At 55.4% G+C, this 115,343-nt stretch carries 108 protein-coding genes, 1 pseudogene and 1 other annotated feature (2 of these 110 cut by a window edge); of the genes and pseudogenes, 52 read left to right on the forward strand and 57 right to left on the reverse strand.

Going from position 1 to position 115,343, the window contains the following annotated elements:
• Positions 1-949, reverse strand: partial view of an L-Ala-D/L-Glu epimerase gene (gene ycjG / locus PGR79_RS02470; protein WP_113373172.1) — the 5' portion only. 17 nt of this gene lie to the left of the window's left edge; the window shows 949 of its 966 coding nt (coding positions 1-949); its start codon is at positions 947-949; its stop codon lies off the left edge, out of view.
• A 102-nt stretch (positions 950-1,051) separates the two neighbouring features.
• Between ycjG and tpx the strand changes: the two genes are divergently transcribed.
• Entirely contained in the window at positions 1,052-1,558 is a 507-nt protein-coding gene (gene tpx / locus PGR79_RS02475; RefSeq protein ID WP_113373171.1) for a thiol peroxidase, read from the forward strand.
• A gap of 28 nt (positions 1,559-1,586) precedes the next feature.
• On the opposite strand, the gene PGR79_RS02480 is transcribed toward tpx, so the two are convergent.
• The 8 genes from PGR79_RS02480 to pspA all read right to left on the reverse strand — a co-directional run bounded on the left by PGR79_RS02480 (position 1,587) and on the right by pspA (position 8,734).
• Positions 1,587-2,624, reverse strand: a complete 1,038-nt coding sequence (locus tag PGR79_RS02480) for an AbrB family transcriptional regulator (protein WP_113373170.1) — start codon at positions 2,622-2,624, stop codon at positions 1,587-1,589.
• A 133-nt stretch (positions 2,625-2,757) separates the two neighbouring features.
• Positions 2,758-4,299, reverse strand: coding sequence for a transcriptional regulator TyrR (gene tyrR, locus PGR79_RS02485; RefSeq protein WP_045374638.1), 1,542 nt, complete (start codon positions 4,297-4,299; stop codon positions 2,758-2,760).
• Between the two features lie 317 nt (positions 4,300-4,616).
• Complete coding sequence (locus PGR79_RS02490; protein ID WP_045374644.1) at positions 4,617-5,678, reverse strand: TIGR01620 family protein; 1,062 nt, start codon at positions 5,676-5,678, stop codon at positions 4,617-4,619.
• Positions 5,675-7,072, reverse strand: a complete 1,398-nt coding sequence (locus tag PGR79_RS02495) for a YcjX family protein (RefSeq protein WP_113373168.1) — start codon at positions 7,070-7,072, stop codon at positions 5,675-5,677. Before PGR79_RS02495 ends, PGR79_RS02490 begins: the two co-directional genes overlap by 4 nt.
• A 105-nt stretch (positions 7,073-7,177) precedes the next feature.
• Entirely contained in the window at positions 7,178-7,396 is a 219-nt protein-coding gene (gene pspD / locus PGR79_RS02500) for a phage shock protein PspD (protein ID WP_015366275.1), read from the reverse strand.
• A 30-nt stretch (positions 7,397-7,426) separates the two neighbouring features.
• Positions 7,427-7,786 (reverse strand): envelope stress response membrane protein PspC, encoded by a 360-nt coding sequence (gene pspC / locus PGR79_RS02505; protein WP_015366274.1) that lies wholly within the window; start codon positions 7,784-7,786, stop codon positions 7,427-7,429.
• Positions 7,786-8,010: an envelope stress response membrane protein PspB gene (pspB, locus tag PGR79_RS02510; protein ID WP_045393114.1), complete on the reverse strand. Its 225-nt coding sequence runs from the start codon at positions 8,008-8,010 to the stop codon at positions 7,786-7,788. Before pspB ends, pspC begins: the two co-directional genes overlap by 1 nt.
• Positions 8,011-8,065: 55 nt before the next feature.
• Positions 8,066-8,734 (reverse strand): phage shock protein PspA, encoded by a 669-nt coding sequence (gene pspA, locus PGR79_RS02515; protein WP_087859389.1) that lies wholly within the window; start codon positions 8,732-8,734, stop codon positions 8,066-8,068.
• A gap of 152 nt (positions 8,735-8,886) precedes the next feature.
• On the opposite strand from pspA, the gene pspF reads away from it, so the two are divergent.
• Positions 8,887-9,873: a phage shock protein operon transcriptional activator gene (pspF, locus tag PGR79_RS02520; RefSeq protein WP_183269066.1), complete on the forward strand. Its 987-nt coding sequence runs from the start codon at positions 8,887-8,889 to the stop codon at positions 9,871-9,873.
• Here the strand turns inward: pspF and PGR79_RS02525 are convergent.
• Both PGR79_RS02525 and PGR79_RS02530 read right to left on the reverse strand, forming a co-directional pair.
• Positions 9,864-11,255, reverse strand: coding sequence for an MFS transporter (locus tag PGR79_RS02525; protein WP_113373166.1), 1,392 nt, complete (start codon positions 11,253-11,255; stop codon positions 9,864-9,866). The genes pspF and PGR79_RS02525 overlap by 10 nt on opposite strands.
• 25 nt (positions 11,256-11,280) lie before the next feature.
• The gene (locus PGR79_RS02530; protein WP_015366269.1) at positions 11,281-12,450 is read right to left on the reverse strand and encodes a M20 aminoacylase family protein; all 1,170 of its coding nucleotides are present in this window, start codon (positions 12,448-12,450) and stop codon (positions 11,281-11,283) included.
• 171 nt (positions 12,451-12,621) lie between these two features.
• On the opposite strand from PGR79_RS02530, the gene PGR79_RS02535 reads away from it, so the two are divergent.
• From PGR79_RS02535 to sapF, 7 genes are all read left to right on the forward strand, one after another.
• On the forward strand, positions 12,622-14,919 hold the full coding sequence (locus PGR79_RS02535) for a helix-turn-helix domain-containing protein (RefSeq protein WP_113373165.1): 2,298 nt from the start codon (positions 12,622-12,624) through the stop codon (positions 14,917-14,919).
• Between the two features lie 124 nt (positions 14,920-15,043).
• Positions 15,044-15,328, forward strand: coding sequence for a hypothetical protein (locus tag PGR79_RS02540; RefSeq protein ID WP_015366267.1), 285 nt, complete (start codon positions 15,044-15,046; stop codon positions 15,326-15,328).
• Positions 15,329-15,566: 238 nt separating this feature from the next.
• The gene (sapA, locus tag PGR79_RS02545; protein ID WP_430921012.1) at positions 15,567-17,219 is read left to right on the forward strand and encodes an ABC transporter substrate-binding protein SapA; all 1,653 of its coding nucleotides are present in this window, start codon (positions 15,567-15,569) and stop codon (positions 17,217-17,219) included.
• Complete coding sequence (gene sapB, locus PGR79_RS02550) at positions 17,216-18,181, forward strand: putrescine export ABC transporter permease SapB (RefSeq protein ID WP_015366265.1); 966 nt, start codon at positions 17,216-17,218, stop codon at positions 18,179-18,181. The genes sapA and sapB overlap by 4 nt, the downstream gene beginning before the upstream one ends.
• Complete coding sequence (gene sapC, locus PGR79_RS02555) at positions 18,168-19,058, forward strand: putrescine export ABC transporter permease SapC (RefSeq protein ID WP_015366244.1); 891 nt, start codon at positions 18,168-18,170, stop codon at positions 19,056-19,058. Before sapB ends, sapC begins: the two co-directional genes overlap by 14 nt.
• Positions 19,058-20,050 carry a putrescine export ABC transporter ATP-binding protein SapD gene (sapD, locus tag PGR79_RS02560; protein ID WP_015366243.1) on the forward strand — a complete coding sequence of 331 codons (993 nt, stop codon included), beginning with the start codon at positions 19,058-19,060 and terminating at the stop codon, positions 20,048-20,050. Before sapC ends, sapD begins: the two co-directional genes overlap by 1 nt.
• Before the next feature lies 1 nt (position 20,051).
• Positions 20,052-20,861 carry a peptide ABC transporter ATP-binding protein SapF gene (sapF, locus tag PGR79_RS02565; protein WP_047044986.1) on the forward strand — a complete coding sequence of 270 codons (810 nt, stop codon included), beginning with the start codon at positions 20,052-20,054 and terminating at the stop codon, positions 20,859-20,861.
• A gap of 44 nt (positions 20,862-20,905) precedes the next feature.
• Here the strand turns inward: sapF and PGR79_RS02570 are convergent, their stop codons facing one another.
• A complete protein-coding gene (locus tag PGR79_RS02570; protein WP_113373661.1) occupies positions 20,906-22,336 on the reverse strand; it encodes a purine-cytosine permease family protein in 1,431 nt (476 codons plus the stop codon).
• Between the two features lie 198 nt (positions 22,337-22,534).
• Here PGR79_RS02570 and PGR79_RS02575 point away from each other — a divergent pair, with 198 nt between their 5' ends.
• The 7 genes from PGR79_RS02575 to osmB all read left to right on the forward strand — a co-directional run bounded on the left by PGR79_RS02575 (position 22,535) and on the right by osmB (position 29,114).
• Complete coding sequence (locus PGR79_RS02575) at positions 22,535-23,077, forward strand: HutD family protein (protein WP_113373660.1); 543 nt, start codon at positions 22,535-22,537, stop codon at positions 23,075-23,077.
• 242 nt (positions 23,078-23,319) lie between these two features.
• Positions 23,320-24,108 (forward strand): enoyl-ACP reductase FabI, encoded by a 789-nt coding sequence (gene fabI, locus PGR79_RS02580; protein ID WP_061154898.1) that lies wholly within the window; start codon positions 23,320-23,322, stop codon positions 24,106-24,108.
• Between the two features lie 191 nt (positions 24,109-24,299).
• The gene (locus PGR79_RS02585; RefSeq protein ID WP_087859381.1) at positions 24,300-25,460 is read left to right on the forward strand and encodes a carboxymuconolactone decarboxylase family protein; all 1,161 of its coding nucleotides are present in this window, start codon (positions 24,300-24,302) and stop codon (positions 25,458-25,460) included.
• Positions 25,461-25,541: 81 nt separating this feature from the next.
• Positions 25,542-27,476 carry an exoribonuclease II gene (locus tag PGR79_RS02590; protein WP_113373659.1) on the forward strand — a complete coding sequence of 645 codons (1,935 nt, stop codon included), beginning with the start codon at positions 25,542-25,544 and terminating at the stop codon, positions 27,474-27,476.
• A 149-nt stretch (positions 27,477-27,625) separates the two neighbouring features.
• Positions 27,626-27,808: a hypothetical protein gene (locus PGR79_RS02595; RefSeq protein WP_015366235.1), complete on the forward strand. Its 183-nt coding sequence runs from the start codon at positions 27,626-27,628 to the stop codon at positions 27,806-27,808.
• Between the two features lie 70 nt (positions 27,809-27,878).
• Positions 27,879-28,628 carry a DNA-binding transcriptional regulator YciT gene (locus PGR79_RS02600; protein ID WP_087859379.1) on the forward strand — a complete coding sequence of 250 codons (750 nt, stop codon included), beginning with the start codon at positions 27,879-27,881 and terminating at the stop codon, positions 28,626-28,628.
• Between the two features lie 267 nt (positions 28,629-28,895).
• The gene (gene osmB / locus PGR79_RS02605) at positions 28,896-29,114 is read left to right on the forward strand and encodes an osmotically-inducible lipoprotein OsmB (RefSeq protein ID WP_032688354.1); all 219 of its coding nucleotides are present in this window, start codon (positions 28,896-28,898) and stop codon (positions 29,112-29,114) included.
• Between the two features lie 113 nt (positions 29,115-29,227).
• Here the strand turns inward: osmB and yciH are convergent, their stop codons facing one another.
• The 5 genes from yciH to pgpB all read right to left on the reverse strand — a co-directional run bounded on the left by yciH (position 29,228) and on the right by pgpB (position 32,871).
• On the reverse strand, positions 29,228-29,554 hold the full coding sequence (yciH, locus tag PGR79_RS02610; protein WP_015705734.1) for a stress response translation initiation inhibitor YciH: 327 nt from the start codon (positions 29,552-29,554) through the stop codon (positions 29,228-29,230).
• Entirely contained in the window at positions 29,554-30,291 is a 738-nt protein-coding gene (gene pyrF, locus PGR79_RS02615; RefSeq protein ID WP_045393148.1) for an orotidine-5'-phosphate decarboxylase, read from the reverse strand. Before pyrF ends, yciH begins: the two co-directional genes overlap by 1 nt.
• Positions 30,292-30,485: 194 nt before the next feature.
• Positions 30,486-31,655, reverse strand: a complete 1,170-nt coding sequence (lapB, locus tag PGR79_RS02620) for a lipopolysaccharide assembly protein LapB (RefSeq protein ID WP_087859378.1) — start codon at positions 31,653-31,655, stop codon at positions 30,486-30,488.
• A gap of 6 nt (positions 31,656-31,661) precedes the next feature.
• A complete protein-coding gene (locus PGR79_RS02625; protein ID WP_045374686.1) occupies positions 31,662-31,970 on the reverse strand; it encodes a LapA family protein in 309 nt (102 codons plus the stop codon).
• A gap of 142 nt (positions 31,971-32,112) precedes the next feature.
• Entirely contained in the window at positions 32,113-32,871 is a 759-nt protein-coding gene (pgpB, locus tag PGR79_RS02630) for a phosphatidylglycerophosphatase B (protein ID WP_113373657.1), read from the reverse strand.
• Positions 32,872-33,034: 163 nt separating this feature from the next.
• Here pgpB and ribA point away from each other — a divergent pair, with 163 nt between their 5' ends.
• On the forward strand, positions 33,035-33,625 hold the full coding sequence (gene ribA, locus PGR79_RS02635) for a GTP cyclohydrolase II (protein ID WP_015366227.1): 591 nt from the start codon (positions 33,035-33,037) through the stop codon (positions 33,623-33,625).
• A gap of 46 nt (positions 33,626-33,671) precedes the next feature.
• Here the strand turns inward: ribA and acnA are convergent, their stop codons facing one another.
• From acnA to topA, 4 genes are all read right to left on the reverse strand, one after another.
• Entirely contained in the window at positions 33,672-36,344 is a 2,673-nt protein-coding gene (acnA, locus tag PGR79_RS02640) for an aconitate hydratase AcnA (protein ID WP_087859375.1), read from the reverse strand.
• A gap of 380 nt (positions 36,345-36,724) precedes the next feature.
• The gene (locus PGR79_RS02645) at positions 36,725-36,883 is read right to left on the reverse strand and encodes a YmiA family putative membrane protein (protein ID WP_072056445.1); all 159 of its coding nucleotides are present in this window, start codon (positions 36,881-36,883) and stop codon (positions 36,725-36,727) included.
• A 244-nt stretch (positions 36,884-37,127) separates the two neighbouring features.
• On the reverse strand, positions 37,128-38,102 hold the full coding sequence (gene cysB, locus PGR79_RS02650; protein ID WP_015705738.1) for an HTH-type transcriptional regulator CysB: 975 nt from the start codon (positions 38,100-38,102) through the stop codon (positions 37,128-37,130).
• A 312-nt stretch (positions 38,103-38,414) separates the two neighbouring features.
• The gene (topA, locus tag PGR79_RS02655; protein ID WP_045393156.1) at positions 38,415-41,012 is read right to left on the reverse strand and encodes a type I DNA topoisomerase; all 2,598 of its coding nucleotides are present in this window, start codon (positions 41,010-41,012) and stop codon (positions 38,415-38,417) included.
• Positions 41,013-41,421: 409 nt separating this feature from the next.
• On the opposite strand from topA, the gene PGR79_RS02660 reads away from it, so the two are divergent.
• Positions 41,422-41,673 (forward strand): YciN family protein, encoded by a 252-nt coding sequence (locus tag PGR79_RS02660; RefSeq protein ID WP_015366222.1) that lies wholly within the window; start codon positions 41,422-41,424, stop codon positions 41,671-41,673.
• Between the two features lie 88 nt (positions 41,674-41,761).
• On the opposite strand, the gene sohB is transcribed toward PGR79_RS02660, so the two are convergent.
• Positions 41,762-42,808, reverse strand: coding sequence for a protease SohB (sohB, locus tag PGR79_RS02665; RefSeq protein ID WP_113373656.1), 1,047 nt, complete (start codon positions 42,806-42,808; stop codon positions 41,762-41,764).
• 251 nt (positions 42,809-43,059) lie between these two features.
• Here sohB and PGR79_RS02670 point away from each other — a divergent pair, with 251 nt between their 5' ends.
• Both PGR79_RS02670 and cobO read left to right on the forward strand, forming a co-directional pair.
• Positions 43,060-43,821: a YciK family oxidoreductase gene (locus PGR79_RS02670; protein WP_087859373.1), complete on the forward strand. Its 762-nt coding sequence runs from the start codon at positions 43,060-43,062 to the stop codon at positions 43,819-43,821.
• Entirely contained in the window at positions 43,818-44,408 is a 591-nt protein-coding gene (gene cobO / locus PGR79_RS02675; RefSeq protein WP_015366219.1) for a cob(I)yrinic acid a,c-diamide adenosyltransferase, read from the forward strand. The genes PGR79_RS02670 and cobO overlap by 4 nt, the downstream gene beginning before the upstream one ends.
• On the opposite strand, the gene PGR79_RS02680 is transcribed toward cobO, so the two are convergent.
• From PGR79_RS02680 to rnm, 8 genes are all read right to left on the reverse strand, one after another.
• Positions 44,380-45,354: an AraC family transcriptional regulator gene (locus tag PGR79_RS02680; protein WP_113373655.1), complete on the reverse strand. Its 975-nt coding sequence runs from the start codon at positions 45,352-45,354 to the stop codon at positions 44,380-44,382. The genes cobO and PGR79_RS02680 overlap by 29 nt on opposite strands.
• A gap of 21 nt (positions 45,355-45,375) precedes the next feature.
• A complete protein-coding gene (locus tag PGR79_RS02685; RefSeq protein ID WP_113373654.1) occupies positions 45,376-47,727 on the reverse strand; it encodes a glycoside hydrolase family 3 C-terminal domain-containing protein in 2,352 nt (783 codons plus the stop codon).
• Between the two features lie 18 nt (positions 47,728-47,745).
• Positions 47,746-49,107, reverse strand: coding sequence for an MFS transporter (locus PGR79_RS02690; protein ID WP_087859370.1), 1,362 nt, complete (start codon positions 49,105-49,107; stop codon positions 47,746-47,748).
• Between the two features lie 177 nt (positions 49,108-49,284).
• Positions 49,285-50,187: a 23S rRNA pseudouridine(2605) synthase RluB gene (gene rluB / locus PGR79_RS02695; protein WP_045393170.1), complete on the reverse strand. Its 903-nt coding sequence runs from the start codon at positions 50,185-50,187 to the stop codon at positions 49,285-49,287.
• A 207-nt stretch (positions 50,188-50,394) separates the two neighbouring features.
• A complete protein-coding gene (locus tag PGR79_RS02700; protein ID WP_113373653.1) occupies positions 50,395-52,977 on the reverse strand; it encodes an EAL domain-containing protein in 2,583 nt (860 codons plus the stop codon).
• A 27-nt stretch (positions 52,978-53,004) separates the two neighbouring features.
• Positions 53,005-55,485, reverse strand: coding sequence for a sensor domain-containing phosphodiesterase (locus PGR79_RS02705; protein ID WP_113373652.1), 2,481 nt, complete (start codon positions 55,483-55,485; stop codon positions 53,005-53,007).
• Between the two features lie 327 nt (positions 55,486-55,812).
• A complete protein-coding gene (locus PGR79_RS02710) occupies positions 55,813-56,433 on the reverse strand; it encodes an L-threonylcarbamoyladenylate synthase (protein ID WP_020078571.1) in 621 nt (206 codons plus the stop codon).
• Entirely contained in the window at positions 56,430-57,311 is an 882-nt protein-coding gene (gene rnm, locus PGR79_RS02715) for an RNase RNM (RefSeq protein ID WP_113373651.1), read from the reverse strand. The genes PGR79_RS02710 and rnm overlap by 4 nt, the downstream gene beginning before the upstream one ends.
• A gap of 159 nt (positions 57,312-57,470) precedes the next feature.
• Positions 57,471-57,566: a sequence feature (Trp leader region), on the forward strand.
• Between the two features lie 35 nt (positions 57,567-57,601).
• Here rnm and PGR79_RS02720 point away from each other — a divergent pair.
• Genes PGR79_RS02720 through trpA form a run of 5 tightly spaced genes read left to right on the forward strand, consistent with a single transcriptional unit; the run spans position 57,602 to position 64,138 of the window.
• The gene (locus tag PGR79_RS02720) at positions 57,602-59,164 is read left to right on the forward strand and encodes an anthranilate synthase component 1 (protein WP_087859366.1); all 1,563 of its coding nucleotides are present in this window, start codon (positions 57,602-57,604) and stop codon (positions 59,162-59,164) included.
• Positions 59,164-60,759: a bifunctional anthranilate synthase glutamate amidotransferase component TrpG/anthranilate phosphoribosyltransferase TrpD gene (gene trpD, locus PGR79_RS02725; RefSeq protein WP_032708282.1), complete on the forward strand. Its 1,596-nt coding sequence runs from the start codon at positions 59,164-59,166 to the stop codon at positions 60,757-60,759. The genes PGR79_RS02720 and trpD overlap by 1 nt, the downstream gene beginning before the upstream one ends.
• A 3-nt stretch (positions 60,760-60,762) precedes the next feature.
• Positions 60,763-62,121, forward strand: coding sequence for a bifunctional indole-3-glycerol-phosphate synthase TrpC/phosphoribosylanthranilate isomerase TrpF (gene trpCF / locus PGR79_RS02730; RefSeq protein ID WP_087859364.1), 1,359 nt, complete (start codon positions 60,763-60,765; stop codon positions 62,119-62,121).
• Between the two features lie 14 nt (positions 62,122-62,135).
• Positions 62,136-63,329, forward strand: a complete 1,194-nt coding sequence (trpB, locus tag PGR79_RS02735; RefSeq protein ID WP_015366207.1) for a tryptophan synthase subunit beta — start codon at positions 62,136-62,138, stop codon at positions 63,327-63,329.
• Positions 63,329-64,138, forward strand: a complete 810-nt coding sequence (gene trpA, locus PGR79_RS02740) for a tryptophan synthase subunit alpha (protein WP_113373650.1) — start codon at positions 63,329-63,331, stop codon at positions 64,136-64,138. Before trpB ends, trpA begins: the two co-directional genes overlap by 1 nt.
• 30 nt (positions 64,139-64,168) lie before the next feature.
• Here trpA and PGR79_RS02745 read toward each other — a convergent pair whose 3' ends face one another.
• On the reverse strand, positions 64,169-64,624 hold the full coding sequence (locus PGR79_RS02745) for a MarR family winged helix-turn-helix transcriptional regulator (protein WP_113373649.1): 456 nt from the start codon (positions 64,622-64,624) through the stop codon (positions 64,169-64,171).
• Between the two features lie 75 nt (positions 64,625-64,699).
• On the opposite strand from PGR79_RS02745, the gene PGR79_RS02750 reads away from it, so the two are divergent.
• Positions 64,700-65,644: a quinone oxidoreductase family protein gene (locus PGR79_RS02750; protein ID WP_113373648.1), complete on the forward strand. Its 945-nt coding sequence runs from the start codon at positions 64,700-64,702 to the stop codon at positions 65,642-65,644.
• Between the two features lie 175 nt (positions 65,645-65,819).
• Here the strand turns inward: PGR79_RS02750 and PGR79_RS02755 are convergent, their stop codons facing one another.
• The 3 genes from PGR79_RS02755 to PGR79_RS02765 are packed head-to-tail and all read right to left on the reverse strand — an operon-like array spanning position 65,820 to position 67,616.
• Positions 65,820-66,956, reverse strand: coding sequence for an HlyD family secretion protein (locus PGR79_RS02755; RefSeq protein WP_113373647.1), 1,137 nt, complete (start codon positions 66,954-66,956; stop codon positions 65,820-65,822).
• 9 nt (positions 66,957-66,965) lie between these two features.
• A complete protein-coding gene (locus tag PGR79_RS02760) occupies positions 66,966-67,316 on the reverse strand; it encodes a DUF3302 domain-containing protein (protein ID WP_063414215.1) in 351 nt (116 codons plus the stop codon).
• 36 nt (positions 67,317-67,352) lie between these two features.
• Positions 67,353-67,616 (reverse strand): hypothetical protein, encoded by a 264-nt coding sequence (locus PGR79_RS02765; protein ID WP_430921019.1) that lies wholly within the window; start codon positions 67,614-67,616, stop codon positions 67,353-67,355.
• 135 nt (positions 67,617-67,751) lie between these two features.
• On the opposite strand from PGR79_RS02765, the gene PGR79_RS02770 reads away from it, so the two are divergent.
• Positions 67,752-68,687, forward strand: coding sequence for a LysR family transcriptional regulator (locus PGR79_RS02770; RefSeq protein WP_113373645.1), 936 nt, complete (start codon positions 67,752-67,754; stop codon positions 68,685-68,687).
• 42 nt (positions 68,688-68,729) lie between these two features.
• Here PGR79_RS02770 and ompW read toward each other — a convergent pair whose 3' ends face one another.
• On the reverse strand, positions 68,730-69,368 hold the full coding sequence (ompW, locus tag PGR79_RS02775) for an outer membrane protein OmpW (RefSeq protein ID WP_045374891.1): 639 nt from the start codon (positions 69,366-69,368) through the stop codon (positions 68,730-68,732).
• A gap of 269 nt (positions 69,369-69,637) precedes the next feature.
• Here ompW and PGR79_RS02780 point away from each other — a divergent pair, with 269 nt between their 5' ends.
• The 4 genes from PGR79_RS02780 to yciA all read left to right on the forward strand — a co-directional run bounded on the left by PGR79_RS02780 (position 69,638) and on the right by yciA (position 71,987).
• Positions 69,638-70,051 (forward strand): YkgJ family cysteine cluster protein, encoded by a 414-nt coding sequence (locus PGR79_RS02780; RefSeq protein ID WP_113373644.1) that lies wholly within the window; start codon positions 69,638-69,640, stop codon positions 70,049-70,051.
• A gap of 27 nt (positions 70,052-70,078) precedes the next feature.
• Positions 70,079-70,822 (forward strand): YciC family protein, encoded by a 744-nt coding sequence (locus PGR79_RS02785; RefSeq protein WP_015366197.1) that lies wholly within the window; start codon positions 70,079-70,081, stop codon positions 70,820-70,822.
• A 51-nt stretch (positions 70,823-70,873) separates the two neighbouring features.
• Positions 70,874-71,413: a septation protein A gene (locus PGR79_RS02790; RefSeq protein WP_015366196.1), complete on the forward strand. Its 540-nt coding sequence runs from the start codon at positions 70,874-70,876 to the stop codon at positions 71,411-71,413.
• 175 nt (positions 71,414-71,588) lie between these two features.
• Entirely contained in the window at positions 71,589-71,987 is a 399-nt protein-coding gene (gene yciA, locus PGR79_RS02795) for an acyl-CoA thioester hydrolase YciA (RefSeq protein ID WP_015705756.1), read from the forward strand.
• 33 nt (positions 71,988-72,020) lie between these two features.
• Here the strand turns inward: yciA and PGR79_RS02800 are convergent, their stop codons facing one another.
• On the reverse strand, positions 72,021-72,557 hold the full coding sequence (locus PGR79_RS02800; RefSeq protein ID WP_047045057.1) for a YniB family protein: 537 nt from the start codon (positions 72,555-72,557) through the stop codon (positions 72,021-72,023).
• A gap of 151 nt (positions 72,558-72,708) precedes the next feature.
• Between PGR79_RS02800 and hxpB the strand changes: the two genes are divergently transcribed.
• The 3 genes from hxpB (at position 72,709) to PGR79_RS02815 (ending at position 75,620) form a co-directional block, all read left to right on the forward strand.
• Complete coding sequence (gene hxpB / locus PGR79_RS02805) at positions 72,709-73,377, forward strand: hexitol phosphatase HxpB (RefSeq protein ID WP_087859353.1); 669 nt, start codon at positions 72,709-72,711, stop codon at positions 73,375-73,377.
• Between the two features lie 127 nt (positions 73,378-73,504).
• Positions 73,505-74,095, forward strand: a complete 591-nt coding sequence (locus PGR79_RS02810; protein WP_015705758.1) for a metal-dependent hydrolase — start codon at positions 73,505-73,507, stop codon at positions 74,093-74,095.
• 133 nt (positions 74,096-74,228) lie between these two features.
• The gene (locus PGR79_RS02815; protein ID WP_015366191.1) at positions 74,229-75,620 is read left to right on the forward strand and encodes an L-cystine transporter; all 1,392 of its coding nucleotides are present in this window, start codon (positions 74,229-74,231) and stop codon (positions 75,618-75,620) included.
• A 56-nt stretch (positions 75,621-75,676) separates the two neighbouring features.
• On the opposite strand, the gene cedA is transcribed toward PGR79_RS02815, so the two are convergent.
• On the reverse strand, positions 75,677-75,916 hold the full coding sequence (gene cedA, locus PGR79_RS02820) for a cell division activator CedA (RefSeq protein WP_259678455.1): 240 nt from the start codon (positions 75,914-75,916) through the stop codon (positions 75,677-75,679).
• 205 nt (positions 75,917-76,121) lie between these two features.
• Between cedA and katE the strand changes: the two genes are divergently transcribed.
• Entirely contained in the window at positions 76,122-78,380 is a 2,259-nt protein-coding gene (gene katE / locus PGR79_RS02825; protein WP_087859351.1) for a catalase HPII, read from the forward strand.
• Positions 78,381-78,421: 41 nt separating this feature from the next.
• Here katE and chbG read toward each other — a convergent pair whose 3' ends face one another.
• From chbG to osmE, 8 genes and pseudogenes are all read right to left on the reverse strand, one after another.
• Complete coding sequence (gene chbG, locus PGR79_RS02830) at positions 78,422-79,180, reverse strand: chitin disaccharide deacetylase (RefSeq protein ID WP_087859350.1); 759 nt, start codon at positions 79,178-79,180, stop codon at positions 78,422-78,424.
• A 12-nt stretch (positions 79,181-79,192) separates the two neighbouring features.
• Positions 79,193-80,539: a 6-phospho-beta-glucosidase gene (locus PGR79_RS02835; RefSeq protein WP_087859349.1), complete on the reverse strand. Its 1,347-nt coding sequence runs from the start codon at positions 80,537-80,539 to the stop codon at positions 79,193-79,195.
• A gap of 102 nt (positions 80,540-80,641) precedes the next feature.
• Complete coding sequence (gene chbR / locus PGR79_RS02840) at positions 80,642-81,481, reverse strand: transcriptional regulator ChbR (RefSeq protein ID WP_045393229.1); 840 nt, start codon at positions 81,479-81,481, stop codon at positions 80,642-80,644.
• A 12-nt stretch (positions 81,482-81,493) separates the two neighbouring features.
• Complete coding sequence (gene chbA, locus PGR79_RS02845; protein ID WP_015366185.1) at positions 81,494-81,841, reverse strand: PTS N,N'-diacetylchitobiose transporter subunit IIA; 348 nt, start codon at positions 81,839-81,841, stop codon at positions 81,494-81,496.
• Between the two features lie 52 nt (positions 81,842-81,893).
• Entirely contained in the window at positions 81,894-83,252 is a 1,359-nt protein-coding gene (gene chbC / locus PGR79_RS02850) for a PTS N,N'-diacetylchitobiose transporter subunit IIC (RefSeq protein WP_015366184.1), read from the reverse strand.
• Positions 83,253-83,263: 11 nt separating this feature from the next.
• A pseudogene (locus tag PGR79_RS02855) lies at positions 83,264-83,329 on the reverse strand (hypothetical protein); the annotation flags it as partial.
• Positions 83,330-83,399: 70 nt separating this feature from the next.
• Positions 83,400-83,720, reverse strand: a complete 321-nt coding sequence (chbB, locus tag PGR79_RS02860; protein ID WP_015366183.1) for a PTS N,N'-diacetylchitobiose transporter subunit IIB — start codon at positions 83,718-83,720, stop codon at positions 83,400-83,402.
• A 275-nt stretch (positions 83,721-83,995) separates the two neighbouring features.
• Complete coding sequence (osmE, locus tag PGR79_RS02865; RefSeq protein ID WP_045393231.1) at positions 83,996-84,334, reverse strand: osmotically-inducible lipoprotein OsmE; 339 nt, start codon at positions 84,332-84,334, stop codon at positions 83,996-83,998.
• Positions 84,335-84,629: 295 nt separating this feature from the next.
• Between osmE and nadE the strand changes: the two genes are divergently transcribed.
• A complete protein-coding gene (nadE, locus tag PGR79_RS02870) occupies positions 84,630-85,457 on the forward strand; it encodes an ammonia-dependent NAD(+) synthetase (RefSeq protein ID WP_045393234.1) in 828 nt (275 codons plus the stop codon).
• A 101-nt stretch (positions 85,458-85,558) separates the two neighbouring features.
• A complete protein-coding gene (gene cho, locus PGR79_RS02875; protein ID WP_113373642.1) occupies positions 85,559-86,422 on the forward strand; it encodes an excinuclease Cho in 864 nt (287 codons plus the stop codon).
• Positions 86,423-86,513: 91 nt separating this feature from the next.
• Here cho and spy read toward each other — a convergent pair whose 3' ends face one another.
• From spy to astC, 5 genes are all read right to left on the reverse strand, one after another.
• A complete protein-coding gene (spy, locus tag PGR79_RS02880; protein WP_015366179.1) occupies positions 86,514-86,996 on the reverse strand; it encodes an ATP-independent periplasmic protein-refolding chaperone Spy in 483 nt (160 codons plus the stop codon).
• Between the two features lie 367 nt (positions 86,997-87,363).
• Positions 87,364-88,326: a succinylglutamate desuccinylase gene (astE, locus tag PGR79_RS02885; RefSeq protein ID WP_430921023.1), complete on the reverse strand. Its 963-nt coding sequence runs from the start codon at positions 88,324-88,326 to the stop codon at positions 87,364-87,366.
• A 72-nt stretch (positions 88,327-88,398) separates the two neighbouring features.
• Entirely contained in the window at positions 88,399-89,874 is a 1,476-nt protein-coding gene (gene astD, locus PGR79_RS02890; protein ID WP_113373640.1) for a succinylglutamate-semialdehyde dehydrogenase, read from the reverse strand.
• On the reverse strand, positions 89,871-90,905 hold the full coding sequence (astA, locus tag PGR79_RS02895; protein WP_113373639.1) for an arginine N-succinyltransferase: 1,035 nt from the start codon (positions 90,903-90,905) through the stop codon (positions 89,871-89,873). Before astA ends, astD begins: the two co-directional genes overlap by 4 nt.
• Complete coding sequence (astC, locus tag PGR79_RS02900) at positions 90,902-92,122, reverse strand: succinylornithine/acetylornithine transaminase (RefSeq protein ID WP_113373638.1); 1,221 nt, start codon at positions 92,120-92,122, stop codon at positions 90,902-90,904. Before astC ends, astA begins: the two co-directional genes overlap by 4 nt.
• A gap of 446 nt (positions 92,123-92,568) precedes the next feature.
• Here astC and xthA point away from each other — a divergent pair, with 446 nt between their 5' ends.
• The 8 genes from xthA to PGR79_RS02940 all read left to right on the forward strand — a co-directional run bounded on the left by xthA (position 92,569) and on the right by PGR79_RS02940 (position 100,210).
• Positions 92,569-93,375, forward strand: coding sequence for an exodeoxyribonuclease III (gene xthA, locus PGR79_RS02905; protein WP_045393250.1), 807 nt, complete (start codon positions 92,569-92,571; stop codon positions 93,373-93,375).
• 207 nt (positions 93,376-93,582) lie between these two features.
• Positions 93,583-94,233, forward strand: coding sequence for a TVP38/TMEM64 family protein (locus PGR79_RS02910; RefSeq protein WP_430921025.1), 651 nt, complete (start codon positions 93,583-93,585; stop codon positions 94,231-94,233).
• A complete protein-coding gene (locus PGR79_RS02915; RefSeq protein ID WP_183269065.1) occupies positions 94,220-94,930 on the forward strand; it encodes a TVP38/TMEM64 family protein in 711 nt (236 codons plus the stop codon). The genes PGR79_RS02910 and PGR79_RS02915 overlap by 14 nt, the downstream gene beginning before the upstream one ends.
• A complete protein-coding gene (locus tag PGR79_RS02920) occupies positions 94,927-95,490 on the forward strand; it encodes a carboxymuconolactone decarboxylase family protein (RefSeq protein ID WP_015366168.1) in 564 nt (187 codons plus the stop codon). Before PGR79_RS02915 ends, PGR79_RS02920 begins: the two co-directional genes overlap by 4 nt.
• A gap of 9 nt (positions 95,491-95,499) precedes the next feature.
• A complete protein-coding gene (locus tag PGR79_RS02925; protein WP_113373635.1) occupies positions 95,500-96,678 on the forward strand; it encodes an ABC transporter substrate-binding protein in 1,179 nt (392 codons plus the stop codon).
• Positions 96,651-98,183, forward strand: coding sequence for a thiamine ABC transporter permease (locus PGR79_RS02930; protein WP_113373634.1), 1,533 nt, complete (start codon positions 96,651-96,653; stop codon positions 98,181-98,183). Before PGR79_RS02925 ends, PGR79_RS02930 begins: the two co-directional genes overlap by 28 nt.
• Positions 98,183-98,827: an ATP-binding cassette domain-containing protein gene (locus PGR79_RS02935; RefSeq protein ID WP_113373633.1), complete on the forward strand. Its 645-nt coding sequence runs from the start codon at positions 98,183-98,185 to the stop codon at positions 98,825-98,827. Before PGR79_RS02930 ends, PGR79_RS02935 begins: the two co-directional genes overlap by 1 nt.
• A 75-nt stretch (positions 98,828-98,902) precedes the next feature.
• Complete coding sequence (locus PGR79_RS02940; RefSeq protein WP_113373632.1) at positions 98,903-100,210, forward strand: rhodanese-like domain-containing protein; 1,308 nt, start codon at positions 98,903-98,905, stop codon at positions 100,208-100,210.
• A gap of 5 nt (positions 100,211-100,215) precedes the next feature.
• On the opposite strand, the gene PGR79_RS02945 is transcribed toward PGR79_RS02940, so the two are convergent.
• Positions 100,216-100,848: a CDP-alcohol phosphatidyltransferase family protein gene (locus PGR79_RS02945; RefSeq protein ID WP_087859333.1), complete on the reverse strand. Its 633-nt coding sequence runs from the start codon at positions 100,846-100,848 to the stop codon at positions 100,216-100,218.
• 100 nt (positions 100,849-100,948) lie between these two features.
• Here PGR79_RS02945 and PGR79_RS02950 point away from each other — a divergent pair, with 100 nt between their 5' ends.
• Together PGR79_RS02950 and gdhA are read left to right on the forward strand one after the other, a co-directional pair.
• Positions 100,949-101,347, forward strand: coding sequence for a pyrimidine (deoxy)nucleoside triphosphate diphosphatase (locus tag PGR79_RS02950; protein ID WP_087859332.1), 399 nt, complete (start codon positions 100,949-100,951; stop codon positions 101,345-101,347).
• Between the two features lie 191 nt (positions 101,348-101,538).
• A complete protein-coding gene (gdhA, locus tag PGR79_RS02955) occupies positions 101,539-102,882 on the forward strand; it encodes an NADP-specific glutamate dehydrogenase (protein WP_015705776.1) in 1,344 nt (447 codons plus the stop codon).
• 43 nt (positions 102,883-102,925) lie between these two features.
• Here gdhA and PGR79_RS02960 read toward each other — a convergent pair whose 3' ends face one another.
• The 5 genes from PGR79_RS02960 to selD form a co-directional block, all read right to left on the reverse strand.
• Positions 102,926-103,903 (reverse strand): NAD(P)H-quinone oxidoreductase, encoded by a 978-nt coding sequence (locus tag PGR79_RS02960; RefSeq protein WP_113373631.1) that lies wholly within the window; start codon positions 103,901-103,903, stop codon positions 102,926-102,928.
• A gap of 26 nt (positions 103,904-103,929) precedes the next feature.
• Entirely contained in the window at positions 103,930-104,781 is an 852-nt protein-coding gene (gene hchA / locus PGR79_RS02965) for a glyoxalase III HchA (RefSeq protein ID WP_113373630.1), read from the reverse strand.
• Between the two features lie 32 nt (positions 104,782-104,813).
• Entirely contained in the window at positions 104,814-105,533 is a 720-nt protein-coding gene (locus PGR79_RS02970; RefSeq protein ID WP_228302262.1) for a PA1136 family autoinducer-binding transcriptional regulator, read from the reverse strand.
• A 139-nt stretch (positions 105,534-105,672) separates the two neighbouring features.
• Positions 105,673-107,622, reverse strand: a complete 1,950-nt coding sequence (locus tag PGR79_RS02975; RefSeq protein WP_113373629.1) for a DNA topoisomerase III — start codon at positions 107,620-107,622, stop codon at positions 105,673-105,675.
• A 4-nt stretch (positions 107,623-107,626) separates the two neighbouring features.
• A complete protein-coding gene (gene selD / locus PGR79_RS02980; protein WP_032708315.1) occupies positions 107,627-108,670 on the reverse strand; it encodes a selenide, water dikinase SelD in 1,044 nt (347 codons plus the stop codon).
• Between the two features lie 226 nt (positions 108,671-108,896).
• On the opposite strand from selD, the gene phoC reads away from it, so the two are divergent.
• On the forward strand, positions 108,897-109,643 hold the full coding sequence (gene phoC, locus PGR79_RS02985; RefSeq protein ID WP_015705781.1) for an acid phosphatase PhoC: 747 nt from the start codon (positions 108,897-108,899) through the stop codon (positions 109,641-109,643).
• A 220-nt stretch (positions 109,644-109,863) separates the two neighbouring features.
• Here the strand turns inward: phoC and PGR79_RS02990 are convergent, their stop codons facing one another.
• Positions 109,864-110,415 carry an NAD(P)H nitroreductase gene (locus PGR79_RS02990; RefSeq protein ID WP_430921030.1) on the reverse strand — a complete coding sequence of 184 codons (552 nt, stop codon included), beginning with the start codon at positions 110,413-110,415 and terminating at the stop codon, positions 109,864-109,866.
• A gap of 164 nt (positions 110,416-110,579) precedes the next feature.
• On the opposite strand from PGR79_RS02990, the gene sppA reads away from it, so the two are divergent.
• The 4 genes from sppA to PGR79_RS03010 all read left to right on the forward strand — a co-directional run.
• Positions 110,580-112,433, forward strand: a complete 1,854-nt coding sequence (gene sppA, locus PGR79_RS02995) for a signal peptide peptidase SppA (protein ID WP_087859327.1) — start codon at positions 110,580-110,582, stop codon at positions 112,431-112,433.
• Between the two features lie 140 nt (positions 112,434-112,573).
• A complete protein-coding gene (gene ansA, locus PGR79_RS03000; protein ID WP_045393280.1) occupies positions 112,574-113,590 on the forward strand; it encodes an asparaginase in 1,017 nt (338 codons plus the stop codon).
• Between the two features lie 10 nt (positions 113,591-113,600).
• The gene (gene pncA / locus PGR79_RS03005; protein WP_015366151.1) at positions 113,601-114,242 is read left to right on the forward strand and encodes a bifunctional nicotinamidase/pyrazinamidase; all 642 of its coding nucleotides are present in this window, start codon (positions 113,601-113,603) and stop codon (positions 114,240-114,242) included.
• 172 nt (positions 114,243-114,414) lie between these two features.
• Positions 114,415-115,343, forward strand: partial view of a glycoside hydrolase family 18 protein gene (locus tag PGR79_RS03010; protein ID WP_113373628.1) — the 5' portion only. The gene runs 328 nt beyond the window's last position; only the first 929 of its 1,257 coding nucleotides appear in the window; the start codon lies at positions 114,415-114,417; its stop codon lies beyond the right edge, outside the window.

Genomic DNA, 115,343 nt, shown 5'->3' on the forward strand with positions numbered 1-115,343 from the left:
CGGTGCTGAACTGCAGCGCCGGCTCCACATCCACCGCCAGCCACGTCGGACCATCGAGATCCGCGAAACGGGCCAACGGCGCCAGCGGCAGCGCGGCGGAAATGGCCCGTGAAGTACAAAGCATACAGCCCAGCATCCTCTTATATCCCAGCCGTTCAGCCTCCTGCGCCAATAGCAATGCCTCGGTCAGACCACCGGTTTTATCCAACTTAATGTTGACCATTTCGTAGCGACCCTGCAGAGCCGGCAGGCTTTCCCGCGTATGACAGCTCTCATCGGCGCAGATCGGCAGCGGATGAATAAAGTTTTCCAACGCCTCATCGGCGCCGGCCGGTAACGGCTGCTCCAGCATCGCCACGCCAAGATCGGCCAAAAGCTGACAGCGCGCCGCCAGACCTTCTCCACGCCACGCTTCGTTAGCATCAACGATCAACGTCGCCTGCGGCACCGCGTCGCGAATAGCAACCAGCCGCTCGCTAATCAAATGATCGTCGAGCTTGACCTTCAGCAGCCGCGCGCCTTTCTCCCACAGCGCGGCGGCGCTGGCCGCCATCTGCTCCGGCGTGCCGATAACCACGGTTTGCGCCGTCACCACTTCGCGCGGCAGGTTGACGCCAAGCAGCTGTGGCAACGTTTTCCCCTCGCGGCGCGCCTCCAGATCCCACAGCGCGCAGTCAACGGCATTGCGCGCGGCTCCTGCCGGCAGTAGCTGTTGTACCTGCTCGCGGGTGGCGCCGCGCTCAAGCTGCTCGCCGATCGCCATAATCTGCGCCATCACCGAGGCGATGCTTTCCCCGTAGCGCGGATAAGGCGTACATTCTCCGGCCCCTTTTACGCCATCCTCTTCTATTTCCACCACCACCACTTTGGCCTCGCTGCGGCTGCCGCGAGAGATAACAAACGGCGTGTGTAGCGGCCATGATTCTTCAAAAACTCGAAGGTTGCGCATTCCCTGGGCCTCTTAGGTAAATGTTAAATAGAGTTTGCCGTGTTGCTGGCTGATGTCATACACTAACTACGACGTTAACTATATGTAAACAGGAAGATAACCATGTCGCAAACCGTACATTTCCAGGGTAACCCAGTGTCTGTTCAGGGCTCCATTCCGCAGGCTGGCGCGAAGGCGCAGCCGTTTACGCTGGTCGCCAAAGATCTCTCTGACGTCACGCTGAGCCAATACGCTGGTAAACGTAAAGTACTGAATATTTTCCCAAGCATCGATACCGGCGTCTGCGCGGCATCGGTTCGCAAATTCAACCAACTGGCTTCTGAGCTGAACAACACCGTCGTGCTGTGCATCTCCGCTGACCTGCCGTTCGCGCAGTCCCGTTTCTGCGGCGCAGAAGGCCTGAGCAATGTGATCACCCTGTCTACCCTGCGCGCGCCGCAGTTCCTGGCAGATTATGGCGTTGCTATCTCCGCAGGCCCGCTGGCCGGTCTGGCAGCACGTGCAGTCGTTGTTCTCGATGAAAACGACCAGGTGGTTTACAGCCAACTGGTTAACGAAATCACCGAAGAGCCGGATTACGATGCGGCGCTGGATGCGCTGAAAGCGTAATCGCCCTCTTTCTGTTATCAAGCCTCCTTCAACGGAGGCTTTTTTCTTTGCGCGGCGCATAGCGCGAAATCAACCGCGCGGTGGCCGGGCCGGTGAGCAATATAGTAAACAGGCGCAGCGTTTGCATCGCCATGATAAAGGACATATCCGCCCGGGTACCGACGGCAATTATCGCCACCGTATCCAGACCGCCGGGGCTGGTCGCCAGATAGGCGGTGAGAAAATCCAGCGGCAGCAGGTGCGTCAACGCTAAAGCCATCAGCGCGCATAATGCGATCAAGCCGACGATGGCGACGATGATTTGCGGTAGCGTCTTCAGCGCCAGCATAAAAATATCGCGATTAAACTGCAGGCCAACCGTCCAGCCGAGCGCAGTATAGGCCAGCACCAGTAACCATTCCGGTAGCTCCAGCAACAGTACGCCTTCGCCCTGGGCCAGCGCGCCGGCCAGCATCGGTAACAACATTGCCCCGGAAGGGATGCGTAAACGTAACCCTAACCAACCGGCGACCGCGGTCAATAGCAGCGTTAACGGTAGATTAAAAGTCAACGGCGGGAACCAGACGATATGCTGGGTCATTTCCTGCGCCTCGCCGCCGAGCGCCAAACGCACCACCATTACCGCCGCGCCGACCACGAACAGTACCCGCAGATACTGCATCAGGGCCACCAGACGAACGTCGGCGCCATACTCTTGCGCCATTACCACCATCGCCGATGCGCCGCCCGGCGAGCTTCCCCACGCGCCGGTTGCACCGGGCAGCGAGCTGTAACGCACCAGTAGCAAGCCGGTCAACGCGCTGATGGCCAACGTAGAAAGGAGGATAATCAATACCAGCGCCCAGTTGGCGGCCAGAACGCCAAAAATCGACGGGGTTAGCGCGCGGGCGATCATGCAGCCGATGATAGCCTGAGCGGCGATAAAGAAAGGACGAGGGAGGCGAATCGTGGCGCCGCGCAAACTCAGGATAATTCCGGCGATAAGCGGGCCAAGCAGCGGCGCGGCAGGAAGGTGGAGCCAGAACAGCACAAAGGAGAGCACGGCGGAGAGTGCCAGTAATATCATCCACTGAGGCCAATCCCGTTGCAGCACCAACCGTCACCTTCCCGGAAAAAGAATAATAAAATAAGTATATACAGAATTATCGCTGAAAAAACGCCGATAATTGCGGCCGCGCCGAGCCGGCCGCAGCAGTGATTTACTCTTCGCCTTTCTTCTGACTCAGACCATACTCGCGCAGCTTGTTAGCAATCGCGGTATGCGAAACGCCGAGACGTTTGGCTAATTTACGCGTGCTGGGGAAGCTGCGATACAACTGGGTCAATACCGAACGCTCAAAGCGGCGGGTAATATCGTCGAGCGATCCTTCCATCGCCTCTTCGCCAACCGGCAGCGACGACACATCGTGATCTGGCAGCAGGATGTCCTGCGGACGCAGTTCGAAGCCATCAAGCTGGGTTAACGCCCGGTACACTGCGTTTTTCAACTGACGCACGTTGCCCGGCCAGCTATAGCGGGTCAACACGGTATTAAGGTCGGCAGAAAGTTTTGGCCGCGGGATACCCTGCTCATCGGCAAAGCGCGCGACGAACAGTTCGGTGAGCGGCATGATGTCCTGCGGACAATCACGCAGCGGCGGCAGGTTCAGCGTCAGCACATTCAGACGATAATAAAGATCTTCGCGGAACAGCCCTTTCTGCACCAGTTCGACGAGATTTTTTTGCGTCGCGCAGATAACCCGAACATCGACATGCACTTCGTGATCTTCACCGACGCGACGGAAAGTACCATCGTTGAGAAAGCGCAACAGCTTCGTTTGCATGCCAGGCGACATTTCGCCTATCTCATCCAGCAGCACAGAGCCGCCGTTGGCCTGCTCAAAGAAACCTTTTTTCCCCTGCGACGCATCGCCGAATAGCTCGCTCTCCACCGCATTTTCCGGAATCGAACCGCAGTTCAGCGCCAGATACGGTTTGCTGGCGCGCGGGCTGGCCAGATGGCAGGCATGGGCCAGCAGATCTTTACCGGTACCGGTATCGCCGACAATCAGCAACGGGGCGCTAAGCATCGCCAGCTTGCGGGCCTGTTCTACGACGTGGCGCATTTTCGGCCCAACGGCGAGGATCTGGCTGAAGGCGCTGGTATCCTGGGTCGTTAGCGTTTGCAGTTGACGCCCCATACGTACGGTGGAGCGCAACATCACCACGGCGCCGGTCAGCACGCGTTCGGCGTGTTCGCCTTCCAGATACACCGGCGTTACTTCCAGCATAAAGTTTTGGCCATTCACGACCACATGCTCGGTATGCGACTCCAGCGGGTTACCTTCCAGCCAGCGCTGCAGGTTGAAATCAGTAATGAGCTGCGCCACCGGATGGCTGCGTAAACGAGCCTGAGTTTGACCAAACAGCTGGCAGCTGGCCGGGTTGGCAAGTTCTACTTTGCCTTTGGCATCCAGCGACAGCACCGGTTCCGGCATTGCCACCAGCAGCGCGCTCAGCGCCAGATGTTCCCGCTCTGACGGCATCCACGCCACGGTTCGAACATCGGTTACGCCGGAGATACGGCGGATTTCCGCCATTAAACTGCTGAAACTGGCGAACTCCAGCTCGGCGAAATTAAGGTAGATTCGGCCAATCGGGTCGATATCGATACCGCGCAGATCAATACCGCGCAGCACCAGCAAATCGAGTAATTCACGGGTCAGACCAAGACGGTCCTGACAAAAGACTTCCAGACGCATAGGAGTTTTCACCCTAAAAAGGCCAATGACGGATGAATGATAGGACAGATATGTGCTTACGGGAAGATAGCTGTCAACAATTATTGACAGTATGGCGGAAAAATGGGCTTTATGCCGTAAAGTTATGCGGGCATTTCTTTTGCGTTATGGCTCGCATGGCACAGAGAGCGCACAGAAGGCTCTGGTCGCCAGGGGTTTTCCCGGAGGCGGCGCGTTGCGCCTTCTCCGGGCTACCAAATCGCGCAGCGCTGTAGCCCCGGTAAGCGGCAGCGCCACCGGGGGGTGAGGCCGCCACCCGGCATTTACGCTTGCCGACGTTATTTCTCCGCGCCGGTTTTGCTTTTCTGCAGCGTCTCTTTCAACTGGCCGATCAGCTCTCGGCGGAAATCGCCGAGCCGCGGTTTATCATCCGCGATCCACGGCAGCGGACGGCACAGCTCCATCGCTTTAATCCCCAGACGGGCGGTCAACAACCCGGCGCCGATACCCTGGGCGGCGCGCGCCGACAGGCGGGCCGCCAGATCCTGCGACATCCAGTCCATTCCGACTTCGCGCACCAGTTCGCTGGCGCCGGCAAAGGCGATATTCAACAACACCAGGCGGAATAAACGCAGGCGGCTATAATAGCCAAGTTCAATACCGTAGAGGGTGGCGATACGGTTAATCAATCGCAGGTTACGCCAGGCGATAAACGCCATATCGACCAGCGCCAGCGGGCTGACGGCGATCATCAGCGTCGATTCCGCCGCCGAACGGCTGATTTCCCGCCGCGCCTGCGCGTCCAGCACCGGCTGCACCAGTTGCGCGTACAGGCTCACCACTTCGCGATCGTTTTGCGTTTCATGGATGGCCGCATACCAGCGCTGCAGCGCCGGATGCGATTGATCCAGCCCGGCCTGCTGCGCCAGCTTCTCACAGAACGCGCGCCCTTTGCCCACCGCGTGGCTATGCATCAGATCCCGCGCTTCATCGCGTTCGTGCGCGCGCTGGCGCAGCCGCCACAGGCGACGCCATTCGGTCGCTACCGATCCCACGCCCGCGCCGACAATCAGCGCCCCGGCCGCACAGCCGCCAAGCGCAATCCAGTCCTGGGTCTGCCAGGCCGTCACCGTCCACTGCACGCCCTGCGCCACCACGCTAATGCCAAAAATCGCCAGCCCGGCGCTAACCATCCGTCGCCACAGGCTGCGTTTCGGGCGCAGTACCGATTCCACCACCGCTTCGGCGGCCCCCTCCTCTTCAGCGACCATTTCAGGCAGCATCGGAGCGAAGGTTTGCGCATCGGCCGCGTCAAAGGCGCGGGCCGATTTTAAGGTCTGACTCTTTTCCGTTTCCAGAGGGCCATCGAAATCGATCCGCGGTTTTATCGGCTCGCTCATCGCAATTTATCTCCAATCAAAAATTCCAGCGCCGCGTCGAGGCGAATATGCGGCAGCGGTTTATCGACATCCATCGCTCTCGGGCGGAAGTTCTCAAACTGGAAACCCTGCTGTTCCCAGAAGGCCTGACCCGGCAGCCGCGCCGGCACCTCGCCTGGGAAAATAGTGAGCGGCTGCCCATCGCTCAGACGATCGCCGCGCAGCGCCGGGATCTTCTCGCCGTTAACCTCGATAAGCCCTCCCTGGGTGGCCTGAATGGATGCCAGCCCCAGACAATCCATGCTGATGCCTTCAAAGGCGGCATTCTGCCAGGCGTCCTGAATCAGTTGCTGAAGTAGCGACACCATGTTGCCGTGCTGATCGACGGTCACGTGATCGGCTTTAGTGGCGGCAAACAGTAGCTTGTCAATAACCGGTGAAAACAGGCGACGGAACAGCGTTCGCTGGCCGTAATGGAAACTTTGCATCAACTGGGTCAGCGCCAGACGCATATCGTTAAACGCCTGCGGCCCGCTGTTTAACGGCTGCAGGCAGTCCACCAGTACAATCTGGCGGTCAAAGCGCAGGAAGTGGTCTTTATAAAAGCCTTTCACCACTTTCTCGCAGTAGTATTTGAAACGCTCGCGCAGCATCCCCGCATTGGTGTGTTTATCTGCCTGCGCCAGTCTGGCTTCGCCAGCCGCATCGACATCCGGCCAAGGGAAAAACTGCAGCGCCGGCGCGCCCGCCATGTCGCCGGGAAGCACAAACCGCCCCGGCTGAATAAAGTGCAACCCCTCGCGCTTGCAGGCGTGTAGATAATCGGTCCAGGCGGCGGCGATCTCCGCCAGCCGGGTTTCGTCGGCGGGCGCCAGCGGATCGAGCCCCTCGCACAGCTGCCGCCAGCGGGCAGACCACTCTCCGCGCTGACCCTGTAACAGCCCGGTCATCTGCCGCGACCAGCTTAAATAATCTTGCGCCAGCATCGGCAGGTCGAGCAGCCATTCGCCCGGATAATCCACGATTTCCAGATACAGGGTTGAGGTGTCTTTGAAATGACGTAGCAGAGAATCGTTAGAGCGATAGCGCAGTGCGAGGCGAATTTCGCTCACCCCGCGGGTTGGCGTCGGCCAGGCCGGGGGCTGGCCATAAAGCTGCGCCAGGCCTTCATCATAGGTAAAACGCGGAATGCCGAAATCACGCTGCGGAACCCGTTTCACGCCCAACAGACGTTCTTCGCGCGCCGCGCTCAGCAGCGGCAACCGGGCCCCGGCGTGGATATTCAGCAGTTGATTAACCATCGCGGTGATAAAAGCCGTTTTACCGCTACGGCTTAGCCCGGTCACGGCAAGACGTAAATGCCGGTCAACCCCGCGGTTGACCAGCGCATTGAATTCAGTTTTGAGTCGCTTCATCGCCAGTCCGTTATGCCCAGAAGGAATGTCGTTTAATGATAAGCTATTTAGATGGGGATAATTAGGGTCAATATAAAGCGCGTCGGTATTCCTCCCCCTGAGGAATTATTTCATTCCGCGGGCAAAACGATTGGCCAGCCGACTGAGCAGCGGCTCAAGCGCTACCGCCAGCAACATTTTCAGCGGCCGACGCGCCACCGATTTCACCGCCCAACCGGCAACGCCCGCCGGGCCGTAACGCAGCGCGGTCAGCAGCACCAGCTTACCGGCGATCTTAAGACCCGGTTTCACTTTTTGCCCTGCCTGTTGCCATTTCATATTCATGCGTTGCCTCGTGGTTATATGGAAAAAGTTTTACAGTTGACGAAAACGGCTGCGCAGCGTGAAGGTATCGGAGGTGATATAACGCTCCATATCACGCAGGCGCTGTTCGCCGGAAGCCAGTTCGGCATCCACGGCGGCCAGTAAATCGCCATTGCTCGGCCCTTTTTCGCCGTACAGTTCGCTATCCGGTATCGGGTCCAGCGCGAAAGTCAGAATGATGTAGGCCACCAGCACAAAAAAGAACAGGCCAAAAATCATCGCCAGCACGGTTATCAGACGCACCAGCTTCACCGGCACATCCAGGTGCTGCGCAATACCGGCGCAGACCCCCTTCACCATTCCGCGCTGCGGGATACGCCACAGTTTTTTATTAAAGTCCAATCCGGCCATTATTTGTCTCTCCAGTTCGGATGTTCCGCATCAAGGATCGCTTCCAGCGCCTGAATACGTTCGCGCATCCGTTTCGCCTCATCGGTCAGCTGCAGCAGGCGCTGCTGTTCGTTCTGGGTTAACGCCCCATCCGCCGAGCGATTGTTGTAGTGCAGCCATAACCAGACCGGCAACACGAACAGCACAAATAGCGTGAGCGGGATGGCAAGAAAAAGCATGCTCATGTGTACTCCTTACAGGTGGTGAGCCGCGGCGCAACACCGCGCCGCGCAATATGCATTACTGGTTATTCTGATTCATTTTGGCTTTCAGCGCCGCCAGTTGCTCGCTGATTTCATCATCCGCTTTCAGTTCGGCAAACTGCTGATCCAGCGATTGTTGTTTGCCAAAACGATGGCTCTCCGCCTCGGCTTCCATTTGGTCAATTCGGCGTTCGAAAGACTCAAAACGCGCCATCGCTTCATCCATTTTACCGCTATCGAGCTGGCGGCGAACATCACGCGAAGAGCTGGCCGCCTGATGGCGCAGCATCAGCGCCTGCTGACGAGCGCGGGTTTCGCTGAGCTTATTCTCCAGCTCGCCAATCTCTTTTTTCATCCGCGCCAGGGTTTCATCCACCAGTTGCGCTTCGTGCTCCAGGCTGCCGATAAGGTCAGTCAGCTTCTGTTTTTCGATCAGCGCCGCACGCGCCAGATCTTCTTTCTCTTTACGCAGGGCCAGCTCGGCCTTTTCTTGCCATTCCAGCTGCTGCGCCTGCGCCTGTTCGATACGGCGGGTCAGCTGTTTCTTTTCCGCCAGCGCGCGGGCGGAGGTAGAACGCACTTCAACCAGCGTGTCTTCCATCTCCTGAATCATCAGACGGACCAGCTTCTGCGGATCCTCCGCTTTCTCCAGCAGAGAGTTGATGTTGGCGTTCACGATGTCGGCAAAGCGAGAAAAAATACCCATAATTTCAATCCTCATAGTTCTGATAGCAGGCAGCGGCCTGTGCAGTAGTTAATACAAATGGCGTGCCAACTTTTTATCTTATTGATTTTAAACAAGGTGGTTGAGATATGATCGCCTGCTTGCTACAGTGAGTTGGCGAATCACACTACTTAATGGCGAAATTCATCATGGCGGAATACAAGGATAACCTGCTGGGCGAGGCAAACAGCTTTCTGGAGGTGCTCGAGCAGGTCTCGCAGCTGGCGCCGCTGGATAAACCGGTGCTGGTGATCGGCGAACGCGGGACCGGCAAAGAGCTCATTGCCAACCGACTGCACTTTCTCTCTTCGCGCTGGCAGGGGCCGTTTATTTCGCTGAATTGCGCGGCGCTGAATGAAAACCTTCTCGATTCCGAATTGTTTGGTCATGAAGCTGGCGCCTTTACCGGCGCCAGCAAACGGCATCCGGGGCGCTTTGAACGTGCCGACGGCGGCACGCTGTTTCTCGATGAGCTGGCCACCGCTCCGATGCTGGTGCAGGAAAAATTGCTGCGGGTAATTGAATACGGCGAACTCGAACGCGTCGGCGGCAGCCAGCCGCTGCAGGTTAACGTACGGCTGGTGTGCGCCACCAACGCCGATCTGCCCAAAATGGTCGAGGAAGGTCATTTCCGCGCCGACCTGCTCGACCGGCTGGCGTTTGATGTCGTGCAACTACCGCCACTGCGCGAGCGCCAGAGCGACATCATGCTGCTTGCCAACCAGTTTGCCATTCAGATGTGCCGCGAACTGGGGCTCCCTCTGTTTCCCGGCTTTAGCGAACGAGCCGTCGACACGCTGCTTGCATACCGCTGGCCGGGCAATATTCGTGAGCTGAAAAACGTGGTTGAACGTTCGGTTTACCGCCACGGCAGCAGTGATAGCGAGCTGGATAATATCATTATCAACCCATTTAACAGCGCCGCTCCTGCGCCTGCTCCGGTCGCCGAACATGCGCTTCCCGCGTTGCCGCTGGACCTGCGCGCCTTTCAGCTGGAGCAAGAAAAAAGCCTGCTGCAGTCAAGCCTGCAGCAGGCGAAGTACAATCAAAAGCAGGCGGCGGAGCTGCTGGGGCTTACCTACCACCAGCTACGCGCATTACTGAAGAAGCATCAGCTATGAGGGACGCGCGGCAGCATCGCCGCGCTGACCAGCATTGAGCCTAAACACAGCGCGGCGTTAAACCACAGCGCGTACTGCGCGGCGCTGGCCATCCCCAACGGCAGGAACAGCGCAAAAAGTGACGCCGTCACGGCAATACCCATCGCACCGCCAAGCGAGCTTCCCATCTTATAAACCCCTGACGCGACGCCAATTTTATTCTCCGGCGCATTGGCGACGGCGGTATCGGTCGAAGGTGTGGCATAACAACCAAGACCGAGGCCAAACAGAATATTGCTGAAGAAGACGGTCCCGATATACAGCGACTTATCGAGGAAGGTACAGGAGATCAGCAGAATACCGATAGCGGTAAACACCGGCCCGGTCATCATCGGCAACCGCGCGCCATAGCGCTGGAGCAGTTTTTCTCCGACGCGAATCATCGCCAGTACCGTCACCAGATAACCCAGCGTCATCATGCCGGTTTCCAACGGGGTGAGATGATGCCCCTGCTGTAGCCAGATGCTGGTGATCATCATCGTGCCGATAGCGCCATTAAGCATGAAGTTCGACAGCACCGCCGCGCCGTAGGCTCGGTTGCGAAATAAAGCGAAGTCGATTAGCGCCGCTTCACCTTTACGCAAACCGCTGCGAATAAACAAACCTCCCATAACCACCGCGCCGCCCAACATCGACAGCGTTAAACCGCTGCTCCAGCCCCATTGATGACCCTTGCTGATAAACAGATTAAGCAGCACCAGCGACGCGATCAGGCTTAATAATCCGCCCACATCCAGCTTATGCCGATCGGCGCTGGCGCTGCGGCTCTCCGGGGTGCCACGTAGCAGCAATAATGCCAACAGCGCCACCGCAATCGAAAACACGAAGATCCATCGCCAGCCAAGACCGGTGGCAATCGCGCCGCCGACAAACGAGCAAAGCCCGCTGCCGCCCCAGGAGCCAATGACCCAGAAACTCACCGCCCGCTGCCGCGCCCTACCTTCATACCAGGTTTTGATCAGCGCCAGCGTCGCCGGCATAATGCAGGCCGCCGAGAGCCCCTGCAGGATACGGCCGGTGATAAATAGTCCCGGCCCCTGCGACGCCGCCAGAAACGCGCTACCGATAATACTCAGCGCCAGGCCGAGATAGGTCATCCGCACCCTGCCGAATTTATCCGCCAGCCCGCCGCTGGCCACCACAAAACAGCCGCTGAATAAAGCGCTGAGACTCACCGCCAGGGTTAACGTCTCCAGTGAAATATCGAGGCTGCTTTTCATCGCCGGAACAACATTGATAACCGATTGCGCAAACAGCCAGAACGTCAGCACGCTGAGCACAATACCCGCCAGCAGGCGATCGCTGCCGACGAACTGAGATTCGCTTAACGATACAGAACTCATAATCGGGTCCCCCCGTCGCGATAGGTTAACGCAGATAGCGTTCCGTCAGGCCGCACCACAGCGCCGCACCGGTAAGCAGGATTTGATCGTTAAAATCGTATCCCGGGTTATGCACCATACAGCGGTCGGCTTCATCACCCGCGCCGATAGTGAAGTAGCAACCGTTTGGATTGCTCTCCAGCATGAAGGCGAAATCTTCGCTGCCCATAAATGGATTCACGGTACCAACCTGTTCTTTGCCAAACAGCGAGGTCGCCACTTCACGAACCAACTCATTAGCCGCCGGATCGTTACGTAAAACCGGGCTGCCGTTGACGTGGGTTAAGGTAGCGCTGGCGTTAAAACTTTCCGCCTGCGCGACCGCTATATCATGAATGCGCTGCAGCACCGTCTCGCGTACCTGCTGATTAAGGGTTCGGACCGTCAGCTTCATCAACACTTTATCGTTGATGATGTTCGGCGCGTGACCAGCCTGAATGCTGCCGACGGTGACTACCGCAGGTTCAAATGGCGTGATGTTGCGTGAAACGATCGATTGCAGCGCGAGGGTAATGTGGCAGGCAACCAGCGTCGCATCGACGGTATGTTCCGGTACCGCGCCATGGCCGCCAACGCCCTTCACTTCGATATGCAGCGTATCGGAAGAGGCCATCATCGCGCCGTCGCGCAGGCCGATTTTGCCCAGTTTCTGGCCCGGCATGTTATGCAGGCCAAAGATGGCGTCGCAGGGGAATTTTGTGAACAGGCCATCTTCGACCATCACCCGTCCGCCGTACAGCAGCTCTTCTGCCGGTTGGAAAATTAACTGCAGCGTACCGTTAAACTGACGCGTGCGCGCCAGATATTCCGCCGCATACAGCAGCGTGGTGGTGTGACCGTCATGGCCGCAGCCGTGAAAACGCCCGTCGACCTGGCTTGCCCATGCTTTACCGCTCATTTCCTGCATCGGCAGCGCATCCATATCCGCGCGTAGACCCAGACGTTTTTCGCCGCTGCCGACTTTCAGCGTCCCGACCACGCCGGTACCGGCGAGGCCGCGATGCACTTCATATCCCCACTCAGCAAGCAGCCTGGCGACTTCATCGCTGGTTTTATGTTCTTCAAAGCCAATCTCGGGCTGTTGGTGGAAGCGGCGACGTAACGCCACAAACTGCGCTTCATTAACTTGCAAAGATTCAATCAATGGATGTGTCATTTTTATTATTCCTGTGTTGTGTTGGCACGACACTTTCGAGTTTATGCGCCCCACCCGGCTTTAAAATGCGCTTTTTTGTTTTATATTGACGAATTATCAATGACTGTTTTCTATACAATTCTGTTATGACAAAAAATACCCTGTTATTTTTTGTCTCTGAAGGAGCGGCGCATGGAACATCATCTCGGCGATTTCAGCCTCACGGTTCGCGATATTCGTCATTTCTGCCCACCGGAAAGCGACGGATTAACGCTGCTGTGGCTGCTGGAAGGCAGCGCGATGTTGCAACTCGGCGAAGCGCCACAACAGATGCGCGTTGATGGACTGGCGATCGTTAACCGCCGCCAACGCTGGCAGATTACCGGCGAAGAGGCCAATGCGGTCATGATCCTCAACCTTGCCGCCGGTTGGCTCACCCGCCTTGATAGTGATTTTTTTGCCTGTGATTATCGGGTTAACGGCGAAAACATGGATGCGGCAGATAACCTGCGCCAGTTGATGCGCCAGTTGCTGGTAGCCGGGTTGGTCAATCATCAGTCGCGCTACCGCTTAGAAGCCAACCGCTGGCTCAGCGAAATCGCCCTGCTGCTGGCGACTCGCTTTACGCAGCCCATCGTACCCAGCCTGCGCCGCGGCGCCGAAAACTGGAGCCGACGAATTATCAACGTAGTAGCGCGCATCGAAGCCAACTATCAGCGGCGGATCTCGCTGCAGGAAGTGGCCGCCGCTGAGTTTGTCTCGGAGGCCTGGCTTTCCCGCCTGTTTCATAAAGAGGTCGGCGTCAGCTTCGTGCAGTACATTACCGCCCTGCGTCTCGGCAAGGCCGCCGAGCAACTGCTGGCCACCCGCCGCTCGGTGCAGCAGGTGGCGCAGGACAACGGTTTCGCCAGTACCCGCATCATGAGCGATCTGTTTAAGCGTCAGCATGGCGTCACACCGCGGCAGTTTCGCCAACAGCAGCCGCAGCCCGCCGCTCGTCCGCGAGTCAACGCCAGTGAGGTCTGGCATCCGGTCGCGGTTGAGCGGCTTTACGCCCGCCTGAATGAGGCGGAAAAAAACAGCGATAATACGCCGCCGCTGCTGCTCAACCCGCGTCAGACAAGGCTGGTGGATATCCGCCAGTTGCCAGCGCGCGCGCCGGTATTGCGCCATACCCGTACCATCGTTACCGTCCGTGAACTCGATGATTTACTCCGCGAAGATGTCCGCCGCGAGCTGGAGCAACTGCAGCAGACGCTACCCGTCTACGGCATTGATATTCACGATCCGTTTCTCAGCAGCCGCTTGTTTGGCGAAGGCTGGGACGACCCGACGCTCGCGGGCTATGCCTGCTGGTACAATCTTCAGCAGCTGTTTAGCTGGCTGGCGCAGAAAGGCTGGACGGTGCTGCTCCATACCGGTTTAACCACCCGCTGCGATTTATTGCAGCGTTTTCTTCGGCTCGCCGCCAATCACTTCCCACCCACGACGCTTGCGAGCTGGCGTTTTGTCTGGCACTGGTCGCCGCAGGCCAGTGAAGCGGCGCGACAGCTGGCCTGGCGACAACAGCGCGAAGTGCTCGCGTCCACCTTGCAACAACCGCAAATGGGGATCTGGCATCGTTTCCCGCAAAGCGGTATTGCCGACGATCCGCTACTGTCTTCCCCGCTGCTCAGCGAGGCCGATTTTCTCGCCTGCCAGGCGGATGCTAATGAACTGCTTGACCTGGCGCAGGCCGATAGCAGCAAGCTTGCCGCCAGTGAAAGCTATCCGCGACAGAAATTACGCCAAATCCATAATGCCCTGCGGCAACGGCAGCTCTCGTTGCCGCTGTGGCTGCTATCGTGGAATACGTTAACCGGCGATACCCGCGATACCAACGGGCGTTTTTTTCGCGGCGCGCTGTTGATGGATAACCTGCTGGGCATTGCCGAACAGGTGTGGCTGGCAGGCTTCTGGCTTAATTCCGGGCTGCAGGGGGAGGCGCGGGACAACGGTAAACTTGACACCTCCAGCCTGGCGTTGCACTACCTGCATGGTCTGCCGCGCCCGGTTTACTGGGTATTATGGCTGTGGCGGCGTCTGCGCGGCGAAGTCTTAATCAATGACAAAAACCTGTTGTTGTTACGTCATAACGGACATTACCAGTTGCTGTTGCGCAATACGGTGATTTTCAACCCCTGGCTGTCGAGCGAAGAGGCCTTTACTCAGCGTTTTCGCCAACCCTATACCCTGCGGCTTGCAGGACTGGAGGGACGCTGGCGCATCAAACAGCATTTGTTCGATCAACATCACGGCGCGCTATTTCCGCTGTTCGAGGCATTCCGTAGCCGCAGCGGCCCGGACGAAGAAGATTATCGCTGGCTCCAGCACCACGCCCGTCCGGCGCTGAGCGTGCATGAGGAACAACTGGATGATGGCTGGCTACGGGTGGATTCATTGCAGAGCAATGCGCTGGCATTATATGAATTCACACCGCTGAATGATTGAAGCGTGACAACGTCACTATCATTTCATGTATGAAAACGCGAGGAGTTAATAATATGTAACTGGTAAGATGTCTTAATGTGAATTATCATCGGCGGCAATTATATTCAATGGACTGAAAATTCACGTGATTCCGGTTAATTCTCATACGCTAACCCGCTATGCCGCCCATGCCAGTCTGATTCACACTATGAAAAATCATCATGCGCCAGCCCTCTCTTTAATGATGATTTTCTCGGATCTCTGCGTGCGCTCCACGCGCGATGCCTACAGCGAACAAGGCTGGGAAATATCAGAACGTAAAAGCGGACTGGTACTACGTACTTTCGTCGCCATCCATCGCGACGGCGGAGAACTGGAGATCACGCCAAAGGATTATATTGCCCGCTACAATCAGCTCCTTCCGCTCTGATCCCCACCACTCGCGCCCGCCGATTGCAGAACGCCAGCAGATGGCTAACTGGAGAAATTGGCGATAAAAAGATACCATGTTTCATAATACTGGTTTATTTCCGACACTAAATTGACCAACTGGCTGGACAACATGCGCTGCCGGTGACCGCATTATCCCCCTCGATGTCGTAAAGGTGGTGGTAAATGTCATTTAATATTAATAAGATAGAGCTCTGCTCTATGATCAAAAAGAAAATATGCGCCTGAAATTGCCCTCTCTTTTAGCGGCAGCCTCGATGCTGTGCGGGCAGGCTTTTGCCGCACCGGCCTTGACTCCGGCGCTGCCAGCTAATGCCGATATCCGCGATAGCGGATTTGTCTATTGCGTCAGCGGGCAGGTAAATACCTTTAACCCGCAAAAAGTCAGCAGCGGCCTGATTGTCGACACCCTAGCCGCCCAGATCTACGATCGCCTTCTCGACGTCGACCCCTATACCTATCGTCTGGTACCTGAACTGGCGGAAAGCTGGGAAGTGCTTGATAACGGCGCCACCTACCGCTTCCATCTGCGCGATAAGGTCCAGTTCCAGACCACCGACTGGTTTAAACCGACCCGCGCCTTTAACGCTGATGATGTCATCTTTACCTTCGGGCGCATCTTTAACCGCGACGATCCGTGGCACAGCGTTAACGGCAGTAGCTTCCCCTATTTTGATAGCCTGCAGTTCGCCGATACCGTAGAAAGCGTTCGTAAGCTGGATAACCATACCGTCGAGTTTCGCCTGAAACGGCCGGATGCTTCGTTCCTGTGGCATCTGGCAACACACTATGCTTCGGTCATGTCGGCGGAGTATGCCGCGCAATTGACCAAAAGCGACCGCGAAGAACAACTTGACCGCGAGCCCGTCGGCACCGGTCCGTTTAAGCTGGAAGAGTATCGCACCGGGCAGTACATCCGCCTGCAGCGCCACGCGGCCTACTGGCGCGGCAAACCCTTGATGCCGCAGGTGGTAGTGGATCTCGGTTCCGGCGGCACCGGTCGTCTGTCAAAACTGCTGACCGGCGAATGCGACGTGCTCGCCTGGCCGGCCGCCAGCCAGCTCACCATCCTGCGCGACGATCCGCGCCTGCGTCTGACGCTGCGCCCGGGTATGAATATCGCCTGGCTGGCTTTCAACACCGCTAAACCGCCGCTGGATAACCCGGAAGTTCGCCACGCGCTGGCGCTGGCGATCAACAACCAGCGTCTGATGCAATCGATCTACTACGGCACCGCGGAAACCGCGGCCTCGATGCTGCCTCGCGCCTCGTGGGCCTACGACAACGACGCTAAAATTACCGAATACAACCCCGCGGAGGCGCGTCGTCGCCTGCAGGCCCTGGGTTTGAGTAATTTGACTTTAAAACTGTGGGTGCCGACCAGTTCCCAGGCGTGGAACCCCAGCCCATTGAAAACCGCCGAGCTGATACAGGCGGATATGGCGCAGGTGGGTGTCAAAGTGATTATTATTCCTGTTGAAGGCCGTTTCCAGGAGGCGCGATTGATGGACATGAGCCACGATTTAACGCTTTCCGGCTGGGCCACCGACAGTAATGATCCGGACAGTTTCTTCCGCCCGCTGTTAAGCTGCGCGGCGATTGGTTCGCAGACCAACCTCGCCCACTGGTGCAACCGCGAGTTTGATGAGGTATTACAGAAAGCGCTGATTTCGCAGCAGCTGGCCTCGCGCATCGAAGCCTATAAAGAGGCGCAGCATATTCTCGCCCGCGAGCTGCCGGTGCTGCCGCTGGCCTCTTCGCTGCGGCTGCAGGCTTATCGTTATGATATGAAAGGACTGGTGCTGAGTCCGTTTGGCAACGCCTCCTTCGCAGGCGTGTCGCGCGAAAAAGAAGAGGTGAAAAAACCATGATTATTTTTACCCTGCGCCGCCTGCTGCTGTTGCTTGTGACGCTGTTTTTCCTCACCTTTATCGGCTTTAGTCTCAGCTATTTCACGCCGCACGCGCCGCTGCAGGGCGCATCGCTGTGGAATGCCTGGCTGTTTTGGTTTAAAGGGGTGCTGCACTGGGATTTTGGCGTCTCCAGCATCAACGGCCAGCTGATTTCCGAACAGCTGAAAGTGGTCTTCCCGGCAACGATGGAGCTGTGCATTCTGGCATTTGGTTTTGCGTTATTGGTCGGCATTCCCGTGGGAATGATTGCCGGGATCATGCGTAATAAATGGCCGGATACGCTCATTAGCGCCCTGGCGCTGGTGGGGTTCTCCATTCCGGTGTTCTGGCTGGCGTTGCTGTTTACCCTTTTCTTCTCGCTAACGCTGGGTTGGTTACCTGTCTCCGGCCGCTTTGATCTGTTGTACGAAGTAAAAACGGTGACCGGTTTCGCGCTCATTGATGCCTGGCTATCCGATTCACCCTGGCGCCATGAGATGATCGTTAGCGCCGCACGACATATGGTCCTGCCGGTGTTAACCCTGGCCGTCGCGCCGACCACCGAAGTGATCCGTCTGATGCGCATCAGTACCAGCGAAGTCTATGATACAAACTATGTTAAAGCCGCGGCGACCCGTGGCGTCACCCGCAGGACGATTCTCCACCGCCACGTGTTGCACAACGCCCTGCCGCCGGTGATCCCGCGCCTGGGGCTGCAGTTCTCCACTATGTTAACGCTGGCAATGATTACCGAAATGGTCTTCAGTTGGCCGGGGCTGGGGCGCTGGCTGATCAACGCCATCCGCCAACAGGATTACGCGGCGATTTCCGCCGGAGTGATGGTGATCGGCGCGCTGGTCATTATCGTCAACGTGATCTCGGATATTTTAGGAGCCATGGCTAACCCACTGAAACATAAGGAATGGTATGCCCTACGATAGCGTCTATCTCGAAAAGCGCCCGCCGGGCGCATTGCGCACCGTATGGCGTAAGTTCTACGGCGATACCACCGCGATGATTGGTTTATACGGCTGCGGCGCGCTGGTGCTGCTATGCGTATTCGGTGGCTGGTTCGCGCCCTATGGCATCGATCAGCAGTTCCTTGGCTACCAGCTGCTGCCGCCCTCATGGTCGCGCTACGGTGAAGTGTCGTTCTTCCTCGGCACCGACGACCTTGGCCGCGACGTATTGAGTCGACTACTCAGCGGCGCGGCGCCGACCGTCGGCGGCGCCTTTGTGGTCACGCTCGGCGCCGCGCTGTTCGGCCTGGTGCTTGGCGTGATTGCTGGTTCCACCCATGGTTTACGTTCAGCGGTAATGAACCATATTCTCGACACCCTGCTATCGATTCCGTCGCTGCTGCTGGCGATTATCGTCGTCGCTTTCGCCGGTCCGCATCTTAGCCATGCGATGTTCGCCGTCTGGCTGGCTCTGCTGCCGCGCATGGTGCGTTCGGTCTACAGCATGGTGCACGATGAACTGGAAAAAGAGTACGTGATTGCCGCCCGCCTCGACGGCGCTTCCACGCTCAATATTCTCTGGTTCGCGGTTCTGCCTAATATTACCGCCGGGCTGGTCACCGAAATTACCCGCGCGCTGTCGATGGCGATCCTCGACATTGCCGCGCTCGGTTTTCTCGACCTCGGCGCCCAGCTACCTTCTCCGGAATGGGGCGCCATGCTCGGCGACGCGCTGGAACTGATTTACGTCGCTCCCTGGACGGTCATGTTGCCGGGGGCGGCCATTATGATAAGCGTACTGCTCATTAATCTGCTGGGCGACGGTATTCGCCGCGCAATTATTGCCGGGGTCCAATAATGCCGTTACTGGATATACGTAATCTCACCATTGAGTTTAAAACCAACGAAGGCTGGGTAAAGGCCGTCGATAGGGTCAGCCTGACGCTGGCTGAAGGTGAAGTCCGTGGTCTGGTGGGGGAATCAGGTTCCGGCAAGAGCTTAATCGCCAAGGCGATTTGCGGTGTCACTAAAGATAACTGGCGGGTCACCGCCGACCGTATGCGTTTTGATGATATCGATCTGCTGCGCCTGTCTAACCGCGAGCGCCGCAAACTGATTGGCCACAACGTATCGATGATCTTCCAGGAGCCGCAATCCTGTCTCGATCCTTCCGAGCGTATTGGGCTGCAGTTGATGCAAAATATCCCCGGCTGGACCTTTAAAGGCCACTGGTGGCAACGCTTTGGCTGGCGCAAGCGCCGCGCCATCGAACTGCTGCACCGGGTGGGGATTAAAGATCACAAAGATATTATGCGCAGCTTCCCCTACGAACTGACCGACGGCGAATGTCAGAAGGTTATGATCGCCATCGCGCTTGCCAACCAGCCGCGCTTGCTGATTGCTGATGAACCCACTAATGCCATGGAACCGACTACTCAGGCGCAGATTATTCGCCTGCTGACCCGGCTCAACCAGAACAACAACACCACTATTTTGCTGATCAGTCACGATATGCAAATGCTCAGCAAATGGGCGGATAAAATTAACGTCATGTATTGCGGGCAGACGGTGGAAACCGCGCCGAGCGAAGAGCTGGTGACCATTCCTCATCACCCCTACACGCAGGCGCTGATTCGCGCGATCCCGGACTTCGGCAGCTCAATGCCGCATAAAAGCAGGCTGAATACCCTGCCCGGCGCCATTCCGCTGTTGGAACAACTGCCGATCGGCTGTCGGCTGGGGCCGCGCTGTCCCTATGCGCAACGCGAGTGTATCGTCACGCCGCGTTTGACCGGCGCGCGTAATCATCTGTACGCCTGTCATTTCCCGCTGAACATGGAGAAAGAGTGAAATGGTCGAAACATTGCTGGAAGTTCGCAATCTGAGTAAGACCTTTCGCTATCGTACCGGCTGGTTCCACCGTCAGACGGTAGAGGCGGTGAAGCCGCTGAGCTTTACCCTACGCGAGCGTCAGACGCTGGCAATTATTGGTGAAAACGGCTCCGGTAAATCAACGCTGGCCAAAATGCTGGCCGGGATGGTTGAGCCAACCACCGGTGAACTGTTGATTGACGACCATCCGCTGGAGTTTGGCGACTACTCATTCCGCAGCCAGCGTATTCGTATGATTTTTCAGGATCCCTCGACCTCGCTTAACCCGCGTCAGCGTATTTCGCAGATCCTCGATTTCCCGCTGCGCCTCAATACCGATCTTGAACCAGAAGCCCGGGAAAAGCAGATTATCGAGACGATGCGCATGGTGGGTCTGCTACCTGACCACGTCAGCTACTATCCGCATATGCTGGCGCCGGGGCAAAAACAACGCCTGGGTCTTGCTCGTGCCTTGATCCTGCGTCCGAAAGTGATTATCTGCGATGAGGCGCTGGCCTCGTTGGATATGTCAATGCGCTCGCAGCTAATCAACCTGATGCTGGAACTACAGGAAAAACAGGGAATATCCTACATCTACGTAACTCAGCATCTGGGGATGATGAAGCACATCAGCGATCAGGTGCTGGTGATGCATGAGGGCGAAGTGGTTGAGCGCGGAAGCACTGCTGATGTACTGGCCTCGCCTCTGCATGATCTGACCAAGCGGCTGATCGCCGGCCATTTTGGCGAAGCGCTGACTGCCGACGCCTGGCGAAAAGATGGCAAATAGCGTTAACTTTCCTTCAGGGGCGGCATAATAGCCGCCCCTGCCCTTTATGACTGCGGGAACACGCTCTGCGCCGGTAATGGTCGGCGGTCAAAGCGGCGCAGCGCAAAATACAACCATCCTGTACCTACCCAGCCGATAATCCATGACACATCATTGCCGGCGAATATCCACGTCAGCGAACCATGGAACAGCGGGTTCTCAATAAACGGCAGTTGAATAAGCACGCCAATGATATAAATGGTAATGGCATACAGATTCCAGAAACCATAGCGCTGATGCGGGTCGCTAAGCGCCGGAATATCGACCGCGCCTTTAGAGATAATGTAGTAATCGGTCAGACTGATGGCGCTCCAGGGAACGAAAAAAGCCAGCAGGAATAACAGGAAATGGGTGAAGTGTTTTAAGAAAGCTGGCTCACTGAGCAGCGCGATAATACACGAAGCCGCGACCATCAGGACGACGAAAGCGACACGGCATTTCTGCGACAATGCCGTCTGGCGACGGAAACCGGAAACAATGGTGGTCAGAGACATAAAACTGCCGTAGGCGTTAAGCGTCGTGAAGGTGATTTTGCCAAAGCAAATAGCAAAGTAGATGACCATCGCCATCACCTGGCTTTTACCCAATCCCACCAGATAACTCACTTCATGACCGGGGAAAGCGCTGCCGGCAATCGCGGCGGTAAATACCCCTAGCGTCATGGATGTCTGGGTTCCTAATACGGTACCGAAAAATACCGAGCAGAACGTTTTCGTTGCCGATACATTGCGTGGCAGGTAGCGCGAATAGTCGGACACATACGGGCAGAACGCGATTTGCCACGACGATGACAGCGACACGGCTAGCAGGAACATCGGCAGGGAGAAATGGTTATTTTGCGCCAGGGCCGTGAGATCCGCCGACATCAGTAGCGTAACGAACATATAAACAAAAGCCAGAATGCCGATAATGCTCGCCAGTTTACCCAACTTATGAATCACCTTATAACCCAGTACCGCAATAACAATAATAATCGCGCTGAATAGCAGCATGCCGGCAACGTTGCTGATACTTAACAGTTTTGCCATCGCCTGCCCGGCCAGTACGGTACCGCTGGCGGAGAAGCCAACATACATGACGCAGACCAGTACCAGCGGCACTACCGCGCCAAAGACGCCAAACTGGGCGCGGCTGATTATCATCTGCGGCAAACCCAGCCGTGGTCCCTGCAGGGCATGCAGCGACATCACCGCCGCCCCCAACACCTGTCCAAGAAGAAGGCCTATCAGCGACCACACCACGTCGCCGCCCAGCACCACGGCTAAAGCGCCGGTGACAATAGCGGTAATTTGCAGGTTGCCGCCAAACCACAGAGTAAACTGGCTAAACGGATGCCCATGCCTCTCGCGTTCGGGAATGTAATCAATCGACCGCGTTTCCTTTAATCCTGCCTCATTACTTTTTGGTTGCCCGTCTGTAGACGAAAAAGAAGACATAGGTACCTCGCTATTATTATTTCATTGACTCCCCATCTGACCGATCCTGTATATACAAGCATTGACAACTGCCCGCACCGCACGCATCCTATTTTTGTGATGAATATGTAAATTCTTTGTATTGCAAAAAGTAACAAAACCATAACAATAACGTTGATTAACGCCTGCGCAGGCAGCGCTTAACGAGGTGTACCGCTCATGATCGTTCCCGTCCAACTATCCACTCTGCCCGTCACACCCTGGAAAAATGGCGCTGGCGAGACCCGTGAGATAGTCTGTGTACCTTCTCCTGATGCCCCTTTTTTGTGGCGAGCCAGCATTGCCACCCTACAAAATGATGGTCCGTTTTCCTGCTTTCCCGGCGTCGATCGTGTCATTACCCTACTCACCGGGCAGCCGCTGCGCCTGAAAGGCGAAGCTATCGATTACCCTTTAGCGCTGTGGCAACCCTGGGCTTTTGCCGGCGAGTGGCCGCTGCGTAGCGAAGGGATCCGCGAGCGCGGTCTCGACTTTAATATCATGACCCAGCGCAGTCGCGCCGACGCCGAGGTTCGGGTCGTGAACGATGTACAGACTCCCGGCGACGAAGGCGTCGCGTGGGTATTACAGGGTCGCTGGCAACTTGGTGAACGGCAATGTGAAGCGCAATCGGGTATTTTCTGGCATCAGCAAGCGCCGGGCGAACTCGCGCCGCTCACGACAGACGCCCTACTGTTACTCACCACGATCGTGCGCCGTTAACCGCAGAAATATCGGTAACGCGTCGTGATCTCACGGTAAAACGTAGTGATTATCCGGTGATATACTGGAGTGAGCGCATTTGTCATTACGCGCTGCGTTGCGATAGGCGGCACAAAAAATCGTGACACAAGGGGTCTTCAGTGGGATATAATTCCTGGCTAAATTTGAGTTATTTTGAAATAACAACGTTAACCGTTTGATTGTTAGAGTAAAAATAAGCAATAACGATAAGGATTAAAGCTATGGGTTTTCTTTCCGGTAAGCGCATTCTGATCACTGGCGTGGCCAGTAAACTGTCCATCGCCTACGGTATTGCGCAAGCAATGCACCGTGAAGGGGCTGAACTGGCATTCACCTATCAGAACGAAAAACTGAAAGGCCGCGTAGAAGAGTTTGCTGCTGCGTTGGGTTCTAACATTGTGCTGCCGTGCGACGTGGCTGAAGACGAAAGCATCACCGCGCTGTTCACTGAACTTGAAAAAGTATGGCCGAAATTTGATGGTTTCGTGCACTCTATCGGTTATGCGCCAGCTGACCAGTTAGATGGCGACTATGTTAATGCCGTCACCCGCGAAGGTTTCAAAATCGCCCACGACATCAGCGCCTACAGCTTCGTGGCGATGGCAAAAGCCTGCCGCTCAATGCTGAACCCGGACTCCGCGCTGCTGACCCTTTCCTATCTGGGCGCTGAGCGCGCGATCCCGAACTATAACGTTATGGGTCTGGCAAAAGCGTCTCTGGAAGCCAACGTCCGCTATATGGCGAACGCGATGGGTCCGGAAGGTATTCGTGTTAACGCCATTTCTGCGGGTCCGATCCGCACCCTGGCGGCATCCGGTATCAAAGATTTCCGTAAAATGCTGGCGCACTGCGAAGCGGTCACCCCGATCCGTCGCACCGTCACCATCGAAGACGTCGGCAACAGCGCGGCCTTCCTGTGCTCTAACCTGTCTGCGGGCATCTCAGGTGAAGTCGTTCACGTTGACGGCGGTTTCAGCATCGCTGCGATGAACGAACTGGAACTGAAATAAGTTCCCTATCCTCCTCACCCCGGTGAGGAGGATCTCTCTCCCTTCTCTGCTTACGCTTCTCTTCTGTTATTCCAATCCGCTATTTATTAGTACGTATCAATATTTTCTCCTGCTTCAGGGTTACGCCAGGATAGTTGTGCAAAGAGGTACCGCGAAACGGCGGTTCGCCACCTACCGAACAAGGAACGCCCATGGAGCAACGCCGCGTGTATGGCAAAAACCACTGGTATCACGAGACCCAGTCAACCAATAGCCCGGTCGAGGTTCTTCCTCTGGTCCCGGAGGCCGCTGACGTTGATGACCGTTTTTTGCTCGATCTGCCACTCGCAGCCGATCTTAGCCACCCTCATGAAGGCTGGCTGGCGCCCGCGCGTCAGTTGGCAAAGGTACTTTTCCCGGACAGCGTCACGGTCACCCGATTACAAACCTTTAATGCCTACGACCGTCTCAGCACGGCCCTGACCGTCGCTCAGGTCTACGGCGTACAGCGCTTGTGTAACCACTACGCCGCGCGTCTGGCGCCGTTACCGGGCCCAGACTCTTCACGAGAGAGTAATCACCGGCTGGCGCAGATAACCCAGTACGCCCGCCAGTTAGCCAGTTCCCCTTCTGTTATCAACGAGGTCTCCCGCCGTCAGCTTGATGAGGTAGGACTGACCAGCCGCGATATTGTGTTAATTAACCAAATTATTGGCTTCGTGGGTTTTCAGGCCCGCGCGGTGGCCGCGTTTCAGGCCGCGCTCGGCCAGCCGGTACGCTGGCTTCCAGGTATGCCGCAGCAGGATGATGCCCCGGCAGAACGCTTTACTGATGTTACCGGAGAGTGGTCACTGGATATCGATGATGCCGACCTGCGTTACGCCAATGATGACAAGCAAGTCAGGCTCGCTGCATGGCACCGTCATCCCGGCCTGCAGCCTCTCGCCCCCCTTCTGGCAACGGATGAAGGCGCGTTAGCACTGCTGCATCAACTGCTGAATCAACTGGATAACTCTGCGCAGCCCTTAAGCGCAATGGCGGCATTGCTGGCGGCGCGAATCAACGGCAGCGTCAGCTGTTTTAACGCCTGGGCCGCGCGCTGGAAAGGTGACAACGGATTGTTGCAGGCATTGCGCGGCGATGAACGAATGATTCAGCACTGGGCGCAAAGCCATTCTTTGGAACACGTTTTCCTGCAGGCGGCGCAGCTATTGACTCGTGCGCCGGACCGTTTTAGCGCCGCGCAGCTAACTCCCCTCACTGAATATGGGCTTTCCCGCGTTGAGGCTATCGATCTGCTGGCGTGGTGCGGCCTGTGCGGCTGGCTGAATCGGCTTAAAGTCGCCCTCGGCGAGGTACGTCAAGCGACGTAAAATGCTGAAACAGCGCTTGCTGAGGCAGGCATATTCGCGTAAAAATGTCAGCCGCTCTTTTAGCCACGAAAAAACCTAATTATGTTTCAGGACAACCCGCTGCTAGCGCAGCTTAAACAGCAATTGCATTCCCAGACCCCGCGCGTTGAAGGGGTCGTTAAAGGTACGGAAAAAGGTTTTGGCTTCCTCGAAGTCGACTCGCAGAAAAGCTACTTCATTCCGCCGCCGCAAATGAAAAAAGTGATGCATGGCGATCGTATTATCGCTGTGGTCCATACGGAAAAAGAACGTGAAAGCGCCGAGCCGGAAGAGCTGGTTGAGCCTTTCCTGACCCGTTTTGTCGGCAAAGTGCAGAAAAAAGACGATCGTCTGTCTATTGTTCCTGATCATCCGCTGCTGAAAGACGCCATCCCTTGCCGCGCCGCGCGTGGCGTAGAACACGATTTCAAACAGGGTGACTGGGCGGTGGCTGAAATGCGTCGCCATCCGCTGAAAGGCGACCGCGGTTTCTATGCCGAATTAACGCAATTCATCACCTTTAGCGACGATCATTTCGTGCCGTGGTGGGTGACGCTGGCGCGTCATAACCTGGAAAAAGAAGCGCCGAATGGCGTTGCCACCGAGATGCTCGATGAAGGACTGGAACGTCGCGATTTGACAGCGCTTGAGTTTGTAACCATCGACAGCGCCAGCACCGAAGATATGGACGACGCGCTGTTTGTAGAGCGCGCCGACGACGGTAAACTTCTGCTGACCGTCGCTATCGCCGATCCGACAGCGTGGATTGCCGAGGGCAGCAAACTGGACAACGCAGCGAAAATTCGCGCCTTCACCAACTATCTGCCGGGCTTTAATATCCCGATGCTGCCGCGCGAACTGTCTGACGATTTGTGCTCGCTGCGCGCCAACGAAGTGCGTCCGGTACTCGCCTGCCGCATGACTCTGGCGGCTGACGGCGCTATTGAAGATAATATCGAATTCTTCGCCGCGACCATCGAATCTAAAGCCAAACTGGCTTATGACGACGTCTCCAACTGGCTGGAAAATATCGGCTCATGGCAGCCTGCTGATGACGCTATCGCGCAGCAAATCAAACTGCTGCAGGAAGTCTGCCTGCGCCGCAGCGAATGGCGTCAAACCCACGCCCTGGTGTTCAAAGACCGCCCTGATTATCGCTTCGTGTTGGGTGAGAAAGGTGAAGTGCTCGATATCGTTGCCGAACCGCGCCGCATCGCCAACCGCATTGTTGAAGAGTCAATGATTGCCGCTAATATCTGCGCGGCACGCGTGCTTCGCGATAACCTGGGCTTTGGCGTATATAACGTGCATACCGGTTTCGACCCAGCTAACACCGAGCAACTGGCCGCGCTGCTGAAAACGCACGATGTACACGTCGATCCGCTGGAAGTCCTGACACTGGACGGCTTCTGTAAACTGCGCCGCGAACTGGATGCTCAGCCTTCAGGTTTCCTCGATAGCCGCATCCGTCGCTTCCAGTCGTTCGCGGAGATCAGTACCGAGCCGGGCCCGCACTTCGGCCTTGGCCTGGAAGCTTACGCCACCTGGACTTCGCCAATCCGTAAATACGGCGATATGATCAACCACCGTCTGTTAAAGGCCATCATTAAAGGCGAGACCATTGGTCGCCCGCAGGATGATATCACCGTGCAGATGGCGGAACGTCGTCGTCTGAACCGTATGGCGGAACGTGACGTCGCAGATTGGCTGTATGCTCGCTTCCTCAACGATAAAGCCGGAACCGATACCCGCTACGCGGCAGAAATCATTGATGTCAGCCGCGGCGGCATGCGCGTGCGCCTGGTCGATAACGGCGCTGTCGCCTTTATTCCGGCACCTTTCCTGCACGCGGTGCGCGATGAACTGGTCTGCAGCCAGGAGAACGGAACCGTACAGATTAAAGGTGAAGTGGTTTATAAAGTCACCGATGTTATCGACGTGACTATCGCTGAAGTTCGTATGGAAACCCGCAGCGTCATCGCCCGTCCGGCGGCGTAACGCTTTTATGGCCCCTGCCCAGGGGCCATGCATTTCTCGTTTTGAGTGAATATCGCCAGCTGCGCAAGGATGTGCGTTTTTTTCGCTTCTCTTTTGCAACCGTTTTTTGCATCATTGATTTCATTCATTTTTGTAACCAGGATAATGCTATGTCTGATCTGAATGCCCGCCTGCTCGCCCAACGTATCGATACCGTGCTGGATATTCTGGTTGCCGGAGATTATCACTCGGCGATCCATAATCTGGAGATCCTCAAAGCCGAACTGCAGGCATTGTCTCACGACGAGCCAGAGAAGGATTCAGGGCAATCAAAAGCGCCGTGGGAAATCTGATTGATTCCTGTCCCCCAGCACGCCTTAAAGCCTGCTGGGCGCCGTATAGACCTCTAACAGTGATGTAGCTATGAACGCCCGACAACAAAGTATTTTACAAATGGTCATTGATAAAGGCCGCATGAGCGTTGCCGATCTGGCCAGGATGACCGGTGTCTCCGAAGTCACTATTCGTCAGGATCTGAATTCGCTGGAAAAACAAAGCTATCTGCGCCGCACCCACGGCTTTGCCGTACCGCTGGATAGTGAAGACGTCGAAACCCGCATGATGACCAACTTTGCCATTAAGCGTGAACTCGCCGCGCGCGCCGCGTCGCTGGTGGCAGCCGGAGAAACGGTGTTCATCGAAAATGGCAGCTCAAACGCCCTTCTGGCCCGCACGTTGGCGGAACGCGGTGATATCACTATCATCACCGTTAGCAGCTATATCGCACATTTACTCAAGGAAACGCCGGGCGAGGTCATCCTGCTGGGCGGTATTTATCAGAAGCGCAGTGAAAGCATGGTGGGCCCATTAACCCGTCAATGCATCCAGCAGGTGCACTTCAGCAAGGCGTTTATCGGCGTTGACGGCTGGCAGACCGAAACCGGCTTTACCGGCCGCGACATGATGCGCGCCGATGTGGTCAACGCGGTGCTGGAAAAGCAGTGCGAGGCTATCGTACTCAGCGACAGTTCGAAGTTCAGCGTCGTGCATCCTTATCCACTGGGCCCGATTGCCCGTTTCAATCGCGTCATAACCGACAACAACCTGAGCGAAACTATCCGCCGGCAGCTCTCCGGGAGCGGTTTAACGCTCGATATAGTCGACCCCGCCTGATCGCTTCCGCCAGCGCCCGTAGAATGGCGTTGGCAGCCTTTCTGCGTCTGAGAGTATTCTGACCCGCAATTAAGATTTTTTACCTGACGTTAAATTTTAAAATAAGTAGAATTATTATTAGCGATATAACAGGAAGTGACTATCACCTGCGTGATTAGAGCAACACCTGCGCAACTTAAGTTTCATGGAATAACCCTTAAGTCATAGCCAGTTGCTATGCTTAAAGGAAGGTGTATCCATGAATAGATTATTCAGGAGAATAAAATGATGACTTCAATGAGCAAAAAAATGGCTGCGGCCGTACTGGCGGTTACTGTAGTAATGTCCCTGAGCGCTTGTTCCAACTGGTCTAAACGCGACCGTAATACCGCAATCGGCGCAGGCGCTGGCGCACTGGGCGGCGCGGTATTAACCGACGGCAGCACCCTGGGTACCCTGGGCGGCGCAGCGGTTGGCGGCATCATTGGCCACCAGGTTGGTAAATAACCACCCCGCGTATTAAATTAATAATAATTTCGTAGTTACTGACTCACGCATCTACCAATAATTAAGGCCACGGTATTTACCGTGGCCTTGTTGTTTATTTCGTAGAAATTATCTTAGCCACCCGCTAATTTTACTTTCATCCCTTTAGCTTCCAGCAGTGATTTCAGCAAGTCGCGTTTATCACCCTGAATTTCAATCACTCCATCTTTCAGTGAACCGCCGCAGCCGCATTTCTTTTTCAGCTCCGCGGCCAGCTTCGCCAGCGCATCGTCATCGAGATCGATGCCGGTAATCAAGCAGACGCCCTTCCCTTTGCGCCCGCTGGTCTGGCGTTGAATGCGCACGATACCATCGCCTTTCGCACGTTGCGGCGCCGCTTTCGGCTCTTCAATACGCCCGCTATCGGTAGAGTAAACCAGGCGGCTGTTAGAATCGCTCATTACGCCTCCAATTTCAGCGACGCGTTGATAGCCGCAAGCGTTGCAGCCGGATCGGCAGACTGGGTGACCGGCCGGCCGATCACCATGTAATCAACCCCCGCCTGCTGCGCCTGTTCCGGAGTCATAATCCGGCGTTGGTCGCCCGCATCGCTGCCTGTGGGGCGGATCCCCGGGGTAACTAACTTAAATTCTTGTCCTAACTCTTGTTTAAAGCGGACGGCCTCCTGCGCGGAACAGACTACGCCATCGAGACCACAGCGTTTGGTTAGCGCCGCCAGTTTAGCAGCATGATCGGCAGGTGAAAGCGTGATGCCAAGGTCTTGCAAATCGCTGGCTTCCATGCTGGTCAATACGGTGACCGCAATCAGTAGCGGCGCCTCTTTTCCGAACGGTAACAACGCCTCGCGGGCAGCCGTCATCATGCGCGCGCCGCCGGAGGCGTGAACGTTCACCATCCATACGCCAAGCTCCGCGGCTGCGGCGACCGCGCGTGCGGTGGTGTTCGGGATATCGTGGAATTTCAGGTCAAGGAACACTTCAAAGCCGCGCTGATGCAGGTCGCGAACAAATTGCGGCCCCAGCAGCGTGAACATCTCCTTACCTACCTTTAACCGGCAGTCGCGCGGATCGATTCGATCAACAAAGGCTAACGCCTTGTCACGGTTATCATAATCAAGCGCAACAACGACGGGAGAGGATGTGATAACGCGAGGAGAAGAGCTAGCAGTAGACGTCATGACCGGACCTTAATTGTGGATGAGCGCCGCCAGGGCGCAAAAAAGGTAAACGGGCAGCATTCTACCTGCGAAGTGGGGAAAATGACAGGCTGGTTTTGCCCGTCTACAGACAAAAGCGGGCACGCGGCTGCAGAAATGGATACGCTAAAACCCAGGCAAGTATGTTGTAACTAAAGTCAGGTTTTTTTTAGAAGTTACTGGCCATCAAGGCCGCGAATCGGCTTGATAGTCGCCCAAGAACGGCAGGACGGGCAGTGCCAGTACAGGGTGTGAGAAGTAAAACCGCACTTCTGGCAGCGGTAACGCGGTTTGCTCCGCACCTGCTCGCCAACCATATTGCGCAGAACCCCCAGGCTCGCCTTCGCGCGCCCTTCTTCCGCCTCATTAAGATGGTAGTCCATCAGTTTGTGGAACACGCGCATCGTCGGGTGGCGTTCCAACTGGCGAGTCACATAGCTCTGCGCGGCCTCGGCGCCTTCCTGCTGCTCGATAATTTGCGCCAGCATAAGTTCCGCGGTCGCCCCGGTGTTCTCTTCTACACAGCGGCGCAGGAACGCTTCCCACTCCTCATGCTTACCCAACTGCTGATAACAGGTTTGCAGCATTTCCAGGGTTTCACCAACCAGTTCTTTATCCTGGCCAATCACCCGTTCCAGGCTTTCTACCGCTTTCGCGTAGTCGCCTTTTTCCATCCACACGCGCCCCATCATAATCGAGACGCGGGCGCTGTTGCGGTCCGCTGACGCGCCTTTTTTCAGCAGCGTCATTGCTTTATCGAGATCGTTACTGGCCATCTGCTGCAGCGCCAGCTCACACCAGAAGTTGGCGATATCGCTGCGATGCTTTTCTTTGCCCAATTTTACCAGCCGTTCGGCGACTTCAATAGCGGACTGCCAATCGCTGGTTAACTGGTAAATTTGCAGCAGTTGTTGTAGCGCGCCCAGGCGGAAGTCGGTTTCATCTACCAACTGCTTGAACATATCTTCCGCGCGATCGTACAGGCCCGCGGCCATATAATCACGGCCCAACTGCTGGACGGCGAGCAGGCGTTGGTCGTAGGTGAGCGAGGCGCTCTCCATCAGGCTTTGGTGAATGCGGATAGCGCGGTCAACTTCGCCGCGAGAACGAAACAGGTTGCCAAGCGTCAGGTGGGCTTCAACGGTGCCGGTGTCCTCTTTCAACATATCAAGGAACAGATCCACGGCTTTATCCTGCTGGTTGCTCAGCAGGAAGTTGACCCCAGCGACATAATCGCGCGACAGGCGATTAGCATCGTCCTGTTTGGACTGTTGTGCGCTCCTGCGCCCCATATACCATCCATAGGCTGCGGCAACGGGAAGAAGCAGAAACAACAACTCCAGCATAGACGGTTATTCCTTGACCGCAGGGACGCCGGCATCAGCAGGCGCTACGGTCACTGGCGCGATCTGCTGCTCCAGGCGTTTAATTTTACGCTCGGCGCGGGCCAGCGATACTCGTACCCGTAACCAGAACAGGCCGCAAATCAGCCAGCCAATCGCAAACCCGGCAGCAAATAACACCGCCAGCAACGTGGAGATGCGGAATTCACCCTGCGCGAGCAAATAGTTGAACGTGACCAGTTGGTCATTTTGCGCACCCAGCGTCACAGAGATGACGAAGATAGCTAACACCAGTAAGAAAATAAGTAAATATTTCACATGACTTCCCGTTCTGTGGGTTGCGCGAGTAAAACGCGTTCAAGCCCTATAAAGTATCATTTTCACCGCAGTGGTGAAATGGAAAAGCATGACACCCGTCATGATATGCGGCCGGGTGTCGCGAAAATCAACATAAACAGCGTCAGGTTGCGCGTTTTTTGATATCCGTCGCCTCTTCGACAGGCGGGGTTAACGGGCCGCAAAAACGCTGCGTGAGCCAGGTCGCCGCGGTAACCAGCAGCCAGGAAAGGCTGGTCGCCACGATAAGATCCTGCGGCCAGTGCATTCCCAACGCCAGGCGGCTGCCCATGACCGCCGTCGCCCACCCTAACAGCACACCGATAGTCACCCAGCGCCGACGCGGCCACAACAGCCCGACGCCAAGCAGCGCCCAGCTGGCGGCAAACATGGTATGGCCGGACGGAAAGGCAAAACCGGTCTCTTTTTGCCAGTGTTTACGCAAGAACCCCGGTATTGTCTGTTGTTCAGCCAATTGCTCATGCACCAGTTTAGCGCGTTCTTTACGTTTTAACTCATAGAATTGCGCCACCGGAACCTGCTGGGTTCTTTCTAACCAAATCACAAACGGCCGTGGTTCCTGCACCCGTTCTTTGATCCAGGATTTTAGCCCCTGTCCTGCCAGGATAGCCGCGCAGAGAATGAGAAACAGCACCAGCGCTTCGCGCAGACGAAAACGTAAACACCACAAAAACCAGCCAAATAGCGCTACGTGGGTAATGATTCCCCACGGCTGGGTTACCGTTTCAGTCACCCAGTACCACATTTTCAACATGGCCGGGGCTTGACCCGGCTGCCACTGCCAGCCGGAGAGCCAGACCATAACGGGCATAACAAGCAATAGCGCCGCCCCGATGGCGGTCCTTTTGGCAATTAACAGCATCGTATCTCCTTCTCTTTCCTTCTGAATATCATAACGGAAAGTAGATCGTTTGTGCGCTTTCCGCGCAGGCGGTCGTTGGTAATTAGGAGAACGTCGCGGCCTTGTGGCAAAATAGTAGTAAACAGAAAGCACATTCAGGTGCTGTCAGAATCTGGAGAATCACATGCAGCTTAAACGTGTGGCAGAAGCCAAACTGCCAACCCCCTGGGGCGATTTCCTGATGGTGGGCTTTGAAGAACTGGCAACCGGGCAGGATCATGTCGCGCTGGTGTATGGCGATATTTCGGGGCAAGCCCCGGTACTGGCTCGCGTACACTCAGAATGTCTGACGGGCGATGCCCTTTTTAGTCTGCGTTGTGATTGCGGTTTTCAGCTGGAAGCGGCGCTGTCGCACATCGCTGAAGAAGGACGCGGGATCCTGCTTTATCATCGTCAGGAAGGCCGAAATATCGGTTTACTGAATAAAATTCGCGCCTACGCGCTACAGGATCAAGGCTACGATACCGTCGAAGCCAACCACCAGCTTGGTTTTGCCGCCGATGAGCGCGACTTTACGCTGTGCGCCGACATGTTCAAGCTGCTCGGCGTCGAGCAGGTTCGCCTGTTGACTAACAACCCGAAGAAAGTCGAAATTCTGACCGAGGCGGGGATCAATATCGTCGAACGCGTGCCGCTCATCGTCGGGCGTAACCCGAAAAACGAACACTATCTCGATACCAAGGCTGCCAAGATGGGGCATCTGCTGAATAAATAATTCAGTTCCAGAATGAATCAGGGCCAGCATTCGCTGGCCCTTTCTTTTACAGCATATTACGAATCACATAATGCAGAATGCCGTCGTTCTGATAGTAAGTCAGCTCAGTCGCGGTATCGATACGACAGCGACACTGAATGACCTCCTGCTGTCCATCGGCGCGGGTAATCGTGACTGGAACCTGTGCCGCGGGATGCAGCGCCTGCAGGTTGCTGATATCAATCCGCTCTTCGCCGGTCAACTGTAGCGTTTTACGCGTCACGCCTTGTGGAAACTCCAGCGGTAATATCCCCATGCCGATAAGGTTGGAGCGGTGAATACGTTCGAAGGACTCGGCAATGACCACCCGCACGCCCAACAGACGCGGCCCTTTTGCCGCCCAGTCGCGGCTGGAGCCTGAGCCATATTCTTTACCGGCGATTACCGCCAGAGGCGTACCTTCGGCTTTGTACAGCATAGCCGCATCGTAGATGGCGATAGGCTGCGTGTCCGGCAAATGACGCGTCATCCCCCCTTCTACACCCGGCACCATTTCGTTACGGATACGAATATTAGCAAAGGTGCCGCGCATCATGACTTCATGGTTACCGCGTCGCGACCCATAAGAGTTGAAATCGCCGCGCGCCACGCCGTGCTCCTGCAAGTAGCGTCCTGCCGGGCTGTCAGCCTTGATACTTCCTGCCGGGGAAATATGGTCGGTGGTGACGGAATCACCAAGCATCGCCAGGATCCGAGCGCCATGAATATCTTCCACCGGTTTCGGCTCAACCCCCATCTCATCAAAGAATGGCGACAGGCGAATATAGGTAGAGTCATCCTGCCAGCGATAGGTATCGGAACGCTCAACCTGAATCGCTTTCCACTCCTCGGTACCTTCAAAGACTTCGGCATACTCTTTACGGAACATCTCGGTAGAAACCTGCTGCACAGCGCGAGCAATCTCCTCGCCGCTCGGCCAGATATCTTTCAGGAACACCGGCTTACCGTCTTTACCAACCCCAAGCGGTTCGCGGGTCAGATCGATGTTCATATTGCCGGCCAGCGCATAGGCTACGACCAGCGGAGGCGACGCCAGCCAGTTGGTTTTCACCAGCGGATGGATACGACCTTCGAAGTTGCGGTTGCCGGAGAGTACCGCCCCCACGGTCAGGTCTCCTTTTTTGATTGCCTCTTCGATAGGTTCCGGCAGCGGCCCGGAGTTACCGATACAGGTTGTACAACCGTAGCCAACGAGGTTAAAGCCCAACTCATCAAGATAAGGCGTCAACCCCGCATGCGCCAGATAATCGGAAACCACTTTCGAACCCGGCGCCAGCGAAGCTTTTACCCACGGCTGCGGTTTAAGGCCGCGCTCAACCGCGTTCTTCGCCAGCAGGCCGGCGGCCATCAACACGCTTGGGTTGGAGGTGTTGGTGCAGGAGGTGATTGCCGCAATCGCCACCGCGCCTTCCGGCAGCGAATAGCGTTGCCCATCGAGAGTGTAATCAACCGGTTGACGCGATTTTTGCGTTTGATTCACTTCCAGTTCGTTGCTGGCGGCAAACGCTTTCGGCACATCGCCCAACGCGACGCGGTCCTGCGGCCGTTTCGGCCCGGCGAGGCTGGCCTCAACCGTCCCCATATCCAGCGCCAGGGTGCTGGTAAAGACCGGCTCATCGCCCGTCTGGCGCCACATGCCCTGCGCTTTGGCATACGCTTCAACCAACGCCACCTGCTCTTCGCTGCGTCCGCTGAGGCGCATATAGCTGAGAGTCACTGCATCGATCGGGAAGAATCCGCAGGTCGCGCCATATTCCGGCGACATATTCGCAATGGTCGCCCGGTCGGCCAGCGGTAACGAGTCAAGGCCGTCGCCGTAGAATTCTACGAACTTGCCAACGACCCCATGTTTGCGCAGCATCTGGGTCACTGTCAGCACCAGATCGGTCGCGGTGATCCCTTCACGTAGTTTCCCGGTCAGTTTGAAACCAACGACATCGGGAATGAGCATGGATACCGGCTGACCAAGCATCGCGGCTTCCGCTTCAATCCCGCCTACGCCCCACCCTAATACGCCGAGACCGTTGATCATGGTGGTGTGCGAATCGGTACCCACCAGCGTATCCGGGTAAGCCACCCATTCGCCATTCTGCAGTTCGCTCCAGACGGCACGGCCAAGATATTCAAGGTTTACCTGGTGGCAGATCCCGGTTCCCGGCGGCACGACGCTAAAGCGGCTGAAGGCCTGCTGCCCCCAGCGCAGGAATGCATAACGCTCGTGGTTCCGTTCCATTTCAAGACGCACGTTGTCTTCAAAAGCGTTTTCATTACCAAAACGGTCTACCGTCACCGAGTGGTCGATGACCAGGTCAACCGGAGAGAGCGGGTTCACCTTCGCGGTATCGCCGCCCAGGCGTTTTACCGCTTCGCGCATAGCGGCTAAATCCACCACCGCCGGTACCCCGGTGAAATCCTGCATCAGCACGCGTGCCGGTCGGTAGGCAATTTCGCGGTCGGCGTGCGCTGTCGCCAGCCAACCGGCCAGCGCCTGAATGTCTTGTTCCGTCACCGAGTCGCCGTCCTGCCAGCGCAGGAGGTTTTCAAGCAGAACTTTGAGAGATTTGGGCAGTCGGGTGAGATCGCCCAGGTGTTTAGCGGCCAGCGCCAGGCTGTAGTAATGGTAGGTTTTGTCTTTGACCTGTAGCGTATCCTTACTGGCTGCTCGTAGTGTTGACGACATAGCTCCTCCTTTATCACAGGGATACATGCCCTGAACTCCTCAGGGTCTTTATTAAAGATAACACAAACTTGGCATAACACTTTGATAACAACTCAAATTGCTAAAATTGACAAAACCGTACAGTTCAGAAATTTTGACGAGAATAGTATTACAGCACGGATATATTTGATGAGGGTGAGTAAGTTCCGAACCTGTTCACTAAGCGGGAATAGAAAAAGAGCTAATCACCGATATGCAATGATTAGCTCAGGATGGATTAACATTTAAAGCTGATAAGTCGGAAAATAATTTCTTCCACCGTGTTCCACAATTCCGGGTGCTAATTTTACCAACCTCCTTTTGTCACAAAAGTGAAATATAACCTTCTCTGATAAACTGCTTTAGCTAATAATCCAGATGAATAATGCAACGATGCACCAGAAAGCGCTAAGCCCCATCAGTAGCGAGCCCCAAACCTGACTGCGCAGCGTTGGATCGATTTCCGCTTTATGACGTTCGTACGACATCGCGAGCTTTGCATAATCGATATTGTTTATCATTTCATCACCACCAATTGCTAAAATCATCAGGTACAGATAAATCTTAATAAGATATATAAAATAGATCCAGCTAATTCAGGAACAGCTAAAAGGCTTTTAACCGTTATTTTGATCGCAGCGGGTATAATGGAAAAGGGATGAGGTAAAATCCGCAGAAATGTGATTACAACGAGGTTTATAAGTTCTGATAAGGTCCATAATAGAAAATGGCACTCCCCAGAGGAAATGCCATTTATCGATACGATTATTTTTCCGGCAGTTTAATATCTTTGAACATCGCCTCTATATCCTCATTCGAACGTAGCGCCACGGCCGTATCTACCACATCCCGCGTCAGATGCGGCGCAAAACGCTGAATAAAATCATACATATAACTTCTGAGGAAAGTGCTTCGGCGGAAGCCTATCTTGGTGGTGCTATGGCTGAAAATACCATTGGCATCAAGTTTTACCAGGTCCGGATCGGACACCGGATCGACCGCCATGCTGGCAATGACCCCAACGCCAAGCCCTAAACGCACATAGGTTTTGATAACATCGGCATCAGTCGCCGTGAAGACGATACGCGGAGTGAGCCCGGCGCGATTAAACGCGGTATCCAGCTCGGAACGCCCGGTGAAGCCGAAGGTATAAGTCACCAGCGGGTACTGCGCGAGCTCTTCAATGGTCACCGAACCTTTAGAAGCGAGCGGGTGATCCGGGGTCACCACAATGGAACGGTTCCAGTGGTAGCACGGCAGCATCACCAAATCGTCGTACAGATGCAGCGCTTCGGTAGCAATCGCAAAGTCAGCATTGCCCTTAGAAACCGCTTCTGCAATCTGCGTCGGCGATCCCTGATGCATATGCAAAGAAACCCGAGGATAACGCTCAATAAAGCCCTTAATCACCCCAGGCAGCGCATAACGCGCCTGCGTGTGGGTGGTGGCAACGTACAATGAGCCTTTATCCGGCCAGGTGTGCTCCCCTGCCACGGATTTAATAGCCTCAACTTTGGACAGCACTTCGCGCGCGATGCGAATAATTTCCTGCCCGGCTGGAGTGACCTGAGTTAAATGCTTACCGCTGCGGGCAAATATCTGAATTCCCAACTCATCTTCCAGCATGCGCACCTGCTTGCTGATGCCAGGCTGCGAAGTATACAAGCCTTCGGCGGTAGAGGAGACATTCAGGTTATGGTTAACAACCTCAACGATGTAGCGGAGTTGCTGTAGTTTCATGGCTGATATCCGTAAACGCGTCAAATGAATCCGCTTAATACCCATTATGTTCAGACTGCTGCCTGCCGGCGGCAAAACGCCAGACATTCCCTGCGGCGCGCCGAACCAGCGCCACAATGCGTCCTGAAAACGATGATGTATAAGACGATTTGATAATAAAAAAGTGATTCGCTATAACCACTATATCATTTATATCTACAGTGTATAGATGCTAACAAAAAATAATAAGTCGGTTATAACGTGGGAGCCACGAGGCGGTAATACGAGGAAAACAGGAGAGAAAATGGGCCGCATTGCGGCCCATTGAGAAGGTTACTTTTTCGCTTCAGTCCATTTACCGTCGATAAAGAAGGCGGACCAGCCGGTCGCTTTACCCTCTTTCTCGGAGGAGACGTACTGTTGCTTGGTCTTACGACTAAAGCGTACCAGCGTTTTATTGCCTTCCGGATCCTGCTGCGGCGCATCGGCCAGATAGCGCAGCTTTTCAGGCAGACGATCGCGGAAGCGGTACAACTCTTCCACTAATGGCGCACGCGTCTCACGTGATTTCGGGAAGGTGTTTGCCGCCAGGAAAACGCCCGCCGCGCCATCGCGCAGGACGAAGTAAGCGTCGGACTTCTCGCATGGCAGTTCCGGTAAAGGCACCGGATCTTCCTTCGGCGGAGCCACTTCGCCATTACGCAGGATCTTACGCGTATTTTTACATTCGTCGTTGGTGCAAGCCATGTACTTACCAAAACGCCCCATTTTCAGGTGCATTTCAGAGCCGCATTTCTCACACTCCACGATAGGGCCGTCATAACCTTTGATACGGAACTCGCCCTCTTCAATCTCGTAGCCATCGCAGGTCGGGTTGTTGCCGCAGACATGCAGTTTACGCTTCGGATCGATAAGGTAGCTGTCCATCGCGGTGCCGCATTTCTGACAGCGACGTTTAGCGCGCAGCGCGTTGGTTTCGGCATCATCGCCTTCCAGCACGTTGAGAACTTCGTTTTCCGGTACCAGGTTGATAGTGGTTTTGCAACGTTCTTTCGGCGACAGCGCGTAGCCAGAGCAACCGAGGAATACCCCGGTGCTGGCAGTACGAATGCCCATTTTACGCCCGCAGGTCGGACAGTCGATGCTGGTCAGCACCATTGGGTTCGGCTGCATGCCGCCCTCTTCTGGATCCTTCTCAGCCGTTTGTAGCTGGGAGGTGAAATCGCCGAAGAAGTTATCCAGTACCTGTTTCCACTCGGCCTGATGATTAGCCACCTGATCGAGGCGGTCTTCCATCTGTGCGGTAAAATCGTAGTTCATCAGATCGCGGAAGTTCTCTTCCAGACGATCGGTGACGATTTCGCCCATCTTTTCAGCGTAAAAGCGACGGTTCTCGGCGCGTACATAGCCGCGGTCCTGGATGGTCGAAATGATCGACGCATAAGTAGACGGACGACCGATGCCGCGTTTTTCCAGCTCTTTCACCAGCGAGGCTTCGCTGAAACGCGCAGGCGGTTTGGTGAAGTGCTGCGCTGGGGTCAGTTCCACCAGGCTCAGGCTGTCGCCCTGATTGACCACCGGTAACGTACGGTCTTCATCGCCTTTACGCAGCGCTGGCATCACTTTCGTCCAGCCGTCAAAGCGCAGCGTACGACCGCGGGCTTTCAGTTTGAACTCTCCAGCCTGTACCGTCAGGGTGGTTGAGTCGTATTTTGCCGGCGTCATCTGACAGGCGACGAACTGACGCCAAATCAGTTGGTATAATTTCTGCGCATCGGCTTCCATGTCTTTCAGCGATTCCGCCATCACGTTCACGTCAGAAGGACGTATCGCTTCGTGCGCTTCCTGTGAATTTTCTTTGCTGGCGTACTGATTAGCGCTTTCAGGCAGATATTTTTTGCCAAAGTTGTCGCCGATATAGCCGCGAACCATGTTCAGCGCATCCTGACTCAGGTTGGTAGAGTCGGTACGCATGTAGGTAATATGGCCGGCTTCATACAAACGCTGGGCCATCATCATGGTTTTCTTCACGCCGAAGCCAAGACGGGTACTGGCGGCCTGCTGCAGCGTGGAGGTGATAAATGGCGCGCCCGGCTTGCTGCTGGTCGGCTTATCTTCGCGCTCCAGCACGCTATATCGCGCTTTTTCCAGCAGCGCGACGGCAGCCATGGTTTCGTCGCGGTTAACCGGACGGAACGGCTTGTCATTCTTGTGAGTTACCTGCAGCGGTAATGCATCGCCGCCCGGCGTGGTAGTACTGGCGTCGATCTCCCAGAACTCTTCCGGAACGAAGGCTTTAATTTCGCGTTCGCGTTCAACGACCAGACGGACTGCGACAGACTGCACGCGGCCAGCGGACAGACCGCGCGCAATTTTTTTCCACAGCAGTGGAGAAACCATATACCCCACCACACGGTCCATAAAGCGGCGCGCCTGCTGGGCATTAACACGATCGATATTCAGCTCGCCCGGCTTCTCAAAGGCCTGGCGAATCGCGTTTTTGGTGATTTCGTTGAACACCACGCGGCTGTAACGTTGCTCATCACCACCGATAACTTCCCGCAGGTGCCAGGCAATGGCTTCCCCTTCGCGGTCAAGGTCGGTTGCGAGATAGATGTGGTCGGCTTTTTCCGCCAACTGTTTGAGTTCTGAAACTACCTTTTCTTTACCCGGAAGTACTTCATAATGCGCATTCCAGTCATGCCATGGGTCCACGCCCATGCGGTTGACCAGAGCGCCACGTTCATCCTTTTTAGGCTTTTTAGCCCCTTTGGTGGAGGTAGAGTCGGCGCTCTTTTTGGAAGCTGAGCCACTGGTCGGCAAATCGCGGATATGACCGACGCTGGATTTCACCACGTAGTCATTACCCAGATACTTATTGATCGTTTTGGCTTTTGCCGGGGACTCAACGATAACGAGAGCTTTACCCATATTCACCTTTACCTAATTTAATTCATCCAGGAATACATCGCACATTGATTCACCATCCACAGCGACGTGCCTGATATGTTGCGGCCACGTCGATGGATATCAACCCTCTGCACGCCCAGTTTCACATCCATAAAACCAGATAGCTGAGTTTGCTGGCTTTTGCGAGCCAGGTTGCATAGCACGAAGAATTTTTGGCCGAATGTCAAGCAAATCTGTTGCCAGATCGCTGAAAGCGTCACACTGTACCTGATAAAATTCGTTACGCAACTTTATTAGCATGCAAAAGCCAACTCCGCCAGTAAAGTGATGTTTCTTAGCCGGTTACAATTACCCCTGCACAATCAATGGAAAATTTGCCCGTTGCCCTCTCGCGGCGTAGACTACCCGCGAAGAACTACAGGAGTCCGTTATGCAAGGTACAACCCAACCCATCGAACGCCAGGCGTTACTTGAAATTGCCAACCAACTCATTCGCGATCATGAAGATACGTTAGCCGGAATTGAAGCCACCAACGTCGTTCAGCGTAACGGGGTTTTGGTGTTCAGCGGCGAGTTTTATCTTGATGAACAAGGTTTACCGACGGCGAAGAGCACTGCCGTATTCAACATGTTCAAGTATCTCGCTCATGAGTTGTCAGATAAGTATCACCTGGTCGATTAATCGCCAGTCATTGATGGACCGGCTCTCGGCTTAAGCCAGCCAGAAACAGCAACGCGAGGTATCAGCCTCGCGTTGTTTTAATTACATATTACATTAACGGTTTTTGTCCACGCTGCCACCAGCGCAACAATAGACGGTCAGCGCTTTCCGCCGCGCTACCGGTAACGCGGTCGAGCAACTTCTTACGCTGCTGATAACGCACGCTAATGACTTCGTGGTTATCCATCATGCTCAACAGGAGTTCATCGCTGGTTTGTACCGCATCCGCCAGCCCTTTTTCCAACGCCTGCACGCCGTACCAATGTTCACCGGTCGCCACCTTTTCGATATCCAGCGACGGGCGCATCTGATACACGAAATCTTTAAAAAGCTGATGGGTTTCATTGAGATCTTCGCGGAATTTCTGCCGACCTTCCTCGGTATTTTCGCCCAACATGGTTAACGTGCGTTTATATTGCCCGGCGGTATGGAGTTCAATATCGATATCTTTGTTTTTCAGGAAACGATTGATGTTGGGGATCTGCGCCACTACGCCAATCGAGCCAAGAATAGCAAACGGCGCACAGACGATTTTGTTCGCCACACAGGCCATCATATAGCCGCCGCTGGCAGCGACCTTATCGACCGCAACCGTCAGCGGGATCTGTTTATCACGTAAGCGCTGCAGCTGCGAAGCTGCCAGACCATAACCGTGAACCACGCCGCCGGGGCTTTCCAGACGCACCACCACCTGGTCACGCGCCTTCGCCGAAGCCAGCACCGCCGTGATTTCTTCGCGCAGACCGCTTACCTCGTGGGCATCCATGCTGCCTTTAAAATCCAGCACCCAGATACGCGCCTTGCCGCTGGGTTCCGCGGTGCCCAATTTGGCCCGCGCTTTGGCCTCTTTGGCTTCCTGCTTATGCTTTTTCTTCTGCGCTTTATGCCAGAGTTTTTGCTGCGGGCCATCCAGCAGCGCCACCGCCAGCTCTTCTTTCATCTCCTTATATTGCTCGCTAAGATTCGTTACCCGCAGCTCGCCGCGCTGCTTCTTACGCTGAGTCAGATTAACGATTATGGCGGCGATAACCGCAATGGCGACGACGATAGTCGCAGCCTTGGCTAAAAATAAGCCGTATTGAGCAAGTAATTCCACGTTTTCACCTTGTGTAAAGCACTGACGTTGACGCACAGTGTACATCAGCCTTTATCATCAAGTCTCTGCGCTTTCCGTGCGCTGCGAGGCGCATTCCCGTTTTTTTTGTCGCAATGAAATCGTTGCAAGATATTAATTCTGCGAAGACTTTCCCTTTGACTGATTGCAATCATCAATCGTTTAAGGCATAAAGCGCAAAAGTAAGATACCGAATAAGATGTGGCCGTACGCAGGCCAGCAGAGGAGTCGCCGTGCATTATCAACCGCAATATCACCTACTTAAAGACCGTATCATTCTGGTCACCGGCGCCAGCGACGGCATCGGCCGCGAAGCCGCCCTCACCTATGCGCGCTACAGCGCAAGCGTAGTACTGGTCGGCCGTAATGAAGAAAAGCTGCGCGCCGTCGCGCAAGAAATTGAACAGGCCGGCGGCATTGCCGCGCGCTGGTTCACTCTCGACCTGTTGACATGCACGCCGCAGGAGTGCCAGCAGCTGGCGCAGAAAATCGCCATTCACTACCCGCGCCTTGACGGCGTACTGCACAACGCGGGCCTGCTCGGCGACGTATGTCCGATGGATCAGCAGGATCCTGAGGTATGGCAGCAGGTGATGCAGGTAAACGTTAACGGCACGTTTATGCTCACCCAGGCGCTTCTTCCTTTATTACTCAAGTCCGATTCCGGCTCGCTGGTGTTTACCTCTTCCAGCGTTGGCCGCCAGGGCCGCGCCAACTGGGGCGCCTACGCGGCCTCTAAATTCGCCACCGAAGGGATGATGCAGGTTCTGGCCGAAGAGTACCAAAGCCGTCATCTGCGGGTAAATTGTATCAATCCTGGCGGGACTCGCACCAAAATGCGCGCCAGCGCCTTCCCGACCGAAGATCCGCAAAAGCTGAAAACCCCCGCCGATATCATGCCGGTCTATTTATGGTTGATGGGCGACGATAGCCGGCGTAAAACCGGTATGACCTTTGATGCCCAGCCGGGGCGTAAACCAGGGATCTCCCAATGAGCGATCAACGCTACCGCGAGCGCCAGCAGCGGGTAAAAGACAAAGTCGATGCGCGGGTCGCCGCCGCCCAGCAAGAACGCGGGCTAATCATGGTCTTTACCGGTAACGGCAAAGGCAAAACGACTGCCGCCTTCGGTACCGTCACCCGCGCGGTTGGACACGGCAAAAAAGCCGGCGTGGTGCAGTTTATCAAAGGTACCTGGCCTAACGGCGAGCGCAATTTGCTGGAGCCGCACGGCGTGGAGTTTCAGGTCATGGCCACCGGCTTTACCTGGGATACGCAAAATCGCGACAGCGATACCGCCGCCTGCCTCGATGTCTGGCAGCACGGGCGCCGAATGCTGGCCGACGACAGCCTGGATCTGGTGCTGCTGGATGAACTGACCTACATGGTGGCCTATGATTATCTGCCGCTGGAAGAGGTGCTGACGGCGCTGCGCAACCGTCCAGCGCATCAAACGGTGATGATTACCGGTCGCGGCTGCCACCGCGAGATCATCGAGATAGCCGACACCGTCAGCGAGTTACGCCCGGTAAAACACGCCTTTGACGCCGGGGTTAAAGCGCAGATGGGGATTGATTACTAAGCGCCAGTCGGGCCAGGAGCTGGCTATTGAGCGGCAGACACAAACAGTCCTCGCCGAGCGCCAGTTGCTGGTCGAGGACGTTTTGCCGCGAAACAAAGCGTTTGCGATATTCGGTCGGCGTCAGTCCGCAGTATTTGTTAAAGGCGGCTATCAGGTATTTGTGCTCCTGAAAACCGCAGCTATGGCTGATTTCGGTGATCGGCGTACGCGTATCGCGTAGTAGATTACGAGCCTTATTCAGCCGTACCAGAGTCAGATACTCTTTAAAGTTGTAACGACTCACCCGCTTAAACAGCCGGGAAAACCACGAATAGCTCATCCCGCTGTGCTCGGCCACTTCGCTTAACGTCAGTGGCCGGTCGTAATGCAGATTAATATAATCGATGCCTTTTTTAATCATCGACTCTTCGCGTAGCGAACTCTCCTCCCGCTCCTGCGGCTCGCCTGCCGTCACCAATGCATCAAGCAGCAAATATATCGCTGCGATACGCTGGAATGGCGTACGGTTATCGACTAGCTGTTGCAGCAGCGCCGTGAGCCGCTGGCGCACCTGCCAATCCGCGTTCTGCGCAGTACGCCCGGCGGTGCACCATTCCAGCCGCGGAGAGGGATGCATTTCATCAAACAGACCCGGCGAAAACTGTACGGTAACCAGCTGGCTACCGGCCATCTCCGCGCTGAGTGAATGCACTTCCTCCGCGTTGATATACAACATATCGCCCTCGCGTAGTAGCCACTCCCGCTGGCCGACGGCCAGCGTAAAACCGCCATGAAGGACGGTGATAAGCTCCGGCGCCGGGTGCCAGTGAGGTTCGCAGTAGCGCACCTCAGCGGCAAAAACGTTGAGTTTCTCAGCGTCGAAGGCGATCAGCTCATAACCGCTACCGGTCGCCGGCTGCCCGCTTTGCGTTACCTGACGAGGATGCGTCACTGAAAACGGGAACACGGGTTACCTCCTGAACTTTTGTTATTGATGATCCGCCAGCACGGCATTGAGTTCATCGCGGTCGATATCCAGCGCCAGGAATTCAGTCAATGCAATGAGCAAACCACAGAACAGATCCGGCGCCAGGCGGATAAGCTTTTCACGTACCTGGTCTGGCGCTACGCCGCTTTTCGCCGAAATCAGCGCCACCACGCGGGCAAAGGCTTCCGGCTGTTGAATAAGCTGTTGGAGAGAATTGTCGTCGCGCAGCGGTACGTAGCGCGCAGGGCAATCAATCTCAACGCTTGCCGTTAATGGAAGATCGCGTGACGAGGCGCCCACGTAGATTTGCCACTGCCCTGGCGTCACCAGCCAATCCGCCAGCCCCGGATGATAGCAGGCTAAATCAGCGACGGGCAGCGCAAGCTCAACTCGACGCGTTTCCCCTGCCAGCAACGACACTTTGCTAAAGGCTTTCAGCGCGCGAACCTCGCGGATCAGCTCCCCTTTCGGGGCCGTAACATACAGCTGTACAATCTCCTTGCCCTCGCAATCGCCGATATTCGTTAAATCAAAGGCGACATGCAGGGTTTCGCCTTCGGCAAGCCGCGATGCGGAAAGCGCAAGATTGGCATAGCTGAATTGGGTATAGCTCAGGCCAAAGCCAAACGGGAAACGCGGCGAAAGAAGGCGTTTATCGTAATAGCGATAGCCGACAAATAGGCCCTCGCCATAGTGATGGCGCAGGTTTTCCCCCGGATACTGTAGCCAGGCAGGCGTCTCTTCGAGAGTATTTGGCACCGTGACGGTTAGCTTACCGCAGGGGTTGCGCTTACCGAAGAGAATTTCAGCCACGGCGCGCCCCATCCCCTGTCCGGCGAAGAAGGTTTCCAGCAGCGCCCGGCATTCGCCAAGCCATGGCATCACCACCGCGTCGCTGTTGGCCAGCACCACCACCACGTTTGGCTGTACCGCAGCGACCTCGCGGATCAGCCGTTCATGCGCGGGCAGAATATTCAGATCCTGGCGATCGCCATTCTCGCCATCCTCACCGACCGCCGTGCTGACAAAAACCACTGCTACGTCGGCGGCAGCGGCGACATCGCGCGCCTGCGCCAGAGCCTGCTTATCGCTTTGATTGTCGTCTGGCGCGCCCGGCGCCCACGAGACCTTAAAGTCATCCCCGGCAAGATCGAAAATCTCATCCAGCGGACGGTCAAGTAAATAGGGAACCGTGGTGGCGCAACCTGAGCCCTGTATCACCGGCTCCTGAGCGGGCTTACCGATCACCGCGATGCGCGGCGTTTTGTGTGGCTTCAGCGGCAGCAGGTTGTGTTCATTTTTCAGCAATACGATGGATTCTGCCGCTAAACGCTGCGATAACGCATGGTGTGCGGCGAAGTCAGCGCGCGTCTGCGGCCGGCGATGTCGTTGCACTTTATCGACCAGTTCAAGCATCCGCAAACAAGCCCGGTCTACCACCGGCATTGGAACCTCGCCGCAAGAGATTGCCGCCAGCAGGGTTTGTTTGTCCCGGCGGGTTTCCGGCATTGCCAGGTCGTTGCCGGCAAGCAGCGATGCCGGGCGATCTTTAATACCGTACCAGTCGGACATCACCAGACCGTCATACCCCCATTCATCACGCAATACCTGGGTCAGTAAGAACGGATCCTGCGATGTTTGAACGCCATTAAGACGGTTATAAGAAGACATCACCGTCCAGGGCTGGGATTTGGCGATCGCTCGTTGAAATCCGGCGAGATAGATTTCACGCAGCGCCCGCTCCTCAATAATCGAATCCATTTCGGTACGCCGGTACTCGGAGTTATTGGCGGCAAAATGTTTAAGGCTGGCGCCGACGCCTTCGGCCTGTAAGCCGTTAATCAGCGCCGCGGCGATATCCCCGCTAACGACCGGGTCCTCAGAATAGTATTCATAGCCGCGTCCAGCCAGCGGGGTGCGCCGAATGTTAATTCCCGGCCCCAATAAAATACCCACTCCCATCTGCTGACACTCGCGTCCCAGCGCTGCGCCCATTTCCTGCACCAGTTCAACATCCCAGCTACAGGCCAGACTGGAGCCATTCGGAAAACAGGTGGCCGGCAGCGAGGCGCTGAACAACGCTTCGCTGCCGCCCTTCGCTACAGGTTCGTCGGCGCTGGCCTGGTCGGCGGTTTGAGTTATCACCGAGATGAAGTCATCCATGCTCCACTTTTCATTGCCATCTATTTGCGCACTGCTATAGCGCACGCCGTACGTACCATCGGTCATCACGATATCGGGGATACCATGCTGCGGCAACGATGCCGTACGCCACAGGCCACTGCCGGTCAGCAGCGCCACTTTTTCCTCTACCGACATGGCGGCAATAAGGGTACTAAAATCGTTATTCATCTCTCTGACTCCTTGAGGTTAAAGCGCGCTTTGCTTACGCAGGCTGATTTTTTGCACGATATCGCGATAGGTATTTTCATCCAACGAGTAGCAGGCTACGAAGATGGCGCTGATAGCGAACATCGCGCCGGGGAAGAGCGTCATCAGAATATTGATGCCATTAATCGCATCGCTGGTCACATTACCCGCATCATAGTGATAGAGATCCAGCATCCAGCCCGCGCAACCGCCGCCAATCGCCATCGCAATTTTGGTGATGAAGTTAAAGAAACCGTAGATTGCGCCTTCAGAGCGTACGCCGTGATGCCATTCAGCATATTCGACAGTGTCGGCAATCATCGACCACATGGCGACAAAGCCCATACCTAATGTGATGCTGTAAAGACATACACCGCTCATTATCAGCCACAGGTTATTACCAGCGATGAAATATTGCATCAGCACCCCCAGCACGCCAATTAACAACGCCAGAAGCGCCATTTTCTTTTTTCCTATCAGCGCAATCACTTTCTCGGAAATGATGGTTCCAACGATATAAGCACCTGATTGAATCATGAAGAAAGTTGCGGTAAACCCTTCGCTGCCGATAATGTATTTAATAAAGTAAATGGCGATCGCCATCCAGACGGTATAGGCGATATAGAAAAATACGGTAAATAATGACAGATGAATTAGTGGAGCATTGCCTAATACCGCACGGAACATTTCACGAAGCGTCGGCGCATTCATTTCATCCTCTTCGCCAACTCGTTCTTTGGTCATGGCAAAACAGGCAAGAAACATAAAAGTCGCTAACAGCGCAAAGCAGGAAACGGCAAAGACATAGCCCATCTGTTTGTCGTTAAAGGGCGAAATCAGCCAGTCGGCGGTTGTGGAAACAATCAGATACCCGACAATCGCCAACACAAAGCGGTACACGGACAGCGACGAGCGCGAGGCTTCATGCTGCGTCAGGCGGTTGGTCAATGCTGAATAAGGCGTGTTAACCGCCGTATAGGCCAGGCAATAAATGGTATAGGAAGCCAGCGCGAAATAAAATTTAGCTTCCCCGCCAAATGGCACAAAACACAACACGGTTAAAAAACCTAACGGTATCGCACCATATAATAGCCAGGGACGCAGCTTGCCATATTTACTCTGCGTCTTATCAATTGCAAAACCAATCAAAATATTAAATATTGCATCAATCACCCGGGCGATCACAAAGATCAGGCTCGCCTGTACCGCGCTGATGCCATAAATATTTGTATAAAAAAACAGTAAGAATAACGAGACAAAACCGAACGATAAATTAGAGGCGAAATCACCTAAGCCATAGCCTATCTTTTCTTTTACGCCGATGACCACATAGCTTGCCGATAACTTTGTTGTTGTACTCATTGCGGGCTACCTGTTTTTGTAATCAGTGCCGACAGTATATGGCGACGCTAATAACATCACTTTGCGTTATTTGTCTGCGTAATTCCTGTTTCTTGTCTTTATGCAAAAGTGTGAAAAATGTCACAAGCGAAGGGAAAAAGAGGAGCGTTCCGGCGGGAACCGCCGGAACGTACAGCATTAGCCGTTGGTCTTGTTGCGAGTGCTGGAACGGCGGTTGCCGTTATTACCCTGGCGAGGATTGCCGCTGGTCTGGCTATGACGCTTGACGGCACGGCGAATCTGATTCGCTTTCATGCGACGGCGATCTTTCTCCACCGCCACTTTGCTTTCGGTTTCCGCCGGCAGCTCCACCAGTTCACGCAGATAGTTGGTTTGCGCCAGATCCAGTTCCGTCCAGCCGCCGCGCGGCAGGCCTTTCGGCAGCAGAATATCGCCGTAGCGTACGCGAATAAGACGGCTGACCTGAACGCCGACGGCTTCCCACAGGCGACGCACTTCGCGGTTGCGCCCTTCGGTCAAGGTGACGTTATACCATTGGTTGATCCCTTCACCGCCGGTGAACTTAATCGTTTTAAACGCTGCAGGGCCATCTTCTAACTGTACGCCACGCGCCAGTTGGCGCAGCTTGTCTTCATCAACCTGGCCGAAAACGCGAACGGCGTATTCACGCTCGACTTCGCGGCTCGGGTGCATCAAACGGTTCGCCAGTTCACCATCGGTGGTAAACAGCAGCAGGCCGCAGGTGTTCACATCAAGGCGACCCACCGCAATCCAGCGCGCGCCGCGCAGTTTCGGCAGACGGTCAAATACCGTCGGGCGCCCTTCCGGATCGTTACGGGTGCAGAGTTCGCCTTCTGGCTTGTAATAGGCCAATACGCGGCAAATCTGCTCGGCAGATTCTTTTACCGAAATAAGATGACCGTCGATACGAATTTTCAAACCAGGCACGATTTCTACGCGATCGCCGAGGGTTGCGACCTTACCATCCACGCTGACGCGGCCAGCTTCGATGATAGTTTCAATTTCACGGCGGGAGCCATGGCCAGCACGAGCCAGCACTTTCTGTAATTTCTCGCTCATAGAGCTTCCTTTAGGTGTCGCCTTCCCAGGCGTCTGATATGCTTTGGCGACAACAGGCCATTAAAACCACCAACCTGTTGTTATATAAATACTTTACACATTTTAAGGCGCCGTTCGTCAGCACTGTTAAACAGCGCGCGCGCCTGCGTGGGCGAACATACTACACTAACTTCAAAATGAATGCTTCACTGCGATACATTTCTCTGTCTATGGATTATCGCTCGCCGTCAATGAACTTGCCTTGAGGGGAAAGTGGGCAAATGGCGCCGGATGACTAAACAGGTATCCTTGCGCTTTCTGGCAACCGAGGTCGCGTAACTGCTCTTTTATCTCCTCATCTTCAATACCCTCAGCAACGACGGGCACCTTAAAACCCTGTGCCAGCACAATCAGCGATGCAATCACCGATTCCGCTTTGTCATCATCGGCGAATTGACAGATCAAACGGCGATCAATTTTGATGCTATCAAATGGCAGCGTATGTAAATAAGAGAGGCTGGATAAATTGACGCCAAAATCATCCAGCGCGACGGCAATACCATGGCGACGTAAATAAGCAATCATTCTGCTCATTCGGGTAGCATCGTTCATCAATAGCCGTTCGGTTATCTCAAGACAAATATTGCCCGTGACCAGCCCATTACGATAGATAACATCCATTAAATGCCAGGCAAAATCCTGTTGCAGGAGTTGAATCGCCGATACGTTGATATGCAGAATAAAGTTCGCCGGCGCCCCGCGGAGAATCATAGCGGACAGTTCCCGACAGGCCTCTTCAATAACCCAGCGCCCCAGCGGGATTATCAGCCCACTCTCTTCCGCCAGTGGGATGAAACGCTCGGGAGGAATTTCGCCTACCGTTTCGGAGCGCCAGCGAAGCAAACATTCTCCTTCCTGAAAAGCGCTTTGATCCTGCAAATCCACAATTGGCTGTAGCATCAGATGAAATTCATGTTGCTGGATCGCATCATGAAGATGCTCATGGAGTTGGATATTATAAAGCTCAGCCTCATGCATCTCGCCGCTGAAAAACGTCGCGACGCCGTTTCCCTGTTTCTGCGCATGGCGTAATGCAATCCATGCCTCACGCAACGTTTGTTCAATATTCTCTGCGTGGATCTCAGCCGTCACCAGGCCAATATTGCCGGTATAAACGTATTTGCTTGCCGTAGGAGACGCTTCATTATTGACGTCGATAAATAGTGAGGAGAGCAGTTCTCTGTAGCGCTGATGCTCTTTTGGCTGAGTTTGTCCTGGAAAAACCACGATAAGCTTATCTACTGTATCGCGGGCGATCAGCGTATTCGTCGGCAGTAAATTACGCAGGCGAAGAATATAATCGCTAATGAATTTTTCACCATACTCCGTACTTAAGGAATTGATAATAGCGTTCATATTACTGATATGCAGCAGCGCGAGCAGGTTTCTACCTTGATATAGCGATGTCTGACGCAGTAACCCCGTCCGCGAGAATAATCCGGTGGTTCTATCCTCTTCTATTTCGCGCCGTTGGGCGTCGAAACTTTCCGCCAGCTTATGCGATAGCGCCATAAATGTGGTTTCCAGAGAGGCTATTTCCGGGAAATGACGCTTATTATCTGGCGGCGTCCAGCGGTGCGTCGCAAGCTGATCCGCTTTACGGACAATATCCCGCAGCGGTTTTACCACCTTCGCCAGGCCACAGAAAACCACCAGCAGACCAAGTGTAAAAATCACAAACAGCATGCTCATGGTGATAGCTATATATTTAACGATGGTACGGGTAATCATTCTCGCTGGGCTAATCACAATCCCCGTCCAGTGCAGTATGTCATCACGGTCGGTGATTGGGAAAGCATCAACATAATATTCTTCTTTGCCGGAGCTAAAAAACTGCAATCCCGTGCGGTTATGCGTTTTTAAGGTGTGACTGGCTGCCACAACAACCGGTAAATGAGTGTTTTCAAGCGTTTGTAGATTCAACCGTGAGTGTTTTCCCCCAGCCAGCATATTTCGCGTCAATGATGGCACTGATGAAGAAATGAGCTCATTTTTTTCATTAACAATCAGCAGAATACTTTCCGGATGGGGTTTAAATTTTTCCAGGCTTTTATTTAGTTCGTTGAGGTGCAACTCGCTGGCGACGACGCCAACAAACTGTCCCTGGCGATTGAATGCCGGCGAGCTGAACGCAACGCCAATTTCATTTTCATATTCATAATCGCGAAAGGGTTTTGTCCAGTGCGAGCTCTGGTCTTTGGCAACCGCCGCATACCATTCGCGCTGCGTTGTTTGATAATCCGCTAGCACCGATTTTACCAATGAGTTCACCGTCAGGTGGCTATACGCCGTCAGATGGTGACCTGTTTGCGCATCTTTTACCGCAAGATAATCATTCGACTCGGCCTGGCCGCGCGCCACTTGAATAAAATCGCCATTGATCGCGCCAAATCCGACCAGATTGAGATAATGTTTGTTGCTGAAGACGTTATTGGTGGTATTGACCATTTCGCCGATCAGGCTGCGAACCGGGATCGCAGTACTGGATTGACGTCCGATCGCATGAACCAGTATCGCGTTCGATTGCGCGGGAACATCAATATAATCGTGGATGACTTCCTCGATATTGACTCTTTTCGCTCGCAGAATATCCTCACTCACCTCATCAAAAAAAGCATAACCTTCGTAGTAGAGAAAAGCATATGTCGTCAGCAGCACGACGAGAATTGTCGTGGCTAAGGTAAATATGATGGCCTGAGTTAGGGTGAACGGGTAACTGTTGACCGAAAGCTGTTTTTTTAATATTTGCATCGTTATTATCGCCGCTCGTCTTTGCCATCATTCCGGTTCAACAACGAAAAACCCATTGGCGACGTCAAAACTATCAAACGTTTTCGGCCGGGAATAATGATATCCCTGGGCCAAATCACAGCCCATCTCCTGCAGTTTTTCCGCCATTTCGCGCGTTTCAACGCCTTCGGCCACCAGCGGCACGGAAAAACTTCGCGCCAGCATTAACACCGAGGCAATAACCGCTTCGCTTTTTTTATCGTCTAGCACATTGCTAACAAACCCGCGGTCAATCTTCAGACAGTCAAACGGCAGTGAATGCAGATACGAGAGGCTGGAATAACCGGAACCAAAATCGTCAATCGCGACGCAAACGCCGAGGCGGCGTAAATAAGCCAGTATTTCGACAATCCGCCACGTGTCATGTAGCAAAACGCTTTCGGTGATTTCGAGGCAAATATTGCGGTTCATCAAATCATTAGCGTGAATTGACTCCAGCAGATGCTGAGCAAAATCAGGTTGCTGAAGCTGAATTGCCGAGATATTGACGTGCAGTTTAAAATCACGCGGCGCGCCGCGCGTGATAAACGCGGCAAGTTCACGACAGGCGGTTTCAATTATCCATTTCCCTAACGGCACAATCATGCCGGTGTGCTCGGCAAGGGCGATAAATTTGTCGGGCGGCACGAAACCCGACACATTTGATTGCCAGCGGATCAGGCATTCACCTTCTTTACAAGGCCGCTGCGATTCAAATGAAACGATCGGCTGCAAAACGAGATGGAAACCTTCCGAATGGAGATCGTCGCATAACGCCTGATGCAGACGCAGATTATTCACTTCCTCTTCACGCATGGCGGCCGTGAAAAGTTTACTCGTACCGCTACGCTGCATCTGGGCATGCTGTAAAGCCAGACTAACATTCATCAGACATTCGCCGATGTTCTCTGGGGTTAATGATTCAATCAACATGCCAATATGGCCAGTAAATATATGCGATTCGCCTGACATATCAGAAGCAGACATACGAAAAACAGAAGCAAGTAGCGCGCTGTACCAGTCGACATCCTTTTCGGCATACATGCCATCAAAAGCGATAATGAACAAGTCTTCTCGATCACGACAACATAGTGCCCCTTCAGGCAATATTTTGCGAATGCGTAAAGTAAACTGGTGAATAAACTGTCGGGCCTGAGTCGTACCGAGCACATTCTTAACCGAGTTGTAGTTGTTAACGTATACCATCGCCAGCATATTGCGATGACGGTACAGCGACTCACAATGCAGTAAACCGCTACGGGTTAAAAAACCGGTTTCGCTATCTTCTTCCAGTTTCCGGCGTTTAGATTCGAAAGTGTCTGGAATAATTGCATATAGGTTGCTCAATGCTGCATCCAACGAGGCTATTTCCGGAAATACTCGTTTAGTTGGTTTCTTCCACGGCATTAACCCCAGATGCACTTTATCTGTAACGTCTTTTAAGGCGCCGGTGAAATGAGAAATAATCATCAACAGAATCAACATCAGAATAAAAATAAACAGTGTCGTGGCGAAGGTCACAAGTAGACGCTGTTTATTCATTTCCGCCATTTCCCCATGCTGTGGTGCGATAAGTACCGCCTTCCAGTTCAGCAGATGTTGGCGGTCCTGCACGCTAAAGGCGGTCGCCAACAAAGACTCGTCCTCAGTACGCAAGGAAAATGACGTCGGCGACGGCTGCGCCGAGGTAAGCTTTGCTATCAGTTGGCGATCCTGCTGCCATTTATGTTGGTTGCCGGAACGCGCGACAATGCGATTGTTGTCATCGATAAGTAGAAGAGCATAGCTTTTATCCGGCAGGAGACTCTGTAAATAAGCGGTCATATCCGCAGGTGTGGCGCCGCTGGCGATCGCCCCGACGAAGCGGCCTTGTTTATCGTACACTGGCTGGTTCCAGCTCATGATCAAACTGCCGGTAAAGAGAGAGCGTTGCCAGAATCCGTGCGTATGCTGGCGAGCGCGGCGAAACTGCGGTAAATCAGCAACATTAAACGCGTTATTGACGTTGACAATATTGGTCTGCGGGCTTAACCCGCTGTATTTAACCAGGGAGTGATGATTATCGCGCTGGGTTCGCTGTAAATAAATTTGATTACTATGATTATCGCGAATAACAGCAATACTGGAGCCATTTTCCGCAAACCACGACAGGCTCTGGAAGGCGGGCATGGTTTTAAACGCGCTCGCCGTCAAATACACCATTTCAGGAACTAAAGTATCCTTATCGATGTTGTTACTTTCGCCCTGAATATATTGTAAAAATAGATTCGTTATTTGTCGTGGGCGATCGACAGCATCCTCAAGTTTAAGCTGAATAGACGTATACTGAGAACCAATAATTTTTTTATCAATGGCACTACTGACCTGACGCGACTGATAGTTAAACAGGCTGGTCAGGCTGACAACAATCAGCATTAACGCCAGCAGCGAAACAACCAGTACGCTTTTTACCAGGGTGATGGGATAGGTATTTGAGGTCAGCTTTGGCATATATTAACGGTATTTAATCACTATTATAAGATTATTATCACTGAATACCACCAGGGCTTAATGTATGACTTTACCCGCCAGATATAAGGTAACGGCAACACTGGAAAACATAAAAAAAATCAACAGTACTTTCTTCCTCTTAAACACGTCGGAGGGTTAAATAGTCAGCTTATACATAATGTTGAATTTCTTTCTGGAAGCAATATCAGTGAGTGATATCGTAAGCGGACTAATAATATAAAGAAGAAAGGAGCGACTCAATGCGGAAAGAATTTTAAAATAAATTTAAGCCGCGGGCGACGCATGAAACGCCGCCCGCGAGAAACATCACAGGAAGGGTTTAATATCACCAACGCCTTCACGCAGCACCACCGGCGCGTCTTCGGTCAGGTCGATAACCGTCGTCGGCTGCTGGCCGAGATAACCGCCGTGAATAATCAGATCGACCACCTTCTCAAGACGGTCTTTAATCTCTTCCGGGTCGGACTCCGTGAATTCATTACCTGGCAGCATCAAGGATGTCGAAAGCATCGGCTCGCCAAGCGTTTCCAGCAGCATCTGGGCGATAGGATTCGCCGGCACGCGCATACCAATGGTTTTACGCTTTTCTTGCAACAGGCGTCGCGGCACCTCTTTCGTTCCCTTAAGAATGAACGTGTAGTTGCCCGGCGTGTTGTTTTTGATTAGACGAAACGCCACGTTATCGACAAACGCATAGGTCGACAACTCGGAGAGATCGCGGCACATCAGGGTGAAATTGTGGCCATCCGGCAACTGACGAATACGGCAGATCCGCTCCATCGCCCCTTTATCTTCAATTTTGCACCCCAGAGCATAACCAGAGTCCGTTGGATAAACGATAACCCCGCCCTTACGTACGATTTCCACCGCCTGATTAATCAACCGCGCCTGCGGGTTATCGGGGTGGATATAGAAAAACTGGCTCATACTTCCCTCTCAATTTGTTCAGCGGCCACTTCCCAACTGCGCCAGATCCCTTCTACGCCAGCGGGTAGCCAAAGTTTGCGCCCCAGTTCGATCCACGGACAGGGCTGGTGGAAATCCGAACCCTGCGACGCCATCAAACCAAACTGTTTCGCGTAGCCCGCCAGCTGCACGCGCTCATGCGGCGCCTGCTGACATTGGGCGACCTCCATCGCGTCGCCGCCCTGCTCGCTAAAATGGGCCAACAGCCGTTTCAACCATTTGGCGGAAAGATCGTAACGCCCCGGATGGGCGATCACCGCTTTGCCGCCAGAATGATGAATGACATCAATCGCTTGTTTTATTGTACACCACTGCGGCGGAACGTATCCGGTTTTCCCGCGGGCGAGATATTTTTTGAATACATCGGCAATATTGCTCGCAAAGCCGGCTTCAACTAAAAAGCGGGCAAAATGGCCGCGGGTAACCGCGCCGCCATCGGCGAGCTTTAACGCCCCTTCCCAGGCGCCGGGGATACGCGCTTTCGCCAACCGTTCGGCAATCATCTGCCCGCGCTGGTTGCGCCGCGCTTTCTGTTCGCAGAGCAGTTGCGTTATCGCCGGATGGTTGATATCAATATTCAGTCCGACGATATGAATTTCGTGATTTTCCCACAGGGTGGAAATTTCTACCCCGGTGATAAGCGTGAGCGGCAGTTCAGCCCGCGCAATTTCAGCACGCGCTGCCGGAATGGCCGCCACGCTATCGTGATCGGTGATTGCCAGCGTCCCCACCCGCATCTCATGCGCGCGATGTACCAGCTCTTCTGGAGTCAATCGCCCATCGGAGGCGACGGTATGGCTGTGCAGGTCATAAATGACCGCGTAATTAGTGTCGCTCAAAATGGCTCCTGGTGGACCTGAACTGAAATAAGCGCATTATGATAACGACTGAGAAAGAAAATCTGCAAACAAGGGTTGACTTTATTTTCATGGACTAGTTAACTAGTACGCAAGTTCACACAACGGGTATCTCTGATGAAAACGCAAATTATTACTCTTCATAGCTGGTGGCGTCGTTCCTGGAATCGGGCGGCGTGATCGCGTTTTGCACTCAGCAAACAGATACCGGGCCCGCCACTGAGCGGGCTTTTTTTTGAACAAAATAATGAACAGAACAGGCGAGAATGATAATGCAAACATCAAAACCAGCGCTCGAGCTTCTCACCAGCGACGCCATCTATCGCGAAAACCCGACGGCGTTATTCCATCAATTATGCGGCGCGCGCCCGGCAACCTTGCTGCTGGAATCGGCCGACATCGATAGTAAAGACGATTTAAAAAGCCTGCTGCTGGTGGATAGCGCCCTGCGTATTACCGCGCTTGGCAATACCGTCACTGTCCAGGCGCTGTCAGCGAACGGCGCCGCGCTGCTTGAACTGCTGGATAACGCATTGCCGTCCGGCATTGAGAATCTGCGCCAGCCGAACAGCCGGGTACTCACCTTCCCACCGGTTAGCGCCCTGCTGGATGAAGACGCTCGCCTGTGTTCGTTATCGGTGTTCGATGCGTTTCGTCTGTTACAGGATTTGGTCAGCGTCCCGCAGGCCGAGCGCGAAGCGATGTTCTTCGGCGGCCTGTTCGCTTACGACCTGGTGGCCGGTTTTGAAGATTTACCACCGCTTAACGCCGATACCGCCTGCCCGGATTACTGTTTCTACCTGGCGGAGACGCTGCTGGTCATCGACCATCAGACCAAAAACACCCGCATTCAGGCGAGCCTGTTCACGCCGCTGGAGAATGAGAAACAGCGTCTTCTGCAACGTATCGCCCAGCTACGCCAGCAGTTAAATGAGCCGCCCGCGCCGCTGCCGGTGACGACGGTTGCCGAAATGCGCTGCGACGTCGATCAGAGCGATGAAGAGTACGGCGCCGTGGTGCGCAAAATGCAGCGCGCCATTCGCGCGGGCGAAATTTTCCAGGTTGTGCCGTCGCGCCGCTTCTCCCTCCCTTGCCCGTCGCCGCTGGCCTCGTACGATGTGCTGAAAAAGAGCAATCCCAGCCCGTATATGTTCTTTATGCAGGATAACGATTTCACGCTGTTCGGCGCCTCGCCGGAAAGCTCGCTCAAATACGACGCCGTCAGCCGCCAGATTGAGATCTACCCCATTGCCGGCACCCGTCCGCGCGGCCGCCGCGCCGACGGTTCGCTGGATCGCGACCTCGATAGCCGTATTGAACTGGAGATGCGTACCGACCACAAAGAGCTCTCTGAACATCTGATGCTGGTTGACCTGGCCCGTAACGACCTGGCCCGCATCTGTACGCCGGGTAGCCGCTACGTGGCCGATTTGACTAAAGTCGATCGCTACTCCTTTGTGATGCATCTGGTTTCCCGCGTGGTTGGCGAACTGCGCCGCGACCTCGACGTCCTGCACGCCTATCGCGCCTGCATGAATATGGGCACCCTTAGCGGCGCGCCGAAAGTTCGCGCCATGCAGCTAATCGCCGCCGCGGAAGGCAAGCGTCGTGGTAGCTACGGCGGCGCGGTCGGCTACTTTACCGCCCACGGCGACCTCGATACCTGCATCGTGATCCGCTCAGCCTACGTAGAGGACGGCATTGCCACCGTGCAGGCGGGCGCCGGTATCGTGCTCGATTCCGTTCCGCAATCCGAGGCGGATGAAACCCGTAATAAAGCTCGCGCCGTGCTGCGCGCCATTGCTCAGGCCCATCACGCGAAGGAGACTTTCTAATGGCCGACATCCTGCTGCTCGATAATATCGACTCCTTTACCTATAACCTCGCCGACCAGCTGCGGGCTAACGGCCACAACGTGGTCATTTATCGTAATACCGTTCCGGCGCAATCGCTGATTGAACGTATCGGCACTATGGATAATCCGGTGCTGATGCTCTCTCCGGGGCCGGGTACCCCAAGCGAAGCCGGTTGCATGCCGGAGCTGCTGACCCGCCTGCGCGGCAAGTTACCGATTATCGGTATCTGCCTCGGCCACCAGGCCATCGTGGAAGCCTACGGCGGCTATGTCGGCCAGGCGGGCGAAATCCTTCACGGCAAAGCTTCCAGCATTGAGCATGACGGCCAGGCGATGTTCGCCGGTCTTGCCAACCCGCTGCCGGTGGCCCGCTACCATTCACTGGTCGGCAGCAATATTCCGGCCGGGCTCACCATTAACGCCAATTTCAACGGTATGGTGATGGCGGTTCGCCACGACGCCGATCGCGTCTGCGGCTTCCAGTTCCATCCGGAGTCGATTCTGACTACTCAAGGTGCGCTGCTGCTGGAGCAAACGCTGGCATGGGCGCTGCAGAAACTGGAACAGACCAATGTCGTACAACCGATTCTGGAAAAATTGTACCAGGCAGAGACGCTGAGCCAGCAGGAGAGCCACGTGCTGTTTTCCGCCGTCGTGCGCGGCGAAGTGAAGCCAGAACAACTGGCCGCCGCGCTGGTAAGCATGAAAGTGCGCGGCGAGCAACCGCAGGAAATTGCCGGCGCCGCTACCGCGTTGCTGGAAAACGCCGCGCCGTTCCCGCGCCCGGATTATCAGTTTGCCGATATTGTCGGCACCGGCGGCGATGGCAGCAACAGCATTAATATTTCAACCGCCAGCGCCTTTGTCGCCGCCGCCTGCGGTTTAAAGGTGGCGAAACACGGCAACCGCAGCGTCTCCAGTAAATCGGGCTCGTCCGACCTGCTGGCCGCGTTTGGCATCAACCTGGATATGAATGCCGATAAATCGCGCGCCGCGCTGGATGAACTGGGCGTCTGCTTCCTGTTTGCGCCGAAATACCACACTGGTTTCCGCCATGCGATGCCGGTCCGCCAACAGTTGAAAACGCGCACCCTGTTTAACGTCTTGGGGCCGCTTATTAACCCTGCGCACCCGCCGCTGGCGTTGATTGGCGTCTACAGCCCGGAACTGGTGTTGCCGATTGCCGAAACCTTACGCGTACTCGGCTATCAACGCGCTGCCGTGGTACACAGCGGCGGTATGGACGAAGTCTCGTTGCATGCGCCGACCGTGGTCGCCGAACTCAATAACGGCGAAATTCAGAGCTATCAGCTGACCGCCGCCGACTTCGGCCTGACGCCTTATCATCAAGAGCAACTGGCTGGCGGCACGCCGGAAGAAAACCGTGACATTCTCACGCGCTTGCTACAAGGTAAAGGTGAAGCCGCTCACGAAGCCGCCGTCGCCGCCAACGTCGCCATGTTGATGCGTTTACACGGGCATGAAGACCTGAAAGCCAACGCCCGGCAGGTACTGGATGTGCTGCACAGCGGAGCGGCCTATGACAGAGTGACCGCATTAGCGGCAAGAGGGTAAATAATGCAGACCGTTTTAGCAAAAATCGTTGCCGACAAAGCGATTTGGGTAGAAGCCCGCAAACAACAACAACCGTTAGCCAGTTTTCAGAATGACATCGTGCCGTCCGAACGCCATTTTTACGATGCGCTGGCCGGCGCCCGCACCGCCTTTATTCTTGAATGCAAAAAGGCGTCGCCGTCGAAGGGACTGATTCGTGAAGATTTCGACCCGGCGACCATCGCCGGGGTTTATAAGCACTACGCCTCGGCAATTTCGGTACTGTGCGATGAAAAATATTTTCAGGGCAGCTTTGATTTTCTGCCGATCGTCAGCAAAGTCGCGCCGCAGCCGATTCTGTGTAAAGACTTCACTATCGATCCTTACCAGATTTACCTCGCGCGTTACTATCAGGCTGATGCCTGCCTGCTGATGCTCTCGGTGCTCGATGACGATCAATATCGCCAGCTCGCCGCCGTCGCCCACAGCCTCAATATGGGCGTTCTGACAGAAGTCAGCAACGAAGAGGAGCTGGAGCGCGCGATTGCGCTGAAGGCCAAAGTCGTCGGCATTAACAACCGCGATCTGCGCGATATGTCGATTGATCTGAACCGCACGCGTCAACTGGCGCCGCGTCTCGGCCCGGATGTCACCGTGATAAGCGAATCCGGAATCCATACCTATGGCGAAGTCCGTGAACTGAGCCACTTTGCCAACGGCTTCCTGATTGGCTCGGCGCTGATGGAGCAACCGGACCTCAGCGCTGCGGTGAAGCGCGTGCTGTTAGGTGAGAACAAGGTTTGCGGCCTGACTCGTCCGCAGGATGCGCAAGTCGCCTGGGAGGCGGGCGCTATCTACGGCGGCTTGATTTTCGTCGCCAGTTCGCCGCGCGCCGTTGACGACCAGCAGGCACAGGCGGTAATGGCCGCCGCGCCGCTCAGCTTCGTTGGCGTATTCCGCGATGCAGCCATTGAAGAGGTCGTCACCCGTGCGACCAACTTGAAACTCGCCGCGGTCCAGCTTCATGGGAGCGAAGATCAGGCCTGGATTGATGCCCTGCGCGCGGCGCTGCCGGAGCAGATCCAAATCTGGAAGGCGCTGAGCGTCGGCGAAACACTGCCGCCGCGTAACCTCAATCATGTGGACAGATATGTCTTTGACAACGGTCAAGGCGGGAGCGGTCAACGCTTCGACTGGTCGCTGCTGCAGGGCCAGGACCTGCGTAACGTGATGCTGGCAGGCGGCCTCAGCGCCGATAACTGCGTAGAAGCCGCGAAAAGCGGCTGTGCCGGACTCGATTTCAACTCAGGCGTAGAGTCGCAGCCGGGAATCAAAGAGGCAAGCCTGGTGGCTGCCGTTTTCCAGACGCTGCGCGCATATTAAGGAGCAATGCAATAATGAGCACTTTACTGAACCCGTATTTCGGCGAATTCGGCGGTATGTACGTTCCGCAGATCCTGATGCCCGCCCTGCGCCAGCTGGAAGAAGCTTTCGTCAGCGCGCAAAAAGATCCTGAGTTTCAGGCTGAATTCACCGACCTGCTGAAAAACTACGCGGGCCGCCCGACGGCGCTGACCAAATGCCGCAATCTGACCGAAGGCACCCGCACCACGCTGTACCTCAAGCGTGAAGATCTGCTCCACGGCGGCGCGCACAAAACCAACCAGGTGCTGGGCCAGGCGCTACTGGCCAAACGTATGGGCAAAACGGAAATTATCGCCGAAACCGGTGCCGGCCAACACGGCGTCGCCTCGGCGCTGGCCAGCGCCCTGCTCGGTCTGAAATGCCGCATCTATATGGGCGCCAAAGACGTCGAGCGTCAGTCGCCGAACGTCTTCCGCATGCGCCTGATGGGTGCGGAGGTCATTCCAGTGCACAGCGGTTCCGCCACCCTGAAAGATGCCTGTAACGAAGCGCTGCGCGACTGGTCCGGCAGCTACGAGAAGGCGCACTACATGCTCGGCACCGCCGCTGGCCCGCACCCATTCCCGACTATCGTGCGTGAATTCCAGCGCATGATCGGCGAAGAAACTAAAGCGCAGATCCTCGAGAAAGAAGGACGCCTGCCGGACGCGGTGATCGCCTGCGTTGGCGGTGGTTCTAACGCCATCGGCATGTTCGCTGATTTCATTGATGAATCCCGCGTTGGCCTGATTGGCGTCGAGCCTGCCGGCCACGGTATCGAAACCGGCGAGCACGGCGCGCCGCTGAAGCACGGTCGCGTCGGCATTTACTTCGGCATGAAGTCGCCGATGATGCAAACCTCCGACGGGCAGATCGAAGAATCTTATTCTATCTCCGCCGGGCTGGATTTCCCGTCAGTGGGTCCGCAGCATGCGTTCCTTAACAGCACCGGGCGCGCCGAGTATGTGTCAATTACCGACAACGAAGCGCTGGATGCCTTTAAAGCGCTCTCCCGCCATGAAGGCATTATCCCGGCGCTGGAATCGTCCCACGCTCTGGCGCACGCGCTGAAGATGATGCGCGAGAACCCGGATAAAGAGCAGTTGCTGGTGGTTAACCTGTCCGGCCGCGGCGATAAAGACATCTTCACCGTACACGACATTTTGAAAGCGCGAGGGGAAATCTGATGGAACGTTACGAGACGCTATTTGCACAGTTAAAAAACCGCCAGGAAGGCGCCTTTGTTCCCTTCGTCACCCTTGGCGATCCGGGGCCGGAGCAGTCGCTAAAAATCATCGATGCGCTGATTGAAGCCGGCGCCGATGCGCTGGAATTGGGGATCCCCTTCTCCGACCCGCTGGCCGACGGCCCGACGATTCAGGGCGCGACATTACGCGCTTTTGCCGCCGGCGTCACCCCGGCGCAGTGCTTCGAGATGCTGGCGGCGATCCGCCACAAGCATCCGACCATTCCAATCGGCCTTTTGATGTACGCGAACCTGGTGTTCAGCCCGGGGATTGATGAGTTCTACGCCGAATGCGCGCGTGTTGGCGTGGATTCCGTGCTGGTCGCCGACGTGCCGGTCGAAGAGTCCGCCCCGTTCCGTCAGGCAGCGCTGCGCCATAACATTGCGCCGATTTTCATCTGCCCGCCAAATGCCGATGACGATTTACTGCGCCAGATTGCCTCCTATGGCCGCGGCTATACCTACCTGCTATCACGCGCTGGCGTGACAGGCGCGGAAAACCGCGCCGCGCTGCCGCTGCATCATCTGATTGAAAAACTAGCGGAATATAACGCCGCGCCGCCTCTGCAGGGCTTTGGTATCTCGGCGCCGGAGCAGGTTTCCGCCGCCATTGACGCCGGCGCCGCCGGGGCAATATCCGGCTCGGCCATCGTCAAGATTATCGAGCGCAACCTCGAGCAGCCGCAAAAAATGCTCGAAGAGCTAAAAACCTTCGTGCACGGTCTGAAAGCGGCGACCAAAACCATCTGACCCTTCGTCGCCCGGCCTCACGCCGGGCGGCTATTTCTGCTGCAGGCTGTTGGCGTATTTTCGCGTTAGGCGAAACAGCGCCGACACCTCGTCTTCTGACCATCCAGCCAGCACCTGATTCATTAACCGCCGCCGCGCAACGGCAATAGCGTCGATCATCCGCTGCCCCTTTTCGCTCAGCGTCACTTCGCTAATCCGCCGGTCTTTGGCATTGGCCTGCTTGCAGGCAAGTCCCTGAACCTCCAGCTTTTTCACCTGCCGACTGACGGTGGTGTAATCGCGGCCTAAATGATCCGCCAGCTCAACAACCCCCACCGGGCCATAGCGCCCTACCGCCACCAGTAGCGGAAACAGCATCTGTTCAAGCTGCACCCCTGCCGCCTGTAATATCTGCTCATCGCGCAGAGGTTGATTCATCACGCTGATGATATCCAGCAGCGCGCCGTGAAAGTCGGTGATGTCGTAATTATTATGTGCATCTTGCATATATTAGTTAACCGCGTATAGTGCTCCTGAACGATATGTGCATATTACACATAATTATCTTCAGGAGATAATGTTATGAAAGCAGCCGTGGTATTTGATCTTAACGAAGGCCCGGTATGGGCCGATTTTAGCGAACCGCAGCCTGCAGTCGGACAGTTATTGATTGACGTTCGCGCCGCCGCCATTAGCCACGTGGTTAAGGGCCGGGCATCGGGACATCATTATAGTTTTGACGGTACTCTGCCGTTTGTCGTCGGGATCGATGGCGTCGGTATGACCCCTGACGGCCAGCGCGTCTATTTTGCTTTCCCCAGCGCGCCGTTCGGCAGTATGGCGCAACGCGCGCCGGTCGCGCTGCAGAATTGCCTGGCGCTGCCGGATGAGCTTGACGACATCAGCGCCGCGGCAATGGCCAATCCGGGCATGTCTGCCTGGGCTGCGCTTGTTAAGCGGGCGCAGTTTCAGGCCGGCGAAACGGTACTGATTAACGGCGCCACCGGCAGCGCCGGACAGCTGGCGGTGCAAATTGCCCGCTACCTCGGTGCGAAAAAAATCATTGCTACCGGGCGCAATACGCAGACGCTGACCGCCCTCGCAGCCGATGAGTGTATTGATTTAACCGCCGATGAGCAGACACTTAGCGCACAATTCGCCGCCAGCGCCGGGCAAGTTGATGTGATCGTGGATTATTTGTGGGGCCGCAGCGCAGAGTTACTGCTGCCTGCGTTGGCGAAATATACCCCCGGCGATAAGCCGGTACGTTATGTGCAGGTGGGTTCCCTTGCCGGGGCGGATATCGCGTTAAATGGCGCCGTGCTGCGCGCCGCGCCGCTACAGCTTATGGGCAGCGGCATCGGCAGCCTGACCATGCCGCAACTGCTGGCGGCAACCGGGGAGATGCTACAGGCTGCGGTTCCCGGTCAGTTTACCATCGCCACCACGCCGCTGCCGCTCCGCGATGTCGCTGCGGCCTGGCCGCGTGATAACAGCCAGAAACGTACGGTTTTCACTCTTGATTAAAAAAATGTGCCTCCGCACAAACTCTGGGGTTGATATCTTAAATGAGAAATATTATCTTTCTCATTACCGAATAGTTGAGTGAACAACTCAGGTATTCGGTACGACATTGCTCACATTGCTTCCAGTATTTTTGCCCGCGTTTATCGCGGGCTTTTTTTTGGGTCAACTTCGGCATTTAATGGTCGAGATACAGATAATGCAGCCAACTGGTCATCCGTAACAGCACCTTACGCATCACCGACACGTGGGCAAAATGGTCGGTATACACCGCCGCCTGGGCACTGACCCCATCCGGTAAATGGGCAAGATCGCGGCTCGCCGCCAGGTCAATCATTACATACACCCCTTCCCGACCGGGCGTGGCGCTTAAACCCTGTAATGCGCCGCTGGCCTGGTAGCTGCCATCGGGAATGGTTGGCAATACCTTTGTGACCTTGCCGGCATACACCTGCCCCGGTAGACCATTGAACACCACCTCTGCCTCGTCGCCCTGCTCCAGGCGCAGGATAGCGTTCTGGCGAAATACCGCCACCACCTGCCGTTTCTGCTGCGGAATAAAAATCATCACCGGTTTGAACGGCAGACGAACTGCCGTGGTTCCCGGTCGCGCCAGCACCTGGGTGACATAACCATCGCTGGGCGCGCGGAAAACCGTCTGTTCAAGGTCATAACGCGCTTCGGCAATCTGCGATTTCAGGCTGGCGATTTGCGCATCCTCGCCATTGAAACGCGCAGAAAGTCTTTCTAACTCCTGTTGATACTGGGCTTTAGCCCCCCGCAGGGCCGCGGATTGCGCCTGATATTGCTGCTCGGCGTGATTCACATCCTGCTCGGAAAAAGGGTTAACCGGCATCGTCGCGCCTTTCGCATAGCGCTGATAATCCTGCCGGGAACGTTCATATTCCGCCGTCATCCGTTGAACGTTAGCGGCAGATTCACTTAATGCCGCTTTCCGGGTTCTGATATCCGCTTCGGCGGCACTGAGATCCGCCTCCAGTTTATTCAGCCGCGCGCGATAACGGCTATCATCAAGGCGAAACAGCACCTCGCCTTTGCGTAATAACACATTCGTTTTATCGGTAACTTCTACGATGGCCCCCGACACCTGCGGCACAATCGGGATCGACAGAGCTATTTTTTGCGCCCGGTCGGTGTACGGGTGATTATAATTCATGGTCAGAATTAGCGCGCCGACAATAAACACGCCGCCAAGGACCGCCGTGGGTACCGTCCATTTATTTACCGGGATACGAAAAATTTTAAATACGCCATAGGCCAACGCCACATAGCTAAGAATAATGAGTAAATCCATACACTGGCCTCAGCGGTTATTTGACGAGTTTGTCGTTACAGTTATCTGTTGCTCCTGCAGACGCTTTAGCTCGCTTTCGAGTTGCCTGATTCGCTGATGCATTTCGGCGTTATCTTCGACTTTATGCGCCATTCCCCACCCGCGCTCAGGGCGATACAGCGTGGCCCAGATCCACAACAGCGGCCAAATCGCATGCAGGGTGAACAGGCTCACCCAGCCGGCAACATGTATCGCATCCTGATGCGGATGCTGACGTTTTTTGGCCAATAAATAGGGAATATCATGAATAATAATAATGCCGTAAAATAAAATCAAAAACACGGCTATTAATACGCCTAAGGCAAAGTAGTTAAGAAACATAATGGTTCCTGACAATAAACGGTAAAACAGTGCTGACTACGCTGTTTTATAATTAGCAATACCACTCGATTTAATATTGGGGCTTAGTCGAGAATGATAGTTTGCCGACTGATAGACCAAATATTGATAACGGTAAAAATCAGTAGTTTTATCTTTCCGATATAAAATCTCTTCTCCCGAGACCGATAGCCCTTTGATAATATCGTCATATTCAATCTTTTTTTCTTCTTCGGTTACGCTGGTAGCGCACGCCGCCAGCAGCAACATCGCAGATAACGCAGCCATTCTTGTTATTTTCATCGATTATTTCTCTGTATTTTCGGCTGTAACAAATAATCTTCGCAAATAATACCCAGCGACTGACCAGAAGTCATATGACAATGACAGCAAAGATATATATCATTTTTGATATAGCAAACCGAAAGAAGCCATCTCATGAAAGAAAAAGACCTGCGTATTGACGAACTCCGTATCGTCCGCATGATTGCCGAAACGGCAAGCGTTAGCAAAGCCGCCCAGCTACTGGACATGCCGCAGTCGAACGTGTCGCGGGCGCTGAACGCGCTGGAACGGCGCCTGGGGCTGGAAATCTTTATCCGCCACCCTCGAGCGTTAATTCTGAGCGAGTTTGGCGAGCAGTTCCTGCGCCGGGCGGACATCCTGCTGGATAAGCATAATGACCTGCTTGATATGTCCGGTACCTGGAAACGCAGCCTTAACGGCATGGTGACGCTCGGCGCGCCAATCGGCATTCAGGCTTTCCTTGCCCGATACCTTTTGCCGCCGGTGCTGCACTCGGCGCCGGAATTAACCGTCAATCTTCTCACCCGCAATCCCGACGAGCGCGAACAGAAACACGGGACGCTTTTCGATAGCGATTGCGATCTGCTGATTAGCTTTTTCCAACCGCAGGACGAAAGCCTGATCGCAAGGCCTCTCACCCGCTTTCGCATGGGGCTGTTTGCCTGCGCGGATTATATTGCGCAGTCGCCTCTGCACGATGTTGATGAGCTTGCGCAGCACCGCTGTATCACTTTGCGTACGTTGGGCGGGATCCGCAACAGTTGGCATTGCTATAACGCCGCGGGTGAGAGTATTCAGGTAGAGGTCAACGGTTCCAGCGTATGCGATAACATTTTGCCGGCAATCGAGCTTGCTAAACAGGGACTGGGCATCGTATATGCCCCTTTTTACTCCGTCGCGGCGGAATTAGAGGCCGGTACGTTACAGCCATGTCTGCCACGGGAACGCGGCGTGAATATGCAGGCGTGGTTGATTTATCGTCAGCGCGGCGTGTTGCCGCATCGTGTACAGGTGATAATGGATAGCATAATGGAAAGCGCTAAACTGCACGCCCACCGGCTGGTCTGAAGAGGATAAAACTGGCCGCAGGCGGCCAGTTTTTTTAAAGCATTAGAAGCGATAACCGGCAGAGAACATAAACACCCACGGATCCAGACGGGTGCTGACTTTCTGGTCAACGCCGTTAGCTTTAAATTTCACATCGGTGTCGATATCCATGTACCAGACCGACATGTTCAGCAGCCAGTTGCGGTCAATCAGATAATCCAGACCAACCTGTCCTGCCGCGCCCCATGAATCTTTCAGACTCAGGTCGGAAAGCCCGGCGTCCTTACCGGTATCGTTGAAATCATTGTTAAAGAAGGTCGTATAGTTAATACCGGCGCCGATATACGGGCGCACTTTGCTTTGCGCATCGCCAAAGTACCACTGCGCCATCAGCGTCGGCGGCAACTGGTGTACGGTGGCGATAGTACCGGTCGGCCCGGTACCGACCTTGTGGCGGAACGGCGTTGCCGCCAGCAGTTCGATACCGATATTGTCGGTCGCCATATAGGTAAAGGTTAAACCTAACTGGGTGTTATTACTGACGTTAAAACCGCCGAGGCTACCCAGCACGTTGTCAGAACCCTCAGTGGGGCGAACCGTCGCCGAGCCCGCGCGAATAAAAAATTCCCCCGCTTCATGCGCCCAGGCGCTACCACCAGAAAGCGTACCTAAGATCAATGCCGCCGCTGCTATTTTCTTCATATCCATGTCCCCATTATGGTTTTTATCAGCGGCTGCAAATATACCTACAATGAGTTAGCTTTGATCTGTTTTAGATCACACCAGGCCATTATATTTAACATTTATTGATCCAGATTAATTTTTGCAGCAGTTAGTAACGTACTGATTCGTCTTTACATCAATTTTTACCCATGAGAAAAATTTTTGCTTGCCCCTCTTGTCGCCGATCGTGCGGATAGCTAATTTAATTGCCGACAATTTGTGTTGATGCGTTTTTTTCAGGTGTAATTATGAGTGAAATCAACCCGTGCATGACGTGCGGTGCCTGTTGTGCGTATTTTCGAGTCTCCTTCTACTGGGCTGAAGCCGACGACGCCGGCGGCGTGGTACCCGCACAGCTCACCGAACCCCTTACCCCTTTTCTGCGCTGCATGAGCGGTACCAATCAGCGGCAAAGCCGCTGTACCGCCTTAAGCGGTGAAATCGGCGAATCGGTACACTGCTCCATCTATCACCAGCGGCCTTCCCCCTGCCGCGAGTTTGCCATGTCAGGCGAAGGCGGCGAACTCAACGAAGCGTGCGATCGCGCCCGTGCCCGCTACGGCCTGCCGCCGCTGGGAACTCTTTACAAAGATATACCTACCGTGACCTCGGCAGAGACTGCTACCCAACCACGTTTTGCGTTACAATCCCCGGCTAGTTAAAACACCTGCAAGACTCAAGGAGAATGCATGTCTATCACGGCGAAGTCCGTCTACCGTGACACGGGGAATTTTTTTCGTAATCAGTTCGTTACTATTCTGCTGATTGCGTTGTTATGCGCGTTCATCACGGTAGTTATTGGCCATGCCTTTTCGCCCAGTGACGAGCAGTTATCGATCCTCAGCGAGGGCGATAACCTGGCGGGCAGCGCCGGCTTGTTTGAGCTGGTGCAAAACATGACGCCGGAACAGCAGCAGATCCTGCTGCGCGCGTCGGCAGCCTCAACCTTCTCGGGCCTGGTGGGGAATGCCATCCTCGTCGGCGGCGTACTGTTGCTGATTCAGCTAATCTCCGCCGGGCATCGCGTCAGCGCGCTGCGGGCAATCGGCGCGGCGGCGCCGGTTCTGCCGAAGCTGTTGCTGCTTATTCTGTTCACCACCTTCGTGGTACAGATGGGGATGATGCTGGTGCTGGTGCCGGGCGTGCTGCTGGCGATCGTCCTGGCATTCGCGCCGGTGATGCTGGTGCAGGATAAAATCGGCATCTTTAGCGCAATGCGCGGCAGTATGCGTCTGGCGTGGGCGAACATGCGCCTGGTGGCGCCAGCGGTACTCGGCTGGCTGCTGGCAAAAACGGCGCTACTGCTGCTTGCTTCAAGCTTTGCAACGCTGTCGCCAAACGTTGCCGCCGTGGTCATTAATACCATCAGCAATCTGTTCTCTGCGCTGTTGCTGATCTATTTGTTCCGCTTGTATATGCTTATTCGCAACTAACTTTAATCAGGGCCGGGCATTCCGGCCCTTCCTGAACGACGGAATTGATGTATGAAGCAGTTTCTCGATTTTTTACCGCTGGTAGTCTTCTTCGCTTTTTATAAAATTTACGATATCTACGCCGCAACCACCGCGCTGATCGTCGCCACCGCGGTAGTCCTCATTTATAGCTGGGTGCGCTATCGTAAAGTTGAAAAGATGGCGTTGATCACTTTTGTGCTGGTCGCCGTATTCGGCGGGCTGACAATCTTCTTCCACAACGATGAATTTATTAAGTGGAAAGTGACCGTCATCTACGCCCTGTTTGCCGGCGCCCTGCTGTTCAGCCAGTGGGTAATGAAAAAGCCGCTGATCCAACGCATGCTTGGTAAAGAGCTGACGCTGCCGCAGCAGGTGTGGTCACGGCTGAATCTGGCCTGGGCGCTGTTCTTCATTCTCTGCGGGCTGGCCAATATCTACATCGCGTTCTGGCTGCCGCAGAATATCTGGGTCAACTTCAAAGTCTTCGGTTTAACGGCATTGACCCTGGTCTTTACCCTGTTGAGCGGCGTTTATATCTACCGCCACATGCCGCAGGACGATAAGCACTAATACCCCTCAACGGTACGCGCTAGCCGGCGCGTACCGCCTTCTTTTATCAACTCGCGTCCCGACCTTTTCCAAAACCCCGTTTTAACCGTACCGACGGGCGTATTCCCCTATTCTCTCTGCGCCGTTTTCATAGTAGCATCGCGCCTGATCTTCTTTGACTAGTACAGAGTATAGAATGACAACAACAGATCTCGCCCCGAAGGGCGAATTGGTTTTACGCACCCTGGCCATGCCGGCGGATACCAACGCGAACGGCGATATTTTTGGCGGCTGGCTGATGTCGCAGATGGATATCGGCGGCGCGATTATGGCCAAAGAGATTGCCCGCGGCCGTGTTGTGACCGTCCGTGTTGATGGTATGACTTTTTTACGCCCGGTCGCCGTTGGCGATGTCGTGTGCTGCTATGCCCGCTGCGTAAAACGCGGCAACACCTCAATCACCATTAATATTGAGGTATGGGTGAAAAAAGTATCGACGGAACCACTGGGCCAGCGCTACAAGGCGACGGAAGCCCTGTTTATTTATGTGGCGGTAGACAATGAAGGCAAGCCGCGAGCGCTGCCTGCCGAGTAGTAAATTGCCCGGTTCGCCGGGCAGCTCTTCTGCTTAAAGGAAACCCAACAGCGAGAAGAAAATATAACCAATCACAATCACCACAATCGGCAGTACGTACAGCGTGAAATACTGCTTCAGGATCGTATGACGCGGTACGACAATACGTTCGGCAAGCTGTTCACGAGAAAGGCCTTCCGCTCCTTTAGCCTGTTCCAGAATCAACTGATCTTCCACACCTTCGCGTAGAAACTTCGCCTGGCGGGCCATTCGCGCGCCGGAAGCCTGCAACGCCATGCCGACAAACACCAGCGCGTAGATAATCCAGAAACCGATGTTCAACGCATGTTTGAACTCCGGCAGCGGCGAGTTGTACCAGAAGAAATTCAGGAACGGCGTATTAAAACGCACCATCTCAATCATCAGGTGGGCGAAGTCCATCATCACCGCATCAATACCCGGTTTCTTTTCGCTATGCTCGTACATAAATTTCAGTACGGAAATCAGCGTAGACAGCACGGCTGGAATGAAGATGACCCATCCCAAAATGCGTTTAATGACCGCAATGCGTCCAGCTTGTTGATACGTCATGAGTTCCCCTTGTTTAAAACGCCAGACTCTTCATGCCGACATAGAGTCAGGTATAAGTCTATCTTCGTCAGCGAATTTCGCCTGCTTAAGCGCGGTATGATATACCATATGGACAATTTCGTTATCTACTTACGCCAATGGAGAGGAACTTATGTCAGCGAAGCGCCAGATTCTTGCCGCTATTTTCGATATGGATGGCCTGCTTATCGATTCAGAGCCGCTATGGGACCGCGCAGAGCTGGAGGTACTGGACAGCCTCGGAGTGGATATTAGCCGCCGTGATGAATTGCCGGACCTGCTGGGGCTGCGCATCGACCTGGTGGTTGATTTGTGGTTTGCTCAACAGCCCTGGCGAGGCCCGGATCGCGCTGAGGTTACCGCCAGCATTATCCGCAGGGCCATTCAGCTGGTCGAGGAGTCACGGCCGCTGCTGCCCGGCGTGCGTGAAGCCGTGGCATTGTGTAAGGCCGAAGGACTAAAAATCGGCCTCGCTTCCGCGTCGCCGCTGCATATGCTGGAAAAAGTGCTGGAGATGTTTGAACTGCGCGACCAGTTTGACGCGCTGGCTTCCGCCGAGCACCTGCCATACAGTAAACCGCACCCCCAGGTCTATCTCGATTGCGCCGCTAAGCTTGGCGTCGCGCCGATGGCCTGCGTGGCGCTGGAGGATTCAGTTAACGGTATGATTGCCAGCAAAGCGGCGCGTATGCGTTCGATTGTCGTCCCGGAAGCAGAAAACAGCCGCGATCCGCGCTTCGTACTGGCCGATGTGAAACTGGCGTCTCTGCAGCAGCTGACGGTAGCGGACCTGCGCGGCTAAGCGACGTGCGCAGGCATGGGTGTCGTCAAAATATGTCAACCTTGTGACAAAGAGTTACACCGTCACCTCTTCCGTATACTGTATAAAAACCCTATACTGTATGAATTGACAGTTTAGGGTTTTTATCATGACGGCGGAAGGCCACCTCTTCTTTTCTATCGCCTGTGCGGTATTTGCAAAAAATGCAGAACTAACCCCCGTGCTGGCGCAGGGGGACTGGTGGCATATCGTTCCTTCCGCCGTGCTAACCTGCCTGCTACCCGACATCGACCATCCAAAATCTTTCCTCGGGCAGCGCTTAAGCTGGGTCTCGAAACCGGTAGCGCGCGCCTTTGGCCACCGCGGTTTTACCCACAGTCTGCTGGCGGTATTCGGCGCGCTGGCGCTGTTCTACCTGAAAGTACCTGAGAGCTGGATTATCCCAGCGGATGCGCTGCAGGGTTTAGTGCTGGGCTACCTCAGTCATATACTTGCCGATATGCTCACCCCGGCTGGCGTACCGCTGCTGTGGCCGTGCCGCTGGCGGTTCCGCCTACCAATCCTCGCGCCGCGCAAAGGCAATCAGCTAGAACGCGCGCTGTGCATGGCGCTGTTCATTTACGCCGTCTGGATGCCGCAGAGCATGGCCGAAAATAGCGCCGTGCGCTGGTCATCAAATATGATTAATTCGCTGCAAATAACCTTTAATCGCTTTATTAACCATCAGGCTGAACGATAAATACGCTAAATGGTTTTTTGGTTATAACCCATTCCATTTGAGTATAAGAAAGCAATAAGGCCTTCTGCTACTCTTGGCGCCATAAGAGTTGGTTTCAGACCAACCCAGGTAACAAGATATCAGGAGAACGGGGATGAATTTTCCATTAATAGCGAACGTTGTCGTGTTCGCGGTTTTACTGTTTGCGCTGGCTCAAACCCGCCACAAACAGTGGAGCCTCGCTAAAAAAGTACTGGTCGGTCTCGTTATCGGCGTTATCTTTGGTCTCGGCCTGCAGCTGGTTTACGGCTCCGACAGCCAGGTTCTGAAAGATTCTATTCAGTGGTTCAATATCGTCGGTAACGGTTATGTGCAGCTGCTGCAGATGATCGTCATGCCGCTGGTCTTCGCCTCAATTCTGAGCGCGGTGGCTCGTCTGCACAATGCTTCACAGCTGGGTAAAATCAGTTTCCTGAGTATCGGTACGCTGTTGTTCACCACTCTCATCGCCGCGCTGGTCGGCGTGCTGGTGACCAACCTGTTTGGCCTCACCGCTGAAGGCCTGGTGCAGGGCAGCGCGGAAACCGCCCGTCTGAACGCCATCCAAAGCAACTATGTCGGTAAAGTATCAGATCTGAGCGTTCCGCAGCTGATCCTGTCGTTTGTGCCGAAGAACCCGTTTGCCGATCTGACAGGCGCGAACCCGACTTCTATCATCAGCATCGTTATCTTCTCGGCGTTCCTTGGCGTTGCGGCGCTGAAGCTGCTGAAAGACGATGTGGAGAAAGGTCAACGCGTTCTGACCGCCATCGACACGCTGCAGGGCTGGGTGATGAAGCTGGTGCGTCTGGTGATGCAGCTGACCCCATACGGCGTGCTGGCGCTGATGACCAAAGTGGTTGCCGGCTCCAACCTGCACGACATTATCAAGCTCGGCGGTTTCGTCGTGGCTTCTTACATCGCGTTGGGCATCATGTTTGTGGTGCACGGTCTGCTGTTAGCCGTCAATGGCGTCAGTCCGCTGAAGTATTTCCGTAAAGTCTGGCCGGTGATTACCTTCGCCTTCACCAGCCGTTCCAGCGCGGCTTCTATTCCGCTGAACGTGGAAGCGCAGACGCGCCGTCTGGGTGTACCAGAATCTATTGCCAGCTTCTCCGCCTCATTCGGCGCGACGATTGGTCAGAACGGCTGCGCCGGTATCTATCCGGCAATGCTGGCGGTAATGGTAGCCCCGACCGTTGGCATCAACCCGTTGGATCCAATGTGGATTGCCACCCTCGTGGGTATCGTCACCGTGAGCTCCGCGGGCGTAGCCGGCGTTGGCGGCGGCGCCACCTTCGCGGCATTGATCGTGCTGCCGGCGATGGGTCTGCCGGTCACGTTGGTCGCACTGTTGATTTCCGTCGAGCCGCTGATTGATATGGGCCGTACCGCCCTTAACGTTAACGGCTCAATGACCGCCGGCACGCTGACCAGCCAGTGGCTGCGCCAGACGGATAAAGCTATCCTCGATAGCGAAGAAGACGCCGAGCTGGCGCATCGCTAATGTTAACAGCCACAAAAAAGCCGCTGAAATTCAGCGGCTTTTTTTTGCCTACAAGCTCAAGCCTCTATTTCACCATCCTGGCGTATCTGATTAGCCCAACGCTGCGCCGATTCCGGCACGGTGAACGCCGGAGAACGGCGGAAACGCTCGCCCATCAGTACAAAGGCGACATACTTGCCCCGCAATATCCAGACATCGCGAAAATGGTCCATTTTAACGGCATGATCCGGCGGCGCAGGCTCGACGCGCGGCACGTAGCTAATGACAGGGCGATTTTGTTGGCGCAATGTTTTCATAACAGATGGATTCACTAAGCAAAGCGGGAACATAAACCCCTATCATAGCCGATCGCCCCCCTTTTCGTCGCCCCTCCTGGCACGATGCGCATTTTAGGATAACTCCATTCCTTTAAGAGCGGCATCCTCAGCACAATGTTCTATAGTTAGAAGGGTTTTGGTTTAGCAACGACCACTTTTAGCAATGAAAGCAGGAGACGAGCAGATGTCAGAAAAGCACCACGACCCACACAGCCGACAGGCTCCGGTACACGATAGCGATGAAGCAAAACCGGGCCTCGATTCACTGGCGCCAGAAGATCGCGAGTGGCGCCCTACTCCCCAGCCAACCGCGCCCGGGGAGGAACCGACGGCGCCGGGTAGCCTGAAAGCGCCGGATACCCACAGCATAAAATTAGATACCCTCGAGCCGCAGCGTAAAGGTGGTGAAAACTTTCCGCTGACCACCAATCAGGGGGTACGCATCGCCGACGATCAAAACTCGTTGCGCGCCGGCAACCGCGGGCCAACGTTGCTGGAAGATTTTATCTTACGTGAGAAAATTACCCATTTTGACCATGAACGCATTCCCGAGCGTATCGTTCATGCTCGCGGTTCCGCCGCACACGGCTATTTCCAGCCTTACAAAAGCCTGAAAGAGATTACCAAAGCCGATTTTCTGTCCGCACCGGAAAAAATCACCCCCGTTTTTGTCCGCTTCTCTACCGTTCAGGGCGGCGCGGGTTCAGCCGATACCGTGCGCGATATCCGCGGCTTCGCCACCAAATTCTATACCGAAGAGGGCATTTTCGATCTGGTGGGCAACAACACGCCAATTTTCTTTATCCAGGATGCGATTAAATTTCCCGACTTTGTCCATGCGGTGAAACCTGAACCGCACTGGGCAATCCCACAGGGACAAAGCGCTCATGACACCTTCTGGGATTATGTTTCGCTACAGCCGGAAACGCTGCATAACGTGATGTGGGCCATGTCAGACCGCGGCTTACCGCGCAGTTATCGTACGATGGAAGGTTTCGGCATTCATACCTTCCGCCTGATCAACGCCGAAGGCAAAGCCACCTTTGTGCGCTTCCACTGGAAACCGGTGGCCGGTAAAGCATCGCTGGTGTGGGATGAGGCGCAGAAATTGACCGGCCGCGATCCGGACTTCCATCGCCGCGATTTATGGGAAGCCATTGAGGCTGGCGATTATCCGGAGTTTGAGCTCGGCTTGCAGTTAATTCCGGAGGAAAACGAGTTCGATTTCGACTTCGATCTGCTGGATCCGACCAAGCTCATTCCGGAAGCGCTGGTACCCGTACAACGAGTCGGCAAAATGGTGCTTAACCGTAACCCCGACAACTTCTTCGCTGAGAACGAACAGGCGGCATTCCATCCTGGTCATATTGTGCCGGGTATCGATTTTAGTAACGACCCGCTGCTGCAAGGGCGACTTTTCTCCTATACCGATACGCAAATTAGCCGCCTCGGCGGGCCAAATTTCCACGAAATTCCAATTAACCGCCCCACCTGCCCGTATCATAATTTCCAGCGTGACGGCATGCACCGAATGGAGATTGATACCAATCCGGCAAACTATGAGCCTAACTCTATCAACGATAACTGGCCTCGCGAAACGCCGCCGGCGCCGAAACGCGGCGGCTTTGAATCGCTGGCGGAACGCGTTGATGGCGAGAAAATCCGTAACCGTAGTCCCTCCTTCGGCGAATACTACGCCCAACCTCGCCTGTTCTGGCTCAGCCAGACGCCGATCGAGCAACAGCACATTATCGGCGGCTTTAGTTTTGAGCTGAGCAAAGTGGTGAGAGTTTGGATCCGCGAGCGGGTGGTCGATCATCTGGCGCATATTGATATCGGGCTGGCGGAAGCGGTAGCCAACAATCTCGGTATCGAACTCAGCGATGAGCAGCGGAATATTGCTCCACCAGCGCCGGTTAACGGCGTGGAGAAAGATCCTACCCTCAGTCTTTACGCCGATGGCGATGGCGATGTAAAAGGGCGAATTGTCGCGGTATTACTCAATGAGAAGACCTGCGCGCAGGATGTACTCAACCTGTTGCAGGCGCTGCAGGCCAGAGGCGTCCACAGCAAACTTCTCTATTCGCGTATGGGCGAAGTCAGCGCCGATGATGGATCGCAGCTACCGATCGCCGGAACCTTCGCCGGCTCGCCATCGTTGACGGTTGATGCGGTTATTGTTCCCGGCGGCGACCTGAGCAGCATCAGCGATAACGGCGATGCCCGCTACTACCTGCTGGAAGCCTATAAGCATCTGAAGCCCATTTTACTGGCGGGCGATGCGCGGCAGTTTAGTTCGCTGCTACAGGTGCCCGCTGCGGGTGAAGAAGGGGTTATCGAATGTGACGCGATTAATACGCTTAGCGTCGATAAGCTGCTGACGCTACTGGCCGCGCATCGCATCTGGTCCAGAAGCAGTAAAGTTGCGGCCATACCCGCATAGTAAAAAGCCCGGCAGTTCATGGCTGCCGGGCTTTCCTCTCTTTATACGTCGCGATAGTTTCCGAGCCTGTAGCCGCGTTCCGCGATCGCGTATTTCAGTTCGCCGGACGTCAGCACGTCCAGTTCGGTCAGCCGCGGATAGCAGTAAGCGCTGCCCATAATGGTGTTATCGACAAATGCCGGATGACACATCACTTCCAGCGAGTTTTCTTGCCGTTCGAGCGATGCATCCAGCGTTTGCAGGAACAGCGCTTGTGAAACCGCTTCACCGTAAAATTCGCTGCTGAAGCCATCGCTACTGCGCGCCGCATCCTGGTCGAGGCCATTTAGCGCCGCCACCTGACGATCGATACGCAAAGCGATGCCCTTTTCGCGCGCAAAGGCGGCGACGATGGGGTAGATCTGCGCAATCATATGCACATGGTGGTGACTGTCGATGTGCGTCGGTTCGCAACCAAACAGTTCGATAAAACGCCGGTACTGACACTCCAGTTCATGGGCGATCTCATCCAGCGGCAGGCTGTCCTCTTCCGCCATCTGCCAAATCCATTTGCCCAACCGCCCGTCGCGGGTTAACCCCGGCATCGCCGATAATGGCTCGCCCAGCGTCAACACAAAGTGCATGCCCACCGCCAGCTCGGGCAGGCTGCGGCTTAATTGGGCGGCGTGGCCGATAGCCGCGCCGTTGACCAACGCCGTGGTCGACGTCACCAGTCCATTCTTGCAGGCTTCGATAATGCCGTAATTCTGCCCTTTGCTCAGGCCATAATCATCGGCGTTAACGATCAATACGCGTTCCATCGGCCGCTCCCATTACTGTTTCAGTTTTTCGATAGTCGCTGCAAAATTCGGCAGCCACTTCTCATGGGCGAGGATCATCTCCCGCGCCAGCTGCTCGGCATCGCGATCCGAATGAATCAGCGGGCTTAAATTGAGCGCCAGCAGCACATCATTGAGCTCGCCGCTCATTGCCGCCTGGCTGGCCGCCACTTCAAAGCCTTTGATGGTATAAATCAGTCCCAGCACTTTTTCATCAAAATGCGTGATTCGCGGCGTGGGTTTCGCGCCGTCGCGGCCCAGCGTACAGGTCATTTCTACCGCCCAGTCGGCCGGAATATTATCAACATGGCCATGGTGCGGAATATTCACATAGTGCTCGGCCTGCTTATCATTGTAGATGGCGTTAATCACCTCGCAGGCGGCATCAGAGTAGTAAGCGCCGCCACGCTGCTCAAGCTCCTTCGGCTTAATGTTCAGATCCGGATTTTTGTAAAGTTCGAACAGCTGCTTTTCAACCTTCTGCACCACCTGAGCGCGCGCTCCGCCTTTGTAGTACTCACCCATCTCAATCGCCAGCATCTCTTTCGGCTTGAAGTAATAAAGCAGATACGAGCATGGGATCAGGCGCAGTGAGCGAATCAATCCTTCGCTAAACGGCAGATCGAAGATATTTTTCACCGAGTTCGCGGTCAGGCGGCCTGAAGCCACACCGTCCAGCAGTTCATCGAAGCGCGACACGCCATTGACCAGTACATCGCGAACAAACACCAGGTGGTTAAGACCGAACAGATCGATATTCAGCTCATCGCTCGGATTCAGTTGCAGCACATCGGTAATAAACATCTTCATACCGATTGGAATGTTGCACACGCCGATAAAGCGCTTGAAGTTGGTGTGGCGGTAAACCGCCTCGGTGACCATACCCGCCGGGTTGGTAAAGTTAATGATCCACGCATCGGGGCAAATTTCCTGCACATCTTTGACGATATCGAAAATCACCGGGATGGTACGCAGACCTTTAAACAGACCGCCCGCACCGTTGGTTTCCTGGCCCAGATAGCCGTGGCTTAGCGGGATACGTTCATCTTTTTCACGCGCTTTCAGCTGGCCAACGCGCAGCTGCGTGGTGACGAAATCCGCCCCTTCCAGCGCCGCGCGGCGATCCAGCGTTTTGTAGACTTTCATCGGCACGCCGGCTTTTTCTACCATCCGCTGGCACAGCGCATGGATGATATCGAGCTTCTCCTGCCCTTCTTCCACGTCCACCAGCCACAGTTCCGTTACCGGCAGCTCATGATAGCGTTTGAGAAAACCTTCCAGTAATTCCGGGGTATAGCTGCTACCGCCGCCGATAGTCACGACTTTTAATTTCTGGCTCATATCTTTCTCCCTTAGGCGCTACGCGTAGATGTAGACCGCTCTCCGCATAAATGCGGACAGTTAACTTGAATGAATAAACCGCGCGGTAAATACCGCTGCGAGTTAATTAATATTGGTCAGCTGTTTACGATAACTGCTTGGCGTGAATGAGGTCAGCTTCTTGAAAGTTTTAATAAACAGACTTGGGCTGCTATATCCTGATTCATACGCAATATCAGTGACCGAATAGTTGGTGATTTCCAGCTGTTTTTTCGCGAAATTGATGCGGATATCATTAATGATCTGCATCGGCGTCTTACCATAATAGCGCTGGGTAGCCCGGGTTAAATATTCTTGCGTTTTCCCGGACAATTGCACCATATTTTCCAGCGCGCTTTCGCCAAATTTATTTTTATCGTGCATATCCTCTACGGTATTTTTCAGCCAGTGAGGAATCACATCTTCAACGGGCTCTTCACGATAATGACGTAAGCGGTTAATGGTGTAAAACGAGACCAGTTCAATAAACTCGTCAAATTCAGTCTCGCGAAAATTCAGTGAAGCAATAACCGACTCGATATAACTGAGAAAGGCGCTTTGCACCGCATAGACCTGAGAGGCGACCAGACCGAACGGCAGCAGCGGCAGATAATGTTTCTCAAAGAAGCGTCTGCTGATGCCAACGTTAAGAATGCGCGTCGCACCAAACTCGTAAAAGCTCTGATGGTGCGACCCCATTGGGATGAAGACAAAGTCCCCGCGCTCCAGCAGCACCCGTTTGCCATTAATTTCCTGATAATAGCGCCCGGTTAAAACGATAGTGAATTCGTAGTAATCATGCTGGTGAAGCCCGCTCACGCTCTCCGTTTTGTTATAGATGACCACATGAAAGTTTTTCCCGTTGAAGAGCTGTTGTTCCCTGGCGGTACTGATCTCGGTGGTCATCATTTTCGGCTGCCTCATCGTTCGGATAGCCTATTGTACCTTCTCATGCAGCTCGATCAATTCGGCCACCAGTTCACGGGCCAGCATTGAGGTCATCAGATGATCCTGCGCATGAACCAGCACCAGACTTACCTTCATCTTGCCCTCGCCTTCATCGCTTTCAATCAGCTGGGTCTGGACGCGATGCGCTTCGCTCAGCGCCATCCGCGATTGCTCCATCATCGATTTCGCGGCGGCGAAATCCCCCTGCTTTGCCTGCTTCAGCGCCGCATAAGCCAGGCTACGCGCCTGCCCGGAGTTGATAATCAGCCCCATCACCACCTCTTCGAGGTCATTTTCCGGGGTTTCTACCGCGTCGATGTTATCCAGATCAAACATAATATTTCCCTCGTTTCTCAGGCGGTACGGGGTGAACCCGTACCGCTCGACATCAGAATTTCAGTGCGTTAGCAATATCTTCTTCGCTCTCTTCCTGCTCGATGGTGCTCTGCGCTTTGTTCGACAGGATGACGAACGGCAGGTACACGGCAGTAGCGACACAAAGGTTGAAGAGCGCGACCAGCAGGGCAGCAACGCTACCGTTACTGTTAAAGAAAGCGCCCAAACCGGTTGGCATCGTCCAAGGCGCTAGGTTGGTCACCGGTGGGATAATGCCGAGGCTGTAAGCGGCCAGCGTAATCGCGGCCAGAATCGGTTGTACCAGCACGAACGGGATGAACATAACCGGGTTCATGATGATCGGCAGACCGAACAGAATCGGTTCGTTAATCTGGAAGATGCCTGACGGCAGCGCCAGCTTAGCGACCTGACGATGATCGGCGCGGCGAGAAGCGATGAAGATGGCGATAATCAGACCCAGCGTCGCACCGGAACCACCCAGCAGGATGTAGGAGTCGAGCATCGGTTTCGCCCAGAAGTGGAACTGTTTGCCAGCTTCGATGGCCGCGTCGACAGAACCATACTGGTTATACAGCGCGATGTTTTCCAGCGCCCACGGCGTCATAATGCCGTTATCCAGCGCGGTCAGCGCCAGCGAACCGTGCACCCCGAAGAACCACAGCAGGGAGTTAAAGATAACGTACGCCCAGCCAACGACGCTGCCCATCGCCGCCAGCGGCGTGGAGATGGAGTCCATGATGATCTGATGGAAGTTGCTGCCGTAGTTTGACAGAATCCACGAAATAATGCCGAAGACTGACAAAATCAGGAAGCCCGGGATCAGCGCCGAGAAGGAACGTGATACCGATGACGGTACGCTATCCGGCAGTTTGATGACCCAGTTACGGCGAATAACAAAGGTGAACAGTTCCGCCACCACCAGGCCGATAATCATCCCGGAGATGATGTTCTGCCCGCCGAGCCAGTTGGCGCCGACGGCGTAGGCTTCACCCACGCTATAAGGCGTGACGGTCATAAAGGCGGCAACTGCCAGCAGACCTGCTGCCATGGGGTCGACTTTACGCTCCTCGGCCAGCGCGGCGCCGATAAAGAACGGCGCCATCAGCGACATAATGCCCAATGTACCGTTGTAGACATTACCGCCGATGGCTTTAAAGCCGTTTAAGGTTTCAATGGTGGAGGCATCCAGACGAATCCCCATTGAATAAAAGAAAGAACCTTCACCAAAGCTCAGAAAAACGTTGTTGATTAATACGAACATGGCCCCGGCGAGGGTCAGCGGCATTAATTTAATAAAGCCGTTTTTAATCGCATTAATGTGCGGTTGCTTTCCTATTTTAACTGCAAAAGGAAGGAGTACCTTTTCAAGCGAATCGATCACTTTACTCATAGTAAATACCCTTAAAAGCCGCAATAAAATATTACGGCGATGATGTATGAAATTACTCTTTGACGGGAAAATAAACTGTTGAATATCGTGGCGGCTAGTATTAATTAACTACCAGACGCCAGAATATCGCGAGTTTAAAAAATAAAATTATTGTGCAGCAGCTTTCTTAATGGCCGCGACGGCCGCTTTCAATACACCTAAGCCATCAACTTTACCGTACAGAATCGAATCAATTACCTCTACCGGTTTGTTCGGCAGTAGCCGTTGAATTTCCGGCAACATATAAGCAATTTGTGGCCCTAATAATACGACATCCGCTTCCGGACCTTTTTCGCCGGCCAGCGTTTCAGGATACGCTTCAATAATAACCGGGACCTCATACTTTTCCGCTTGGGCGCGCATTTTGGAGACCAGTAATGAAGTGGACATGCCAGCCGAGCAGAACAGATAGATATGTTTCTTTTCCATGAACGCTTCCTCAATGTGTAGGACCAGGGCTTCAGCGCTGGCTGAGAGCCGGTAAGACTGGTAACTTTCGGTTAGTTTTGTTTATGCATTGAGTATACGGCAACATTTGGCGGCAGGATAATTCCCTGTTGAACAGAATTGTCTCTCATTGACCTCGCGTTTTGACTACCCTCACATTTCCCCCAAATAATTCGCGCAATTAAATAAGCATTAGCCGCCATAAAAAAGCCCGACCAATGGTCGGGCTTTCGTAGCTCTCAGCTTATGACGCGTAGTTATTTGCTGTTACGTGGATCGGTGTCGTACTCGGCGCAGGTCTGGTAGCCAGAGTTCATCACGTGACCGGTTTCGTCCAGCGCGACAAAGTAGGTTTCAATTTTACCATCCCGTTGACCCAGGATATAAGTCTGGCAGGTTCCGCGCGCGTGGATCATGGTGACTTCAGACGACGGTTTACCGGCAATCTGCATAACCTGGCTGCGGGTCATGCCTTTTTTGACATCCTTAACAACTGGCTGTGTGAACTGGTCTTTGGTGCGGTCATAGGCCGTACACCCTGCCAGCATGGTTAATACTGCCGCTGCGCCCATCAATCCTGCTAATTTTTTGTTCATATTCCATCCTCATTATGTAATCGGCGTGTTTTAAGCCTGGAATAAAAAGCGTTATTTTTCAAGCCAAACGTCGAATTCATGTAAATTCAGAACTTTTCTGGTAACCAGATATGTGCAAAAAAACAGCGACGGAACGAACTCCTCTACGGACTTCCTGACACACCATAAGTAAAGACTATGACATTGGCTGCCTTCTTTTCCGTCAGTCAGCGGTACCAGCCTTGTCGTTTCAGCAGCAAAGAGGTAGTTTTAGACCATGCTGGTTGCCATACAGGCTCACTTTCCGGAGGGCGTAATGACGCTTCAACAACAAATTATTCAGGCGCTGGGCGCGAAGCCGCAGATTGATGTCGAAGGCGAAATTCGCCGCAGCGTGGATTTCCTGAAATCCTATCTGCAGACCTATCCGTTCATTAAATCACTGGTGCTCGGGATTAGCGGCGGTCAGGATTCGACCCTTACCGGCAAACTCTGTCAGATGGCGATCGATGAGCTGCGCGCTGAAAGCGGCGATCGGAGCCTGCAATTTATCGCCGTGCGCCTGCCCTATGGCGTCCAGGCCGATGAGCAGGATTGCCAGGATGCCATCGAATTTATCCAACCTGACCGCGTGCTGACCGTCAATATCAAAGGCGCTGTGCTGGCCAGCGAGCAGGCGTTGCGAGAAGCTGGTATTGAGCTGAGCGATTTTGTTCGCGGCAACGAGAAAGCCCGTGAGCGAATGAAAGCGCAATACAGTATCGCCGGCATGACCAAAGGCGTGGTCGTGGGAACTGATCATGCCGCAGAAGCGATCACCGGCTTCTTTACGAAATACGGCGATGGCGGAACCGATATTAACCCTATCTTCCGCCTCAATAAACGTCAGGGCAAACAGCTATTGGCGCAGTTGGGCTGTCCTGAGCACCTTTATATGAAGCAGCCGACCGCCGATCTCGAAGATGACCGCCCTTCTCTTCCGGATGAAGTCGCGCTAGGCGTGACCTACGAAAACATTGATGACTATCTGGAAGGCAAAACCCTGGACGAGAACATCGCCAAAACCATCGAAGGCTGGTATCTGAAAACCGAGCATAAGCGCCGCCCACCAATTACCGTTTTCGACGATTTCTGGAAGAAGTAACTATTCCCCAACACCCCGGCCAGTGCCGGGGTTATTTTTTGTCCTTTTCGCCGCAAAATTCGCCTGCTATACTGGATACATAAACAGCACCAGGAGTTGTTGTGGCCAGAAAGCAATCAGCCCCGCGTCTGGAATTTGAGGCGGCGGCAATCTATGAGTATCCCGAACATTTGCGCCCATGGCTGGAGGCCTTGCCAAAGCTGCCGGGGGTATATCAGTTTCATGGTGAAAGCGAAACATTGCCGCTTTATATCGGTAAGAGCGTGAATATCCGCAGCCGGGTGCTGTCGCACTTGCGTACCGCTGACGAAGCCTCCATGCTGCGGCAGGCGCGGCGCATCAGCTGGCAACGCACCGCCGGGGAATTAGGCGCGCTGTTACTTGAAGCGCGGTTGATTAAAGAACAGCAGCCGCTGTTTAATAAACGACTGCGGCGTAATAAGCAGCTCTGCTCCTGGCTGCTGGAGGCGGGTAAACCGCAAATTGTGTATGCGCGAGAAGTCGATTTCTCCCATCAACAGCACCTCTACGGCCTGTTCGCTAACCGCCGCGCGGCATTACAGGCGCTACAAACCATCGCCGATGAGCACCGTCTGTGCTATGGCATTCTGGGGCTGGAGCCGCTGAGTCGCGGGCGCGCCTGTTTTCGTTCCGCACTGGGGCGCTGCGCCGGCGCCTGCTGTGGTAAAGAGAGCGTCGAAGATCATAACCAGCGGCTGCTGGCGCAAATGAGTAAACTTCAGCTGGTGTGCTGGCCGTGGGCAGGCCCGGTGGCGCTGGAAGAGCGCGGCCCGGATATGGTTCAGTACCATATCATTCATAACTGGCTGTGGCTGGGCGCGGTGGATTCACTGACGCAGGCCGCTGAACTCACCACACTGCCAGCCGGTTTCGATCACGATGGCTACAAGATCCTTTGTAAGCCTTTGCTCAGCGGTGAGTATCAGCTGCACCCGCTTGGCTAATGATATCGTAAACGTAAAAAACCGCCGGCCCTGCCCAAAGCCTTAATGGCAATGATTGGGCAAGACCGGCGGTCTTCATTCTTGGCGCTGATTACTCAGCAGGTGCAGGCATTTTACCTTCCGGCGCTTTACGTTCTGTCAGATGCTTCTCAAAATTCGCATTGAACTGTTTTTTCTGTTCTGGCGTCAGGATGTTGTAAATCTTGTTCTGGGTTTCCATGCGGGAAAGCATCATCTCTTTATGCTGCGCTTCCATTTTATCAATCTGCGCGCTGGCTTTCGCTTTGTCGAAAGTATCGCTGGCGATCAGGTCGTGCATGGCGCGACGTTCGTCAAGGGACGGACGTTTCATGTTCTGGCGCTGGCTTTTCATGATGTCGCGAACCTGCTGTTTTTGCGCATCGGTCAGGTTCAGGTCTTTGAACATCATATCGTGATGACCCGGCATACCTTTATGGTGCATCATCGGTTTGCTGTCGGTTTGGGTGGTAGCGGTAGTATCGGCCGCGTGAGCCAGGTTAGCAGCACCCAGAGCCAGAGTAGAGGCAACAAACAGAGCAGTAATCTTCTTCATGGTTATGTCCTTACTATCAGTTATTCTGACGGCGCATTGCCGTGTTGACGAGATTAACTTTACGCGCTTTATCGTCAATTAGTCAGTGCAAGCGTAAAACAATGAAAGTGTAAAAAACATTTTCTCACCAATTGTGGAGAAAATAAGGAAAATGAGGAGGGATATGCAACAAAAAATAAATAACAAGCTGTTTTATAAGGAAACTGTGAAGATTATAAAACAGTAGAGATTAAAAACAAAGCATTTAACCAGGAATAATCCGCAAACCATATCAATGGCACAAATAAATAAGATCGGCGTACAGCGATATTTCACTCGATATTCACAACCGCGAACAACAACGGCTGTGAATAGTTAAGAAAGGGAATTACAACCGTTCCAGCATCAGCCCAGCCCGTAGCCCTGGCGCCACGCCGGGGTTGGGAAACAGCACGTACTCTTGCGCCTTTTCGACGACATAGCGCGTTTCGCCATCCTCCGCCAGCAGCGTCCCGGCGCTGAACGGCGTAAAATTGAGCGTTTCCCCTGACATATGCAACCGGAACTGGTCGCTGTGGCGCGTGATCTGCTGCACCACCCGGTAGCGCAGCGGCGCAGGCGCCTCTTCCACGGCTAAATCGCCCACTAACAGTCTACTTAACGCCCGCCGCGTCGCTGAGAACTGGGTTAAATCGTTGTCGCCAAAAGGCAGCGCTTTACCCAACTCCAGCGTACAGGCCAGCGCGGCAAAACGTTCGCAACTAAAGTGGGTAAAGGTTCCCGCCGGTTGTTGATGAAACACCAGCGCCTCCAGCCCGGCCGCGCCAAGCCAGCTGAGAAAATCTTCACTCCACGGCTCCTCGCGTGCCGGCAATACGCCAAAGCGCGGATGCAGCGAGCCGCGAATAGCGGTATGCATATCCAGATGCCAGCGCACGCCATGGCTATCGCTAAAGAAACGCGTCACAGCGCCTTCCAACTGCCGCGCCCGCACTGTTTCACCACCGGGGGCGAATTTGCGCCATCGCTCGCCGAACATGCGGTTCATATCGCTTTCGAGATAGCGTTTATTTTGCCGCAGCGCCGGCGGGTTGCCGAATATCACCAGCACACGCCAGCGCAGCGGCAGTTCGCCACTCAATAACTGCTGAAGCAAAGCGTTAACCATCTCCACCGGCGCGGTTTCATTGCCGTGAATACCGCACGAAAGCACCAGTGAACGTTCGCAGCGCGCATGCGGGGTCAACAGCAGGATGCCGCAATCGATCCAGTGCCAACGAAAATGGGCGGTTTCGCCATGAAATTGATGCGGCCAGCGCCCCGCCAGAGTTAATGCCAGAAAGTCGTCCACGACGCCTCCTCTATTACTGAAACGGATCGAGGAAAGCACGCGAGGCCGACAGTCTGGCCTCGCATGCCTTCATCAGCTTGCCTGCGATGAAAAATCCAGACCCGGACTGAGCGTCTCCGGCAGCGTCAGTTCGGCAGATTCCAGGCTGGCCATCGGCCAGGCGCAATAATCGGCGGCGTACCAGGCGCCTGGACGATGATTTCCCGAAGCGCCGGTTCCGCCAAACGGCGCGGTACTGGCGGCGCCGGTGAGCGGCTTGTTCCAGTTGACGATCCCGGCGCGGGCCTCCAGCAACAGGCGCTCAAATTTGTCGCGCTCGGCAGAAATCAATCCGCAGGAGAGACCGAACCGGGTGGCGTTAGCCATCGCGATCGCTTGCGTGAAATCGTCATAGCGCCACACGCACAACAGCGGGCCAAAAACTTCTTCATCCGCCACCTGCTGCACGTTGCTCATGTCGATGATCCCCGGCGTCAGCAGCGAGGTACCGTCGCGCAACAGACGCGGCTCAAGTAACGTCTGTCCGCCGCTCGCCACATGCCCAAGCCAGGCCTGATGCACCTTTTGCGCGGCCTGCGGCGATACCAGTCCGCCCAGGAACGGCTGCGGCTGCGCATCCCACTCGCCGGGAATAAGACGTTGTGACACCGTCACTAAACGCTGCAAAAACGCATCGCCCGTCGCGCCGCGCTTCACCAACAGGCGGCGCGCGCAGGTACAACGCTGCCCGGCGGTGATAAATGCCGACTGGATGGTCAGGTGGACCGCAGCGTCAATATCCTGCGGTTCGTCAACAATCAGCGGGTTGTTGCCGCCCATTTCGAGAGCGAGGATTTTTTGCGGCTGCCCGGCCAGTTGGCGATGCAGTTGGAAGCCGGTCGCGGAGCTGCCGGTGAACAACAGTCCATCGATATCCGCCTGCCCGCTCAGCGCCTCGCCGGTCTCCCGAGCGCCCTGCAGTAGATTCAAGACCCCAGCGGGTAAGCCCGCCTCCGCCCATAGCTTAACCACCGCTTCGCCGCTTTGCGGCGTAAGCTCGCTAGGCTTAAAGACGACAGTATTACCAGCTAGTAGCGCCGGCACGATATGTCCGTTAGGTAAATGGCCCGGGAAGTTATACGGCCCAAACACCGCCAGTACCCCGTGGGGACGGTGGCGCAGCGTGGCGGCGCCGTCGGCCATCGCCGTCTCGCTCTCGCCGGTGCGGCTATGATAGGCGCGCACTGAGATTGCCACCTTATTTATCATGGCGGTAATTTCCGTGGCCGCCTCCCAGCGCGGTTTACCGGTCTCGGCGGCAATAATCGCCGTCAGCTGGCTTTTGTTCTCTTCAAGCAGCGCCGCAAACTTCTCGACGATCGCCTGACGCGCGCTAAATGGCAGGCAGGCCCAGGCGGGGAAAGCCTGACGCGCGGCGCTAACCGCCTGTGCGACCTGCCCGGCGTCGGCGTCATTCCCCTGCCACAGCAGCGCCTGGTTGACCGGGTTATATTTACTGCGCTGCAGGCCGCGCCCGCTTTGCCATTCGCCGTTAATCCATAAACTCATGATGTTTTCTCCTCCGGGATCAGGCGGACCATCCGTACGCGATCGCCTGGGTGGCATTTCAGCGTATCCAGCTCACGCGCGCTCAGCAGCAACGTTTCGCTATCCGGATCGGCATGGACCAAAATGGCGCGGAACTGCTGATACTGCTCGTTGGTGACCAGACACTGCGGCCACTCTCCCGGCACAGGCTGCCCTTCTTCCACCGTCAGCAGGCGGCTTTTGCGTATCGCCCGCACCCGGTCGATTTCGCACTCCAGCGTCGGGCCGCCGTCAAAAATGTCGATGTAGTTGTTAAAACGGAAGCCTTCTTTTTCCAGTACCGCACGCGCAGGCGCCGTTTGCGGATGAACCTGGCCGATGACCGCCCGCGCTTCATCGGAAAGAAAGTCGATATATAACGGATGTTTTGGCATTAATGCGGCGATAAACGCTTTTTTACCGGTGCCGGAGAGATAATCGGCGCGGGAAAATTCAATCGCGAAGAAGCGCTTGCCGAGGCTTTCCCAGAACGGAGAATAGCCATGCTCATCAATCACGCCGCGCATCTCGGCGACCACTTTGTCATTAAAGTGGTCGCGGAAACCGGCCATAAACAGCAGTCGCGATTTCGACAACAGGTAGCCATTGCCCTCTTTACGCCATGCAGGATCGAGAAACAGCGTGCAGAGTTCGCTACAGCCGGTGTGATCGTTGCTAAGGAACAGCGTTGGCAGCGCGTGATAAACGTTGAGCTCTTTTGATGCATGTACCTGCGTGCCGACCCGATAGTTGTACCAGGGATCGTTGAGGCCAACGGCGACTTCAATCGCGCAGATCCCAACGACCGCGCCGCTGACGCTATCTTCCAGCACAAAGACATAGCCCTGCTCGCTTTTCGGCAGTTCGCCGCGCCAGGTGCGCTGGGAGCGTTCAATGCGGGCAGCCAGCGTGGGTTCGTCCGCCGGCAGCGACGTCAGGCCGCCGCCGGTTTCCCCCGCCAGGGCCATCAGCCCCGGCAAATCGGCTTTTTCAACCGGTCGGATCACCATCATGATGAAACTCCCGCAAGGAAGTGACGGCAAGCCAGCTCAAAGCGATCGAGACCGGTGTTCACCTCTTCCTCGCTCACGTTAAGGGCCGGAGCGAAGCGAACGACGTTTGCCCCGGCAATCAGTACCATCAGCCCATCTTCCGCCGCCTGGGTACTAATGGCTTTAGCTTTCCCGGCATATTCGTCGTTCAGTACACAACCAATCAGCAGCCCCAATCCGCGAATTTCCTTGAACAGGCCGTATTTGGCGTTAATCGCGCTCAGGCGTTCGCTAAACCACTGGTGACGCTGTTTAACGCCGTTCAAAAGCGCTGGGGTATTGACGATAGACAGCAGCTCCCCGGCAACAGCGGTGGCGAGTGGGTTGCCGCCGTAGGTCGTGCCATGGGTGCCGACGGTCATCACGCTGGCGCATTTTTCCGTCGCCAACAGCGCGCCGATCGGGAAGCCGCCTCCCAGCGCTTTCGCCGTCGACAGGACGTCCGGCGTCACGGCGTAGTGCATATAGGCATACAATTCGCCGGTACGCCCGACGCCGCTTTGTACCTCATCAAAAATCAGTAGCGCGTTGTGCTGGTCGCACAGTTCGCGCAGGCCGCGCAAAAATTCCGCTTTCGCCGGCACCACGCCGCCCTCGCCCTGCATCGGCTCGACGATCACCGCGCAGGTGTCGTCATTAATCATCGCGCGCGCCGAGTCGAGGTCGTTATAGGTAGCATGTTGGATCTGCGGCGGCAGCGGCGCAAAATCCTGCGAATAGGAAGGCTGGCCGCCAGCGGACACGGTGAACAATGTGCGCCCGTGGAAGGCGTTTTTGAACGCGACAATGCCGCTTTTGTGGCTGCCGTAATGATCGTGGGCGTATTTACGCGCCAGTTTCAGCGCCGCTTCGTTGGCTTCGGCGCCGGAGTTACAGAAGAAAACGCGGTCGGCAAAGGTGGCGTCGATAAGCTGTTTGGCAAGGCGTAGCGCCGGTTCGTTGGTGTAGCCGTTACCGGTATGCCAGAATTTTCCCGCCTGCTCGGTCAGCGCTTTTACTAACTGTGGGTTAGCGTGTCCCAGCGCATTCACCGCGATACCGCCGGCAAAATCGATATACTCTTTCCCCTGCTGATCCCACAACCGTGAACCTTCGCCGCGTACCGGAATAAAAGCCGCCGGCGCATATACCGGCATCATCCATTGATCAAAATTGCTACGCGTAATTGACTGAGACATATCGACCTCTTCCGGTAAATTAAAAGTAAGCACAATGTTAAAATTTATGAGTTATTACGCTGTAAATGTAGATTGCACGCATCGTGCCAGCCAGAGGCAAAAATGCATAAATTGAGCTCAATCACGTGATATCAATGAGTTACAGACACTAATTATTCAATAAAAATGCATATTTAGTGAATAATCATCAAATAAACGGCGATGGATAGAGGAAAACGACGAGAAGTTATGCAGCGATAAGATATAATTCTGTAATTGTGATCCTCTACGAAATTTATCGTAGATATCTGCGCTTTTTTGGCGCGACATGCGCCAAAGCGGTGCATAATTTGTGCGATTCGCTCGCCAACCGCAGTAATCGGCAGAATTAACCACCTGCCGGCAGCCACCATGATGAAATTCTGCTAACATCCTTGCACTATTCACCTTGCACAGTGGCAGCGACTATGAAATTCATCTCTTTTAATATCAACGGCCTGCGTGCCCGCCCCCATCAACTGGCCGCCATCGTCGATAAACATCAGCCCGATGTTATCGGCCTCCAGGAAACCAAAGTACACGACGATATGTTTCCTCTCGAAGAGGTGGCGAAGCTGGGTTACAACGTCTTTTACCATGGGCAAAAAGGCCATTACGGCGTCGCGCTGCTGACCAAAGAGACTCCGATAGCCGTGCGTCGCGGCTTCCCGGGCGACGGCGAAGATGCGCAACGCCGCATCATCATGGCGGAAATCCCCTCACCGTTTGGCAATGTCACGGTAATTAACGGCTATTTCCCGCAAGGAGAGAGCCGCGACCACGAGACCAAGTTCCCGGCGAAAGCGGCGTTTTATCAGAATCTGCAGAACTACCTCGATACCGAGCTGAACAAAGAAAATCCGGTGCTTATCATGGGCGATATGAATATTAGCCCTACCGATCTTGATATCGGCATTGGTGAAGAGAACCGCAAACGCTGGCTGCGCACCGGTAAGTGTTCCTTCCTGCCGGAAGAGCGTGAATGGATGGATCGTCTGCTGGGCTGGGGCCTGGTGGATACCTGGCGTCACGCCAACCCGGATAATAATGAGCGCTTCTCATGGTTCGATTACCGCTCTAAAGGTTTTGATGACAACCGCGGTCTGCGTATCGACCTGTTGCTGGCAAGCTCGCCGCTGGCTCAGCGCTGCGTCGAAACCGGCATCGATTACGACATCCGCGGGATGGAAAAGCCTTCCGATCATGCGCCGGTATGGGCAACCTTTAAGCCGTAATGCTTCTTGGGGCTCCGGCGCGGAGCCCCGCTATCCTGAGCAAAATCAATAAAGTGAACGGTATACATTGTCGCTCACGGCAATTTACTATACTGTCGCGCGCACCCGGCGTTTCCTGCCGGGCAAAACGAAGACAGGAGACCCCTATGCAAAAGAAGCCGTTATCCAACACGCTATAAACTGCTGTTTGCCGTACTCCTGTTTGCCATGCTGGCATGGCTTGTTCATCACGCCGGGCTGACGCGACTGCTCAGCCACCTTCACGATCTTCAATTACTTATTCTGCACAGCGGTAGCGCAGGCTATGCGCTTTATATCCTGCTGTTTATCATCGCCACCTTATGTCTGATGCCAGGCAGCGCGTTAGTCATCGTCGGCGGTATGATATTCGGCCCCTGGTTGGGCACGCTACTCTCGCTTATCGCCGCGACTGTCGCCTCATCGCTGTCGTTCCTGCTGGCCCGCTGGCTGGGCCGCGAAGCGCTGCAGCGCTATTGCGGTCACCATGCCGTTTTTCAGGCGTTCGAGCGCGGCATTGCCCGCAGCGGCTGCGATTTTCTGATTTTCACCAGGCTGGTGCCGCTGTTTCCTTATAATCTGCAGAACTATGCCTATGGGCTGACGGCGATCCCCTTCTGGTCCTTTACGTTTATCTCCACCATCGCCACCCTACCGGGATTGTTTATTTATACTTTTATGGCCAGCGAACTGGCCCGCGATGGCATCACCCTGGCCTTTATTGGCAAACTCAGCATCGCCGGCCTGGCGCTTTTTGTATTAACCCAGGCCGCCAGGCGGTATGGCCGCTATAAACGCATTAGTGTCGCAACATCCGCGGTAAGCGATGAAAATGGATAACAGAAAACGGCTGTGGCTCTCACGCGGCGCTATCGTCCTGCTGGCGCTGGCGGCGTTCATCGGCTGGTGGTTAATACCGGGCGTACGCTCCTTTGTGCAACATAGCCTTAGCGCGTTTGCCACTCTCGATCAGCAGGCGCTGGAGCGTTTTATTCACGCTTATGGCCCGCTGGCGGCGCTGGTCTCTTTCGGGCTGATGATCCTGCAGGCGATTGTCGCGCCGCTGCCGGCATTTTTAATTACCTTCGCCAATGCTTCGCTGTTCGGCGCACTATGGGGCGGCGTGTTGTCATGGGTCAGCGCGATGGCTGGCGCGGCGCTGTGTTTTTTTATTGCCCGCGTACTGGGCCGTGAAGTGGTAGAAAAACTGACCGGCAAGACGGTATTACAGAGCGTAGATGGCTTTTTTAGGCGCTACGGCAAGCACACCATCCTGGTTTGCCGCCTGCTGCCCTTCGTCCCTTTCGATCCGGTGAGCTATGCCGCTGGCCTAACCTCAATCCGCTTTCGCCATTTTATGGTTGCCACCGGCGTCGGCCAATTACCGGCGACTATCGTCTACTCGTGGGCCGGAAGCCTGCTGACGGGGGGGCGGTTCTGGCTGCTCAGCGGTTTATCTATTTTGTTCGCTTTAGCTATCGTAGTCGCGATAGTCAAAGCGCAATACGTTGCGCATCACAACAGGAAATCGCCATGAATCTACCGCCGTTAACGTCGATTCCATTGATCCTGCGCCCGCAGGCGTGGCTACACCGTCGCCATTATGGCGCGGTACTCAGCCCTATCCGCTGGTGGGGGCGCATCCCGCTGGCGTTTTATCTGGTCTCAATGTTTGTCGGATATCTGGAACGCCGGCGCTCGCCGCTCGATCCGCTGCTACGCTCGTTGGTGAGCGCCCGTATCGCCCAGTTGTGTCACTGTGAATTTTGCATTGATATCACCAGTATGAAACTGGCGCAGCGCGCCGGCGGCAGCGAAAAGCTATTGGCGGTTAACGACTGGCGCAACAGCGGATTATTCAGCGATAGCGAACGGTTAGCGCTGGAATATGCCGAAGCGGCGAGCATGACGCCGCCCGCCGTCGATGATGCGTTGCGCGCCCGGCTGGCGCAGCAGTTCGATGCCCAGGCGCTAACCGAGCTAACCGCGCTGATCGGCTTGCAAAATTTATCCGCGCGCTTTAATTCCGCGCTGGCGATCCCGGCGCAGGGCCTGTGCCAAATTCCAAAGCCCGATGTTTCTGACACTCATCCCTAAGGAGTCAATATGCGCAGTCTGCGTTATTGTTTAATTTGGCTTGCCGCGCTGCTGCTGGCCCCGACTCTCGCCAACGCCGACGAGAACTGGCAGAGCATCAGCCAGCAGGCGCGTGGCCAGACGGTGTGGTTTAACGCCTGGGGCGGCGACCCGGCGGTTAACCGCTACCTCGACTGGGTCAGCGCCGAGGTGAAACGCGATTACGCCGTCGATCTGCGTATTGTACATATCGCCGATGCCGCCGATGCGGTTAAGCGTATTCAGACCGAGGCGCGTGCCGGTCGTTCACGCGGCGGTTCAATCGATTTATTGTGGGTTAATGGCGAGAATTTCCGCACGTTGAAGCAGGCGAATTTACTGCGCAGCGGCTGGGCTGAAAAGCTGCCTAACTGGCGCTACGTCGATACGCGAAAACCGGTTCGGGAAGATTTCTCCATCGCCACCGACGGCGCGGAATCCCCGTGGGGCGGCGCGCAGCTGACTTTTATCGCCCGCCGATCGCAGCTGGCTCAACCACCGGACAGCGCACAGGCGCTACTGGCTTTCGCCACAGCGCATCCAGGTAGCGTCACCTATCCACGGCCGCCGGATTTTACCGGCACCGCTTTCCTTGAGCAGTTGCTGGTTGCGCTAACCGATCGGCCGGAGGCCCTGCGCCAGCCGCCGGAGGCGGCAAGTTTCGCCGCGGTGACCGCGCCGCTTTGGGCCTATCTCGACAGGCTACACCCGCAGCTCTGGCGCCAGGGCCGCGATTTTCCGCTGTCGCCGGCGCGGATGGACGCGATGCTGACGCAAGGCACGCTACAACTATCACTGACCTTCAATCCGCTGCATGCGCAGCAAAAAGCCGACAGCGGCGAACTCCCACAAGACAGTTATAGCTTTGGTTTTAAACAAGGGATGCTCGGCAACGTGCATTTTGTCGCTATCCCCGCCAACGCCCGCGCGACGGCTGGCGCACAGGTGGTTGCCAACTTCCTGCTGTCGCCACAGGCTCAGTTACGCAAAGCCGACCCGCAAATCTGGGGCGATCCCAGCGTACTCGATCCCGAAAAACTCAACGACGCCCAGCGCGCCGCATTGTACGCCGTACAACCGAAAGCGACGCCGCCGATGCTGGCAGAACCGCACGCCGCCTGGGTTGACGCGCTGGAGCAGGAATGGTTGCGCCGCTACGGTACCCACTAATTGCGCTGACGTGGGGAGCGATAGCGCTTATCTACCTCCCCCTGCTTCCCGCCGCCGCGCTGATGGCGATACCTGCCGTCGACGCCGCGGCCTGGCGGGCGCTATTTAGCGATCCGCAGTTGCCGCAGGCGCTGGCGGCGACGCTAGTTTCTACGCTACTGGCGGTGGGCGGCGCGCTGTTCATCACCCTTACGGTGATTGGCGCGTTATGGCCAGCCGCCGGCTGGCAGCGCCTGGCGAGAAGATTACCGCTGCTGCTGGCCGTACCCCATGTCGCTTTCGTCACCGCCGCCCTGCTGCTATTTGCCGAAGGCGGCTGGCTGTATCGTCTGTTTCCCGCCTTGAGCCCACCGGCCGATCGCTACGGTATCGGTCTGGGCCTGACAATGGCGGTCAAAGAGAGCGCTTTTTTACTGTGGGTGGCGTATGGCGTACTGGGCGAAAAACAGCTGGCAGCCCAAACCGTAGTCATGAAAACCCTCGGCTACAACCGCAGGCAATGTCTGCAGTGGATTGTTGTACCGGCGCTGCTGCCATCGATGAGCCTTGTTCTGCTGGCGACCGTCGCCTGGAGTCTGTCGGCGGTGGATGTCGCTTTGGTGATCGGTCCTGGAAATCCACCAACGCTGGCGGTACTGGCGTGGCAGTGGCTTAATCAGGGCGATCCGCTGCAACAGGCGAAAGGGGCGCTGGCCAGCCTGCTGCTGCTTGCCTTCACGTTAATCTTCGCGGCCATCGCATCGGTAGGCTGGCACCGCTGGCGGCAAACTATTCCCGCACTATGCGGCAAGCGCGCCGCCCCTGCCAACGCAGCGACGGGACATATTCTGGCGCAGGCGGTACCCGCCTGCGGTCTGGTTTGCGCGTTGCTGTTGGCTGGCATTTCGCAATGGACGCAGCCAACGGCTGAGGCGATCGGTAACAGTCTCTGGCTGGCGTTAGGCGCGGCGATACTGGGGGCCGCGCTGTGTCTGCTGTGGCTGGAGTTCGGTCCCGCCAGATATAACGGACTCTGGCTGCCATTAATCATCCCGACGCTGCCGCTTGCCGATGGTCAATATCAATTAGCGCTAGCGGGCTGGCTCGACGGTCAATTGATAACCGTATTATGGGGACATCTGTTATGGGTCGTGCCATGGATGCTGTTTATCCTCTCCCCGGCGTGGCGCAATCTTGATCCACGCCTGTTATTGATTGCCCGTACGCTTGGCTGGCGGCGCGGCCGCCTGTTTTGGTGGGTCAAACTGCCGTCAATGGCGCGACCGCTGCTCACCGCGCTGGCGGTCGGATTTTCGGTGAGTATCGCGCAATATCTGCCGACCGTGTGGCTCGGCGGCGGACGGACGCCAACATTGACCAGCGAAGCGGTAGCGCTGAGCAGCGGCGGCGACAGCACGCGGCTTGCCGCGCAAGCGTTATGGCAATTGCTGCTACCGGCGATCTGCTTTATGGTTACTGCGCTGATGGCCTGGTTTATAGGCCGTCGCCGCCGGGGATTACGCTAATGCTAACCGTTCACAACCTGACATTAACCCTCCACCGCCAACCGCTGTTATGTGGAGTAAATTTTTCTGTCGCCCCCGGCGAAGTGTTGACCCTGATGGGCCCTTCCGGCAGCGGTAAATCAACCCTTTTTGCCTGGATGATCGGCGCGCTTGCCGACACTTTTCGCGCCAAAGGTGAATTATGGCTCAACGAACGCCGCTGCGACAGGCTCGCCACCGAAGCGCGGCGCATTGGCATCCTGTTTCAGGATGCGCTACTGTTTGACCACTTCAGCGTGGGCAACAATTTACAGCTCGCCCTGCCTGCGGAGATCCGCGGCGCGGCGCGCCAGGTTGAAGTTGAACAGGCGCTGGCGCGCGCCGGTATGCCGGGCTTCGCCTCGCGCGATCCGGCCACGCTCTCCGGCGGACAGCGCGCGCGCGTCAGCCTTCTGCGCGCTCTGCTGGCGAGGCCGCAAGCGCTGCTGCTGGATGAGCCTTTTAATCGCCTGGATGCAGAACTTCGCGCCGATTTTCGCCAGTGGGTGTTTGCGGAAATTGACCGGCTGGCAATCCCGGCGCTCCTGGTAACTCACGACAGCCAGGATCTCCCACCGGGCGGACGCTGTATTAATATTGCCGCCTGGCAGGCAAATTCCGCCTAACCTGCGTTATCGCAAAGAAATTCCCTTATCAGGAGCAGAGAATGAGCCCTCCTCTTTCTACCGTCGGGCATTTCGATGAAACGTGTTTCTCAATTGACCGCACTCGCCCTGCTCATGGGGCTTGCTGCTTCCTCTACTTTCGCCGCTGATACCATGCCAACGCTGGACTTTTCAACGCTGCAACAGCGGCACGGCGTGGCGATAGACACCCGCCTCAGCGCTTTCTATAACGGTTGGCCGCAAAGTGCCAACGGCCCGCAGGGCCATGAACCGCAGGCGCTAAACCTCTCTGCTAGCTGGCTTGGCGCAATGAGCGACGAACAACTGCGTGCCTGGGCTACTCAGCACCAGTTGCAGGCCGATACGCCAATCGCGTTATATGGCGGCGCTGACGATAACGCCAGGGTTGCGGCACGCCTGAAAGAAGCCGGATTCACGAAGCTCAGCACGCTTAGCGACGCCTTCAGTCAGAGCGAGCGCCTGCAGAAGCTGCCGCACTTTGAGCAGCTGGTGTATCCGCAGTGGATCCACGATTTACAGCAAGGTAAAACCGTTACCGCCGCCCCGCAGGGCGACTGGAAACTGTTTGAAGTGGCCTGGGGCGCGCCGAAGTTTTATCTGCTGAATCATATTCCCGGCGCCGGTTATATTGATACCAATGAAGTGGAAAGCGAGCCGCTGTGGAACAAAGTGTCCGATGAACAGCTAAAAGCGATGCTGGCTAAACACGGTATTCGCCATGACACCACGGTGATTCTGTACGGCCGCGACGTCTACGCCGCCGCGCGCGTCGCGCAGATCATGCTGTATGCCGGGGTGAAAGATGTACGCCTGCTCGACGGCGGTTGGAAAAGCTGGTCCGACGCGAATCTGCCGGTCGAGCGCGGCATGCCAGCCAAAGAAAAAGCGGTGCCGGATTTCGGCGCGCCGATCCCCGGTCAGCCACAGTTAATGCTCGATACCGAACAGGCGCGCGGGTTACTACACCGCCAGGATGCTTCGCTGGTCAGCGTCCGCTCGTGGCCGGAATTTATCGGCACCACCAGCGGCTACAGCTACATCAAGCCGAAGGGCGATATTGCCGGCGCCCGCTGGGGTCATGCCGGCAGCGATTCCACGCATATGGAAGACTTCCATAATCCGGACGGCACGATGCGCAGCGCCGATGATATCGCGGCGATGTGGAAACAGTGGAACATTCTGCCCAACCAGCAGGTCTCATTTTACTGCGGCACTGGCTGGCGCGCCTCAGAGACCTTCATGTACGCCCGTGCGATGGGCTGGAAAAACGTCTCCGTTTACGACGGCGGCTGGTACGAATGGAGCGGTAATCCGCAAAACCCGGTAGCCACCGGCGAACGTGGCCCGGACAGCAGCAAATAATCCTACTACTGAGGGAGGTTCTGGCTTTGCGCCTCCCTCAGCGTCAGGTAGCCGCTCCAGATACGGGTGAAGGTTGTCAGCCAACATAGCGCGCCAAAACACCATGCCAGCCAGGGGAAGTGCGCCGGAAACAGACAACACAGCACAAATAGCAGGATTGTCTCCGTTCCTTCAGTCAACCCGCCTAGATAGTAAAATGATTTATGCGCATAGCCCGGATTGGCAATCTGATGCTTTGCCGCAAGGGTCGCAAATGCCAGGAAGCTGCTGCCGGTGCCGATAAATGCAAATAGCAGCCAGCCGCCCGCCAGCGCATTTTGCGCCGGGTCGGCAACAATAAAACCGAACGGCACCAGCGCGTAAAACAAAAAATCGAGCGAAATATCCAAAAACCCACCGGCGTCGCTGAGACCACGCCGCCGCGCCAGCGCGCCATCCAGGCCATCCAGCAACCGGTTCAGCACAATGGCCGCCAGCGCAGCACCGTACCAGCCGAGCGCCAGAAACGGCAGCGCCAGCACGCCGATAGCAAAACCGAAAAGCGTCAGGCCGTCAGGGGAGATCCCCGGACGGTCGAGCACGCGGGCGATAGCATTCAGTACGGGCTTCAATCGGGGATGCAGGCGGCTATCAAGCACGGTGACGCTCCATCAGGCTAAAAGGTTGTCGGTACAGGGGAAAGACGGAGATAATACGCCATTATGCGCAAGCCCGGTATTTGAATGATTCAGGATAACTATGCAAAAAACGATTGATGTCGTCGCCGCCATTATTGAACGTGACGGCAAAATTCTCCTGGCGCAGCGCCCGCCGCACGCCGACCAACCGGGGCTGTGGGAGTTCGCCGGCGGCAAAGTCGAACATGGCGAAAGCCAGCCGCAGGCGTTAGCCCGCGAACTGGAAGAGGAACTGGCAATTGTTGCGAGGCCAACCCGCTATATCGCCAGCCATCAGCGGGAAGTCTCCGGGCGTTTGATCCACCTGCATGCCTGGTGGGTCGCCGAATTTCGCGGTGAACCCGTCGCCCGTTACCATAGCGAACTGCGTTGGTGTACCCCGGCGCAAGCATTAGCATTTGATCTGGCGCCAGCGGATATTCCTCTGCTGAATGCCTTTATCGCTCAACAGGCAGGTTAGTTTCTCTTCCCCCTCTCCGACCTGGGTCATCGTTTTTAGTTATGACCCTTGTCGAATTATAAATTTTTCTCCGCGCTCAATTTTTCCTTGTCAGCCTAACGATTTCCGGTGTTATAGTCGGAAAAACGGCATTTTCAAGGCCGGGTATAAAAAATAACAAGCAACCACAACCGTAAGGGGAAATTACATCTATGGATCAGGCGTGTACTCTGGAAAGTTTTCTCGCCCGCGTTCAACAGCGCGACCCGCATCAAACTGAATTCGCTCAGGCCGTCCGCGAAGTGATGACCACTCTGTGGCCGTTCCTTGAACAGAATCCGCGCTATCGTCAGCTCAATTTGCTGGAACGCCTGGTCGAACCGGAGCGCGTCATCCAGTTCCGCGTCGTCTGGGTTGACGATCGCAATCAGGTGCAGGTTAACCGCGCCTGGCGCGTGCAGTTCAACTCCGCGATTGGCCCATACAAAGGCGGCATGCGCTTCCACCCGTCGGTCAACCTGTCGATCCTTAAGTTCCTGGGCTTCGAACAGACCTTCAAAAATGCCCTCACCACGCTGCCGATGGGCGGCGGTAAAGGCGGCAGCGATTTCGACCCGAAAGGTAAAAGCGACGGCGAAGTGATGCGCTTCTGCCAGGCTTTGATGACCGAACTATATCGTCATCTCGGCCCGGACACCGACGTGCCGGCGGGCGATATCGGCGTTGGCGGCCGCGAAGTCGGTTTTATGGCCGGCATGATGCGCAAGCTTTCCAACAATAGCGCCTGCGTCTTCACCGGCAAAGGTCTCTCCTTCGGCGGCAGTCTCATCCGCCCCGAGGCCACCGGTTACGGTCTGGTTTACTTTACAGAAGCGATGCTCAAGCGCCACGGTCTTGGCTTCGAAGGGATGCGCGTCGCGGTCTCCGGCTCCGGCAACGTGGCGCAGTTCGCCATTGAGAAAGCCATGGAATTCGGCGCGCGCGTCATTACCGCCTCCGATTCCAACGGTACGGTGGTAGACGAAGCCGGCTTCACCAAAGAGAAACTGGCCCGCCTGATCGATATTAAAGAGCGTAGCCACGGCCGCGTCGCCGACTACGCGCGCGAATTCGGTCTGACCTACCTCGAAGGCCAGCAGCCGTGGTCAGTGCCGGTAGATATCGCGCTGCCGTGCGCGACCCAGAACGAACTGGACGTCGATGCCGCGCAAATGCTGATCGCCAATGGCGTTAAAGCGGTTGCCGAAGGCGCCAACATGCCCACCACCATTGCCGCCACCGATCTGTTCCTCGACGCTGGCGTGCTGTTCGCGCCGGGCAAAGCAGCCAACGCTGGCGGCGTCGCCACATCCGGCCTTGAAATGGCGCAAAACGCCGCGCGTATGGGCTGGAAAGCGGAGAAAGTGGATGCGCGTCTGCACCACATTATGTTGGATATTCACCACGCCTGCGTCGAATACGGCGGTGAAGAGAAACAGACCAACTACGTTCGCGGCGCCAATATCGCCGGCTTCGTCAAGGTCGCTGACGCCATGCTGGCGCAGGGTGTGATTTAATCTGTGCCTTTATCCCCGACGCCCGGCGTCGGGGATATCAACGCTACTCCATGGTAATCACCACTTTCCCCAGATGATTACCGCTATCGAGGCAGGCATGCGCGTGCGCGATTTCAGCCATCGGATAGCTGGCGTAAATCAGCGGCTTACATTTACCCTGCGACAGCAGCGGCCAGACGTGGTCCTTCAGCGCCTGAGCGATCTGCCTTTTTTCTTCCGCACTTCTGCCGCGCATCGTTGAACCGGTCACGGTCGCGCGCTTGAGCATCAAGGTTTGAATATCAACATCATGGGCGATTCGCCCGCCCATAAAGCCGATAATCACCAGCCGCCCGTCTCGCTTCAGCAGTTCCAGGTTACGATTAAAATAGGGTCCACCCACGATATCGAGAATAACGTCGACGCCTTTACCATCGGTCAACTGATTGATTTTCTCTGCGAAATCATCGGTTTTATAATTAATGGCCGTAGCATAAGGACGCAGCGCCGCCACTTTTTCTTCCTGCCCAACGGTGGTATAGACTTTCATACCTAACTCATGGCACAACAGGATCGCCGTCGTCCCGATGCCGCTGGCCCCGCCGTGAATCAAGACGCTTTCATGAGGTTGCGCCCGGCCCATCTGAAACAGGTTCGCCCACACGGTAAAGAAAGTTTCAGGTATCGCCGCCGCTTCGCTAAAGCTCAGCCCAGGCGGTATTGGCAGCGTTTGCCCTGCCGGTACCGAGCAATACTCCGCATAGCCGCCGCCGTTGGTCAGGGCGCAAACTTTATCGCCGGGATGAAAATCCGTCACCTGCGATCCTACTGCCGCGACCACCCCAGCGACTTCCAGCCCGGGTATCGGCGTTACCCCTTCCGGCATCGGATATACGCCCTGTCGCTGTAAGATATCCGGCCGATTGACGCCAGCCGCTTTAACCTGGATCAGGACGTCGTTATCACCCACCGAAGGGATGTCGTCTTCACCAATCTGAAGAACCTCCGGGCCGCCCGGTTGACTAATTGAGATATACTTCACTGCTCCCCCTCATCATCAGATTGCTGTTACTTTGCATATTCGTCGAGCAACGCTTTTGCCGCCAGCTGACCGAGCGCATTCGCCGCAAAAGGGCTGTCCCCGGTTAGCACTTTACGGTCCTGATGCACACGACCTTTGATATCGCTATTTACGATCTCAAGCCCCATTGCTTTCAACGCTTCACCAAAATACCAGGTCAGGTGACCGGGCATATAGCCGATATCCGGCGTTTGTTTATCGGCGGCATCTGGAAACGCGCAAATGGCATAACCGTTTAACGGATTCTCCCCACGGCGTAACGCGAGGAACGCCGCCGGGCCGTGACAGAGCGAAATCACAAACCGATCGTGTCGTAGCGCCCAGCGCAGCGTTTCGGCGACGTCTTCACTCTCCGGCAGGCCGATAAGCGCACCGTGGCCGCCGGGAATAAATACCGCCGCATAATCGCTATCAGCATCCAGCTGCGCTAAGACGTCAGAAAGCGCCAGCGGCTGGCGGAACTGCGGCAGACAACGCTCGAAGAACGGCATAATCTTTTGGTCTTCTCGCGGCATCGCCCAGTATTCAAACTTGACCATTTGCCCGGAGAGCGTTGCAATATCAAAATCGAAACCTGCGGCATGCAGATGGTACATCGGCAATAGCGTCTCCACCGGATGATTACCGGTCGAAAAGAGCGTGCCGTTATCGGTGGGCAGATAACGTTCATCGGCGGCGATAACCAGCACTTTACGCCGTCCATTATAACGCCGCGTATAATCAGCGCCGCTAAGGTCAGACACCGCGCTGGTAAATTGGCTGAGAGAATAGGCCGAAGGAAAAAAAGCATTCTCTTCAGCATGGTCCACCTGTGGTTGTTTACTGATTTGTTCGCTCATCATCTTTTCCTTTTCATCTGCGGATATAGAGATTATTCACTGTGAGGCGGCGATATTTCACCGTTCAGCATCGCCACCTGGACGGCCTGCGCCGTGGTCACTACCCTCAGGCGACCGCGCGCATGGCGCAAATGATTCTCCACCGTACGTTCAGAGATCCCCAGCACGGCGGCAATGTCTCCCTGCCTAAGCCCTTTGGCTACCAGAGTAAGTACTTCGATTTCTCTGCGGGTCAGTACGGTTGCATTACCTTTCTCAGCAGAGCTCAACAATCTCCGCGCGCAATGAAATGCCTCTATGCCCAGTAACATCAGCAGCATTTCGGCTCGCGGTGATGCGTCGATGGCCATGCCGCCAAGGCTCAGCGCACCTTCAATACCGGTGTGGCCAAAAATGGGGATCTGCATGCCATGAAGCGCGCCTTTCAGGGGAACGTCGACAATTTGATACTCACCGCTGGCCGTGTCACTACCGGTTTTTCGCCACAAAAATGGCCGGGAGGCATGGATAAAATGCTGGTTGACCGGACAGCGCTGCAGGTAGGTTTGTTCATCTACCTCATCGTTAAACCAGTGCCCTTCAATCCAGTAAATGCGTTCAATATAGGGAGTACGTAGTGGGGAAATAGAAAATAGTACGATCCGGTCATAGCCAAAAGCAGACATCACATTTCTGACGTGTCGTTGCAGTTCAGCCATGGTGCTGACTGACCTGATTTTGAGGATACTGTCCATTGGATCGTTTACCATCATCATCCCTTCTTTAACATCAATGCCCCTAGTTTAGAGCAAGAAGGCGGAAATGATATGCGGGAAAACCCTCAGCCGGGTTAAGCGCCCTCAGGCGGAAGTGCGTTTTAGCTAAGCCCCTCAGTGGCGAGGGGCGGAGAAATTATTGCGGATTTTCCGGCGCGATATCCGCCGCCGGCTTTTTCCCTTTCGGCTTGCCCCTCCCTTTACTAAACGACTTTTTCGCCCCGCCTGGCGCGGCCAGCCCGCGGAACTGGCGCACCGGCGTGCTCCGCGCCTGATCGATAAGCTGGAACAGCGTCCCCACCAGCGGCTGCATAAAGTCCTGATAGCGGCACTGTTTTTCGCTGATTTGCGTCAACACCGACTCCCAATGGGCGGTCATATCCGGGCGCGCGGCCATTTCCGGCAGGGAATGGATTAGCGCCCGACCGGCGTCCGATGAGTGGATATAGCGCCCTTTTTTATTCAGGAAACCGCGCTTAAACAGCAGCTCTATAATCCCGGCGCGGGTCGCTTCCGTCCCCAGACCGTCGGTCGCGCGGAGGATCTTTTTCAGTTCTTTATCCTGCACAAAGCGGGCAATACCGGTCATCGCCGACAGTAGCGTGGCGTCGGTAAAGTGGCGCGGCGGCTGGGTCTGTCGCTCCACCACTTCACCTTTTTCGCACAATAGCTCATCGCCTTTGGCGACCACCGGCAGCGGCGTACCATCGTTCTCTTCGTCACGCTCTTTATTACCAAGCAGCGCGCGCCAGCCCGCTTCGGCGAGGAAGCGCGCCTTGGCGACAAATTTGCCGTTAGCAATATCAAGGTCAATCTGGCACTTGCGGAATACCGCATCCGGGCAGAACTGCATCAGATACTGACGAGCGATCAGGTTATAGACTTTCTCTTCGTTATCGTTGAGTTTGACCTGACTGCTGCGCGCGGTTGGGATAATCGCGTGGTGCGCATCGACCTTTTTATCATCCCAACAGCGGTTGCGGATCTCCGGATCCATCACCGGCTGCGGTAGCAGATCCGGCGCATGGACGCTAATCGCATTCAGTACTGCATGGCGGCCGGCAAAATGTTCTTCCGGCAGGTAGCGGCTATCCGAACGCGGATAGGTAATCAGTTTGTGGGTCTCATACAGCTTCTGGCAGATATCCAGCACGTTCTGCGCGCTGAAGCCGAAGCGTTTGGCCGCTTCGATCTGTAATGCTGACAGCGAAAACGGTAGCGGCGCCGGTTCGGAATCGCGCTTATCGTTATAGCCGGTCACGATTGCCGGCTGGCCTTCGATACGTTTAACCACATGCTCGGCCAGCGGACGATGCAGTAAACGCCCCTCTTCATCCTGATAGGGTTCGCAGGCTTCGCTTGGCACCCAGGTGGCGATAAACCGCTCGTCTTTTGGCGTGACAATATGCGCTTTGACGTCAAAGAAATCTTTGGCGACGAAGTTCTCTATCTCTTCATCACGACGTACTACCAACCCCAATACCGGCGTCTGTACGCGGCCAACCGACAACACCCCCTGATAGCCGGCATTACGCCCGAGAATGGTGTAGGCGCGGGTCATGTTGATGCCGTACAGCCAGTCGGCGCGAGCGCGGGCCAGCGCCGATACGCACAGCGGGACAAATTCGCTGTTCGCGCGCAGGCGTTTAATTGCCCGTTCAACCGCCTGTGGGTTCAGGTCGTTAATCAGGCAACGCTGCACCTGCTGGCGCTTTTCCGGCGCCAGCTGCAGGTAGTCCAACACTTCATCGACCAGCAGTTGCCCTTCTCTATCCGGGTCTCCCGCGTGAACCACTTCCTGCGCCTCGCCAAGCAGGCGCTTGATGACGTTCAGCTGTTTCGTGACCGACGGTTTTGGTTGCAGTTGCCACTTTTCCGGTACGATAGGGAGGTCGAGCAGGTTCCAGCGCGCATAGCGGCCATCGTAAACATCCGGCTGCGCCTGCTCCAGCAGGTGGCCGATACACCAGGTGACCACCTGCCCGTTGCCGCACTCAATAAAGCCATCGCCTTTACGATGCGGTTTAGGCAACACATCGGCGATAGCGCGACCAAGACTCGGTTTTTCTGCAATAAACAACCGCATCTAATCAACGGATCTCGATCATTGGACGCCCGCCGCGGGCGGTTACCAGCTCGCCAATGGCGGCAAGCTTGATGCCAAATTCCGCAGCAGCGGCCTGTACTTCGGCTTCAGCTTCCGGCGTTACCGCCAGCAGCAGGCCGCCGGAAGTTTGCGGATCGCACAGCAGATCGCGCCATGCCGCCGGCATCTCGCCCATCAAGTGGCCGTAGCTGGCAAAGTTGCGTCCGGTGCCGCCCGGCACCGCTCCGGCGGCGATATAGGCTTCAACGCCCGGCAGTTTAGGAATATCGGCGTAGTTTAGCTGCGCCTGAACGCCCGCGCCGCGGCAGACTTCGCTGAGATGCCCCAGCAGGCCGAAACCGGTGACGTCCGTCATCGCTTTTACCCCTTCGATATTGGCAAATGCGGCGCCGGCAAGGTTCATCTGACACATGGTCTCCGTCGCCAGCCCCTGATGTTCCGGCTTCAGCAGCGATTTCTTCTCGGCGGTAGTCAGCACGCCAATACCCAGAGGTTTGGTCAGATACAGCTTGCAGCCCGCCTGCGCGGTGCTGTTTTTCTTGATACGTTCGGTTGGTACCACGCCGGTCACCGCGAGCCCGAAAATCGGTTCCGGCGCATCGATAGAGTGACCGCCCGCCAGCGCAATCCCAGCCTGCTGGCAGGCAAAACGCCCGCCTTCAACCACTTCGCGAGCAATCTCCGGCGCCAGCGTGTTGATTGGCCAGCCAAGTATCGCAATCGCCATAATCGGTTTGCCGCCCATGGCGAAAATATCGCTGATGGCGTTAGTCGCCGCGATACGGCCAAAATCAAAAGGATTATCGACGATCGGCATGAAAAAATCGGTGGTGCTGATGATCGACGTCCCGTTACCCAGATCGTAGACCGCCGCATCGTCGCTGGTTTCGTTGCCGACAAGCAGGTTCGGGTCGACAAACTTCGCCTGCTCGCTATGCAGAATGGTTTCCAGCACCTTAGGGGAAATTTTACAACCGCAACCGGCTCCGTGGCTGTATTGCGTTAAACGAATAGCTTGCTCGCTCATGGACATCTCCTGTCATTGCAATCCCGCTATGGTAGCGCCCAAACGGCAAGGTGATAAGTGCGACAGTCCGAAATCGCGAGTGGTTGCTCATTAAGCAGACAAATATGCGTTTTTGCGATACCGAACAATTTTTTCAATGTGATTTTAACTTTTACTTACAGATGACAAAAATGTGACTAAAAACAAAACCATTGTTCTGGACATATAACACCGTAAGGAAATGTAGATGAAAAAGCGCGTTCTCGCCCTCTGCCTCGCCAGCCTGTTTTCCGTTAACGCTTTCGCACTGGTCCCCGCCGGCAACGATGCAACCACTAAACCCGATCTCTATTATCTGAAAAATGCCCAGGCCATCGATAGTCTGGCGCTGTTGCCGCCGCCGCCGGAAGTCGGCAGCATTGCATTTTTGAACGATCAGGCGATGTATGAGAAGGGACGGCTGCTGCGTAATACCGAACGCGGTAAACTGGCGGCTGAAGATGCCAACCTGAGCGCCGGCGGCGTGGCGAATGCCTTCTCCAGCGCCTTTGGTTCGCCCATCACCGAAAAAGACGCGCCGCAGTTACATAAGCTGCTGACAAATATGATTGAGGATGCCGGCGATCTGGCCACCCGCAGCGCGAAAGAGAAATATATGCGCATTCGCCCGTTTGCGTTCTACGGCGTTTCAACCTGTAACACCACCGAGCAGGACAAGCTGTCGAAAAATGGCTCTTACCCTTCCGGCCACACCTCTATCGGTTGGGCAACCGCGCTGGTACTGGCAGAGATCAATCCGCAGCGGCAAAACGAAATTCTTAAGCGCGGCTATGAGCTGGGCGAAAGCCGGGTTATCTGCGGCTATCATTGGCAGAGCGACGTCGATGCGGCGCGTATTGTCGGCTCGGCGGTAGTGGCGACCCTGCACACCAACCCGGCCTTCCAGCAGCAGTTGCAGAAAGCCAAAGATGAATTCGCCAAAACGCAGAAGTAACGTCATCGCCCTTGAACTCCCGGAGGCGGCGCTTAACGCGCCTTCTCCGGGCTACTAAATCGCACAGCGCTGTAGCCCCGGTAAGCGCCAGCGCCACCGGGGATTTTGAGATAACCAGCACCAGTAGTTTCAGCCAGCATGGTGAATAAATTAAAGGCAGGCCGCACGCCCCGTAGGCCGGGTAAGGCGCCAGCCGCCGCCCGGCGGAACAAGCGCTGACTCAGAAGCGCGTGACGAACGGCGCGGTATCCGGACGCGCAAACGTGGTTGATGCTTTTAACTGCGGCGTGCCGAGATAGAGGAAACCGACAATTTTGTCCTGCTCGCGGCAGCCAAAGCCTTCGCGGACAACCGGACTCTCGGTTAACGCGCCGCTACGCCAGATACCGTTATAGCCCTGCGCCACTGCGGCCATTTGCATCGCCATCACCGCACATCCTGCGGACATTTCCTGTTCCCACAGCGGTACCTTCGGATGTTCTTCACAGCGTGCGACCACCGCGATAATCAGAGGTGCGCGGAACGGCGCATTACGTGCTTTTTCAATGGCTTTTTCATCCTGCCCGGCGGCCATCGCCCCTTTTTCCAGCAGTTGGCTAAAGCGTTCGCGGCCATCATCGGCAATAATAAAGAACCGCCACGGCTGTAACGAGCCGTGATCCGGCGCGCGCATCCCCGCGTGAAGGATATTTTCCAGCTGTTCACCAGCCGGAGCCGAGTCGGTCAGGCGCGACGCGCTGCGGCGATTTACCAGTAGTTCGAGAGCATCCATCTGTGTAACTCCTGTGATGTCATTTTGCATAAAATTAACATGCGCATGGATTTTGTTACAGCCCGATGGGTGATTCCTGCTGACAAGTGTCGGCACTCTCTTTAGGATAGCCAGACGCGGCAGCCCCTGCGGCTGACCCATCATCAAAATATTAGGGAGAATACATGCGAACCCTTTGGCGATTTCTTGCCGGATTTTTTAAATGGACATGGCGAATACTCAATTTCATTCGCCAATTCGCGCTGAACCTGGTGTTCCTGGCACTGGTGCTGATTTGCGTCGGCATCTGGGCGCAGTTTAGCAGCAGTACCGCGGAACATACCGCGCGTGGCGCGCTGCTGATGAACATCACCGGCGTGGTCGTTGATAAACCTTCCGCCAGCAGCAAACTGGGAGTCATCGGCCGCCAGCTGTTCGGCGCCAGTTCCGATCGTCTGCAGGAGAACTCGCTGTTCGATATCGTACAGACGATTCGCCAGGCGAAAGACGACCGTAATATCACCGGTATCGTACTGGATCTGAAAAACTTCGTCGGCGGCGATCAGCCCTCAATGCAGTACATCGGTAAAGCGCTACGCGAGTTCCGCGACAGCGGTAAACCGGTATATGCCGTCGGTAGCAGCTACACCCAGGGGCAATACTACCTGGCGAGCTTCGCCAATAAAATTTGGCTCTCGCCGCAGGGTGAAGTCGACCTGCACGGCTTTGCCACCAACGGCCTGTACTACAAGTCGCTGCTGGATAAATTGAAAGTCTCGACCCATGTTTTCCGCGTCGGTACCTACAAATCCGCCGTCGAGCCGTTCATTCGCGACGACATGTCCCCGGCGGCGCGTGAAGCGGACAGCCGTTGGATTGGCGAACTGTGGCAGAACTATCTCAACACCATTGCCGCTAACCGCCAGATCACCGCTCAGCAGCTGTTCCCCGGCGCGCAAGGCGTGATCGACGGTCTGCGTAAAGTCGATGGCGATACCGCGAAATACGCGCTGGATAACAAGCTGGTCGACGAGCTGGCCACTTCGACGGAAGTGGAAAAAGCGCTGACTAAGCAATTTGGCTGGAGCAAAGCGGATAACAACTATCGCGCCATTAGCTACTACGATTACAACGTCAAAGCGCCTGCTGAACAGGGTTCAGCGGTAGCGGTTATCTTTGCGAACGGCGCCATCATGGATGGTGAGGAAACGCCGGGTAACGTCGGCGGCGACACCACCGCGGCGCAAATCCGCGACGCGCGCCTGGATCCGAAAGTGAAAGCGATCGTTCTGCGCGTCAACAGCCCTGGCGGCAGCGTCAGCGCCTCGGAAGTGATTCGCGAAGAACTGGCGGCGGCGAAAGCGGCGGGTAAACCGGTGGTGGTCTCAATGGGCGGCATGGCGGCATCCGGCGGTTACTGGATCTCCACCCCGGCGGATTACATCGTGGCGAACCCGAGCACCCTCACCGGCTCCATCGGTATCTTCGGCGTGATTAACACGGTGGAAAATACGCTCGGTTCAATCGGCGTCCATACCGATGGCGTCGCCACCTCGCCGCTGGCCGATGTCTCGACCACCAAATCGTTGCCGCCGGAAGTTCAGCAGCTGATCCAGATGAGCATCGAGAACGGCTATAAGCGCTTTATCACTCTGGTCGCCAACGCGCGTAAGAGCACGCCGGAGAAGATTGACCAAATCGCACAAGGCCACGTCTGGACCGGTGAAGACGCCAAAGCCAACGGCCTGGTAGATAGCCTCGGCGATTTCGACGACGCGGTGGCGAAAGCCGCGGAGCTGGCGAAACTTAAACAGTGGCATATCACCTGGTATCAGGAAGAACCAACGTTCTTCGCGATGGTGATGGATAGTCTGACCGGTTCGGTGCGCGCTGCTCTGCCGGCCGCGATTCAGGCATATCTGCCTGCGCCGGTTGCGGCTGCAGCAGACGTTGTGAAAACGGAAAGCGATAAACTGGCGGCATTTAACGATCCGCAGAACCGCTATGCCTTCTGTCTGACCTGCGCCAATATTCGTTAATCCCCCGTCTGCCCCCACCGTGGGGCAGCGTTTCAACGACATTAAATTCAAGCGCTTCTCTGCAACTCCCAGGGTTAGCGCTTTATTTTTTTGCCTGCCACTTTATACTGCGCCTGTTCACGTCCAACCTAAGCGATGCTATGCAAAAGAAATCGATTTACGTTGCCTACACCGGTGGGACCATCGGTATGCAGCGCTCCGATCACGGTTATATCCCCGTTTCCGGCCACCTGCAGCGCCAGCTGGCGCTAATGCCCGAGTTCCACCGCCCGGAGATGCCGGACTTCACTATTCATGAATATGCGCCGTTAATGGACTCGTCTGATATGACGCCGGAAGACTGGCAGCATATCGCTGACGACATTCGCGACCACTACGACCAGTACGATGGTTTTGTTATCCTGCACGGCACCGACACCATGGCCTTCACCGCTTCGGCGCTGTCGTTCATGCTGGAGAACTTAGGTAAGCCGGTCATTGTGACAGGGTCACAAATCCCGCTAGCCGAGCTGCGTTCCGATGGGCAAATCAACTTGCTCAATGCGCTGTACGTCGCCGCCAACTATCCCATCAACGAAGTTTCGCTGTTCTTCAATAATCGTCTGTATCGCGGTAACCGCACGACCAAGGCCCACGCAGACGGTTTTGATGCCTTTGCTTCGCCAAACCTGGCGCCGCTGCTGGAAGCCGGCATCCATATCCGCCGTCTCGGTACCCCGCCGGCGCCACACGGAAATGGCGAGCTGATCGTCCACCCGATTACGCCGCAGCCTATCGGTGTGGTTACTATCTATCCTGGGATTTCTGCCGATGTGGTGCGTAATTTCCTGCGTCAGCCGGTGAAAGCGCTGATCCTGCGCTCCTATGGCGTAGGCAATGCGCCGCAGAACGGCGAGTTTATTCAGGTCCTGGCGGAAGCCAGCCAGCGCGGTATTGTGGTGGTGAACCTGACGCAATGCATGTCGGGTAAGGTGAATATGGGCGGCTATGCCACCGGCAACGCGCTGGCGCAGGCCGGAGTTATTAGCGGTTTTGATATGACCGTGGAAGCGACGCTGACCAAGCTACACTATCTGCTCAGTCAGAACCTTGATGGTGCGGCCATTCGAAACGCCATGCAGCAAAACCTGCGCGGCGAGCTGACCCCTGATGAATAAGGAGCAAGCTATGAGCCACCGCGCGCTGCTATTGGTCGACCTGCAAAACGATTTCTGCGCTGGCGGCGCACTCGCCGTCCCCGAAGGCGACAGCACCATTGATATCGCAAATCAGCTGATTGACTGGAGCCTGGCGCGCGGCGACGCTATCATCGCAAGCCAGGACTGGCATCCGGCCAACCACGGTAGCTTTGCCAGTCAGCATCAGGCGGAACCCTATGCCCAGGGCGAGCTTGATGGCCTGCCGCAGACTTTCTGGCCCGATCACTGCGTGCAGCATAGCGATGGCGCCGCGCTGCACCCGCTACTCAAACAGCAGGCTATTAACGCCGTGTTTCATAAAGGGCAAAATCCGGTAATCGACAGCTACAGCGCGTTTTTCGACAACGGTCACCGGCAGAAAACCGAACTCGATGGCTGGCTGCGCGCGCACGGTGTGACGGAGCTGAACATTCTCGGTCTCGCGACGGATTACTGCGTTAAGTTTACCGTGCTTGATGCGCTGGATTTGGGCTACACCGTCAACGTGATCACCGACGGCTGTCGCGGCGTCAACCTGCAGCCGCAGGACAGCGCCGTTGCCTTTATGGAAATGGCCGCCGCCGGAGCTACGCTCTACACCCTCGACGACTGGCTGGAAACTCAGCCCTGACCTCACGCCCGGCGCACCTCACGCCGGGCGGTATTTACCGCCTCGTTGACCTCGATAAATTGAGCTGTCTCGCAGTTTCCCCGGATAAGGGCTGATACTGTGGGCAGGCTGTTTTTTCGCCACGCCATTTCCGTGGCGTGTGCTTATTTATTATTATCAAAGAGGAACTCCGATGAAACTTTTGCCCTTGCTGGCAGCATTACCCCTGCTCTGCGCCTCTGTCGTTTCCGCGCAATCTTATATGTCGGTCGGCTACTTTAACGGCGGCGGCGACGTCACCGCAGGCCCCGGCGGCGATATCGACAAGCTTGATGTCCGACAAATAACCCACCTTAACTACTCGTTCGGCCTTATCTACAACGATGAAAAAGACGAGACCAACGACGCGCTGAAAGATCCTGACCATCTCCATCAAATCTGGCTGTCGCCGAAAGTACAGGCGGATTTACAAAAACTGCCGGCGCTACGTCAGCAAAACCCGGATCTAAAAGTCCTGCTCTCCGTCGGCGGCTGGGGCGCGCGTGGATTTTCCGGCGCGGCGGCCACGCCGGAAAGCCGGGCGGTGTTTATCCGTTCGGTCCAGCAGGTCATTAACCAGTATGGCCTTGATGGCATCGACCTTGACTGGGAGTTTCCGGTTAACGGTGCCTGGGGATTGGTGGCCAGCCAGCCGGCGGATCGCGATAACTTTACCGCGTTGCTTAAAGAACTGCGTGCCGCCGTCGGCACAAAGAAACTGGTGACCATCGCCGTGGGCGCTAATGTTGAAAGTCCAAAAAGCTGGGTCGACGTGAAAGCGGTCGCCCCGCAGCTGGATTACATCAATCTGATGACCTACGACATGGCCTACGGCACGCAATATTTTAACTCAAATCTCTATGACTCCCGCCACTGGCCGACCGTAGCCGCAGCGGATAAATACAGCGCCGATTTTGTGGTGAATAACTATCTGGCAGCGGGTCTGAAACCAAGTCAGCTGAATCTCGGGATTGGTTTCTATGGCCGGGTCCCGAAACGTGCCGTCGAGCCAGGGATTGACTGGAGTAAGCCAGACGCGCAGAAAAACCCGGCTACCCAACCTTACTTCGGGGCGCAGCAAAT

Source organism: Klebsiella sp. 141161, assembly GCF_050600815.1.
Lineage (GTDB): Bacteria > Pseudomonadota > Gammaproteobacteria > Enterobacterales > Enterobacteriaceae > Klebsiella > Klebsiella aerogenes.

Coding starts and splice junctions, on each gene's coding strand:
- xthA (WP_045393250.1), top strand. CDS start 92,569: ATGAAATTCATCTCTTTTAATATCAACGGCCTGCGTGCCCGCCCCCAT.
- PGR79_RS02925 (WP_113373635.1), top strand. CDS start 95,500: ATGCGCAGTCTGCGTTATTGTTTAATTTGGCTTGCCGCGCTGCTGCTG.
- pspB (WP_045393114.1), bottom strand. CDS start 8,010: ATGAGCATGCTTTTTCTTGCCATCCCGCTCACGCTATTTGTGCTGTTC.
- sppA (WP_087859327.1), top strand. CDS start 110,580: ATGCGAACCCTTTGGCGATTTCTTGCCGGATTTTTTAAATGGACATGG.
- PGR79_RS02755 (WP_113373647.1), bottom strand. CDS start 66,956: ATGGATTTACTCATTATTCTTAGCTATGTGGCGTTGGCCTATGGCGTA.
- PGR79_RS02930 (WP_113373634.1), top strand. CDS start 96,651: ATGGTTGCGCCGCTACGGTACCCACTAATTGCGCTGACGTGGGGAGCG.
- selD (WP_032708315.1), bottom strand. CDS start 108,670: ATGAGCGAGCAAGCTATTCGTTTAACGCAATACAGCCACGGAGCCGGT.
- pspF (WP_183269066.1), top strand. CDS start 8,887: ATGGCGAAATTCATCATGGCGGAATACAAGGATAACCTGCTGGGCGAG.
- PGR79_RS02815 (WP_015366191.1), top strand. CDS start 74,229: ATGAATTTTCCATTAATAGCGAACGTTGTCGTGTTCGCGGTTTTACTG.
- cedA (WP_259678455.1), bottom strand. CDS start 75,916: ATGAAAACATTGCGCCAACAAAATCGCCCTGTCATTAGCTACGTGCCG.
- PGR79_RS02490 (WP_045374644.1), bottom strand. CDS start 5,678: ATGAGCGAGCCGATAAAACCGCGGATCGATTTCGATGGCCCTCTGGAA.
- pspC (WP_015366274.1), bottom strand. CDS start 7,786: ATGGCCGGATTGGACTTTAATAAAAAACTGTGGCGTATCCCGCAGCGC.
- hchA (WP_113373630.1), bottom strand. CDS start 104,781: ATGAGCGAACAAATCAGTAAACAACCACAGGTGGACCATGCTGAAGAG.
- ribA (WP_015366227.1), top strand. CDS start 33,035: ATGCAGCTTAAACGTGTGGCAGAAGCCAAACTGCCAACCCCCTGGGGC.
- sapB (WP_015366265.1), top strand. CDS start 17,216: ATGATTATTTTTACCCTGCGCCGCCTGCTGCTGTTGCTTGTGACGCTG.
- topA (WP_045393156.1), bottom strand. CDS start 41,012: ATGGGTAAAGCTCTCGTTATCGTTGAGTCCCCGGCAAAAGCCAAAACG.
- acnA (WP_087859375.1), bottom strand. CDS start 36,344: ATGTCGTCAACACTACGAGCAGCCAGTAAGGATACGCTACAGGTCAAA.
- chbR (WP_045393229.1), bottom strand. CDS start 81,481: ATGAGGCAGCCGAAAATGATGACCACCGAGATCAGTACCGCCAGGGAA.
- PGR79_RS02530 (WP_015366269.1), bottom strand. CDS start 12,450: ATGACACATCCATTGATTGAATCTTTGCAAGTTAATGAAGCGCAGTTT.
- PGR79_RS02585 (WP_087859381.1), top strand. CDS start 24,300: ATGGAGCAACGCCGCGTGTATGGCAAAAACCACTGGTATCACGAGACC.
- pgpB (WP_113373657.1), bottom strand. CDS start 32,871: ATGCTGTTAATTGCCAAAAGGACCGCCATCGGGGCGGCGCTATTGCTT.
- PGR79_RS02595 (WP_015366235.1), top strand. CDS start 27,626: ATGTCTGATCTGAATGCCCGCCTGCTCGCCCAACGTATCGATACCGTG.
- PGR79_RS02790 (WP_015366196.1), top strand. CDS start 70,874: ATGAAGCAGTTTCTCGATTTTTTACCGCTGGTAGTCTTCTTCGCTTTT.
- PGR79_RS02920 (WP_015366168.1), top strand. CDS start 94,927: ATGAATCTACCGCCGTTAACGTCGATTCCATTGATCCTGCGCCCGCAG.
- PGR79_RS02495 (WP_113373168.1), bottom strand. CDS start 7,072: ATGAAGCGACTCAAAACTGAATTCAATGCGCTGGTCAACCGCGGGGTT.
- PGR79_RS02780 (WP_113373644.1), top strand. CDS start 69,638: ATGAGTGAAATCAACCCGTGCATGACGTGCGGTGCCTGTTGTGCGTAT.
- astC (WP_113373638.1), bottom strand. CDS start 92,122: ATGTCTCAGTCAATTACGCGTAGCAATTTTGATCAATGGATGATGCCG.
- PGR79_RS02770 (WP_113373645.1), top strand. CDS start 67,752: ATGAAAGAAAAAGACCTGCGTATTGACGAACTCCGTATCGTCCGCATG.
- pncA (WP_015366151.1), top strand. CDS start 113,601: ATGAGCCACCGCGCGCTGCTATTGGTCGACCTGCAAAACGATTTCTGC.
- PGR79_RS02480 (WP_113373170.1), bottom strand. CDS start 2,624: ATGATATTACTGGCACTCTCCGCCGTGCTCTCCTTTGTGCTGTTCTGG.
- PGR79_RS02915 (WP_183269065.1), top strand. CDS start 94,220: ATGAAAATGGATAACAGAAAACGGCTGTGGCTCTCACGCGGCGCTATC.
- sapC (WP_015366244.1), top strand. CDS start 18,168: ATGCCCTACGATAGCGTCTATCTCGAAAAGCGCCCGCCGGGCGCATTG.
- PGR79_RS02750 (WP_113373648.1), top strand. CDS start 64,700: ATGAAAGCAGCCGTGGTATTTGATCTTAACGAAGGCCCGGTATGGGCC.
- sapA (WP_430921012.1), top strand. CDS start 15,567: ATGCGCCTGAAATTGCCCTCTCTTTTAGCGGCAGCCTCGATGCTGTGC.
- PGR79_RS02835 (WP_087859349.1), bottom strand. CDS start 80,539: ATGAGCCAGAAATTAAAAGTCGTGACTATCGGCGGCGGTAGCAGCTAT.
- trpD (WP_032708282.1), top strand. CDS start 59,164: ATGGCCGACATCCTGCTGCTCGATAATATCGACTCCTTTACCTATAAC.
- PGR79_RS02600 (WP_087859379.1), top strand. CDS start 27,879: ATGAACGCCCGACAACAAAGTATTTTACAAATGGTCATTGATAAAGGC.
- PGR79_RS02690 (WP_087859370.1), bottom strand. CDS start 49,107: ATGAGTACAACAACAAAGTTATCGGCAAGCTATGTGGTCATCGGCGTA.
- trpCF (WP_087859364.1), top strand. CDS start 60,763: ATGCAGACCGTTTTAGCAAAAATCGTTGCCGACAAAGCGATTTGGGTA.
- PGR79_RS02940 (WP_113373632.1), top strand. CDS start 98,903: ATGAAACGTGTTTCTCAATTGACCGCACTCGCCCTGCTCATGGGGCTT.
- yciA (WP_015705756.1), top strand. CDS start 71,589: ATGACAACAACAGATCTCGCCCCGAAGGGCGAATTGGTTTTACGCACC.
- PGR79_RS02705 (WP_113373652.1), bottom strand. CDS start 55,485: ATGCCAAAGCTGACCTCAAATACCTATCCCATCACCCTGGTAAAAAGC.
- PGR79_RS02800 (WP_047045057.1), bottom strand. CDS start 72,557: ATGACGTATCAACAAGCTGGACGCATTGCGGTCATTAAACGCATTTTG.
- rluB (WP_045393170.1), bottom strand. CDS start 50,187: ATGAGCGAGAAATTACAGAAAGTGCTGGCTCGTGCTGGCCATGGCTCC.
- chbG (WP_087859350.1), bottom strand. CDS start 79,180: ATGGAACGCGTATTGATCGTTAACGCCGATGATTATGGCCTGAGCAAA.
- PGR79_RS02720 (WP_087859366.1), top strand. CDS start 57,602: ATGCAAACATCAAAACCAGCGCTCGAGCTTCTCACCAGCGACGCCATC.
- fabI (WP_061154898.1), top strand. CDS start 23,320: ATGGGTTTTCTTTCCGGTAAGCGCATTCTGATCACTGGCGTGGCCAGT.
- astA (WP_113373639.1), bottom strand. CDS start 90,905: ATGATGGTGATCCGACCGGTTGAAAAAGCCGATTTGCCGGGGCTGATG.
- PGR79_RS02975 (WP_113373629.1), bottom strand. CDS start 107,622: ATGCGGTTGTTTATTGCAGAAAAACCGAGTCTTGGTCGCGCTATCGCC.
- ompW (WP_045374891.1), bottom strand. CDS start 69,368: ATGAAGAAAATAGCAGCGGCGGCATTGATCTTAGGTACGCTTTCTGGT.
- tpx (WP_113373171.1), top strand. CDS start 1,052: ATGTCGCAAACCGTACATTTCCAGGGTAACCCAGTGTCTGTTCAGGGC.
- PGR79_RS02525 (WP_113373166.1), bottom strand. CDS start 11,255: ATGAGTTCTGTATCGTTAAGCGAATCTCAGTTCGTCGGCAGCGATCGC.
- PGR79_RS02570 (WP_113373661.1), bottom strand. CDS start 22,336: ATGTCTTCTTTTTCGTCTACAGACGGGCAACCAAAAAGTAATGAGGCA.
- spy (WP_015366179.1), bottom strand. CDS start 86,996: ATGAAGAAGATTACTGCTCTGTTTGTTGCCTCTACTCTGGCTCTGGGT.
- PGR79_RS02765 (WP_430921019.1), bottom strand. CDS start 67,616: ATGAAAATAACAAGAATGGCTGCGTTATCTGCGATGTTGCTGCTGGCG.
- cysB (WP_015705738.1), bottom strand. CDS start 38,102: ATGAAACTACAGCAACTCCGCTACATCGTTGAGGTTGTTAACCATAAC.
- PGR79_RS02950 (WP_087859332.1), top strand. CDS start 100,949: ATGCAAAAAACGATTGATGTCGTCGCCGCCATTATTGAACGTGACGGC.
- PGR79_RS02990 (WP_430921030.1), bottom strand. CDS start 110,415: ATGGATGCTCTCGAACTACTGGTAAATCGCCGCAGCGCGTCGCGCCTG.
- PGR79_RS02910 (WP_430921025.1), top strand. CDS start 93,583: ATGCTGGCATGGCTTGTTCATCACGCCGGGCTGACGCGACTGCTCAGC.
- PGR79_RS02645 (WP_072056445.1), bottom strand. CDS start 36,883: ATGATAAACAATATCGATTATGCAAAGCTCGCGATGTCGTACGAACGT.
- osmE (WP_045393231.1), bottom strand. CDS start 84,334: ATGAACAAAAAATTAGCAGGATTGATGGGCGCAGCGGCAGTATTAACC.
- tyrR (WP_045374638.1), bottom strand. CDS start 4,299: ATGCGTCTGGAAGTCTTTTGTCAGGACCGTCTTGGTCTGACCCGTGAA.
- sapD (WP_015366243.1), top strand. CDS start 19,058: ATGCCGTTACTGGATATACGTAATCTCACCATTGAGTTTAAAACCAAC.
- PGR79_RS02575 (WP_113373660.1), top strand. CDS start 22,535: ATGATCGTTCCCGTCCAACTATCCACTCTGCCCGTCACACCCTGGAAA.
- sapF (WP_047044986.1), top strand. CDS start 20,052: ATGGTCGAAACATTGCTGGAAGTTCGCAATCTGAGTAAGACCTTTCGC.
- trpB (WP_015366207.1), top strand. CDS start 62,136: ATGAGCACTTTACTGAACCCGTATTTCGGCGAATTCGGCGGTATGTAC.
- pyrF (WP_045393148.1), bottom strand. CDS start 30,291: ATGACGTCTACTGCTAGCTCTTCTCCTCGCGTTATCACATCCTCTCCC.
- PGR79_RS02745 (WP_113373649.1), bottom strand. CDS start 64,624: ATGCAAGATGCACATAATAATTACGACATCACCGACTTTCACGGCGCG.
- hxpB (WP_087859353.1), top strand. CDS start 72,709: ATGTCAGCGAAGCGCCAGATTCTTGCCGCTATTTTCGATATGGATGGC.
- PGR79_RS02685 (WP_113373654.1), bottom strand. CDS start 47,727: ATGAATAACGATTTTAGTACCCTTATTGCCGCCATGTCGGTAGAGGAA.
- ansA (WP_045393280.1), top strand. CDS start 112,574: ATGCAAAAGAAATCGATTTACGTTGCCTACACCGGTGGGACCATCGGT.
- chbC (WP_015366184.1), bottom strand. CDS start 83,252: ATGAGTAAAGTGATCGATTCGCTTGAAAAGGTACTCCTTCCTTTTGCA.
- PGR79_RS02660 (WP_015366222.1), top strand. CDS start 41,422: ATGCAAGGTACAACCCAACCCATCGAACGCCAGGCGTTACTTGAAATT.
- PGR79_RS02810 (WP_015705758.1), top strand. CDS start 73,505: ATGACGGCGGAAGGCCACCTCTTCTTTTCTATCGCCTGTGCGGTATTT.
- PGR79_RS02700 (WP_113373653.1), bottom strand. CDS start 52,977: ATGCAAATATTAAAAAAACAGCTTTCGGTCAACAGTTACCCGTTCACC.
- yciH (WP_015705734.1), bottom strand. CDS start 29,554: ATGAGCGATTCTAACAGCCGCCTGGTTTACTCTACCGATAGCGGGCGT.
- PGR79_RS02590 (WP_113373659.1), top strand. CDS start 25,542: ATGTTTCAGGACAACCCGCTGCTAGCGCAGCTTAAACAGCAATTGCAT.
- osmB (WP_032688354.1), top strand. CDS start 28,896: ATGACTTCAATGAGCAAAAAAATGGCTGCGGCCGTACTGGCGGTTACT.
- gdhA (WP_015705776.1), top strand. CDS start 101,539: ATGGATCAGGCGTGTACTCTGGAAAGTTTTCTCGCCCGCGTTCAACAG.
- cobO (WP_015366219.1), top strand. CDS start 43,818: ATGAGCGATCAACGCTACCGCGAGCGCCAGCAGCGGGTAAAAGACAAA.
- PGR79_RS02970 (WP_228302262.1), bottom strand. CDS start 105,533: ATGATGGTAAACGATCCAATGGACAGTATCCTCAAAATCAGGTCAGTC.
- chbB (WP_015366183.1), bottom strand. CDS start 83,720: ATGGAAAAGAAACATATCTATCTGTTCTGCTCGGCTGGCATGTCCACT.
- lapB (WP_087859378.1), bottom strand. CDS start 31,655: ATGCTGGAGTTGTTGTTTCTGCTTCTTCCCGTTGCCGCAGCCTATGGA.
- nadE (WP_045393234.1), top strand. CDS start 84,630: ATGACGCTTCAACAACAAATTATTCAGGCGCTGGGCGCGAAGCCGCAG.
- PGR79_RS02710 (WP_020078571.1), bottom strand. CDS start 56,433: ATGAGCCAGTTTTTCTATATCCACCCCGATAACCCGCAGGCGCGGTTG.
- PGR79_RS02935 (WP_113373633.1), top strand. CDS start 98,183: ATGCTAACCGTTCACAACCTGACATTAACCCTCCACCGCCAACCGCTG.
- PGR79_RS02760 (WP_063414215.1), bottom strand. CDS start 67,316: ATGTTTCTTAACTACTTTGCCTTAGGCGTATTAATAGCCGTGTTTTTG.
- katE (WP_087859351.1), top strand. CDS start 76,122: ATGTCAGAAAAGCACCACGACCCACACAGCCGACAGGCTCCGGTACAC.
- chbA (WP_015366185.1), bottom strand. CDS start 81,841: ATGTTTGATCTGGATAACATCGACGCGGTAGAAACCCCGGAAAATGAC.
- PGR79_RS02785 (WP_015366197.1), top strand. CDS start 70,079: ATGTCTATCACGGCGAAGTCCGTCTACCGTGACACGGGGAATTTTTTT.
- phoC (WP_015705781.1), top strand. CDS start 108,897: ATGAAAAAGCGCGTTCTCGCCCTCTGCCTCGCCAGCCTGTTTTCCGTT.
- PGR79_RS02535 (WP_113373165.1), top strand. CDS start 12,622: ATGGAACATCATCTCGGCGATTTCAGCCTCACGGTTCGCGATATTCGT.
- astD (WP_113373640.1), bottom strand. CDS start 89,874: ATGAGTTTATGGATTAACGGCGAATGGCAAAGCGGGCGCGGCCTGCAG.
- pspD (WP_015366275.1), bottom strand. CDS start 7,396: ATGAATATGAAATGGCAACAGGCAGGGCAAAAAGTGAAACCGGGTCTT.
- trpA (WP_113373650.1), top strand. CDS start 63,329: ATGGAACGTTACGAGACGCTATTTGCACAGTTAAAAAACCGCCAGGAA.
- pspA (WP_087859389.1), bottom strand. CDS start 8,734: ATGGGTATTTTTTCTCGCTTTGCCGACATCGTGAACGCCAACATCAAC.